The sequence below is a fragment of the Corynebacterium sp. HMSC076C10 genome, assembly GCF_001812455.1.
In the GTDB taxonomy this organism is placed as follows: domain Bacteria; phylum Actinomycetota; class Actinomycetes; order Mycobacteriales; family Mycobacteriaceae; genus Corynebacterium; species Corynebacterium jeikeium_D.
Genome location: NZ_KV809154.1, coordinates 1 through 114,992 on the forward strand (window position 1 = coordinate 1; position 114,992 = coordinate 114,992).

The window sequence follows — 114,992 nt, forward strand, 5'->3', positions numbered from 1 at the left end:
ACTCGACATGCCCCAAACTCTAACATGCCTTCAAGAGAGTGTCTAATGGTTTGTGTGTGAGGGGTTTCCCTTACATGAAGGAGATAAACCATAATGGATTCTGTGGCGAAACGAGATCCAGAAGATTCCGCGAAGATTAAAGCGATCGAGCAAAGACTGCTGGCAAACCCCGAGATAGCCAAGCTAATTGACGAGCTGGGAACCACCGCGACCGACGCGAATGATTTGGTGCGCGGGCTCTTGCAGGCCTCGGTCACCCGCGGGCTAGAAGCCGAAATGGATGCTCATTTGGGCTATTCCAAAGGCGACCGGGAGGCCAAATCGGCTGGTGGTGGCGATAATTACCGCAATGGTTCGTATGTCAAAAAGGTTGATTCGAACTACGGCCCGGTCGATGTCACCGTCCCACGCGATCGCCAGGGCACATTTTTGCCGACCATGGTGCCCAAAGGCTCACGCCGGTTGACTGATGTCGATGACATGATCATTAGCTTGTATGCCGGTGGCATGACAGTGCGCGATATCCAGCATCATATGGCCACAGCGATGAGAGTTGATATCTCTCACGAGACGATTTCCGCGGTAACTGATGCGGTGCTAGATGAGGTCATGATCTGGCAAAACCGGCAGCTAGACGAGTTTTACCCAGTAATATTTCTTGACGCGCTGCGGATTAAAGTCCGCGACGGTGGACGCGTAGTCAACAAGTCCGCCTATTTGGTTATCGGCGTGGATATGGACGGTATCAAACACATCCTGGGTATCTGGTTGGCGAAAGAAGAAGGCGCCTCCTTCTGGGCTCATGTGTGCGCGAACCTGGCAAGCCGTGGAGTCCAGGACGTGTTTATTGTCTGCTGCGATGGTTTGAAAGGCCTGCCGGAAGCGGTGGAAGCAACGTGGCCGGATTCGATGGTCCAGACCTGTGTGGTGCATTTGATTCGGGCAGCAAACCGGTGGGTAGCCTACGGTGATCGCAAGGCAGTATCTGCGTCGTTGAAGAAGGTCTACACCGCCCCGGATGAAACAACCGCCAAGGCAGCGCTGGAGGAATTCGCCGACTCAGAACTGGGCCAGAAATATCCCCAATCAGTCAAGGTCTGGACGGATGCGTGGGATCGTTTCGTGCCGTTTCTGCAGTTCCCGCCGATGGCCAGGAAGGTTATCTATACGACAAACTCGATTGAGTCGATGAATAACGAGCTGCGTAAAGCCACCCGTAACCGTGTGCAGTTTACCAATGACGATTCTGCGATTAAGACGCTGTGGTTGATGATCTGCAATATCGAGGATAAACGCGCGGCCAAACGCGCGAAACAGGGCAAGAAAGCTGCGGCTACCAGCGGAAGACTCATCGAAGGCAGCAAGGTCACCAACTGGAAACAAGCCATAAACCAGATGGCAGTGGCCTATCCCGAACGATTCACAAACTACCTATAAAACACTTACCCGAAAGCCCCACACACAAACAGCTTGACAGGCTCGCCTTCAATGGCAAGCGGTCTGGACAGATACTTCTTGAATCGGCACGGTGTCATTACGGGCGGGGGCCAGAACAACGTCCCTGGACATCACATCTAGTCTGCGGCCTCCGCGACGCTCATGAGATAAGAGATTGTCATGCGTTTGATTTCCTGCACCGTCAGCTCGTAATGAGCTTCCCGCTCAGCATCGCTTCCCGGATGGTCCACCGCATAATTCAGCAGGGCGTACGTGGCGTTAATCATGAGGTCGGAGATGAAGTTCAGTTCCGCATCGCTTGACGACGGCACCAGCGGGCGCAGCACCTTTGAAATCTCGGTGACCAGGCGTGACTTCGTATCTTCTGCGGTTGCGCGTGTGGCGGGCGTTGATTGAACAGCCAGCCATACGGCTCTTCTGGAAACGTCCTCGCGCCAGAGTTTTGCCAGGTGATCGATGAACTCCGAGAGAAACTCCGGCCATTTCAAGGTGGGGACTGTTTCGCCGAAGCGTGAGACTTCCTCGATGACGGCCTCGGTGTCCTGACGGTCGAGCTCGCAGATCATCACATACTTGTTTGCGAAGAATTGGTAGAGCGTGCCAATGGGGATATCTGCGATGCGAGCGACTTCGTCGAAAGTGAAAGACTCAAACCCGTGCTCGATGAGCACTGTGCGTGCCGAGCTGAGCATGCGTGCGTACCGCTCTCGGCTGCGTTGCTGAGCCGGAGTGCGACGGGGACGAAGAATATTCGGTGCGTCCTGGGATTGAGTCACTACTACGAAACCGTCTAATCGGGATGATGTGGGAGGAGAGTTTGGGGCCAGGGTCAAAGTAGGCCTTGCGGCTAGTTAGCTTTCGGAAGCCTGTGATTCCACGCCCAAGTCACGCAGTACGCGCTGGACGTGCCCCTTGGCGCGAACGTTGTACCAGGCCTTTTCAATTTCTCCTTCGGCATTAACCAGGAAAGTCGAGCGGATGACGCCCTGGACAATCTTGCCGTAGTTCTTCTTCTCGCCGAAAGCGCCGAATGCGGTCATGGTTTCCTTGTCCGGATCGGACAGAAGGGTGAAGTTTAAGCCGTGGTCCTCGCGGAACTTTGCGAGTTTCGCCGGCTTGTCCGGAGAAATACCTACGACAGGAATGCCGGCATCGTTCAGGGCAGCGGATTCATCGCGGAAGTCGCATGCCTCAGTGGTGCAACCTGGGGTGTTGGCCCGCGGGTAGAAGTAAATCAGCACGGGCTTGCCCGCGTAGTCCGACAGAGAAACCTGCTCTTCGGCGTCGTTGAGAAGAGTAAACGCTGGGGCAGGGTCGCCAGCTTCCAGACGGATGTTGTTCTGGCCGTATTCTTTGTCGCTGGAGGAAGAAGTAGTCATGGCTTCATCGTATCGACTCTGGAGCGGTGCGTGTCGACTCTGAAGCAATGCGTTGAGTTTTTCCCCGTGCTCGCCCACGTTGCTGTAGTGGAAGTGTTAGTCTTTTAGGCGAACAATCACTTTAGATATTCAACTTTTTAGGGAGTTTACGTGGCTCGCAGCATTGAAGATATCCAGCGCGATATTGAGCGTAACCGTAACCAGCTCGCCCGTACTCTGGATGAGCTAACCGTGCGAACGAATCCGAAGAACGTTGCGGATGACGCAAAGACCCGTGTTTTCGATGCTCTGAATGAGCCGAAGGTGCAGGCAGCACTGGGCGTCGTTGCCGCACTTGTTGTTGGTGGCATCGCAATGGGCATTCGTCGCAACCGCAATCGCAGCAAGGAAATTGACCGCATTCGCGAGATGATTGAGACTGCTGCTAAATAGTTTTTCGGTAATTAGCGCACGCGCTTCGGGTGGTTGCCTGGGGTCGTGCGCTTTTGCGTATCTAACCCTTGTTTGAGTCAGGCGTGGGGTGCGAGCGAGGGTTGCAAGTTGGCGCCTACGCTTGTTATGCAACAAAAAGACCGGGAGGGTATTTCTACCTTCCCGGTCTGTATTGTGCGCCATCAGGGACTCGAACCCCGAACCCGCTGATTAAGAGTCAGCTGCTCTGCCAGTTGAGCTAATGGCGCTTACTGTTTCCTGCTTGGTGCTCTCTGTGTGAGCTCCTCGCCGGCAACGAGAAGATATATAACCAGGTTTCTGATTGTTTGTAAAATCGGCTGGTCAGATGCTGTTTTTGAATTGATGTTTTTGCATGTTTTTTGAAAGGTTTTGCGCAACCGTTTGAAAAAAGTTCAAAAAAAGTTTGGAAATCCTCAAAGTGGGGTAGGGCCTGTATCAATGCCATCGACGTTGGGAGTGTGCATAGATGTCGGAGTTACGTTCGACAGTGTTCAGTAACGTCCGGAAGCGTCCGGTGGCACTTTTGAATAGCGAACTGATTACTTTTCGGTAACGCAGCTTCAAGGGGGCGCTGTTTTCCCAGGTCGGTTGAAGTGCCCCGGTTTTTTGGGGTTGCACAGCAATTTTCCAGAGGGTTAACTGTAGGAACCGTTGGGCTACTTTGCGTGCTGCGCCCTGTGAGGGGTTGATGACTGCGATTGGGCAGTCAATAAGGCTTTTCAGTTAGGGCGAGCGTTTTATCGGTGGCTAGTGCCGCTGCAGGGCAGTCTGACCTTTTTCGAGGGCGCACCAGGGGCTGTAGCAGGACTCCGCTGTGTGTCGCAGTGTGTCCCCGGGACTTACTACTTAATAATTGCACTGTTGGAGTGAAGCACGATCATGCGGCAATCTTTTAAGCGCCTGTCGATGGCGGTGGTGACATTTGCGACCACCATCTCGCTAGCTGCTTGTACCGTCGGCGGAGATAATGCCGAGCAGCAAGAGGCGGAGAAGCCAGACGTTGGTCTTGTCGCCAGTGTGAAGGACGACGCCACCGATGTTTCGGTGGTTGACCCGATTTCGGTTCAGGTGGAAGAGGGACATCGCCTGGACAAGGTTGTTATGACCAACCCTGAGGGCAAAGAGGTCAAGGGCAAGCTCGACTCCAGTGGTACCAAGTGGACCACTGCAGAACCCCTGGGCTACTCAAAGACCTATGAGATTAACGCCACCTCGGGCACAGAAAAGCTGGCTACTTCTTTCACCACCGTCGAGCCGACTTCTCAGGTAAATGGTTACCTGTCCCCGCTGGATGGTTCCACCGTGGGTGTCGGTCAGACTATTGCTGTGAAATTCAGCGCGAGTATTTCGGACCGCAAGGCTGCTGAGGAAGCAATTAAGGTGACCACCGAGCCTAAGGTGGAAGGCGCTTTCTACTGGCTGAATAACAGTGAGGTGCGCTGGCGTCCAAAGGAGTACTGGAAGCCGGGGACCAAGGTTACCGTGAAGTCCGATATTTACGGCACGGATCTTGGTGACGATATGTACGGTGCGGAGTCCGCCGAAACCAGCTTCACTATCGGTGATGAAGTCATTGCTATCGCTGATGACGCGACGAAGACCATGGTCATTAAGAGGAACGGTGAAGTCGTAAACTCCATGCCTATCTCTATGGGGTCGAATGTTCACCCGACTCCGAATGGCCAGTACATCATCGGTGATCGCAACGAGACCATGGTGATGGACTCTCGTACCTACGGCCTGTCTCTGGAAAACGGTGGCTACGTCACGCCGGTTAACTATGCAACGCAGATGTCTTACTCCGGTATCTACGTCCACGGTGCACCGTGGTCAACGTGGGCACAGGGCAGCGTCAACCAGTCTCACGGCTGCATCAACGTCACTGACGCCAACGCTAAGTGGTTCCTGGACAACACTAAGCGCGGTGACATCGTGATTGTGAAGAATACGATTGGTGAGACGCTCTCCGGTGTTGATGGACTCGGTGACTGGAACATCCCGTGGGAGACCTGGAAGAAGGGCAACGCCGACGAGACCAGCTCTTGGTAGTCCATGTCCTCTAAGTGAGGCCATCATTTAAGCCACGCGGGTTAGTCCGTTTCCTAATCACCCAACATTCCCAGCTCCTGCGCCCGAGCAACAGCCGCGGTGCGGGAGCTGACGTCTAGCTTGGTGAAAATATGTACCAGATGCGATTTCACAGTCGCTTCGGTGAGCACCAGCTGTTCTGCAATTTTTCTATTCGACATACCCCGCGCGACCAACTCGAGCACTTCGAGTTCGCGCGGGGTTAGTGCTGTATTGGGGTTGCGCATCCGACCCATCAAGCGCCCGGCCACTTGTGTGTTCAGCACGGTCTCGCCGCGAACGGCACGACGGATACCATCGATGAGCTCCTCCGGAGCGGCATCCTTCAGCAGATAACCAACTGCGCCTGCGGTGACAGCGCCGAGCACATCGGAGTCCGAAGAATAATTGGTCACCACCAACACTTCTGGGGCCTTTGCGCCGCGCCCGGCCAGTGCGCGGATGGCTGCGGTGGCATCAACTCCGCCTGCGCGGGTAGCAGTGCCAGGGGCCTCACCAAAGCGAAGGTCCATGAGTACCAGATCGATGGGGTCGCAAGAGTCGTCGTCAAGCGATGCGCGCACCTTCTCGACCGCCTCGTCGCCGCTGGCCGCCTCGCCAACCACGACGATATCCGGCGCCGATTCAACGACTGCGCGAAGACCAGCGCGGACGATGGGGTGATCGTCAGCGATGAGGACTCCGATGGGCTTGGTCACCTGGCTAACTCCTAGGGTGATGTGAATGGTCGTTTCCTACCTGCTTACCAGGCGGGGCCTTAAGGGGTGAGCTCGTGCGGGATGCTGACGCTGACACCGCAGCCACGCCCCGGTTCCGACTCGATGGTGAAGGTGCCGCCGAGCTTCTCCACGCGTCGGCGCGCGTTGGCGATCCCCACGCTGTCGTCGTTAGTTGGTGCGGTGGGGTCGAAGCCGATGCCGTTGTCGACGCAGTCGAGCAGAATCTCGTCGGGCTGGTAGGTCAGGGTGACACGGCAACGCGTGGCGTGTGCATGCTTGACGACGTTCGCCAAGCTCGCCTGGGCCACCCTGATGATGGTGGCTTCGACGGTGGCCGGCAGCCGCGTGGGTGTGCCGTCGACGCAGAAGCTGACAGCATCGCCCAGCACCGTGGAGGAGCAGACTTTCTCCAACGCACCGGATAGGTCTGCGCCTTCGAGGGGAGCCGGCTGAAGTGCTGCGATGATGCGCCGGGTCTCGGCGAGATTGTCGGCCGCAACCTTGCGGGCGAGCTGTAGCGAATCCACCGAGGCCTGGTCATGCTGAGTGGGAGCACTTTTCATGCGGGACTCCACCGAATGCAGCAACAGCTGGATGGAGGAAAGTCCCTGCGCCACGGTGTCATGAATATCCGCTGCGAGGCGTGCGCGTTCGTCCAGCTCACCGGCACGACGGGACAGTGCTTCCGAGTGGGCGCGGGCGGCTGAGAGCTCCTCCAGCGCCTTGGTCTTTTCGATAGTCTCCTTCTGCAGGAGCCGGAACCCCAGCCCCACCGTGAGTACAAACGTCCCACCCAGAATGGGGCCGAGGACACCACCAAATGTCAGCGGAGTGTGGACGGCGATAGCACCGATTGCCGTCGCAGTTGTCGCCGCCACCATGATTACGGCCATAAGGCCGCCGGTTACCTGCAAAATTACGAAAAATAGTGGGAAAACCAGGAACGAGGCGTCCAGCGTTGCAAACGCCAACGCCGCCCAGCACAGCAGCAGAATCACAAGCCAGCCCAACAGCAGGCCACGCGGCTTAGTCAGCGCGACCTCGTTGGCTACGTTGCCATGCCGAGCCCGACCAATCGGCCCGACCGAACCTGCGATGTACACCGCTAGAAAGCACGCCGCATAGGTGATGATTCGCCACTGCGGATCCGGAACCACGCATACCGCCAGCAGCACCAGCACCAAAACATCCAGGGCAAACCGCAGTAATTGCCAGCTGCGGTTCAGGGTCTCAGGAGTATCCACGCTCTCGAGCTTAGGGCAGTTCCGCCTGCCAAAACACCGCTGACAAGCCGGAATTGTCAACATCAACCGAAAGTTGGAGACGAAGTTCAACCTCCCTGGCGATTAAATCCGCCTTTGAATCCACGACCATAATGAGTATGTACCAGTCAATGAAAGAACTTCGAGCCGCTCCAGGCCGTGCCGCACTGATCACCATCACCGTCGGCATGATTGCTGTGATGGTCACGTTCCTCTCGGCTTTGGCTGCCGGACTGTCAGCCCAGTCCGTCTCCGCACTTGACGAGGTCTACGGCAAAAACGACGCCGTCGTCATCTCGGAGGGGGCTACGTCGTTGTCGTCGTCAAGCATCGGCGAGACGGCGCGAAAGAGCGTCCAGACGTGGGCGAGCGACAACGGCGCAAACGTCCGCGATGTCTACGTCAGTCGTGCGCGCGTCGATGAAACGCCCGTCACCGTCATCTCCGACTTTTCGCTTAACGACGACCAGGTGGCCGTCACCGACGGTGTCGGTGAAACCGCCATTGCGGAAGGTGACTCGCTGACCCTGTCTGGTGCGATGGGCGAGCACGAGGCCACCGTTGCGCGCGTGGCGGGGGATAAGTGGTTGGACCACCAAGCGGTCATTTATGCCGGGCGCGGTGTGATGGAAGACCTGACACCGGGGCAGATGGTGCCGGCGGCGATGGTTGTCGACGAGTCTGCGACGCAGCTGCCGAATGTCCCGGAAGGAACAATTCTGCGCGACGGCGAGCGCAATAACCTGTCGGCTTCCTATCAGGGCGAGCAGACCTCGCTGAACGCGATGACCTCGATGCTGTATGTGATTTCTGCGCTGGTGGTAGGCGCGTTCTTCACAGTGTGGACTGTTCAACGACTGCGTGGTGTGGCCATTTCCTCGGCGCTCGGTGCGTCCCGCTCCGTGCTGGTGGCTGACTCTCTGGCGCAGGTCCTGGCCGTGCTGGCAATCGGAGTCGGCGGCGGTGTTGCGGTGACTGCAGCGGCGGGCTGGGCTCTGCAGAGCGGCGACGTCATGCCAATTGTGGTCGATGCTTCCACGACCGTCGTGCCGGGGCTCATTCTGGCCGTGACCGGCGTAGTTGGTGCGCTGCTGGCACTGGTGCCGGTATTCCGCGTCGATCCGACCACCGCATTGGCGAATGCGTAGTGGCTCGTTAGTACGGCCTAGCACGGCGGCTTCCCACAGAACACTCACATCGCGTTAATCATGCACAACCTGCAACTGAGGAATTGAGGAATTGAGGACAAAATGACTACCTACATCGACAACCAGGCTCCCGTGGCACTCGCTCTGAAGAACATCTCGCTGACCGTCCAAGATGGCGACAACAAACGCACCATTTTGGATGACATCTCGCTGAAGATCCGGGCAGGCGAGGTAGTGGGACTGGTCGGACCATCGGGTTCCGGCAAGTCGACTCTGTTGACCATCGCAGGTTGTTTGAAGAGTGCCGATACCGGACATGTCACGCTGTACTCCAACAAGCAGGACGCGAACGGTGCAGGCGCGGACGAGAGTGCGGAAAGGAAGGCCATTGATCTGAGCGCTCGAGGCGCGGATGCTGCCAAGATTCGTCGCGAACACATCGGCATCGTTTTCCAGCAGCCGAATCTTCTGCCAGCGCTGACGGTTAAGCAGCAGCTCATCGCAATGCGGCGACTGGGCCGTGTTTTCGGGTGGCCGGCGGGTGGCCGTCGTGAAGCGGAGAAGCGCGCGGATGAGCTGCTAGAGGCAGTCGGCCTGACTGGGCTGGGAAACCGTCGCGTGAGCCAGCTTTCCGGTGGTCAGCAGGCACGCGTCAATGTTGCGCGCGCACTGATGAATGAGCCGGAAGTGCTGCTGGTCGACGAACCGACCGCGGCTTTGGATCAGAAGAGTGCAGGGGCGGTGACGCGACTGATTATGGATGTGACGCGGAAGATGGGTGTGGCCACCCTGTGCATCACCCACGACCTGGGGCAGCTTCACGGTGCCGACCGAATCGTGGAGATGGTTGACGGCAAGCTGCAGTCCGCGGATGCAGGCTTGGTGGCTACTCGGTAGTGACTATGGGGGGGACTTAGCAGCAAAAAGGCCCACCCCGGCGACGCGCCGGGCGGAAACACAAAAACCCTCGGCCCGGAAAAACCTGGCCGAGGGTTCTACTTGGGGTGACTGACGGGACTCGAACCCGCGACACCCAGGATCACAACCTGGTGCTCTACCAACTGAACTACAGTCACCATTACCGCATTAAAGGAGCTGTAATCTCAGCTCATCTCTGCAGCGAACTATATGGTAGCCCACAGTGGGCTGGAAACAAAAACAGCAGGTCAACCCGGACAAATTTGGGAAAGGATGGGGTTTGGGTCGTCGTAAAGCGAGCTAGCCGCGAATCTCACCGTACTTTTCCGTCGATTCCTTGCTTGCGGCAGAAATAGTGTCGCCTTCGGGGCCGGGGTGGGGCAGAAGCATGGCGCGGCGGTAGTAGTCCAACTCGCGGATCGACTCCTTGATATCTGCAAGAGCTCGGTGAGCGAGACCCTTTTCTGGAGCGCCCTTGAGGACCTGGGGGTACCAGCGGCGGGCCAGTTCCTTGAAGGAAGACACATCAATCATGCGGTAGTGCAGGTACTGGTCGAGCTCTGGCATGTAGCGGTGGATGAACTTGCGATCTGAGGCAATCGAGTTGCCTGCCAGCGGAGCGGTGCGCGGCTCGGTAACCCACTGACGGATGTAGTCCAAAACAGCCTGTTCGGCGTCGGCGACATTAGTCTTGCTGTCGCGAATTTCCTGATCCAGGCCGGACTTCGCATGCATCTTGGTGACGAAGTCGTCCATCTGCGCCAATTCGGTCTCGGACGCGTGCACGACGATGTCCACGCCTTCCCCGAGGACGTTGAGGTTGGCGTCGGTGACGAGAGCCGCGATTTCGACAATGACGTGGCGCTCGGGTTCGAGGCCCGTCATCTCACAGTCAATCCACACGATGCGGTCGAGCTCAGGGGAGAGCTGGAGGTCGGGATCGGGCTGAGCCATGATTTCACCTTTCGCTGAGATTCGGCATGATTCTGCAGTGCGCCTTATTTTGTGCCCGGACTGGGCTGTGGGGGCACACGCTGACTACGCCCAGCTTAGCGATGTGGATTGTGCTGTGGTCGGGCGTGTGGATTGCCGTGTGGTTTGTGGAGCGAATTGTGGGGGAAACGAAATTAACTGGAAAGTAAGATCTTAGAATTTGACAACGGGGCATGAACTAAATCGACCTATTTGCCTGATAAAATTACTTCTGAGTTCGGATTCCAACGGGAGAAATAGTTACATGGATGAGACGAGGCGTGTTGGCGACGCTGCTCAAAGCACCACCGCGGCACAGAAACCATCCGTCGATGATGTCATCATTGCCGCTGCGCGCGAAAGCGTAATGACTGTGGGCTTGCGTAGGACTTCGATTGCAGAAATTGCTCGCAAGGCAGGAGTTTCGCGTCCGACCGTATATCGTCGATACGCTGACATTGGTGAGCTTCTGGGGGAAGTGACCAACCGCGAAATCCTGCACATGCTTGAGGGGCTCCGCTATGTCCCTGGCGATTCGCGCGCTCGCATGTTGCTGCGTATTCGAATCGTCGTTCAACGCATCATCGAAAGTGACTTTTTCCCTGGCCTGGTCAAGACAGATCCCGACCGTGTCTTAGAAGCGCTCACTGGAGAGATGAGCGATACACAGCTGGAAATTGTGGAGAAATTCATTCTCCCCGGTGTCCGTCACGGGCAGGAAGACGGCACTATTCGCGAGCACGATCCATATCTGCTGGCGCGCAACATTTACCGTCTGATTCAGACGATGGTGCTGGTGTGGCGCCCGGATGGCAAAGACGCGGCGCTAGACAAGAAATCTGTCGAAGAGGTCGTCGACATGGTCGACCGTTACTTGCGCCCGGATCCTGCGGATAACAAGAAGAACTAAGAAGTAAAAACCCGCCTGATGCTGGTATAAAACCAGTTCAGGCGGGTTATTTTTGCGCCCCCAGAAGGATTCGAACCCTCGACCAATCGGGTAGAAGCCGACTGCTCTGTCCACTGAGCTATGGAGGCTAGCTAAGAAAAGCATTGTAGCGTCTCTAATGTAGCCAATCACAACCGGTTCTGTTCTAGGGACTTTGGTCGCTAAGCTTAGGGCTATGACTGCCACGACCAAGGCCGAGACCTCTCCGCCTGTTAGCAAGGATAAGAAAGTCCGTAAATCTGCTGGTTGGTACGTTGTTTTTGTACTTATCGGCGGCGTTCTAGCTGGTTTGCTCTCGATGGCGTTCAACATGGATTCGCGCGCCACGTTGGGTATTCCCGATCCCGGCACAATCACCACCTTCGGGTTCCCGTTCGCGAAGGCGGCCGGTGAGCTGCTCGCCTGCCTCGGTGTCGGTTCGTTTATGCTCGCCGCTTTCGGTACGAAGCAGCGTGCCGACGGCACTTTGGGCCTCGACGGCTACACGGCATCCCGCACGGGTATGTGGGCCATGCTCGGCTGGGGCCTCATGGCGCTGATGGAGATTCCGCTGGTGCTCTCCGATGTGTCGGGCCAGCCGCTGTCGACGACGATTCAGCTGAGTAACTGGGCTGTGTCGTTGGAGCAGACCAAGGAGGGCTTGGCGTGGCTGTGGGTAGCTATTTTTGCGGGCATTGTGGCGCTTGGTTCATCGCTGACTCGTAAGTGGATTTGGCAGCCGGTGTTCTTCGCCATCAGCTTGGTGTCGATGATGCCGCTGGCGGTTGTAAGCCACAATGCCTCCGGTGGTGCCCATGACTACGGCACTAACTCCTACATCTGGCACTTGACCTTCACTGTGTTTTGGGTCGGCGGTTTGATGGCGCTGGTTGGCCACGCGCGTCGTCGCGGTGAATGGATGCCAGAGGTAGTGAAGCGCTATTCTTTCGTGGCGTTGGTGGCTTTCATCGCCATGTCTGCCTCCGGCTTCATTAACGCAGCCATCAACATTGACTGGTCTGACCTGGTCAGCAACAACTACGGCATCATGGTGCTGGTCAAGGCCGTTCTCACTATCTTGCTGGGCCTATGCGGCTATGTGCACCGCAAGATCACCATTCCGGAGATTGAGCGCGCTCAGTCGAATCGTCCATTCTGGCGTCTGGCCATTGTCGAGGTCATCATCATGGCGCTGACAATCGGCGTTGCCGTAGCTCTGGGCCGTACTCCGCCGCCACCGAATTTCTCTGAGCAGGCCGGCGGTGAGGGCCTGCCGTCGATTACGCAGATGCAGGTCAAGCTAGGTTACAACCTGGAGATCCCATTCGGTTGGGAGGCCATGTTCACGCAGTGGCGCTTTGACATCTTCTTCGGCTCTGCCGCCATCATTGCCGCGTGGATTTACTTGTACTGGCTCTACTTGCTGAAGAAGCGCGGCGGTACCTGGCCGCTGTCCAACACCCTGTGGTGGCTCGCCGGCTGTGCCACGCTGCTGTTTACTTCGTGCAGCGCGCTGGGCGTGTACATGCCGGCTCTGTTCTCGGTTCACATGATCGCCCACATGCTTTACTCCATGGGCATTCCGGTCATGCTGGTCCTGGGCGGCCCAGTTACGCTCGCGCTGCGTGCGCTGAAGCCGGCCGGCCGCGATGGTCTGCCTGGTATTCGTGAGTGGCTGGTGGTCTTCATCAACAACCCGGTGTCGCGTTTCCTCACGCACCCGGTTGTGGCAACGGTGCAGTTCGTCGCGGGCTTTTACCTGCTCTACATGACACCGATTTACGACTTCCTGGCTGATGAGCACGCGGGCCACGTGTTCATGAACATCCACTTCTTGATCTCCGGTTACATCTTCTACTGGGTCATTATCGGTGTCGATGCTGCACCACAGCAGATTGAGCCGTCGGTCAAGCTGGTCACGCTGATGGGTTCGTTGCCGTTCCACGCTTGGTTCGGTATTTCGCTGATGCAGTCGCAGCAGGTGCTTGCCGAGGCCTACTACGCCAGCCTGGATCTCCCTTGGGCAGTGAATCTCCTGGAAGATCAGAACGTTGGTGGTGCCGTCGCGTGGGCTGCCGGTGAGGTTCCGCTCTACATCGTCACCGTTGCGCTGTTTGTACAGTGGCGGCGTTCCGATGAAAAGGATGCAGCCCGCTACGACCGCGTCGCAGACCGCAACAATGATGAGGAGTTGGCCGCTTACAACGAAATGCTCGCTCGCATGAGCCAGCAGGTCGGTGTTGGTGGCGAGGATGAGCGCGATTACTACACCTCGGAGGTTGACGCGCAGCATCCGGTGCACATGGATAATCCGATCGATGCCTCGAAGAGGCGCGGAAGGTAGCGTCGTTAAGCTGATTTTGCATGCTTGACGACGAGGATTGCCGCGACTTCGCCCCTCAACTTCATACGTAGCCTGTGGATAGTTGTCTTTTCGACAAACTTATCCACAGGCTTTTTATGTACCTCTTTCATTTGTTTCTCGAAGCCGGAAAAGTAAATGGCACGGCACGAATGAGACACCTTCGAATTATTCGGCCGCAGTAGGTAAACGCTTTCTTTGGGGGAGGAGCCCGATGTCTGAGGCAGTTATTACCGTGGTGGGCAATGTGGTCCATCATGTGGAAAATCGAAATACCAATTCTGGGGCAAAGGTCTGCAAGTTTTCTGTGGCATCCAGCAAGTCATGGAAGGGGGAGAATGGTTGGGAGCAGTCGGAGACGTCATATTTTGATGTTGAATGTTGGGGCAAGCTCGCCGAGAACGTGAATAACACGGTGTGGAAGGGCCAAGCCGTCATTGTCCACGGTCACGTTCGTACGGATCGCTGGGAGGGCGATGATGGTACGAAGCATCAGCGCCAGAAGATCATTGCCAAGGCGGTGGGGCCGAATCTGCGCCGTCACCTGGCAACGGTGAAGACTATGACTGAGAAGCCGCATGAGTCGCCGACTGGTCTTGGTGAGGCATCGACTGGGGATTCGGAAGCTTCGGTTACTGAGACAGTTGCGTCTCAGGCCGGGGCCGTGCGCACCTTCACTGCTAGTACGGGCGGCGCTGGTGAGGCGGGGAACACAGGTGCAGCTAGTTCGGAGCAGCGAGAAATGGCTGATGCAGGAGTCAGTGCGCCGTTCTAACCCAGGAGCCAGTACATCGTTGTAGAGCGGAATGAGGGGGAGCCGCTGAAAGAGCGGAAAGAGGGGAGGGGTAATTACTGCACGTGAGGTGACGCTGCTGAGAAAGGGGAGGGATCGCATACGATTCGGCAGCGTTATCTCGCAGCTAGTTTTGCTAGGAGCCTGGCAGAGATTTTGGTGGGAAAGGATTGCGGGTACGCCCATGTAGATTGTGCCTTTTGGTTCCTATGCGTAACCTCTACAGGGATTGCTTATTTCCTTTCTACGAGGGGACGAAATTCCACCATGGGTGAGTTCATCTACCAGATGAAAAACGTGCGCAAGGCGCACGGCGATAAGGTTATTCTCGACAACGTCACCATGGCGTTTTACCCGGGCGCAAAGATCGGCGTGGTCGGTCCGAACGGCGCAGGTAAGTCGTCGATTCTGAAGATTATGGCTGGCCTTGATCAGCCGAGTAACGGTGAAGCTTTCCTGGAGCCGGGCGCCACTGTCGGCATCCTGCTGCAGGAGCCTCCGCTGAATGAGGAGAAGACCGTTCGCGGCAACGTCGAGGAGGGCCTCGGCGACATCTTCGAGAAGAAGGCTCGTTTTGAAGCCATCGCCGAGGAGATGGCCACCAATTACACCGACGAGCTCATGGAAGAAATGGGCAAGCTCCAGGAGGAGCTCGACGCCGCTGATGCTTGGGAGCTGGATTCCAAGATTGAGCAGGCAATGGATGCGCTTCGCTGCCCGCCGGCGGACGAGCCGGTTACTCACCTCTCCGGTGGTGAGCGTCGTCGTGTAGCACTGGCAAAGCTGCTGCTCTCCGAGCCGGACCTGCTGCTTCTCGACGAGCCGACTAACCACCTGGACGCCGAGTCTGTGCTGTGGCTCGAGCAGCACCTGGCTAAGTACCCGGGTGCCGTCCTGGCCGTGACCCACGACCGTTACTTCCTGGATCACGTCGCTGGCTGGATCTGTGAGGTCGACCGCGGCAAGCTCTACCCGTACGAGGGCAATTACTCGACTTACCTGGAGAAGAAGGCTGAGCGCCTCGAGGTTGCAGGTAAGAAGGACGCCAAGCTGCAGAAGCGCCTGAAGGACGAGCTGGCGTGGGTCCGCTCGGGTCAGAAGGCTCGCCAGGCCAAGAACAAGGCCCGTCTGGAGCGCTACGAGCAGATGGTGGAGGAAGCCGAGCAGTACAAGAAGCTCGACTTCGAAGAAATCCAGATTCCGACCCCGCCGCGCCTGGGTAACCAGGTTGTTGAGGTCAAGGACCTGGAGAAGGGCTTTGATGGCCGCGTCCTGATTAAGGACCTGTCGTTCACCCTGCCGCGTAACGGCATCGTCGGTGTGATTGGCCCGAACGGTGTGGGTAAGTCCACCCTGTTCAAGACCATCGTGGGTCTGGAGCAGCCGGATTCCGGTGAGGTCAAGGTCGGTCAGACTGTTCAGCTCAGCTACGTTGACCAGGGTCGTGAAAACATCGATCCGGAAAAGACCGTCTGGGAGGTCGTCTCTGATGGTCTCGACTACATCGTGGTCGGCCAGAACGAGATGCCGTCTCGTGCGTACCTGTCTGCATTCGGTTTCAAGGGTGCGGACCAGCAGAAGCCGTCGAAGGTTCTTTCCGGTGGTGAGCGCAACCGTCTGAACCTCGCGCTGACCCTGAAGCAGGGCGGTAACCTGATCCTCCTGGATGAGCCGACTAACGACCTTGACGTCGAAACCCTGTCTTCGCTGGAAAACGCACTGCAGAACTTCCCGGGCTGTGCCGTGGTCATTTCCCACGACCGTTGGTTCCTGGACCGCACCTGTACCCACATCCTCGCATGGGAAGGCAACTTCGAAGAGGGCAAGTGGTTCTGGTTCGAGGGCAACTTCGAGGGCTACGAGAAGAACAAGATTGAGCGTTACGGCGAGGAGGCTGCACGCCCGTCGCGCGTCACTCACCGTCGCCTGACTCGCTAATCTGTTTCTCGCGAATCTGATTTTTGCCAACGGCAAAGTCCGGAACCTTGTGGACTGGCTCGCACCAGTGCACAGGTTCCGGGCTTTCGCGTTTTTCGCAGGATCGTAGCTCCAGAAAACGCCTATAGTTCTGGGTATGACTGAATCAGCACCATTTCGTACCAACGTCGCTATCCGCTGGTCTGATTTCGATCAGTATGGCCACGCCAACAACACCGCTTTCCTGGAATACGCCCAGCAGGCTCGTCTGGACTTTGTGATGCGCGGTCTCGGCGGCGGGGCAGGGATGCCTGCGGCAGTGGTGCGTCGCCTGGAGATTGACTACGTCCGCGCTATTTTGCCGGACACCCAGGAAGTTGTGGTTGAGACCGAGATTATCAACTTCGGTCGCACCTCTTTCACACTTCGCCAGACAATCTCCGACCAGCATGATCACATCGTTGCTGTGCTCGAAACCGTGATGGTGATGTTTGATCTCAAGACTGCGAAGGCAGTCGAGCTCTCCCCGTCTGCCCGCCGTGAACTGGAGCGTTTTGCAGCTCCCGCAATCGAAGACAACAAGGAAGACCAGGACAAGTAATTCGCCGTGACCACTTCTCATCCCGCTGCCGAGCTGACCTTCGGCACTCCCGATGCCCTGAAGAACCTGGGCGTCCTGGCCCATAAGGCCTACGCCCTCGACGAGAGCACGTTGCTACGCATCCGAGCACGTAAGACCGCCGCCGCTGGTATCAGTTCCTCGTCGGCACCTAACGCTGCGCCCGCAATGTCGCAGGTATGGGTGAAGACCCCAATCGGCCCGCTCGCCATGCGCACGATTGCGCTGCACGCGCTTCCCGACGACATCATCGTCACCGCCGCGGAGATTAAAGACATCGCAGTGCGTGCCTTTGCGCAGGCAAAAACTGCTGAGGACGAAGAGGAGAAAGAAGCTTCGCTCACCGCGATGCCATACCGCGTGCATGCGCAGTCGGCGTCCTCCTGGCCGGGATTCCTGCCAGTGCCGGAAGGATGGCAGGTTGTCGACTATGTTCCAGCGACTGCTTTCCGGACTCTCGAGAAGCAGGGGCGCGCGGTCGCCGTCGAATCTTCCGGCCCGATGGGCATGCCACCGTCTCTGCTGGACCAAAAGGTTCTCACTGTCAGCGGCGGTACCGGTGAAGCCACTGTTGATACAGGGGAGGGGCAGTCGCAGGCGACGTCGAAAAGCGTCGTGGACGTGACCATGCGGGACGTGTTTGCGCTGTGCACGATGGGCTTCATCCCCGAGCAACCGGATGAAAAAGAGCCGGTGCGCGTGTCCACAAAGGGACGGTGGCACCGGCTGGATGGGCGGTTTGGCTCGATCTTTACGCTCGAGTCCTTTGGCGTGCTGCCGCTGCTGAACTAGCGGCGCAGGGCCTAATTCCTACTGCGCGTCGAAGCGGTTGATGAGCATGTCAGCAACCTGCACCATGTGGTTCCACATGGCTTCGCGCTGGGGGCGGGGGAGCTCGTCATCGGAAATATCTGCGAGTGAGGCGCTCATGATTTCCAGCCAGCGGTCGCGTTCGGCCTCGCCGATGGAAAACGGCATGTGGCGCATGCGCAGGCGCGGATGACCACGCTGTTCGCTGTAGGTGTGCGGCCCGCCCCAGTACTGGACGAGAAACATACGTAGTCGATCCTCGGCGCCCTCCCAGTCATCGCTGGGGTACATCGGGCCGATGAGGTCATCGGAACGCATGCGCGTGTAAAAACCATGGACGATGCGATTGAAGACATCCTCGCCGCCGACGGAGTCAAAGAGCGTCTGAGAAGTTGTCATGGCACCAAGTCTATCGACTTGATGCCACGAAAACGATAACGGCCAAAGTGCCGGCCGAAATCACTTGTTACTTCGCGTCGAACTCGCGGGCGCGGAGAGCGAGCTTCACCAGGAACTGCTGCTCAGAAATGATGCGCTTGACCGGCGACGCAGTCTCCTCGCTGTCGAGCAGGCGCTGAGCGGCCGCGATTGCCGACTCGCTGATCTCCCAAGTGGGGTAGAAGCCCTCGAGGAGAGTCTGGGCCGTCTCGGAGGAGAACTGCTTCCACCAGCTGTTGGCAACAGCGAAGAAGTGCTCCGACAGCGAGGTTGCCGACTGCACCGCGTTGATGGTGACACGGGAGTCGTCGTCAAGCGCCTGCGCGAGCACCGCACCCGAGCCCGGCGCGTTGAAGCCGGCCAGCAGGTGGCGAATGACAAGGTTCGACGGGGCGTCGTCGCCGGAGACAGTCGCCTCAGCCCAGACGCGGGCCTTGTTGGCGAGCGTCGGCACGGAGGCGCGGCAGGCGATGGCGGCCTGCGCGCCGAGTGCTGAATTGTCGGTCTTTTCAAGCTCTGCGATGGCCTCCTCGCCTTCGAGACCAGCGGAAACCAGAGCCTTCAAGGCGCGCCACTGCATGTCGGTGTCGACAGTGACAGCGGGGAAGCCAGCCTTGGCGGCGTCGCCGGCGTAGATGGCGCGCAGTGCGTCCACGACGTCGCTATTCGACGAGCCCACGGTAGCCAGAGCGTTAACGAAAACCAGGGCGCGGTCGGCGTCGGTTTCCTTCTTCGCGTAGTCCAACAGACCCTGAGCCAGCAGATCGCGGCCGGTGGACTCTGCCCACTGCGGATCGGCGTAGACGTTGACGGCGCTGACCGCCTGAGCGATGACGCGCTCCAGGACGGAGAGCTTGTTCTCGCCCGGGATGCCGCGGAGCACCAGGCTGACGAAGTCGCGAGCGCGCATCTGGCCTGCGCGAACCATCTGCCAGCTGGCGGACCAGCACAGTGTGCGTGCCATCGAATCGGTGAAAGCGCCGATGTTGTCGATGACGGTGGCAAGCGAGCCCTCGTCCAGGCGAATCATGCTGTAGGTGAGGTCGTCGTCGTTAACCAGCACGACGTCGCCAACTGGTGTGTCGACAAGTTCTGGGACATCGGTGCGGGCACCGCGGACGTCGATTTCGACGCGCTTGGTGCGCTCAAGTACAGCGTCCGCGCCGGTGCCGCGCAGGTTGTAGATGCCCACTGCGATTCGGTGATCACGGAGTTCACCGGCACCCGGCTCGGCGCCTTCCTGCGTGACTGCGAAGGAGGTGTACTTGCCGTCCTCTTGATGGAACTCTGGCGCCAGGGTGGTGATACCGGTGGTGGTCAGCCACTGATCGGCCCAGCCAGACAGATCGCGACCGGAAGCCTCGGAGAGCGCGTCCAGCAGGTCCGCGAAGGTGGCATTGCCAAAGCGGTGACGGGCAAAGTGCATACGAGCACCGGCGAGGAAAGCATCCTGACCAACGTAGGCGGCCAGCTGCTTGAGGGTGGACGCGCCCTTGGCGTAGGTGATGCCGTCGAAGTTCTGCTCGACGGTGTCAATGTCGCTGGCGTCGGCGGCAATCGGGTGCGTCGACGGTAGCTGATCTTGCTTGTAGGCCCAGGCCTTTTCGACGTTGGCGAAAGTGGTCCAAGCGTGGCTGTAATCGGAAACCTCGACCTGAGCGGCGGCGGCCGACCAGGTGGCGAAGGACTCATTGAGCCAGAGGTCATCCCACCACTGCATGGTGACCAGATCGCCGAACCACATGTGAGCCATCTCATGCAGGATGGTGTCGTTGCGGCGTTCGTAGAGGTAATGGGTGGGCTTGGAGCGGAAGACGTACTCGTCGCGGATGGTCACACAGCCGGCGTTTTCCATCGCGCCCATGTTGTACTCCGGGCAGAAGATCTGGTCGTACTTACCGAACGGGTAGGGCTCGCCGAAATGTTTGGCGTAGAAGTCGAAGCCCTCCTTGGTCTCCTTGAACAGAGTGTCAGCGTCGAGGTACTCGGCGATGGACTGGCGGCAGTAGAGCCCCAGTGGAATGGTCAGCTCGCCCTCCGGCTGGTGTTCGGCAGGGGTTTCCGGGTGCGGTGCGACAGTGCCGGTCCACGAGTCAGCGACCTCGTACCATGGACCCGCACAGACTGCGATGAGATACGTCGACAGGGGAACATCCACCGAGAAGTCGAAGGTATCGGCCTCATTGCCGTGGACATCGGTGGTGGCGCCGGTCTTGGCCACCGAGTTGGAAATAACCTTCCAGCCCTTCGGTGCCACGACGTGGATTGAATACGTCGCCTTCAAATCCGGCTGGTCAAAGCAGGCGAACACGCGCTTGGCGTCGGCAGTTTCAAACTGCGAGTACAGGTATGTTTCGCCGTCGGCAGGATCCTGGAAGCGGTGAATTCCCTGGCCGTTGTTGGTGTAACGGCAGTCCGCGTCGATAACGATGGTGTGGTCACCGTCGGTCAGGTCCAGGTTAATGCCGGTCTCGCTGGCATAGTGAGCAGCCTCCGTGGCATCGACGCCGTCGATGGTCACACTCTTAACAACCGCATCACGCAGATCAATAAAGGTGGAACCAGCGCGCTTCGCCGTCAGAGAAATTGTGGTCTTGGAAGCGAATGTTGGTGCGCTGTGCGGCCCACCGACAGGTGCGGTGGTGAGATCGAGAGAGATGTCGTAGTGGGACACCTCGAGCATGGCCGCACGGTCGGCAGCCTCGGTCCTGGTTAGGTTCGTGGAAGTCATGCGACAAGTGTAACCACGACCCCGGATTTGAGAAGGATTCTGAGTGAGCGCGGAAAACATGAATGCAAGCCGAAAAATTCCGCCCTATAGTCGTTGATAAGTCAATCAATGCTTTAGGAGGACTTTCACATGAGCAATCGAGACAAGGTCACTTTTTACTTCGACGTTTCCTGCCCGTTTTGCTGGGTGACGTCGCGCTGGATTAAGGAAGTCGAAAAGGTCCGCGACATCGAGATCGAGTGGAAGCCGATGAGCCTGTCGGTGCTCAATGAAGGCCGCGATGAACTGCCGGAAGATTACAAGTTCATGATGCAGTGCAACTGGACCCCGGCACGCCTGTTCAACGCCGTGTTCTCCCAGGATGGCCAGGAGGCCGTCGACAAGCTTTACACCGCGCTGGGCACGAAGGTCCACAACGAAAACCGCATCGATCGCCACGCGCATGTCGACGAGCCGGAGCACGCATTCGACGAGCTGATTAAGGAAGCCCTCGCAGAGGTTGGTCTGCCGGAAGAGCGCCTGGCCCAGGCCCTGACTACGGAGTTTGATGAGCTCATGCGTGAAAACCACGCAGAGGCCATGAAGGAGGTCGGCAACGACGTCGGCACTCCGGTGGTCAAGCTCAACGACGTTGCCTTCTTCGGCCCGGTGCTGACCCGCATCCCACGCGGTGAAGAAGCGGGCAAGATTTTTGATGGCGCGGTTGCCGTCGCCAGCTACCCGTACTTCTTCGAAATTAAGCGCTCCCGCACTGAGAGCCCGCGCTTCGACTAAGAAAGCTTTAGCGGCTAGGGCATGTAGCTAAGAGGGCTGACCCGCCCCGACGCCAGCATTTTGCCCGGTAGAGGCCTGCCGTTCTTCTTCGCTCATGGCAGCCCACCGTGGTGGGATGTAGATGCATGTCGGATCGGATGCCGTGTAATCCCCGGTCAACGCGTACGCAGTCGAGCGGGACCCACCGCATACGCTGTGGTATTCACAGACGCTGCACTTGCCGTGCCAATTGTCCGGATCGCGAAGGGCCTTGAACGCCGGCGAGTTCGAATAGATTTCCTGGAATGGCGTGGCCTTCACATTTCCGCAGTGAAGCGGCAGGAAACCATTGGGGTAGACGTCGCCGATGTGGTCAATGAAGGCAAAACCTGACCCGGAATTGACGGCCATGGGGGAGCGCGGGCGGCGTGGTTTTTCCGGCACAGCACCGAGCAGCTTTGTCGTTTCCTCGGTCAAGTAACGGTAGAGCTCGCCGCCCTCATAGGGTGGCAGCCCCTTTTCCTTCGCTTCCTCCTGCTGCATGACGACGCGCCGATACTGCGGCGCCTCCGTTGTCTTAATGGCAATTCGGTTGGAGACATCAGACAACCAGTGCAGAACGTCCTCGCGTTCCTCCGGTGACAATGCGCCCAAATCCGCACCGCGACCTGTGGGAACGAGGAAAAAGACGTACCACATCTTGGCCTGCATCTCCATGACGGTCTTCAGCAGTGCTGGCGCCTCATGAATATTTCCCTTGGTCAGGGTCGAGTTAATCTGCAGCCGGTAACCGGCCTCGTTGATGTGCGGAGCCATCTCGAGCGTCTTTTCAAAAGTGCCCGAAAACCCGCGGAACTTGTCATGGGTCTGGGCAGTCGCGCCATCGAGCGACATCGACATCGCCTTGCCACCGGCCTCACGCAGTGACTGAATCCGCTCTGGCGTGAGCCGCGGCGTCACCGATGGAGATAGCGACATATTCAGGCCCTGCTCCGTGCCGAATCGCACCAATTCTTCCAGGTCATCACGCTCAAAAGGATCACCGCCGGTGAGCACTACAAGCGGCTTCGGCTTGCTATACGACGCCAAGGTCTCCAGCAGCATCTTGCCCTCGGTGGTCGAAAGCTGGTGAGGATGCGGCTCGTGCTGTGCATCTGCACGGCAGTGCTTGCAGACTAAGCCACAAGCCCGCGTGACCTCCCAAATGACGATAAATGGTTTCTTGTTGATGTCATGCCGAACCGTTCGCACCACCGGTGCGTGATGATTCCCATGGGAGCCATGGGCTTCAGGATCGACTTGGAAGTGAGCTTGCGGCGCAGGAGACACGGTAAAAGCACCCAATTTCCGGTTTCGAAGACGTGCTGAAACGCAAATACAGTCACTTTTCACCCTATTCGGCTGCGCAGGAGACGTCGTCAAGCAATACCTAAAACGGGTGCAGACGCCGTGGAATCCGTGGGAACCGCTAAACTTGCTGCCATGCGTATTTACCTTGGTGCAGACCACGCCGGTTTTGAGATGAAGAACCTGATTAAGGCCCACCTGGAGAAGGCTGGCCACGACGTCGTTGACTGCGGCGCTCACACCTACGACCCTGCAGATGACTACCCAGCATTCTGCATTGAGGCGGCGTCCCGTACCGTCGCTGATCCGGGCAGCCTGGGCATCGTGCTCGGCGGTTCCGGCAACGGCGAGCAGATTGCCGCTAACAAGGTCAAGGGCGCTCGTTGTGCGCTGGCTTGGTCGGTGGAGACCGCAAAGCTCGCCCGCGAGCACAACAATGCTCAGCTGATTGGCCTCGGCGGTCGTATGCACTCTGAGGAGGAGGCCCTGGCCATCGTCGATGCTTTCGTCTCCCAGCCGTGGAGCGAGGAGGAGCGCCACCAGCGCCGCATTGACATCCTGGCAGAGTACGAAAAGACTGGCGTTGCTCCGGAGCTACCAGAGGCTTAAAGGGTTGTTGTTCGCTATCTGTTGATAGGAATAAAATGGTCTGGTTCCAGAAAACTCTGGAACCAGACCATTTTTATATATAGGCGGAGTATGAATTGTCGTATGACAATTCCAGAAGCGCATCGCCGAGTAACTGTTGTGCTATTCCCCGGGTTCGAGCTCTTGGATGTATTTGGACCGGTTGGCCTTTTTGGCCATGTCCCAGAGATTGAGGTCGAATATGTCGCCAACATTGCTGGTCCGATAACCAGCGCTCAGGGGGCGCAGGTTATCGCCACGCGCTGCATCGCTGAACTTGAGGCAGTCGATATTCTCCTGGTGCCCGGTGGAGCAGGGAGCAGAACACTAGTTGAAGATGCAGAGTTTTTGGAGTGGCTTAAGCGCATCGGATCCCAGGCGCGGTTAGTGGCGTCGGTCTGCACGGGTTCGGCGCTGCTTGCTGCGGCTGGGCTACTTGAAGGAAAGCGGGCAACTAGTAATAAGTTGGCTTTTGATTGGGCCACGTCGTTCGGAAACGAAGTGATGTGGGTGAAAGAAGCCCGATGGGTCGAAGACGGTAATCGGTGGAGCTCATCAGGGGTCGCAGCAGGTATGGATATGGCTGTTGCTTTAATTAGCAGCATCCTTGGCGAGGAAGCTGGTCGATTGGCCGCCAGAAAGATTGAGTATCGGCCCCAGACAGACGCCACTGTCGACCCTTTTGCGAATTGAGCGAAATAGCGGCGCCGGACTTCTTCTAAATATCGAAACCGTCGAATCCGCCGTCGAAGAATCCGCCACCGTCGTTGCCACCGTCGCCGCCGAAGAGGCCGTCGAAGAAGCCACCGCCGTCGCCTGCGTCACCAGCATCGGCAGCGCCGCCACCGAAGTCGCCGCCAAGGTCATCGCCACCGAAGTCGTCTCCACCGAAGTCATCGGAACCAAAGTCCTCGGTGCCGCCGAAGTCGTCAGCACCGGTGCCCATGCCGCTGGCGAACTCATCAGCGCCGTAGGCAACACCGGCCATACCGTGGAAGAGAGTAGAGAACAGCAGCATCGAGCCAGCGGTCCAGACACCGGTGCGGAGCGCGGACTTCCACCAGGGCTCGGAGTACCAACCGGCTGGAACCGGACGGCCAGCGACACGGCCGCCGGGGTAGTAGTTCGGAGTTTCCGGGGTGGCGTATGGCGAGGCGGTAACCGAGTGGCCTTCGTGCTCAATGGTGCGAGTTTCGGTCACAGAACCAGCGGCCTTCTGCCCCTCCAGCGGTGGCAGTGTCGGCCCCGCCGGCAGGCCCATAATTTCGCGAGCAGCATTGATGTAGTGCAGGCCCTCCAGCGCCGATTCGCGCGCCATTCGGGCCTGTGCCGGGGTCCGAGCAGTAGAAATCTGCGAGGATGCGGCGTTGTAACGCTCGGATGCGTCGGCAAGAGCCTGCGTGGAAGCCGAATCGGTGCCAGCGAGATTCAGCACCTGTGAGCCCAGCCGCTCAATCCAACGGCGGGCGTCTGCGACGGCGTCTTCCAATTGATTGTTCTGGCGGGCATCAAATGCCCTGTTAGAGCGGTTTTGAGCCATCGACGCGATGATAATCGCACCGCCGACGGTGATAGCGATCAGGATTAAAGCCCCCATGGGCTAGGCCTCCAAAAGGAAACTGCGAGTATTGCTAGTAATTACTTGAAATAACGCACGTAGAGCGCAAAAAGTTCCCGAGCTGACATCTCTGTGCGACAGAGGCAGCTCGGGAACCAGGAAAAGATTGGGTATGGGTAGGTATCTATGACTCGGCGGAGTCGGTGCGCTTGGTGCGGCTCTTTCGATTGGCGTGCCATGCGCGAACTTCTTCGGAATCCCACAGGGTCAACCCATGAAGCTTCGCGACGGGCTCGGGAGCCTTCTTGCGGCCAGCGTAGCTGGTGAAAGTGCCACGTGCGGTGCCGGAAAAAGCAGCGCATTCGACCGCGGTCCATAGTTCGTGTCCAGTATCGGCATCGATAATGGTGGGCTTCATGGTGCCCAGAGTACCCGCGGCACTGGATCCTGAACAGAGGGCAGAAGAATTTCTGGCCCCGGACATCGGCTCGGAAAAACAAAAACCGGGAGCAATGCTCCCGGTTACATGGAGGGGATGACGGGAATCGAACCCGCGTCTTCAGCTTGGAAGGCTGAGGTATTAGCCACTATACGACATCCCCATAGACAGAAATCCGGTTTAGATGCGCACTCGCCTCAACCAGACCGTGTCTTGGTACAAGGCATATTAACTCGTTAAAGCGCACATACAAAAATCGATGCCAGGTTTTTCTCGAAGGATTTAAAGAAAAGTGGCTGTGGCCGGGAAAAACAGAAAATGAAACTAAAGCAATATGGGGTATATGAAACAGGCGTATAGCCGTTGATTACACTGTCACACGACTCAACAAAGGGGCAGTCGTTTTAGGCGGCTTCTTTGGAGGGTCGGCCGACGAATGGAGTGTTTGCAGTAAACGAGGCCGCCAAAAGCAGTGCCGAGGTGATGCAAACGCCCTGTGATATGCATGGATTTCATGAAACCAGTAGTAGTTGGCAGGTTGGCTCTCGATGGCGTCGTAAAGCGTTTTCAGACAGAGTAATGGCCTGGTTGAACGCGTGGTTTTGTGATTTCGTTAATCGTCAGGTAAATCTATACGGGTCCGTTGTGGAAACGCGATTTCGCGCCTATGAGGGCCCCGGTGCAGATGCTCCAAAGGGGTTTCTGCTAGGTTTCGAATGACGCATACGGGGTATGGCGCAGCTTGGTAGCGCGTCCGCTTTGGGAGCGGAAGGCCGTGGGTTCAAATCCCGCTACCCCGACCAGTATCACGGGCACTCCCGTGGTCTATGAATTAATCATCGAGTTGCAGGAGAGTGCACCAGTGAAGTCTTCCGTTGAGAAGCTCAATGAGACCCGAGTGAAGATTACCGTCGAGGTCCCGTTTGATGAGCTGAAGCCAGAGTTCGACAATGCCTACAAGGCACTGGCTCAGCAGGTCCAGATTCCAGGCTTCCGTAAGGGCAAGGCGCCGGCAAAGCTGATTGAGGCCCGCTTCGGCCGCGGCCCGATCCTGGAGCAGGTGCTCAACGATATGGTTCCGTCCCGCTACGACGAGGTCGTTCGCGAGGAGGACCTGAAGGTTATCGGTCAGCCTGAGGTTGACATCACCAAGCTGGAAGATGGCGAGCTCGTTGAGTTCACCGCTGAGGTTGACGTCCGCCCGGAGATCGAGCTGCCGAAGTTCGAGGACATCGCAGTTGAGGTTGACCCACTGGTCGCCGACGAGGAAGCTGTTGAGGCTGAGCTGCAGAATCTGCTCGCTCGCTTCGGCACCCTGACCGGCGTCGAGCGCGCAGTCGAGAAGGACGACTTCGTCTCCATCGACCTGTCCGCCACCATCGACGGCGAAGAGCTGGAAGAGGCCTCCACCGAGGGGCTGTCCTACCAGGTTGGCTCCGACGACCTGATTGACGGCCTGGATGACGCTGTTGTCGGCCTGTCCCAGGGCGAGTCCAAGGAGTTCACCACCAAGCTGGTTGCTGGCGAGCACGAGGGCGAGGACGCTCAGGTCACCGTTACCGTTCAGTCCGTCAAGGTCCGCGAGCTGCCGGAAGCTGACGACGACTTCGCTCAGATGGCTTCCGAGTTCGATACCATCGAGGAGCTGAAGGAAGACCTGGCCCGCCAGGTCGAGAACACCAAGAAGGGCGAGCAGGCTCAGCAGGTTCGCGACAAGGTCCTGGCTGCCGCTATGGAGCAGACCACCATCGCTCTGCCGGAGGGTGTTGTCAAGGAGCAGGTCGAGGGCCAGCTGCAGCAGCTGCTGGGTCAGTTCGGCGGCGACGAGAAGGTTCTGAACTCCATGCTGGAGGCTCAGGGCACCACCCGCGAGCAGTTCGACGAGGACTCCAAGAAGTCCGCTGAGGAAGCTGTCCGCACCCAGCTGTTCCTGGACACACTGGCTGAAGAGATCCAGCCGGATGTTTCCCAGCAGGAGCTCACCGACCACATCCTGTTCACTGCTCAGTCCTACGGCATGGACCCGAACCAGTTCATCCAGCAGATTCAGCAGTCCGGCCAGCTCGGCAACCTGTTTGCAGACGTTCGCCGCGGCAAGGCTCTGGCCACCTCGATCCTGAAGGCTTCCGCCAAGGACACTGAGGGCAACGAAATCGATCTGAACGAGTACTTCGGTGAGGTCGAAGCTGAGGCTGAGAAGGCTGAGTCCGACAAGGCTGAGGACACCTCCGCTGAGTAAGCCCCGCAATTAGCGCGGCGCGTTCCTCATGCCGCAACGCTTATAGCGAACAAGGGCCGTTCCCGAAACAAAGGGGCGGCCCTTTTCGTTACCCTCTAGTGAACGACAAACTCGCACACGTACGAAGAAGGAGTACACAGATGAGCGATAACGCCCAGATGTCGACGAACACGGTTTTCGACAAGCTGCTCAAGGAGCGCATTATTTGGCTGGGTGAGCAGGTCGACGACGAGATTGCCAACAAGCTCTGCGGTCAGATGCTGCTCCTGGCAGCCGAGGACCCGGAGGCGGATATCTCGCTGTACATCAACTCCCCGGGTGGCTCCGTCACCGCCGGCATGGCCATTTACGACACCATGCAGTTCGTTCCGTGCGACGTGGCTACCTACGGCATGGGCTTGGCAGCTTCCATGGGCCAGTTCCTGCTCGCCGCAGGTGCTAAGGGCAAGCGTTACGCACTGCCGCACGCCCGCATCATGATGCACCAGCCGTCTGCAGGTATTGGCGGTACCGCATCCGACATCACCATTCAGGCTGAGCAGTTCGCTGCCACCAAGAAGGAGATGGCTCGTCTGATCGCGCAGCACACCGGTCAGCCGGTCGAGCGCATTGAGGAAGACTCGGACCGCGACCGCTGGTTCACCGCGGCTGAGGCTAAGGAATACGGCCTGGTTGACCACGTCGTAACCGCCCTCAAGGACACCGCACGCTAAAAGCGGACAGTAGCGAATAATTAGAGGCGATTTAATCAACATGGAGATGAACAATATGCAGATGCCGCAGTCGCGCTACGTGCTTCCTTCTTTCGTGGAGCACTCCAGCTTTGGTGCTAAGGAATCCAACCCATACAACAAGCTCTTCGAAGAGCGCATTATCTTCCTCGGCTCCCAGGTCGACGACACCGCCGCTAACGACATCATGGCGCAGCTGCTGGTGCTCGAGGGGCTGGACCCGGATCGTGACATCACGATGTACATCAACTCCCCAGGTGGCTCCTTCACGTCGCTGATGGCCATCTACGACACGATGCAGTACGTGCGTCCCGACGTGCAGACGGTGTGCCTGGGCCAGGCTGCTTCCGCGGCAGCCGTCCTGCTCGCTGCGGGTGCACCGGGTAAGCGCGCAGCTCTGCCGAATGCGCGCGTGCTCATTCACCAGCCGGCCACCCAGGGTATCCAGGGCCAGGTTTCCGACCTGGAGATTCAGGCGAACGAGATCGAGCGCATGCGCAAGCTGATGGAGGAGACTCTGGCTCGCCACTCCGGTCGCACTGCAGAGCAGATCCGCAAGGACACCGATCGTGACAAGATCCTGACCGCTGAAGAGGCCGTCGAGTACGGCATCATCGACCAGGTCTTCGAGTACCGCAAGCACAACGCTTAAAAGGGGACATGGTCTCTCTGGAGTGCTGCGCACTGGCCGTCGTAAAGCGCCGAGCGAGATTGCGTGAAATTCGCCTCGCCCTGGCGTGGAAGCCGGTAATTGCGCACACTCACGGTAGGCTGGTCTGAAGCAATTATTGGCAACGAAGCGGAAAGGCGGCGGCGGGAGCCTCATGGCGCGTATGCAAGAAAGTGCGGATTTGCTGAAGTGCTCTTTCTGTGGAAAGAGTCAGAAGCAGGTCAAGAAGCTGATTGCCGGACCTGGTGTGTACATCTGTAATGAGTGCATCGAGCTCTGCAACGAGATCATCGAAGAGGAGCTCAACACCGGCGGCGAGGCAACTGGCAACGACGACCGCCTGCCGCGGCCGATGGAAATTCGAGACTTCCTCGATGAGTACGTCATCGGCCAGGACATGGCTAAGCGCACCCTAGCGGTAGCGGTCTACAACCACTACAAGCGCCTTCGTGCTGCGGAGACCAAGTCGGACAACGACGTCGAGCTGCAGAAGTCGAACATCCTCTTGCTGGGGCCGACTGGCTGCGGCAAGACCTACCTCGCACAGACGTTGGCCCGCAAGCTGGATGTGCCGTTCGCGATCGCTGACGCCACCAGCCTGACCGAGGCCGGCTATGTCGGCGAGGACGTGGAGAATATCCTGCTGAAGCTGCTGCAGGCTACTGATTTCGACGTCGAGAAGGCACAGCGCGGCATCATTTACGTCGATGAGATTGACAAGATTTCGCGCAAGTCCGAGAACACTTCCATCACTCGCGATGTCTCCGGTGAAGGTGTGCAGCAGGCGCTGCTGAAGATTCTCGAGGGAACCGTAGCCGCCGTGCCGCCGCAGGGTGGGCGCAAGCTGCCGAACCAGGAGTTCATTCAGTTCGACACTTCCAACGTCCTGTTCATCGTCGCTGGTGCGTTTGCCGGTCTGGAAAAGGTCGTTCAGGAGCGAGTCGGCAAGAAGGGCCTGGGCTTCGGAGCAGATGTCACCTCGGCTAACGACGAGGACATGAAGGATCCATTCCGCGACGTACTGCCGGAGGATCTCGTTCGATTCGGCCTGATTCCTGAGTTCATTGGCCGCCTTCCCGTTATCGCATCGGTCACCAACCTCGATGAGGACGCGCTGGTTCGTGTACTCACCGAGCCGAAGAACTCTCTGGTCCGCCAGTACCAGCACCTGTTCGACATGGACGGTGTGCGTCTCACCATCGACGATGAGGCGCTGCGCGCCATTGCTGCCAAGGCGATTAGCCGCAATACCGGCGCCCGTGGTTTGCGCGGCATCATGGAAGAGATCCTGGTTCCCGTGATGTTCGAAGTACCAGAGCGTGACGACGTCGCGGAGGTCATTGTCCACAAGGAATGCATCACGGACGGTGCAGCGCCGGAACTCGTTGAACGCAGCGAGGATAAGAAGACTGCGTAAAGGCAGCTAAAAACCCGGTTAGAGTAGCCGCTCTAACCGGGTTTTTGATGTCTGTATGGAGCCCTAGTCGTCCATGCCGTAGATGTCGCGGTAATCCGGGGCATCGTCAGTAGTCAAGTCCTGAGTCTCTGGGTTGGGCTGATCGCCGTAGACCTCTGCGCCAAGCGCGGACGAGTTCGCGCCATGGGAGGCCAGCAGGGAAGTGTACGAGCTGCCCGGTTCGTTGCGAGGCGAGGACGTCAACAGGCTGGTCACAGTGTCCTGAGCGAACTCACGCAGCTTGTCCGACAACACTGTCGACTGCATTTCAATGCCGTAGAGGTTTTCAAAAGTCCGCTGGTGCAGGGTGGGGAAGGTGGCCAGCGACAGCACGAGAATATAAAGATCAAGTGCGGAAATATCAGTGCGGAATGCACCATAATCGCGACCGAGCAACAAGATGCGGTCAAACTCCAAAACAATTGGGCTCTGACCACCAAGCCCAGTCACGCCTTCTAGCGGCAGGACCGGATGTAGGTTTTCCTGGATGATGAACCGCACGGCGAGCGGGTTCGCCGAGAAGTAGTCGTAGATAACGCCGACCACATGCTGCAGGGCTTCCACCGGCACATTGGAGTGCGGGCGCAGGTCGTCGTCGTCAGGCCTTACGGTCTCCAGCACATGTGCCCACGTCGCCCTGTAGAGTCCCAACTTGTCACCACAGTGGTAGTGAAGCATGCGCTTGGAGACACCAGAGGCGGCAGCAATGGCATCCAAACGGGCATCTGCATACCCCTTTGCGGTGAATTCTTGAAGTGCTGCCACCAAGACTGCATGGGGGATTGCATCAGAGGAGCCTGGAGACTTCATGAAAATCCTTTGCTTGGACTAGAGGGCGACTACGGGGTTTTGGCTATCTAACGGGGGTGAATTTGCTCGGTCGCGGACTTCTTTCTAGTGAAATGAGTACATGACCGTAAGTCATGCCTAATGCTATCCGTTTTTCAGAATTGGCCTGAGCCCGTCGCCCCCGTCTGCGCCAATTCTGTAGTCGCATTAGAGTGGGCAGCGAATTGATTCTCTCTCGAGAAAGGCCTGAAGTGAACAAGACTCCCGTAAAGGTTGCAGTTACCGGCGCCGCCGGACAGATCGCTTACTCCCTGCTCTTCCGCATTGCCAGCGGTTCGGTTTTCGGCCCTGAGACCCCGGTTGAGTTGAACCTGCTGGAGATCACTCCGGCGCTGCACGCCACCGAAGGCGTCGCCATGGAGCTGTTTGACTCCGCCTTCCCGCTTCTGACTGGCATCAACATCACCGATGATCCGGCCAAGGCATTCGACGGTGCTAACGCCGCCTTCCTGGTCGGTGCAAAGCCGCGCGGCAAGGGCGAGGAGCGCTCCGCACTGCTGGGCGCCAACGGCAAGATCTTCGGCCCGCAGGGTGCCGCACTGAACGATCATGCAGCAGACGACATCAAGGTCCTGGTTGTCGGCAACCCGGCCAACACCAACACCATGATTGCTGCGTCCCACGCTAAGGACATCCCGGCAGAGCGCTTCACCGCCATGATGCGCCTGGACCACAACCGTTCCCTGTCTCAGCTGTCGGAAAAGATTGGTGTTCCGACCACTGAGATCAAGAACATGATTGTCTGGGGTAACCACTCCGCAGACCAGTTCCCGGACATCACCTACGCCACCATTGCAGGCGAGAAGGTCTCCGACAAGGTGGACGCTGCATGGGTCGAGCAGGACTTCATTCCGCGTGTCGCGAAGCGTGGCGCAGAAATCATCGAGGTCCGCGGTTCCTCCTCCGCAGCTTCCGCTGCCGCTGCCGCAGTTGACCACATGCGTGACTGGGTCACGGGTACCCCAGAGGGCGAGTGGGTCTCTGTCGCCCTTCCGTCCGATGGCTCCTACGGCATCGACGAGGGCCTGGTCGCTGGTGTTCCGTGCTACGCCAAGGACGGCGAGTGGGTTCGCGTTGAGGGCCTGGATCTCTCCGAGGTTCAGCGCGCTGGCATCGAGCGCAACGTCAAGGCACTGCGCGAAGAACGCGAGGCTGTTAAGGACCTGCTGGTCTAAGAGCTGTTCAACGGCCGTTTAGAGGCGCTCTCTTGTGATGATTTCACAAGAGAGCGCTTTTATTTTGCGCGGTAATCACGGTTTGGTTCGGAGCGAGAGTAAGGCTTGAATTAGGCGGTGTATAAGTCGCCGATAGCAGATATGGGTGGGGCGCAAGGGCCGTCGTAAAGCCCCTGGGAAACCAAATCCGGGCAAGGCGCTAAGATGTGACGCGTGACTGAGAACAACGTGGACCTAAACAGAGCAGATAAGTTGCCCAAGTCGTGGAACCCGGCTGACGTGGAGTCGGACCTGTACCAGGGCTGGGTAGACGCTGGTTATTTCAAGGCTGACCCGTCTAGCTCCAAGCCGGCTTACTCTATTGTGCTGCCCCCGCCGAATGTGACGGGTCAGCTGCACATGGGCCACGCACTGGACCACACTTTGATGGATGCGCTGGTGCGCCGTAAGCGCATGCAGGGCTACGAGGTGCTGTGGCTGCCGGGTATGGACCACGCGGGTATCGCAACTCAGACCAAGGTCGAGGCGATGCTGAAGGAGTCCGAAGGTAAGGACCGCTTCGATTACGGCCGCGAGGAATTCGTGGAGAAGGTCTGGGAGTGGAAGCACGATTACGGCGGACGTATCGGCAACCAGATGCGCCAGATTGGTGACTCCCTGGATTGGTCTCGTGAGCGCTTCACTCTGGACGAGGGGCTGTCCCGTGCGGTTCAGACGATTTTTAAGGAACTGTTTGACCGCGGCCTGATTTACCGCGCCAAGCGCATGGTCAACTGGTCGCCAGTGCTGCAGACTGCAATCTCGGATATTGAGGTCAAGTACGAGGACGCTGAAGGCGAGCTCGTGTCCTTCCGCTACGGCGATGGGGAAGACTCCATTGTTGTGGCGACGACTCGTGTGGAGACGATGCTGGGTGACGTGGCAATTGCCGTGCACCCGGAGGATGAGCGCTACACGCACCTGGTGGGCAAGGTTCTGGACCACCCGTTCCGCGAGGACCTGAAGATTCAGGTCATCGCCGATGACTACGTGGACCGCGAGTTCGGTACCGGCGCGGTGAAGATCACGCCGGCGCACGATCCGAATGACTTCGCCATGGGCCAGCGCCACGACCTGGATATGCCGGAGGTCATCGACACCACTGGCCGTATCTTCAACACTGGCACGCGTTTCGACGGCATGGATCGCGCAGAAGCCCGTACTGCGCTGACGGAGGCGCTGCGTGAGCAGGGGCGCATCGTCAAGGAGATTCGCCCGTACGTTCACTCGGTCGGTCACTCGGAACGCTCGGGTGAGCCGATTGAGCCGCTGCTGAGCTTGCAGTGGTTCGTTAAGGTCGATGAGCTGGCCAAGATGTCTGGCGATGCTGTTCGCGAGGGCGACACGGTTATTCACCCGGCTTCGCAGGAACCGCGCTGGTTCGACTGGGTCGATGACATGCACGACTGGTGTATCTCCCGCCAGCTGTGGTGGGGCCACCGCATCCCGATCTGGTACGGCCCGAATGGCGAGGTCGTCTGTGTCGGCCCGGATGATGAGGTCCCGACGGGCGAGGGCTGGACGCAGGATCCGGACGTGCTGGATACCTGGTTCTCGTCTGCGCTGTGGCCGTTTTCCACGATGGGTTGGCCGGAAGCCACCCCAGAGCTGGAGAAGTTCTACCCGACATCCGTACTGGTTACCGGCTATGACATTCTGTTCTTCTGGGTCGCGCGCATGATGATGTTCTCGACCTTTGCTGCCACCCTGGCTGATTCACCGCTGGGTAAGGGGTGCGACGGTCGTCCGCAGGTGCCGTTTAAGGATGTCTTCCTGCACGGTCTGGTCCGCGATGAGCAGGGTCGCAAGATGTCGAAGTCCCTCGGCAATGGCATTGACCCGCTGGACTGGGTCCGTGACTACGGTGCGGACGCACTTCGCTTCACGCTGGCGCGTGGCGCTAACCCGGGCTCTGACCTGCCGGTCGGTAATGACGCCGCTCAGAGCTCCCGTAACTTCGCCACCAAGCTGTTCAACGCCACCCGCTTTGCGCTGATGAACGGGGCCCACGTGGGCGAGCTGCCGGACCGCGACCAGCTCACCGACACCGACCGCTGGATCCTGGACCGCCTGGAACAGGTCCGCGCCGAGGTTGACGCTGCGCTGGATAAGTACGAGTTCTCCAAGGCCAACGAGGCCCTCTACCACTTCGCATGGGACGAGGTCTGTGACTGGTACCTGGAGATGACCAAGGTTGACTTCCCGCGCCTGAACGACGGCGAAACCATGACCGAGGAGCAGGCCGCCCGCGCCGCCTCCACGCGTCTGGTTCTCGGCCGCGTGCTGGATACGCTGCTGCGTCTGCTGCACCCGTCCATGCCGTTCGTCACGGAGACGCTGTGGAAGGCGCTTACCGACGGCGCGGAGGGCTTCGAGGACTCTCTGGTTATTTCCGCCTGGCCGGATGCCACCATGACCACCGACGGCGCTGCTGTCGACGAGGTTGCCGCACGTCGTATTGCCGATGCCCAGAAGTTGGTCACCGAGCTGCGTCGTTTCCGCAATGACCAGGGTGTGAAGCCGTCGCAGCGCGTGCCGGCACGCATGAACCTGGCGGATGCTGATCTGGCTGCTCAGGAAGAGATGATTCGTTCGCTGGCTCGTGCTGAGGCACCGGAGGATGGATTCACCGCTACCGCTTCCATTGAGGTGCGCCTGTCTCAGGCCACGGTTCTGATCGAGCTGGATACCTCCGGCACCGTCGACGTGGCCGCTGAACGCAAGCGCCTGGAAAAAGACCTGGCCAAGGCCGAGAAGGAACTGGCCGGCACCGAAAAGAAGCTCGGCAACGAGGCCTTCCTGTCCAAGGCTCCGGAGCAGGTCGTGGAGAAGATTAAGACTCGCCACCAGTTCGCACTGGAGGAGATTGACCGTATTAAGGCTCGTTTGGAGGGACTTCCGCAGGCATGACCGATCCACGGGATGCTGAACCACGTGATGAGGCCGCAGGCGAGATTCGTTTGAATCTTGGCGGCGGCGACGATTCGGTGACGCAGGAAGAGTCTGCGCTGCGAGAGGAGTCCACTGCAGCGCCTGAGTTCGAATTCGATCCGGCTGACTCCCAGATCGTCGAGGACCTCGAACCTCGCGAAATCGCCGGTGTGATGGCTGATGACCGCATGCCCGATGACATGCGCCTCGGTGAGGTCTCCGTGTCCGAGGAAGGCCTGAGCCTGCCGGTGGATGTGGATCGCCCAGTCAACGAGCCGGCTCCGCTGGAGGCCACCGCAGAGGAGCTGCGCGAACTTGCAGAGGTGGAAGCCGAGCTGGATCAGCGCTGGCCGGAGACCAAGATTGACCCGTCGCTCGAGCGAATCGAGATGCTGATGGACATCCTTGGCCATCCCGAGCGTGCCACTCCGGTCATTCACGTTGCCGGCACGAATGGCAAGACTTCCACTGTGCGCATGATTGAGTCGCTGGTGCGTGCTCTCGGTCGTCGCACCGGCCGCACCACCAGTCCGCATCTGCAGTTGGTTACCGAGCGCATCGCCATCGATGGCCAGCCCATTCATCCACGCGATTACGTGCGCATCTGGCGCGAGATTCAGCCCTACGTGGAAATGGTTGACGCCAAGTCCGCCGAAAAGGGCGGCCCGCAGATGAGTAAGTTCGAGGTTCTCACGGCCATGGCCTACGCTGCCTTCGCCGACGCTCCTGTTGATGTCGCCGTGGTGGAAGTCGGCATGGGCGGCACATGGGATGCGACCAACGTGGTGGAGGCCGACGTGGCAGTCATCTGCCCAATTGGTCTCGATCACACGGAGTACCTCGGCGATACCCTGGCTGAAATCGCTGCTGAGAAGGCCGGCATCATCAAGTCGCGGTGGAATAAGGACGACTTGCTCACGCCACCGGACAATGTCGCCATTGTCGGCGAGCAGGAACCGGAAGCAATGGACGTCGTTTTGCGCCGTGCCGTGGAAATGGATGCCTCCGTCGCCCGCGCTGGAGTTGAGTACGGCGTCGTCAGTCATCAGCTGGCGGTCGGCGGGCAGAACCTGACGCTCAAGGGCCTGGCCGGCGAGTATGACGACATCCATCTGCCGCTGCACGGTCCGCATCAGGCCCGTAACGCAGCCACAGCACTGGCTGCGGTGGAGGCGTTCTTCGGCGCAGGTCCGGGGCGTCCGCTCAACACTGATGCGGTTCGCGAAGGCTTTGCGACGGTCGCATCGCCCGGCCGCCTGGAGCGCGTGCGCTCGACCCCGACGGTGTTCATCGATGCCGCCCACAATCCGCACGGTGCCCGTGCGCTACGCACGGCCCTCTCCGCTGAGTTCGACTTCCGCCGTGTCATCGGTGTGCTGTCGGTGCTGGGGGAGAAGGATGCTCGTGGGCTGCTGGTGGAGCTGGAGCCTTACTTCGAAGAAGTGGTTATTACCCAGAACACCTCGCCGCGTGCGCTGCACTACGACGACCTGGCTGACCTCGCGGAGGAGATTTTCGGCGAGGAGCGCGTGCATCGCGTTTCAACTCTGCCGTCCGCCGTTGAGCTGGCTGTCGCGCTGGCTGAGGAAACCGACACCGGAGACGGTATTGTCTCTGGTTCCGGTGTGATCGTCACTGGATCTGTTGTCACCGCGGGCGAGGCCCGGACACTATTTGGAAAGGACCCGCAATGAGCGAATCTCAGGCGAGCCAGTCACAGGGCAACGGCGCGGAGGATTACACCGCTGCCGACCGCGAGGCCCTGCGCGCTTACCGCGAGGGGCGTGACCTGAGTGAGGGCGGCAAGTATGGCCCGCTCGGTGCGGGACACGATCCGGCTAAGGACCCGCTGAAGGGTCTGCGTGGTGTTATGTCCGGCACGCTGATTATGCAGGCTATCTCGGTGCTGCTTGGTCTGACTGTGGTCACGCGCATTCCCGACGGCCAGATTAACCAGACCTTCTCGGTTACGTACATCACCATCCTGGGCCTGGCTCTGATTGCGATGGCCTTCCTGCAGAAGCAGCCCTGGGCTCTGAAGGCCAACATTGTGCTGCAGGTCTTTGGTGTGCTGGCTATCTTCACGCACGTGTCTATGGGCGTGGTGGGTATCTTCTTCGCACTAGTGTGGGCCTACATTCTGCACCTGCGGAAGAACCTCATCCAGCGTATGGAGCGCGGTCTGTTGACCACCCAGCACTCGTAAGTCTCCCGCGCTCGTAGTCGCGACTTTCACCCCGCTGCACCACCACTCCGGTGCAGCGGGGTTTGTCATAGTATGATGCTCACCATGACTGAACGTACTCTTATTCTGATCAAGCCGGACGGCGTTTCCCGCGGTCTGGTCGGCGAAGTTATCTCCCGCATCGAGCGCAAGGGCCTGAAGCTGGTCGCGCTTGACCTCCGTGTTGCTGACGAGGCAACTGCGAAGGAGCACTACGCAGAGCACGTCGATAAGCCGTTCTTTGGTGAGCTGGTTGATTTCATCACCTCTGCACCGCTGGTCGCTGGTGTTATCGAGGGCCCGAACGCAATCGCTGCTTGGCGTCAGCTCGCTGGCGGCACCAACCCGGTTGAGGCCGCAACCCCGGGCTCCATCCGCGGTGACTTCGCACTTGAGGTTGCTAACAACGTTGTTCACGGTTCCGATTCTCCGGAGTCCGCTGAGCGCGAGATTGGTATTTGGTTCCCGAACCTCTAAACGTTGACGGTTCAGCATTGACCCGTGAGCGTTGAACTGGCGCCGAACTGAGCAAGCAAATTGTTTGCCGGTTCGGCGCTTTTTGCTTGTCGACGACCGTGGGGCGGCCCTTCAGCGGGCTGCACGTGGGAATGCGGGCACGGGCTGCAAATGTGAAACTGTAGGAGTTTATGACACTTTCCGGCAATTTTTCAGGCCATTTCTGTCATAAACGCAGTCAGTAACTCGGATTGGCCCGCCGCCGCCAATGTCGGTGCGCGCCACCTGCTCGATATGTGCGACAATGGACAGCAGCAGTAGTGCCCGGGAGTTCGCTCCGGTGGATGAAACATTCCGCATGTGATCGCTGAATCCCTGAGTCAGCCGGAAGGCCTGCCAATAAGACTTTCATAATTGTTCATCGTTTTCGGCCCTCTATCTGCGCATATGGTGCAAATGAAGTGGCTGTCGCAACATCGTTGCTCCGCCCGGTTTCCAAGGCCACAACGGATGTAGGCGCACATGGAATGACAAAGAGTGTGCTTCCTGTTGTCGGGTTTTGCGTGGTGGGGTGTCAAGGAGAAACAAATACAGTGGCAAATTTCAGCCAGGATGTTGTCGCTAAGGCACGCGAATTTGATCGTGAGTCAGCGGCTCTGAAAACCCGAGTCCACCACCTGGCCAAGAGCTTGGGGTTGACCTCGAAGGAAACCATCGAAGCACTGGGGCACGCGGGGATCGTCGTAAAGTCCGCTGCGTCCACCATTAATCAAAATCAGCTCGACGCAGTGCTGAATTTCATCGGCGATCATCCAGAGGATGCCTCGCTTGACGACGGATCCGCTGCGACCAAGCCAACCGGCGAAAAGCCAGCCGCGAAGGAAAAACAGTCGGCAGGTAAGCCGAACGCGGCAGATGAGAAGTCGGACGAGCAAACTGCAGCTAAGTCCGAGAAGAAGCCAGCTGCGAAGAAGAGCAGCAAGAAGTCGGCTGCGAAGAAGGCCACAAAGAAGGCTGCGTCGAAGGCAGAAAAAAAGACCGACCAGAAGGCAGCTCAGAGCGAAGCTAAGTCGGATGCAGCGCCTGCCGAGGAAGCGACCGAGAAGAAGGACACCAAGAAGGCCTCTGCTAAGAAATCCTCGGCAAAGCAGAGCGAAAAGAAGCAGACTGAAGAGAAGCAGAGCACGACTAAGAAGCGAGCAACGCGTAAGCGGGCTGTGAAGAAGACCGCTGGAGCTCCGGAAGAAACCGTAGCGAAGGACGAGCAGAAGGACTCGAACTCGGTCGTCGAGGAAGCTGTTGAGGCTGTAGTTCAGTCGTCGTCGAAGAAGGCTGCAGATAAGAATGCTGCCGACACCGTAGCCGAGACCGCTGAGAAAACCTCCGCTGAGGAAGCTTCCGCCGAAGCACCTGCTGCAAAGAGCGCTGCAGTGACCACACGTCGTGGTCGCCGAGTTCGCCGTGCGGTCCGCACGACCAGCGCTCCAGCAGCAGAGGAAATTCAGGAAGCGCAAGAGCCGCAGAAAACGCAAGAGCCGCAGGATACGCAGGCAACTCAGAGCGAAGCCCTGCAGGACATCGAGCCGCCGGTAGTTCCGGAGCCGCCGGTTGCGGAAGAGCAGACCGCGTTTGCGCCTATCTTCCTGGCGCCGCAGGCTGTCCCGGCTACGGCCAAGAATTCGGCCACCGAGGATGCAGCTTCAGCTGACAACGGGGCCTCCAACCAGGGCACCGATGACAACGCGGGGGAGGGGCAGGACGGCTCGTCGTCAAGCGAAACGGAGCGTCAGCCGCGCCCGCGTCGTCGCCGTCGTGGACGTGGGCGTCGTAATGATGACGCGCAACAGGCGGAGAAGACCACCGAAAACACAGAGCGCGAGGAAGAGGACACCCGCGAAGAGGTCGAGGAACCGCAGGCGATTAAGGGATCGACTCGCCTGGAGGCGCAGCGACGTCGCCGTATCGAGCGTCGTGAGGAATCGCGCAAGCGCCACGTAATCTCGGAGGCGGAATTCCTGGCTCGTCGTGAGTCGGTGGAGCGCACGATGGTGGTGCGTGAGCGCAAGCGCCATGACCACGCGGGCATTGTCACTGAGGTGGGTGTGTTGGAAGACGACCTGCTGGTCGAGCACTTCGTTACCTCTGACACGCAGACCACGCAGATCGGCAATATCTATCTCGGTCGCGTGCAGAACGTCCTGCCCAGCATGGAAGCGGCGTTCATCGATATCGGAACCGACCGCAACGGTGTCATTTACGTAGGTGACCTGAACTGGAAGCTGCTGGGCACGAAGTCGCGTTCGCGCAAGATTGAACATGCGCTGAAGGCCGGCGACCAGATTCTGGTCCAGGTGTCCAAGGACCCGATTGGTCACAAGGGTGCGCGTCTGACCACCCACATTTCGATGGCTGGTCGATTCCTGGTGTACGTGCCGGGCGGCCGTAGCGCGGGTATTTCCCGCAAGCTGCCGGAGCCGGAGCGCAAGCGCCTGAAGTCGATTCTGAGCGAGGTTACGCCGGAGGGCTCGGGCACGATTATCCGTACCGCAGCCGAGGGTGTGTCCAAGGAGGCCATCGAGGCCGACATCAAGCGCTTGGAGACGCAGTGGCAGGAGATCTGGGAAGCCTCCGAGGCGGCGAAGGCCAAGCGCGGAGCAAAGCCGATTGCGCTGTACGAAGAGCCGGACATGCTGGTCAAGGTCGTCCGCGACGTCTTCAACGAGGATTTCTCGCGCCTCGTGGTGGAGGGCGATCGCCCGTGGAACACAGTGACGGACTACATCGGCGACCTGGCACCGGAGCTGGAGCCGCGACTGCAGCGCTACTTCGCCAAGGAGCACGGCGGCGCCGATGTCTTCGAGCACTTCCGCATCGATGAGCAGCTGGCCAAGGCGCTCGACCGCAAGGTCTGGCTGCCTTCGGGCGGCACGCTGGTCATCGACCGCACCGAGGCCATGACGGTCATCGACGTCAACACCGGTAAGTTCACCGGCGCTGGCGGAAACCTGGAAGAGACGGTCACTCGCAACAACCTGGAGGCCGCTGAGGAAATCGTCCGCCAGATGCGTCTGCGGGATCTGGGCGGCATGATTGTCGTCGACTTCATCGACATGGTGCTGCCGGAAAACCAAGATTTGGTGCTGCGCCGTCTGAAGGAGGCTCTCGGCCGCGACCGCTCGCGTCACGAGGTCTCCGAGGTCACCTCGCTCGGCCTCGTCCAGATGACTCGCAAGCGTCTGGGCACAGGCCTGCTGGAGACCTTCTCCACGCCGTGTAGCTGCTGCAATGGCCGCGGTCTGATTATCCACATCGATCCGGTTGAGCAGGACAATCAGGGCCGTGGCCACAAGAATGGCCGTCGCAACGACGAGCAGGACAAGTCCAAGCGCCGCAACAAGTCGCGCTCGGAGCACAATCCGGCCAACCACCCGGCCGCGCTGGCCATGCACCGCGATCAGGGCGACCAGGCAGGCTCTTCCAAGGCAACGCGTGACGACGACGCGGAGACCAACCAGCGCGACAAAGACGCAGCCGACAAGCGTGTCGCAGCTGCTGTCGAAGCTGTCATTGTCTCTTCTGAGAACGATGAGCCGAAGCCGCCGCGTCGTCGCCGGGTTCGTAAGAGCCAGGGCCGAAACGATGAGCAGCGACAGAACGGCCGTGGCCGTCAGGAGCGCCGCGAGCGTACTGAGCAATCGGAGAACTCCAATGACCTAGCTGCTCTGGCTGCCGCAGCTGTTGCGGAAGCCCGTGAGAAGGACCCAGAGGAGCCGTCGGATGACCGTTACATGCCGCAGGAGGGGCAGCGCCGCCGCCGTCGGGCTACGCGTCGCAGGGTAGCGGAGCATGTTGCCGTTGATTCGGCTGCACGCGACGCTGATGACCGCGACGAAGAATATGGTGATCGTCGCAAGCGTTCGGAGCGCCCGACCCGTGCTGAGCGTGCCGAGCGCACCGATAACGGTGGCTCCGGTGGAGGCCGTGGCGAGGCTGAACGCTCCAGCAGCGCTAGCGCTCGACGTCGCCGTCGTCGCGCTGTGCGTCGTAGTGCTGTGGATGAAACCACTGCGCCTCAGGCTGAGTCTCAGGCAGCTTCCACCACAGATGTGAGGGAGCCAGCCAAGGATGGCAAGAGCGGCAACGCTAACAAGACCGGTAAGGCTGTGGCCGAGGAGTCCCAGACCTATGAGGAGGCGAAGGAGGCGTTCGAGCGTTCTCCACGCCGTCGTCGTCCGACGCGCGGTAACTCCCGCTCGGATCGCGCACCGCGTCGCGAGGACTTCGAGTCCACTAAGCCAAAGGCGGACGCTGAAGGCAGCAAGGGTGGAGATCGTGCGAAAGACAACCGCGATGACGGTAACCGCAGCGCCAACCGCAGTGGCGGTAGCCGTCGCTCGGGCAAGTCGCGGGTTGAAGTGGTAGCGGTTCAGGGCACGGGAGCTCGCCGTAATCGCCGTCGGGCGGTGCGCAGGGTCTCGTCGCAAAGCGATGCCGGAGCGACTGCGCCGAAGCAGCGACAGAGCGCTTCCAACCGCACTACTAAGCCAGAGCGGAAGCAGGCTAATCGCGGTGGCTCGGTGCCGGAGACGCAATCGGCTAATCGTCGCCGCCGCGTGCGTCGTGCGGTGCGCCGAAGCGGTCAGAAATAGGTATCAAAAATCTGGGATAAGGCCAGATAGGGGGCTACTTTCCACTTCCTGAAGCAGGGAGTGGAAAGTGGCTTCGGAAACTGCCCGAGAAGACCGTGAAAACCGATGGGGGACAGGGTCTTACTTGGGCAGTTTGTAATTTAGGGGGATTTTTCGCTACTCTTGACCAGTCGCTGATTAGTAGGCGTATCTGGTCATGCCCACTGGTGCTTGAGGCGCTGGTGGTAAGGAAACGACCAGAGCGGGGAAATCTACTCGGATTTGGCTTTCGGGTATGCCCCTGAAGTGTTCTGCACACGCAACTAATCGCAATTCCATTGTCCAGTCAAGGAATTACAAAGATTCCTTGAGTCGAGTTTCTCAGATAAAGGGGTAGCCCTCCTATGTACGCGATCGTCAAGACCGGCGGCAAGCAGTACAAGGTTGCCGAAGGTGACCTCGTCAAGGTCGAGAAGATCGAGGGTGAGCCGGGTTCGTCCGTGGCTCTCACCCCGGTTCTGCTCGTCGATGGCGCAGATGTCATTGCGGATGCCGACAAGCTTGCCAACGTTACCGTTAACGCAGAGATCGTCGAGGCCGCTAAGGGCCCGAAGATCCGCGGCATGCACTACAAGAACAAGACTGGCTACAAGCGCCGCTACGGCCACCGTCAGCCGCTCACTGTTCTGAAGATCACCGGCGTCTCCAAGTAAACCGCCGAAATTTTTAATAGCTTTTCCCTAGGAGAAAATCATGGCTCACAAGAAAGGTGCGTCCAGCACCGCTAACGGCCGCGACTCCGAAGCTAAGCGCCTCGGCGTGAAGCGCTTCGGCGGCCAGCAGGTTAAGGCAGGCGAGATTCTCGTTCGTCAGCGCGGTACCTCGTTCCACCCGGGTGAGAACGTTGGCCGTGGCGGCGACGACACTCTCTTCGCTCTGAAGGCAGGCGCAGTCGAGTTCGGTACCCGCCGCAACCGCCGCATTGTCAGCATCGTTGAGAATAACTCCTAAGAACAACCCTCGGTTGTCCACATAGGATTACTGCAACGTTGAATTTGAGGCAGGTTTAACTGCCTTGCAAAAGAGCCGATTCCTTTCCCACTGCGAAAGGTAATCGGCTCTTTTTTTGTTTATGTACTGTTTCGCGCCGTTAGGTTGCGAGGCAGCGTTTTGTTACCGCCTAGACTTCTGCCCGTCGGCTCGCTTAAATTAGGGCATTACTCCAGGCACTAGATGATGGCTCTCCGCTCGGAAGTGTGTGTGATTTTATGTCTCGTTTTGTAGATCGTGTCGTACTGCATTTGCAGGCCGGCGACGGTGGGCACGGCTGTAACTCGGTGCTGCGTGAAAAGTTCAAGCCACTCGGCGGTCCCGACGGCGGTAACGGTGGCCACGGTGGCGACATTGTGCTTGTGGTAGACCCCCAGATTCACACTCTGATGGACTTTCACTTTCACCCCCATATCAAGGCTGCCAACGGTAAGCCGGGCGCGGGCGATCACCGCAACGGCGCTCGTGGTGAGGATCTGGTTCTCGGAGTGCCGGAGGGCACGGTTGTGATGACCGAGGATGGGGAAGTGCTGGCGGACATGACCGGTAAGGGCGCCCGCTTCATTGCCGCTGAGGGCGGTTACGGTGGCCTGGGCAACGCAGCGCTGGCGAACAAGAACCGCCGTGCGCCGGGCTTCGCTCTCCTCGGTGAGCCGGGTGAGGCCAAGGACCTTGTCTTGGAGCTCAAATCCATGGCAGACGTTGGACTGGTGGGCTTCCCGTCAGCCGGAAAGTCGTCGCTGGTCAGCACCTTGAGCGCTGCTAAGCCGAAGATTGGTGACTACCCATTTACTACGCTGCAGCCGAACCTGGGTGTAGTCAACGTTGGCTACGAGTCCTTCACCATCGCAGATGTGCCGGGTCTTATCCCGGGGGCTTCTGAAGGCCGTGGTCTCGGGTTGGATTTCCTGCGTCACATTGAGCGCTGCGCTGTGCTGGTGCATGTGGTTGACGCTGCTGCGCTGGAGGGGGACCGCGATCCGGTTTCTGACATCCAGGCGTTGGAGGCGGAACTCGCCAACTACCAGTCGGTGCTGAAGGCCGACGTGGGGCTTGGGGATCTCGCAGAGCGTCCGCGCGTCATCGTGCTGAACAAGATTGACCTGCCCGACGCTCGCGAAATGATTGACATGCAGCGCGAGGAGCTAGAGAAGTTCGGCTGGCCAATTTATGAGATCTCCACGGTGACGCACGAGGGGCTCAAAGAGCTGACCTACGGCCTGAAGGATCAGATTGCCGCCTACCGCAAGGCGCATCCGTTGCCAACAGAACAGGAGCCCCGTGCGGTCATCCGCCCGGAAGGTGTGCGTGGCAAGAAGCGCGAAGGCGCGGAGGACTTCACCATCGAGCGCGATTCGAATACCCCAGATGGGTTCATTGTGCGTGGCCGTAAGCCGGAGCGCTGGATTAACCAGACGGACTTCGAAAACGATGAGGCAGTCGGCTACTTAGCTGACCGCCTGGCCAAGCTTGGCGTCGAAGATGCCCTGGCAAAGGCTGGGGCAAAGGTTGGCTGCCCGGTGACGATTTCCTATCTCACCTTCGAGTGGTACCCGCAGCAGGTCGCGGGCACCGATGACTTCGTGCCGAGTGGCCGTGGTACCGACGATCGTCTCTACGTCAACGAGCGCACTAGCGCCGAGCAGCGTAAGCGTGCATCGCAGGCCCGCCGTGGTCTGATTGACGAGTACGATTTCGGGGATGGCGAAGAGGCTATTCGCGACCGGTACTCATAGGCGCTGGCGCCAGCGTCGTCGGCAAGCGAAGACTTCAAACTTGCATTTTGCCATTGATTGTTTAAACAATTATATGGTCAGAATTAAATGAGACCGTCATGTTTTCCATTAGTGAAATGAGTGAGTCAGTTATCCCTTCCGACACCGTTGCCAACGATGTTGACGTCACTGGAGCAGATGCATTAGATGCCCCGGTAGCTACCGCGCCGAAGTCTGAATCGGACGCGCCGATTTCCCGTGAGGAGGTCGACGAGCTGCTTCACGACAATCCCGAGTCCACCGTCGCTGAGATTGAAAAGGCGACTGAGAATTTATCTCCGGGAACCAAGGGTGGTTTCGATTCAGAGACTCGTGAGGCAATTCGGACCGCGAAGCGTGTCGTGGTGAAGATTGGTTCTTCCTCGTTGACCGGACCCGACGGTCGTACCGATCCCGAGCGCATCGACTTCATCGCCGATGCCCTGGAAAAGCGTATGGGCATTAGCGATGTCATCGTTGTGTCCTCCGGCGCGGTGGCATCTGGAATGGGGCCGCTGGGACTGACTTCCCGTCCCTCTGATTTGGCGACCAAGCAGGCGGCTGCAGCTGTGGGGCAGGTGCGCCTGGCACAGGAGTGGGGACGCTCCTTCCTGCGCTATGGTCGCACTTCTGCACAGGTGCTTTTGACCTCGGACGATGCGGGTGTGCGTTCGCGTGCCCGCAACGCCCAGCGCACTATCGATCGCCTGCGCCAGCTGGGCGCGGTGCCAATCGTCAACGAAAATGACACGGTCGCGACCTCGGAGTTCCGCTTCGGCGACAACGACCGCCTCGCCGCGCTGGTCAGTCACCTGGCGTACTGCGATGCACTGATTCTGCTTTCCGACGTCGACGGCCTCTACGACCGCAACCCGGCCGATCCAGGTGCAACCTTTGTGCCAGAGGTGCGCAGCGGTAACGACTTGCGTGGTGTTATCGCCGGTGACGGTGGGGCATTGGGCACCGGTGGAATGGCCTCGAAGGTGTCTGCCGCACGCCTGGCTTCGCGTGCTGGGGTGCCGGTGCTGCTGACTTCGGCGTCCAACATTGAGCGAGCACTGGACCAGGCAGATGTGGGAACCGCTTTCGCCGCGAAGGACAACCGCTTGAGCGCCTGGAAGTTCTGGATGCTCTACGCAGCGGATAGCTCGGGCCTGCTTCGCCTGGATGCCGGCGCGGTCGACGCTGTGACCCGCATGCGCAAGTCGCTGCTCCCGGTCGGTATCACCTCGGTTGACGGTGAGTTCTCCGCTGGTGACATCGTCGACCTGATTGGCCCGAGCGGTGAGGTCATCGGCCGCGGCGAGGTCAACTATGACTCTGAAGAACTGCTGGGCATGATCGGCTACCACACCGAGGAATTGCCGAATGACATGCAGAAGCCTGTCGTCCATGCCGACTACCTGTCGGATTTCGCCTCCCGCGCTTAGGAGAGCGTTGCGCTGAGAGCTGCAGCGCTTAAAGACGCGCACCTGGGCGCGCCCGGACAGAGGTGCCTCGGCAAAGACCGGCTGAGTGGGGACTAGCTGAGTGCGGACTGGCTGGGGGAGGAGTGCCTGAGCGCGGACTGCCTGGATGAGGAACTTTCGGGCATAATCCTAAGTGTGTTATCGAAAATTATTGGCGTCATCGGCGAGTTGCTCTTGACCGCTGGAGTGATGGTGGCGCTCTTCGCCTTTTATCTGCTGTACTGGTCTGGTCTTGAAACCGGGAAAGCTCAGCAGCAGGCTCGTGATGAGCTGCAGCAGGCATGGTCCGCACCGGCATCGGCCTCAGCTCAGGCGCCAGAAGGCACGGAGCCAGCTGTTGAGGGCTCTTGGGTGCCTGGCTCTGCGGTGGCGATGATTTCCGCTCCAAAGGCCGGTTTTAGCGATTTGGTCGTATTCGAAGGTGTCTCTCAGGAAGTTTTGCGCGGTGGCCCCGGCCATTATCCGAGCACAGCCCTTCCGGGGCAGGTGGGCAACAGTTCTTATGCCGCCCATCGTGACGGCCACGGAGCTCCCTTTGACAACATTGACCGCCTGCAGACGTGCGATGACATCACTGTAGAGACGCGTGATGCTATTTACCGCTACAAGGTATTACCGGTCGACGGTATGGCTGGCGCAGGGGAAAGCTTCGACTGCGTGCCAGAAGGAACTAACGTCCCCGAGATTCCCGGCCAGCACATTGTCACTCCAGACCGCGCCGATGTCCTCAATCCGGTCGGTAACGCGACTCTACTTACGCTGACTACCTGCCATCCGCAGTGGGACAACACTCATCGGCTCATTATTCACGCGGTTCTCGCCGGTGTTGAGACCAAGGAGGTCAACTAGATGTACGCAGCTTTTTGGCGATCCCTGCCGGGTCCGTGGTGGGTGAAAGCGATCATCACCATCGTGATTGCCGTCATCGTGTTCCTGCTGTTGATGAATTACATCTTTCCTTGGGTTGCTGAGCTAATTCCCTCAAATGATGTCTCACTCTAGTTATGCTGGTAGGCATGACTGCTCAAACGAACGAAACTGCTAACACCAATCAACAGGGCATTGCCGAGGATTCGGCTCTTAGTCCGGAGCGTGCTGCTGAGCGCGCCGAGGTTTTAGATAAGGCACAGCGTGCCAAGGCTGTCGCGGGAGAGCTGGCTCGCTTTACGTCGGCACGCAAGAACGAGCTCCTGCTGGCCGCAGCAGATGCGCTGGTCGCCCGTACTGAAGAGATTCTGGTAGCCAACGCCAAGGACATCGAGGCCGGTAAGGCCCGTGGTTTTAGTGACTCCCTGCTGGATCGCCTGCGTCTTGACGCCGATCGTGTTGAGGGTATTGCCGGTGGGTTGCGCCAGGTTGCGGCCCTGCCGGATCCGGTAGGCGAGGTGCTGCGGGGCAGCACTCTTCCTAACGGCATTAAGCTTTCCCAGGTCAGCGTTCCGCTGGGCGTGATGGGCATGGTCTACGAGGCTCGCCCGAACGTTACTGTCGATGCCTTTGGTCTGGCGCTGAAGTCGGGCAACGTGGCCTTGCTGCGCGGCTCCAAGTCGGCCGTCCACTCCAACACGCAGCTGGTCGCGGTTTTGCGTGAGGTGCTGGCCAACCACGATGCACCGGAGGACCTTGTTCAGCTGCTGCCGTGTGAGACCCACGATTCCGTGCAAGATCTCATCACTGCCCGCGGCCTGGTTGACGTAGTGATTCCGCGCGGCGGTGCCGGTCTGATTGAGGCCGTCGTGACGAAGGCAACGGTGCCGACCATTGAGACCGGTACCGGTAACTGCCACATCTACATCGATGCTTCCGCCGATATCGACGAGGCGATTGCGCTGATGATTAACGGCAAGACCCGCCGTCCGAGCGTCTGTAACGCCACTGAAACGGTTCTCATTGACTCGGCGCTGTCCGCGCAGGATCAGGTCCGCATTTTGGACGCGCTTGCCGACGCTGGCGTTGCGGTCCACGGCGATGTCGATAATCTGGCGGCCTCTGGGTGGACTGGTGAGGTCATTCCTGCGACGGCGGAAGACTGGTCGGATGAGTACCTCTCGCTAGACATTGCAGCGCGCATCGTCGACGGTGTGGTGGCCGCGACGGATCACATCACTGAGTACTCCTCGGGTCACACGGAGGCTATCTCTGCACGTGACTGGGGCGTGTGCCAGGAGTTCGTCGACCGTGTCGATGCTGCTGCCGTTAGCGTCAATGCCTCCACTGCGTTCACCGATGGTGAGCAGTACGGTTTCGGCGCAGAGATTGGTATTTCCACTCAGAAGCTGCATGCCCGTGGGCCCATGGGGCTGCCGGAGCTGACCAGCAGCAAGTGGGTTCTGGCCGGTCGTGGACAGACTCGTCCGTAGCGCCCAGGTAAAGTGCCAGTCATGATTAAGCGCAAGAAAAGTGTGCGGTCACGAGTACACGCCGCGTTGACAGCGAAGTCGGCGGAAGCGCCCCGGCAGCGCATTGGCGTAATGGGTGGCACTTTTGATCCCATCCACAATGGTCACCTGGTTGCCGCGAGCGAGGTGACAGACCGTTTTGACCTTGACTTTGTGCTTTTCGTGCCCACGGGTGAACCGTGGCAAAAGCGCGGCCGGAAGGTCTCTCACAGCGAAGACCGTTACCTGATGACGGTCATTGCCACCGCGTCGAACCCACAGTTTTCGGTCTCGCGGGTTGATATTGACCGTCCGGGTGCGACTTATACCGTCGATACGCTGCGGGATTTGAAGGTCATATATCCCAACGCGGATCTGTTCTTCATTACCGGTGCCGATGCGCTGCAGAAGATTATGACGTGGCGGGACTGGGAGGAGATGTTCGACGCAGCAACGTTCGTCGGTGTCACTCGCCCAGGAGTTCACCTGCGTGCAGAGGATCTGAAAGGAATCGACGCCTCGCGGTTGCACCTGATCGAAATTCCCGCGATGGCTATTTCTTCCACCGACTGTCGAAAGCGTGCGGAGGCAGGACGCCCTGTTTGGTACTTGGTGCCGGATGGGGTGGTGCAGTACATCGCTAAGCGTGGTCTGTACCAGTCTGCTGAGGGCACGGTTGGTTCTGTGGGGCCCGCATCGGTGAACTCGACCTCCGAGGACGCGGCGCCGGTGGATGCGGCGCCGGTGGATGCGAAGTCCGATACCGCGGACTGAAAGTTAGCAAAATCCCGCTGAGACGGTAAGTTACAAGTACAAACGCTGTTTTTCACGACTTTTAAATCACAAGGAGCTGAAGTCTTTCGTGACTGCACAACCACGCGCCATTGAGCTGGCGACCGCCGCGGCGAAGGCCGCCGATAGCAAAAAGGGTGAGGACGTCGTTGTTCTCGACGTCTCTGGCCCGGTGGTGATTACGGACGCATTCGTCCTGGTCAGTGCTGACAATGAGCGTCTGGTTGCCGCAATCGTCGACGAAATTGAGGACGATCTGCGTGACCTCGGCGCAAAGCCGGTTCGCCGCGAAGGTGTCCGTGAGGGACGTTGGGCGCTGCTGGATTACGGCGACATTGTCGTGCATGTCTTCCGCAGTGAAGAACGCGACTTCTACGGCCTGGATCGACTGTGGCGCGATTGCCCGCGCATCGAGGTCGAGGGCATCGAGCAGCCGACCAACGAGGACGGCGAAGATTCCGCCCGCAATGCTCGTTCCATCGACGAGATTCCGCTGGCTGCCGAAAACCCGGACACGGACGAGTTTTAATTGTGGCGGGCTCACGCGAGGCACATGTTGCCGCTCGACGTCGCCTGATTATGCTGCGGCACGGGCAGACATCGTATAACGCTACCGGCCGCATTCAGGGACAGCTGGACACGCAGCTTTCCGACGTTGGTCGCGAGCAAGCCCGTACTGCGGCGCAGTACCTGGCGGAGGCTGAACCGCGAATCACAAAAATCGTGTCCTCTGACCTGACCCGGGCAGCCGACACCGCCCGTGCGCTAGCTGAGGCCACCGGTGCAGAGTTGAGTTTTGATAAGCGCCTGCGTGAGACCAACCTCGGTGAATGGCAAGAGCGCACCTACGACGAGATTGACTCCGCGTTTCCCGGGATGCGTGATCACTGGCGCCATAATCTCAACTGGGCGCCCAAGGGCGGCGAGACCCGTTTTGAGGTTTCCAACCGAATGCTGGCGGTCATTGCTGAGCTAACGGCCAACCCCGATTGGGAGTCGGATACCTTTGTGCTCGTATCCCACGGTGGTGCCATTGCTGCCGCTACCGCAGCCCTGCTGCAGATGCCGCGCGACTACTTCAGCACGTTCAACGGCCTGGGCAACACTGCGTGGGTCGAAATGGAGCAGCGCACGCGCGTCAATGGTGAGACCTCGTGGTACCTCAATGCTTTTAATGCGAAGGTCCGTGAGCGGGAGCCGCAGGTTTCTGACTTTTCAGGAGGCCGCCATGCCCGGTGACGGTCGCGTTCGCATTGTTGTCGATGACACCGCGTGCCTGATGCCTGAGGTTGCCCGCAAGCTCGACATCACCGTGGTTCCCATCGGCCATGACATCAATGAAGACGCCGTCACTACGTCGGCAGTCAGTCCACTGAAGCTGTGCGCCGCATATGCGCGTGCGCTGGAATGTTCCAACAAGGATGGTTCTGACGCTGGCGTTGTCGCCCTGCATCTTGGCAAGGGAATGTCCGCGACCTGGTCTAACGCTGTCACCGCTGCTGGTGCGCTGGACCGTGTGACGGTCATCGATACCGACACCGTCGGAGCTGGAGTCGGTGCCGCTGCCATCGCGGCAGCCAAGGCCGCGAGGGCCGGGGCCAGTCGTGATGAGGTTGCCGACGTCGCCCGTGATGTGCTGCAGCGCTATCGACTCTGGTTGTTCGTACCAAAGCTTGATTCGCTGCGCCGTGGCGGTCGCATCTCCGCAGGCCAAGCGATGCTCTCCACAGCCCTCGCGATCAAGCCCATCGTCGGTATTAAAGATGGCTCACTAGCGCTGGTCGCCAAGTGCCGGACAGAGGCGAAGGTCAAGCAGCGCATGGTGGATTTCGCCACGAAGATGGTGCGGTCCGCGTCATCGGCGAACCGTCCGCCTGCGGTATTGCTGCATCATTCCGATGCGCTTGACGACGTTCACGAGCTCCAGGCCATGCTTGCCGAAGAGCTAGCCGACGATACCCGGTTTAGAATCCTGGATTTGCCGGAGTCTCTTACCGCTCATGTCGGGCAGGGAGCCTATGCAGTTGGCATGGTCTCCGGTGGCTCGATTGATTCGAATGCCATGGATTTTGAAACAGAGATGGGCGTGACAGCGCTGCTCCACAGTGTGGAGGAGAGTGACGCGCCTGCTGTTGATGCTGTGGCTGCAGACGCGGTAGACGACGATTCCGGGAACATAGACAATTCCGGTGACTCTGCTGACACGGACGGTTCGGCTGAAAACGCTGGCACCACAGACCCAGGTGAGCCGATCACCGATCAGGCTGCGGTGAAGGTAGTTGAGAATCCGGCTGCCAGTCGCAACCGCAGTAAACGAATCCATCGCACAGTAGTGACTAATGAACAGGGAATTCCGCTTTTCACCACGGCGGTTTCTAAATTGCCAACGTGGAGTGAGAATCGCCAAGCAGCTCTGGATAAAGCTGAGCGTCTGGCGAAGGCTATCTCTGATTTGGCGCTGCGCGATAAGTCCGATCCCGAGGGAGCTGTATTTGGCACCGAAGGGGAGAAATCGCGGGAGTCGTCGTCAAGCAACAAGCGTGATGATGACGGCGACGAGAAGAAGAAGTAGTTGCTGAACTGCGAAGATGATGTGGCCTGTGGATAACCCCCACAGGCCAATTTTTATCCACAGATGGCGCCTCGATGAGTGCTTTCGTCGAGGTGGCATGTGGGGCGGGGCGCTAGTGTGCGCATCGTGACGAATTTGCGGAATCGGCTGGCGGACTATCTGGAACCGATTGATCAAGACAAGCGCATGGCGGTGGACTTTTCCACGCGCCGGGCGGTGGTGACGCCGCGGGTGGCGATGGCTGCGTGCATTGTGATTGCGGTGTTGGCCTTGGGAGTAATCGCTGCGGTGGTGTGGCCGTCGACGCCGCAGGTGGAGATGCCTGCGGTGCAGGACGCGGCTGTCGCGGGGACGACACCGGAGACGACCGAAAACCCAGCGGAGACGCCAGCCGGTGCGGGAAAGGAGACTAACGCTCAGGCACAGATGGGGCCGTTGATTGTGTCGGTGGTGGGATTGGTTGTGAATCCAGGCGTGGTGGAGGTGCCAGTGGGTGCGCGGGTGGTGGAGGCAATTGAGCGTGCGGGTGGGCTTTTGCCGGAGGCTAATCCTGCCAGCGTGAACCTGGCGGCACCGTTGGTTGATGGTCAACAGATTGTGGTCGGGACAGAGGCGCTGCCAGCAGGAACGGCGGAGGGTGGTTCCGATGTTTCTGGCGGTTCTGGCGCCGGTGCTGCAGGCGGGGCTGGCCCGGGTGACTCTGACGGAAAGATCAACATCAACACCGCCACTGCTACGCAGCTGGAGGAACTGCCCGGGATTGGACCCGCAACAGCGACCAAAATCATTGACTTTCGTGAAAAGAACGGGCCTTTTGCGAGTATCGACGCACTTGAGGAGGTTCCGGGAATCGGCCCGGCGAAGGTAGAGGCTCTGCGCGATGCCGCCACCGTCTGACCTGCGCGCTCGTGCTGGGCTCGATGTGCGGCTAGTGCCAGCAGCGGTGTTGGCGTGGGCGACTGCGGTGGCAGTGATCATGCGCCCAGAATGGGCGATAGTTGTGGCACCGTGCGCGATCGTGACTGCGGTGGTGTTGCCGTGGGCGTGGCAGCGTTGGTCGTGGCGATGGGGAAGAGGTGCGGTGACCTCCTGCTGGCGAGCAATCGCCACTATCGTGGTGCCAGCTGTGGCGGTGGCCAGTGTTGCGGTGGCCACGCGAATCCGCATAGCGCAAGCCCGAGCCCACGAGCTCTATGACGACATTGGCGGGATGTCGAAAGTGCAATTGCGCCTCGTCACCGAGCCGAAAGCTACCGAGTTCGGGGCCAGCGCGAAGGCCCGCATCGAGGGCCTTCCGGGGCAGGTGTCGGTTTTCGGAGACGAGTCACTGTTGGCGGTCACGAGAGACGCCGTAGTTGAATCCACAGCCGGTATACGTGTGGCCAGCAAACCCTGCATTAGTGGTATCCAGCTGAATCTGCGTGGCGATGTTGAGGTCATCGCGCCACCGCAGGGGCTGGCAGCTCAGGTGCGCCAGCAGCTCTTTGACTCGGCGCAGAATCTTCCCGTTGGTCCCGACCGCCTGATTCCCGCCATGGCCATCGGCGATGAGCGCGGCTTTAGCCTCAACGACGGCGACATGATGACTGCCTCTGGGCTTTCACATCTATCAGCAGTCTCTGGAGCGAACGTTGCGCTTGTTATCGGGGCTGTTGTAGCCGTGTTTTCGTGGGCTGGACCGCGGGTGCGCGTCGCAGTCGCCGCGCTTGCCCTGTATGGCTTTGTGGCAATTGTGGGTACAGAACCGTCAGTGCTACGCGCGGTGGTCACCGGCTGCATTGGGCTGTTGGCGATTCTTGTAGGACGAGCTGGCCAGGCCATCGCGGCGCTGTCGGCTGGCATTATTGGGTTGATTCTCCTGGCTCCAGACCTATCGGTATCAGTGGGCTTCGCCCTCTCGGTCGCAGCCACCGCCGGGTTAGTCCTTCTTGCCGAGCCCCTTGCCAGACGCCTGTCCGCCACCACCGTTATGGGTACCTGGCCCGCCCCAGTAGTCCGCGCCGTCGCCGTATCGATTGCCGCACACGTGGTCACCATGCCCGTGTTGGCGCTCCTTATCGGCGAAATTAGTCACGTCTCACTGCTCGCCAATCTCCTCGCCGCGCCCGCCGTCGCACCGGTTACTATCGCTGGTTCGCTCGCTGCCGTTGCCGCCGCACTGCATCTCAATTGGCTGGTCAGTGCGCTGCTCTGGTGCGCCGCGCCGTGCGCATGGTGGATTCATCAGGTCGCACGCCTCGCTGCGGGAATCGTCGCGCCCGCCACTGGGACGGTCACGTTGGTCATCTCCTGCACGCTCACGTTCGCATGCTTGACGGCGCTCTGGGCGTGGCCCCGTCTTGCGCTCCGCGCTGGTTGCTTCGCAGTGGTACTTGCCGTCTGTAGTTACGCGGTTATTTGGGTGTTCGGGCTGGACATTGCGCGTGCCCCACAGGGGTGGAAGGTTGCGGCCTGTGCGGAGAAGAACCAGGTTGTTCTCATTCACGCGGAGGCTGTCGGAGAACCCGCCAACCATGTGGCATCGGTTGGTTACCCTGCACCGACCTCGCTCAGCCGGCAGTGCCGAATTGCACTCGGACTCACCGAGGAAGAGGCGGGGTACGTCCAGGTGCTCGATGACACCACCAATAACCCCACGACAGAAACCGTGGCGGTGGAGTCCCCGTCGTACATCGCTGAATCCGTGAGCGGCCAACCGTCCCAATCAGGCCGCTCACCCCAGTGGTTTATCGCTCGCGAGTGTGGTCCGCGCGTGCGAGAAACCGTAATGACACCCGAGCAGATTCCTGTGGTGTGCCCGCAGCGAGATGGGCCGCAAGCCCTGTATTCCAATGGTGAAGTCTGGCGAGGAAGGTGAAATCCGGGCTGTCCCGTAGGCTAGAAACAACAGTCGCAGGAATTAACGCGGAAAAGAGGTCGGGATTGAGCGCCGTCGCACCCGTGAATTTGATTGTGGGCAAAGAGGAGCTGCTGAAAGACCGCGCCCGCCTCGCCATTGTCGCTGCCGTCCGCGCGCAGGCAGCAACGGAGTCCGATCCGGGTGGACGCTCGGTGCCTGTGACCACCATCCGCGCAGGGGACATGACCACTGTCGATGCCGTGGAGCTCTTCAGCCCTTCGTTGTTTGGAGATGACCGGATCGTGGTTGTCACCGACTGCCAAGACGCCGGCAAAGAGCCTGCCAAGCTGTTGATGGATTCGGTTAAGGATCCCGCGCCGGGCATCACGTTGATTCTCCTTCACAGCGGTGAGGGGCGTCAGAAAAAGATGGTCGCTGACCTGCGCAAGTTGGGGGTCCGCTTTTTCGAAGCTCAACCGCTCAAGCGAAACGACTTGCCCGGTTTTGTTGGCGAAGAGTTCGCCTCACACGGGGTTAAGGTGCGTCGCGACGTCATCGATACCGTCCTGGATGCGGTCGGTTCAGACCTCCGCGAGCTGGCCACCGCCATTTCCCAGCTGTGTGCGGATACCGCGGGCAAGGTCACCTCGGAAGCAGTGCGCACCTACTACGGTGCTTCGGCGGAGGTTTCGGGCTTTGAGATTGCCGAGCTCGCACTGCGCGGCCGGGGTGGGGAAGCGTTGGCCAAGATGCGCCGTGCCTTGCAGCTGGGCATGGCACCGGCACTGCTGTCGGCTGCAATCACGGGAATGGTTGGTGATGTAGCTCGGCTCCACGGTGCACGTGGTGTCAATGCGCGTAGAGATGCCCACCGCTATGGCATGCCGCCGTGGAAGTTGGAGAAAACTCAGCGGTTGGCATCTGCCTGGTCAACCCCGGCGGTTGCTCGCGCTGTGGTTGTCGCGGCACAGCTGGATGCAGACACCAAGGGAGCCTCATCGACGCCGGAACTATCGCTGGAACAGTCGGTGCTTCGTATCGCGGAGCTGGCCCATTCGTCCCATCGGCGTTAAAATTTACGGGCTGCAAATGTGAAACTGTGTGAGTTTATGACACTTTCAAGCCATTTTTCAGGCCATTTTTGTCATAAACGTAGTCAGTAACTCGCATCGCCCCACCGCCGCCAGCCATAAACGCAGCCACTAACTCGCGTTGGGGTTAAATAATAAAAACCGCCTCCCGCCACATCCGAAATGAAATCGGAAAATAGCAGGAAGCGGTTAATTTCACGGCACAAGCGCCACAAGAACGGCACAGCGCCAAAAGGGAATTAGCCCTCCAGCTTGTTGAAAGCCTTAGCCATACCGGACTTCTTGTTAGCCGCAGTGTTGCGGTGGAAGACGCCCTTGGTGACAGCCTTGTCCAGCTTGCGGGAAGCAACGCGCAGCTGAGCCTCAGCAGCAGCCTTGTCGCCAGCCTCAACAGCAGCCTGGAACTTGCGGATCTCGGTGCGGACTGCAGAGCGGATAGCCTGGTTACGCAGGCGAGCCTTCTCGTTGGTCTTGTTGCGCTTGATCTGGGACTTGATGTTTGCCATCGTGAATACCTCTTGTATCCGTAGTAGTTGGAATTGCTACCGCCCGCCACCAAGAAAAGTCCTGATCACAGTACAAATTTTGGCTCGAATCCCTGCCGTTCAAACTAATTAACCAGCGGGATAAAACCATGCACTGCGCTTATACGGCGATGAAAACGCGAACCCAAGGTCCTGCCCGCGCTCGCCGCAAAGGAACGCAACGGTAAACAACTTGCAGAATCTTAGCAAACAGCGCTGCCTAATACCAGCCGCTGCCTAATTCCAGCTGCGGCTAATTCCAGCCGTAGTCCCCGCGCAGCCGGGCGGCGATGAGCTCAAAGCGCCTACGGGGCATCATCGCACCTGCGCGGCGAATACCCGATTCTGGGATGAGCAAGATACGGTCCATGCGAACCCACGATGGCTTGGGGTCTTCATTCCAGAACCCACTGCCGATAAATAGCCACTCCGGATGCTCACTGTGCTCGCTGCGGGTGGAAATCAGCATGCCCAATAGGTACTGGTCATGGCGCCCAACCACGACCACAGCGCGCTCGCGCAGGGCAGCATTTTCACCTTCGAGCTGCAGCGGAATCCATACCACTTCGCCGGGGTCGGCCTGACCATCCATGTCGGGGCTGTAGACGATTGTACGGGCCAGCTCCGCGGTCGGACGCGCGATGGTCACCGAATCTCGCAGTCGAAGTAGGGCCTCCTTGGACTCGTCGGAAAGCGAGGTGTCCTGGGCGAGTCCTAGCTGCATGTTGAGCTTAAACAGCGCCTCGTCGAGTGTGTCGGGGCCACGGAACCACTCGGTACCGGCGAAAAGACGCGCGCTGATGCGATTACGCAGGCGGCGTGGCCAGCTTTCGCGTTCATTTTGATCGGTGGACGAAGTGGAGCTCATGGAATCTAAGTCTAGAGGTTTAGTGCGGAGGGAATCGATAGGTAAGATTGTGCGTGATTGTATTTAAGCCCGGCTGGTCGGTTTTCGAGGCCGGCGCATATGGGTCGGCCAACGCCGCGCCCCAATGCCCATAACGTCTTTATTTTTCGGAGTAGACCCAACGTGACCAAGAATTTTGCGGAGCAGACTTTTACGGACCCCTCACGGATTCGAAATTTCTGCATTATTGCGCACATTGACCACGGTAAGTCCACCCTGGCGGACCGAATTCTGCAGCTCTCGGGCGTTGTTGAAGCACGCGATATGCGCGATCAGTACCTCGACAACATGGATATTGAGCGCGAGCGCGGCATCACCATTAAGGCTCAGAACGTGCGCCTGCCGTGGGTTCCGCGCACCGGCGAGCACGCGGGCGAAGAGATTGTCCTGCATCTGATTGATACGCCTGGTCACGTCGACTTCACCTACGAAGTCTCGCGTGCGCTAGAGGCGTGTGAAGGCGCGATTCTGCTTGTCGACGCTGCTCAGGGCATCGAAGCGCAGACGCTGGCCAACCTGTACCTGGCCATGGAAAACGACCTGGAGATCATTCCGGTTCTGAACAAGATTGACCTGCCGGCCGCGGATCCGGATAAGTACGCGGAGGAAATCGCGCACATCATCGGCTGTGAGCCGGAGGATGTCATGCGTGTGTCGGGCAAGACCGGTGAGGGCGTTGCGGAAATGCTCGACCGAGTCTGTGAGCTCGTCCCGGCACCGGTCGGCGATCCGGAGGCACCTGCTCGTGCGCTGATTTTTGACTCGGTCTACGACACCTACCGTGGTGTGGTCACGTACATCCGTGTTGTTGATGGGCAGCTCAAGCCGCGTGAAGTCATTCAGATGATGTCCACCGGAACTAAGCACGAGCTGTTGGAAATCGGCATCGTCTCGCCGCAGCCGAAGAAGTGTAAGGGCCTCGGCGTCGGCGAGGTCGGTTACCTCATCACCGGTGTGAAGGACGTCCGTCAGTCCAAGGTCGGTGACACCGTCACGCTGAACGCCACACCGGCGGAGGAGCCGCTGGAAGGCTACGCAGAGCCAAAGCCGATGGTCTACTCCGGTCTGTTCCCAATCTCTCAGCAGGACTATCCTGACCTGCGTGATGCGTTGGAAAAGCTCCAGCTTAACGACGCTTCGTTGACATTCGAACCTGAGACTTCGGTGGCCCTCGGATTCGGTTTCCGCGGGGGCTTCCTGGGCCTGTTGCACATGGAGATCACCCGCGCCCGACTGGAGCGCGAGTTCGACCTGGATCTCATTTCGACGGCCCCGAACGTTGTCTACCGCGTGGTCACTGAGGATGGCACCGAGGTCACTGTTCACAATCCGAGTGACTGGCCGGAGGGGAAGCTCCGCGAGATTTACGAGCCGATGGTTAAGTGCACCATCGTCGTGCCAAGCGAGTTCGTTGGCCCCACCATGGAGCTGTGCCAGCAGAAGCGCGGCGAAATGGGTGGTATGGACTACCTGTCTGAGGACCGCGTGGAACTGCGCTACAAGATGCCGCTGGGCGAGATTATCTTCGACTTCTTCGACATGCTGAAGTCCCGCACCAGGGGTTATGCTTCGCTGAACTACGAAGATGCCGGCGAGCAGATTGCCGACCTGGTCAAGGTGGACATCCTCCTGCAGGGCGAGGCCGTCGATGCATTCTCCGCTATCGTCCACCGCGATAACGCGCAGTGGTACGGCAACAAGATGACCAAGAAGCTGCGCGAGCTAATTCCTCGCCAGCAGTTCGAAGTCCCAGTTCAGGCTGCAATCGGTTCGAAGATTATCGCCCGCGAGAACATCCGTGCACTGCGCAAGGACGTCCTTGCTAAGTGCTACGGCGGTGACATCTCCCGTAAGCGCAAGCTGTTGGAGAAGCAGAAGGCCGGTAAGAAGCGCATGAAGAACATCGGTTCGGTCTCGGTGCCGCAGGAGGCATTCGTGGCTGCGCTGTCCACTGACGAGGGCAGTAAGTAAAGGGGAAACTGCATGCCACGGAAGCGGAAGAAACTGGTCGAAGATTTCGAAGAACTGCTCGAAGCCGGTGACCTGGATGCGCTGAAGGCCGTCTATGACACATGCGCTCTCGACGCAGTCTTTGGCTACAGCAAGGACACTGCACTAGCGCTCCGTGGCACCCCGCCAGAGCTCATGCGCGGCTCGTTGATCAGGGGCTCGACGTCAACGCCGAGAACCGGTTCGGTAAGACCGCGCTGGCAGAGCATGCCAATCGGGGCGACATCGACAGGATGAAAGTCCTGCTCGAAGGCGGTGCGGACACTGAAGCTGGTAAGTATCCTCCGCTTTTTATGGCAGCGAAGAGCCATCAGCCCAAGGCCATTGCGTTGCTGTTGGAAAATGGCGCTGACCTTCACCGCGAGAACCGCCTCGGTCACGGCCGGACAGCGTTCAAAGAGGCCGTCGCTACCGCCGATATCGATTCCCTCAGTCGAGTCCTAGCGAGTATCGAGGTGCTCCTGGACGCGGGTTCGGAAATCGACGACGAAGCTCGCGAAGAGTTCACTAAGTTCGGTCGCCGCTACAACCGCCTGTCAGACAAGCAGCGCGACAAGTACCAGCCAGTCATGGATCGACTATATGAGCGCATCGGTGCTGACCGCCCGCAGGAAATCACGCCTCACGACGGCCACAGCGACATTATTGTCCCCGCAGACAAGTCGATCAACGGCCAGTTCCGATACCTCTGGAACTACCTGGTGCCGGGTGGTGGCCCAGCCGCGACTGTGCAGGGCGAAGTTATCCGCATCGTGGGCCGGCTCGGGTACGAAGCGCTGGAGATGGGCTACGTCAACTGGGACGAAGACTATGCCAAGATGATCGACTTCTGGCTGGAGACGGTTGGGGCCGCCGAGGATGCCATGGCCGTCGTAAAGCAGCGCAAAGCTGGTGAGGCGGACATTGATGCGCTGACGGAGGCGACAATCGAGTGGGTTACAGAGCACCCGCAGCCGATTGCGTTGGGCGAGGTCCCGTACCGGCGCTAACTCCCAAGAAGCTAACCCCGGTTTGGTGTTAAAAATCTGTTAATGGTTAGCCACTGCATCAATCGGTAGTGTCAGCTGATATCTTTGATGGGTGGAATCCGTATACCTAACAGCAATACTGTTTTCGATTATCGGCGGACTCGGTGCGTCGTTGCTTCGGCTGCCGCCGCTGATTGGTTTCCTTGGGGCCGGTTTTGCCGTTCATGCAATGGGGCTTGAGGAAATCCCGTTCATTGATTCGCTGGCCGAGCTTGGTGTTACCACCTTGCTGTTCACAATCGGTCTGAAGCTAAATCCGAAGGATATCGTGGCGCCACGAGTGGTCTTTTCGGGGCTTGGCCACGCGTTTTTAAACACGGTAGTTTTTGCCGTGCTGTTCGGTGTCGCCAGTTTCTTGCCGCTGCGTGAGCTCACGGGACTGTCGGTGACCGCGCTAATTTACATCGGCATCGCGACTTCATTTTCGTCGACGGTGTTTGTGATGAGCCACTTGGAGGAGCAGAACCGCGGTGCTTCGGCCATCGGACGTATCGCGATTGGTGTACTCATTCTGCAGGACATCATTGCGGTCGGCGTGCTGGTGGCATCGTCGGGTAAGACCCCGGAGCTGTGGGCGCTGGCGCTGCCACTATTGTTCTTCATTCGCCCGCTGGCGGCGCGGCTTCCCAACCGCATGTTCCGCACTGAGCTGCTGGTTCTCACCGGTATTGGTATTGCAGTGGCTTCTTACTCGGCTTTCGAACTGGCAGGGCTCTCTGGCTCGCTGGGGTCCCTGGTCGCCGGTATTCTGCTGTCTTCGCACCCAATTTCTGACCGTCTGTCGGAAGCACTGATTAGTATTCGTGAGCTACTGCTGGTCGCGTTCTTTATCGAGATTGGTCTCGGTGGTCTGCCAAGCGCGGGCGGCTACGTCATCGCTGCGATTATGGTGCTGTTCCTGGTGCTCAAGGCCACTATCTTCATCTGGATTCTCAAGCGCATGGGACTGTCGCTGCGCACGAGTGCGCTGGCGGGGCTGACGTTGAGTAACTACTCGGAGTTCGGCCTAATTGTGATGGCGGCGGCGACGCAACAGGACATTCTGCCGGAAGAATGGACCTCGATTATGGCAGTCGCCGTGGCGGGTAGCTTCATTGCCAGCTCGCTGATGGCCCCGCACGAAGACAAGATTGTCAGCTTCCTGCAGAAGTTCGTCCCAGAAACCCCAGAGGACCGCCTGGTGCCAGAAGAGGCAAAGGTCATTATTGATAGCGCCGATGCTCTCATCATGGGTATGGGGCGAGTCGGCGTTGGTGTCTACGGCAGGTTGGTCAACGAGTACGGCATGAACGTCTTCGGTGTTGATTTCGACGAGGATCGCATCGAAGAGCTGCGCGAGCAGGGCTACCAGGTCATCCCAGGCGATGTGACAGACCCAGAGCTCTGGCACCACATCGAGCTGGAGAAGAAACCAGCGCTGTACGTGTTGGCGCTGTCTGAGCACGCTGAGACCTACGCGATGATTCAGAACATCCGTAAGCAGGACACCGAAGCCGTGGTTGCTACCACCACTAAGGTGCAGAGGTTTAAGGATCAGCTTCTCAACGTTGGTGCCGACATGGCCGTCTACCTCTACGACGGTGCTGGCGAGGAGCTCGCCGACCGTGCAGTGGAGACGCTTAAGCAGCGGTCGTAGCCGGATCCGTGACCCCGTGATGGGCTAGCAGGGCTGCCGCGGCTAACCGCACTTTCAGATAAGCCTAGGCTGGAACTATGACTGATTTATATCTCGTGCGGCACGGCGAAACTGAGTGGTCGCGCACTGGACAGCACACATCGGTAACTGATCTTCCTCTGACTGACAACGGTCGGGAAGAAGCCGAGGCCCTGAACGGCTGGCTGGATCCGAAGGACTTTGGGCTAGTGCTGGCATCACCCCGCCAGCGTGCCCAAGAGACCGCTCGATTGGCAGGATTCCACGACTTCGAAGTCGAAGAGGATCTCGCGGAATGGTTCTACGGCGACTACGAGGGGATTACCTCGAAGGAAGTGCAAAAGACTGTTCCTGACTGGCAGATTTGGACTCACGGTGTGCCCAATGGCGAAACCGCGGAAGAAGTCCGTGAGCGCGTTGAACGTGTAGTCAAAAGGGTTCGTGAATCGGGTGAAGACAAGGCGATTTTGTTCGCCCACGGTCACTCGCTGCGTGCGCTCACAACGGCTTGGTTGGAACTGCCCATTGAACTGGGCCAGTCCTTCCCCTTGAATACCGCATCCCTGTCCGTGCTTGGTCGCTACCATGACCGGCCTGCGGTTCTGCGCTGGAATCTCTCGCGGGGGCTGTAGCGGCGTTGTAGCAGGTCCTCGGTAAAATCGCCGACACCATTCAAGCTCTGTAGGAGACACTCCGTGATTCACAATTCCGATGCTTTCGCCCGCGTCCTCGACCGTGCCCGCGGTGTGCTCTATGGCCAGGTCATTGGCGATAATCTCGGGGCGCTGGTGGAGTTTTGCAGTGCTGAGGAGATTGCACAGCGCTACCCACACGGTGTTCGCGAACTTGCCGATGGCGGCACCCACAATATCGCCGCTGGTCAGCCCACCGATGACTCCGAGATGGCGCTGGCACTGGCACGCTCACTGGTGCGCTGCGAAGGCTACGATGCCACCGACGTTCGTGAGTCCTATGTGCGCTGGGCGAATTCCGATGCTTTCGATATCGGGGACGCTACGACGGCGGCGCTGTTACGACGCGCGCCGAACCCGAATTCCCAGGCCAACGGCGCGCTCATGCGCATTTCACCGCTGGCTATCGCATACTGGCGCAACCCCGCACACGCGGGCGAACTCGCACGCAAGGACGCCGCCATCACCCACCCACACCCGGTGTGCATCGACGCCAACTCACGTTACGCATCCGCGCTTGCCGACGTCATCAGCGGTGGCCTCCACCAGCCGCGCCGCGGCATTGGCGTGGGGGCACTGATGGAGTGGCTGGCCTCCCAGAGCGCGCAGTGGGAGGCCGATTGGCAGGCCAGCGGTGCGGTGTTGGACAGCGGGGAGCCGGATTTTTCTGTGCATCAGGGCTGGCTACGCTTTGCGTTGTGGGCACTGCATAAAGAACTGCGGCGGGTAGAAGACAAAACCACAACCTTTGAGGAATCGTTGGTCCGAGTCATTGGCCGTGGTGGCGACACCGACACCAACGCGGCGATTGTTGGTGCTTTTCTCGGTGGCGTCTTTGGTGCCTCTGCTATTCCACAGCGGTGGCGGGATGTTATTGATTCCTGCTCGCCGAAGCGAAACCGGCCTGCGGAGTACCACCCGAATGATGTGGCACAGTTGGCGGAGAAGCTGGCGGTCATGAGGAACTAGTTAGATAGTGCACTAACTAATGGGTAGACGTATCGTTTGATGGCTTACCGTTTGATGATTTCTCTACCTCATCGTGGGAATCCGCCGCCTCAGCCATCTCGTTGGTCTGGTGATACCACTCGGTCAGCTGCTCCATACCGGATTCGACTCCCGCGGAGGAGCCGACACCCTGATCCTTGTCAGTGCGTTCAACAGAGAGCTCGAAGTCATCGCCGTACTCTTCCAGGCCGCGTTTGACTGCGTTGCGCACCGCGGTCTTGGCGAAGGTGGTGCGGATTGCCTGCGGGTCGGTGCTGAGGTCTTTAACGAAGGATATGAGCAGCGCGATAATAATCACCGCAAATGGCATTGCCGTCAAGATTGTCAGTGACTGCAGGCCAGACAGGGCATCCTCGCCGCCGGTGAGAAGCATGACCACGGCGATGCCCATCATGAGAACGCCGAAGAAAACGACAATCAGCTTATTCGGCTCCGGATCGCCCTTGGAGGCCATCGTGCCCATCACCACCGATGCCGAGTCGGCAGAGGTGATGAAGAAGATCGCCAGAATCACAATCACCAGGGCAGAGACGACACCGCTAAACGGCAGCTCGCCAATCAGGTTGTAGAGCACCTGCTGGGAAGAGGCAGAGCCGTCAAAGCCGGGGATGTTGTTGCGGGCGAAGTCGATAGCGGTGCCGCCGAAAATAGAGAATGCGAGCATCAGCACAAAGGACGGCACGATGATGGTCACCAAAATGAACTCACGAATCGTGCGGCCACGGGAAATACGGGCAATAAACATGCCCACGAAGGGAGCCCAGGCAATCCACCAAGCCCAGTAGAACATTGTCCACGCAGCCTGGAAGTCCAGAGTTTCCTGGCCCCACGACAACGAGCGGGAGGACATATCCAGGAAGTTATCCAGGTAACTCAAAATGCTCGATGGCAGAAGGTTAATCAGGAACAGGGTCGGTCCTGCGACAAAGACGAAGAAAAGTGACAAGAAGGTCAGCATGATGTTGGTATTCGACAAAATGCGAATGCCCTTCGACACGCCAGAGACCGCCGAGATAATAAAGCCAACGCTTAAGACCACAATGACGACAAGAAGTACCGCCATCGAGGGAGTAAATCCGGCGAGCGTTGAAATGCCCTCGCCAATCTGCAGCGTGGCAATACCCAGCGAGGCAGCAGTACCGAACAACGTCGCCACAATCGCCAAAATGTCAATAGTGCGACCAATGGGCCCATCAGTGCGTTTCAAAATTGGCGTGAAAAGCGAAGAAATCAAGCTGGCGCGGCCACGGCGGTACGTCGAGTAGGCAAGTGCGCCACCGACCAGTGCATACAGCGCCCACGGTGAGAAACCCCAGTGGAAGTTTGCCTGGGCGACCGCTCGGTGCAGCGCTTCCTCAGTGTGTGCCTCCACCGTCAGCGGCGGCGGTGAGTGGTAGAACGCCAACGGTTCAGATGGGCCGAAGAAGTAAATACCGACACCGATACCTGCGGCGAACATCATGGCTACCCAGGAAAAACGGGAGTATTCCGGTTCCTCGTCATCCTTGCCCAATTTGATATTGCCGTAGCGGGACATAGCAATACCCAACATCACAATGACACAGATAACCATGGTGACGTTGAAGAGCCAGCCGAAGTTTTCCAGGCCCCACGACAGCGCGGCCGAAGAAACCGAGGAGACTGTTTCGGGGCTGGTGATACCCCAAATGACAAAGGCGATAATCAACACCGCGTTGACGCCGAAAACCAGCTTGTCCAGTCCGAACTTGTATTTCAGCTCTTCGACGCTGAATCCAGGCACCAGTCCTGGGTGCATATTGGCAGGGTAGAGACCGATTGCGCGTTTAGTGCGCAGTGCACGGGCTCTATCCAGCGTTTCGTCAAGAGGGCTTAGTTTCTTCTTCGGGCCATGTTGTTCCGCGTCATCCACGCTGGATCTCCTTGGTTTACTCGTTTTGTCTAGTTAACCCTCTTTCCCGAAGATTTTCTTCATTTAGATAAATCACGTGGACGCTACGGAACTCGGTGAGTCCAGCCCTCCGTGCCGTATTTGGTGTCAATAAGATGCTGCGCCGCAGCGAAGTCCTCGTCGGAAAGCGATACCTCGGCGGCGCCGTAGCGGTTGATGAATGTCTGCTTCATCGCGTCAATGACTTCGGCGCGGCTGGCACCCGTCTGGCGGCGGAGCGGATCGACGCGCTTCTTTGCGCTGCGCAAGCCCTTGTCGGCAATCTTGGCCTTGCCAATGCGCAGGACTTCCATCATCTTGTCAGCGTCGATGTCGTAGCTCATGGTGACGTGGTGGAGCACCGTCGAACCACGGCGCTTCTGCGCGGCACCACCAATCTTGCCGCCATCGGAGGTGATGTCATTGATGGGGACGTACCACGCATTGACGCCGAGCTGCGCGAGTGCAGCGATGACCCAGCGGTCGAGGAATTCGTAGGATTCGACGTAGCTAAGGCCAGCGACCAGCTTCTCTGGCACATAGAGCGAGTAGGTGACGCAGTTGCCGCCCTCCATGAACATCGCGCCACCGCCGGAGAGACGACGCACCACCTGTACGTCGTGCTTCTCTACGCCCTCGGGTTCGAGTTCATTGACGTAGGACTGGTAGGAACCGATCACGGTGGCACGGTCTTCCCAATCCCAGAACCGCAGAGTTGGACCACGTTGACCAGAATTGACCTGGTCAAGGAGGACTTCGTCGAGGGCAACATTCAGCACCGTTGGCAGGACACCCGGCTGCAAAACCTCCCACTCCAAATCGGTGAAGTCGACAGCCTGCGTCAGTGCGCGGCGAACGACCTGCGCAATAACGTGGGTATCAAAGCCGTGCAGTCGCACCTCGCGGCCGGATTGATCCTCAAAATCCTTTAGCGCCGCATCGAGGCGAGCCTGCAGGCGCTCCGTGTTGTCCTCGGCAGGTGCACCGAGGAGAGCGTCATTAATGATGTCGTAGGCTTCATCGGGTTCGAGGAAAAAGTCGCCCGAAATGCTTATCGACGAAATAGTGTCACCTGTGGTCTCGCAGTCGGCGACAACCAATTTGCCGCCGGGAACCTTCATCTCTGAGTGGAATTTCTGTGCGGAGGTCATAGGTTTCGATGGTACTCGCGGCGGGCGTTACGATATCCCCCGTGTTTACCTCATCGACTTTGGATCACCGCGCCCGCAAAATTGTCGCGTGGGTAGCGGGCTTGAATCTTCTCGGCTTCTTCATTGAACTAGTTGTTGCCTCAGTTATTGGCTCCGCAGCCCTGTTTGCTGACGCTGCGGACTTTCTTGAAGATTTCCTCATCAACCTGCTGGTTCTCACCGCATTGGGTTGGTCGCTAGCAAGCCGTCGTAAAGCAAGCTTCGGCCTCGCCGGATTGATCCTGATTCCGGCGATCGCGGCGTTCGGCACCGCCATTTGGAAGATGATCAGCGGTGAGCCGCCGGAGCCGCTCACGCTGTCGGTGACGGCAATTATCGCGATGGTCATCAACCTGGTCTGTGCGATTTTGCTGATGAACCTGCGCAAGGCCGACAGTGCGCTCATGCGCGGCGCGTGGTTGGCGGCGCGTAACGACGTCCTGGCGAACCTGCTCATTCTCGCCGCCGGAGTGGTCACCATTTTCTGGTTCAGCGCATGGCCGGACATCGTCGTGGGACTTGTCATCGGCGTCATTAATCTCACGGCCGCGAAGGAAGTTTACGAGCAGGCGCGTGCCGAAGACCCGGAGCTGGAGATGGATGATGACGACTAGCGCTGGCTAGTCCGGGGGTGGGAGCGAAGGTTGGGAAGGGGCCGGGGAGGGCCGGGGCCTACTTCCACATATCCTTTTGCCACTGCGGCTTATGAGCGTAGGTGAACTCGTAGTATTCCTTGTTCTTCAGCTCACTGGCTGCAGCCTGGTCAATCACAACCGTGGCCCGTGGGTGCAGCTGCAATACGGACGCGGGCATTGACGCGCTCAGTGGGCCCTCGATGGAAGCGGCAATAGCGTGCGCCTTTGCAAAACCTGTGGCCAGCAGCAGGAGGTGCCCCGCACGTGAAATGGTGCCAAGCCCCTGGGTGACCACGTGGTACGGCACGTCTTCTGCAGAGTCGAAGAACCGGGCGTTATCCAGCACGGTCTGCGGGTGCAGCGTCTTAATGCGAGTCAGAGAGCCAAAAGAGCTGGCGGGCTCGTTAAAACCAACATGCCCATTGGTGCCGATGCCCAGCAACTGAATGTCAATGCCGCCGGCCTCGATAATCTTTCGCTCGTAATCCTCGCAGGCCGCGCCGATATCGTCCGCGAGGCCATCGGGAATATGGACCCTCGCCGGGTCAACATCCACGTGATCGGAAAACTCATTGTGAATCACGTGGTAGTAGCTCTGCTCATGCTCGATCGGCAGGCCCACGTACTCGTCGAGTGCGAAGAAACTGCAGTCTTTGAAGGTGACTTCACCAGCCCGATGGCGACGAATCAGTTCCCGATACGTCGCAAGCGGGGTCGATCCTGTTGCTACACCGAGGTTTCCACCTTTGTTGGCGTAGTGAGCGAGGTAGTCCGAAGCGATGCTCGCGATTTCGGCCTCAGAATCGACGATGATGATTTCCATGGTGGAACACTCCTGAAAACGAGGGCTCGTGGCAGAAATTGCAAAAGGTGCGAGACAGAGTACCAGTGACTCCACAACGCTAAGCGCTATAGCCCTATTCAGATGAGGTTAATCTGCCATGGGCTTAGACCTGTAATTGAGCCCTGTTGTTCCTGCGTAGGCTACTTCACCCAGAAGTTGCCGTTTTCATCCTTGTAGATGATGTCGCCAGCCTGAGCGACCTGGGTGTCGTTAACCTGAAGCTCAACCAAATCCAGCGTTTCGACGATTGGTTCAATGTAGACGCCACCGTTAAACCAAACCTTGAAAGCATCTGCTGAAGTCGAAGAACCGGAGAAACGGTGTTCTTCATACTTGTGCACTGGTGCAAAGGGGCAACCAATAGCCTGTGCGACAGCTGGAGAGGCAGCAACAGCGCCCAGCACAGTAGCGGCACCGATGGCGACAGCGGCGATAGAGCGAGAGAATTTCATGGTTAATTCCTTCCCGAGTCGGGGGTATGACGGAGTTATGGGGATGCCGAAGTGTGCACTGTCGGCTGCTGTTGCTGTGGGCTAGACTGAGCCTTCTTTTTCAATGACAAGCATGCGCGCCTCGCCCTGCGGGTGCGCGACATGTTCGTCGCCGGCTTCTGCGAAACAGATAGTGCCAGGCGTTAATGTGCGTACGCATTCCTCTCCCGCATCGCGGTAGTGCATATCGACGGCTCCGTCGACAACCACAAAGACCTCTTCGCCATCATTGATGTGCCACTTGTATGGCTGATCGCTCCAGTGGAGCCGAACGCTTGTGGCTCCAGTCATAGTGACCACATCCAGTGCGCCCCACGGGCGATCAGCGGTGAAGTCTGCGGCTTCGATGAATTTCATGAGGCAATTCTATGCCGATTCAGTCCCGGATGGGAAGGCCGGGCTGAACGGCTGCTTCCCTGTATTTACCGCCACTCGGCAGTTGCCGGGTCAATGCCTTCCTTACGGGCCTGAGCTTCAATCAGCTCCAGCAGGTAGCCAGCATTGCCGCGGTAGTACCGATCAAACCGGGAATCAGCGACGTACATGCGAGCCAACAGAATCTGCTTTTCTCGACCAGCCTCGTAGAAGCGAGTAATAGAGGCCAAGTGACGGTCAACTAGCTCGGCCGCCTCAGCGGAACCGGGCTCGACGTGGCGCTCGGCGGCGTCGGCAAGCGCATCGGCGAAATCCTTAGCCTCTGCTTCAAGCTCGGCCCAGTCGCTGTCCTTCATCTTTTCCTGAGCCTGCTGAGACTGCTCCCACTCAGTAGTGTCGCCCCAGCGCTCCTCAGCTTCGGCTTCGAGTTTCTGCCAGTCACGGCCCAAAAGCTCTGCCTTCGTCTTTGCTTCCATCGTGTGTCCTTCCTCAATCAGTTTGTCCAAAGACTGCACCATGTGGTGCAGGTCAGCGATCTTCTCGGTGAGAACAGTTCGCTGTGCGAGCAAACGATCTTTTCGACTTCTCGGGGAGGAATCGCCGTGGATAAACTCCTCGATAGTCTTCAACGGCACACCAGCGGCGCGGTAGACCAGAATCTCCAGCGCGGTGTCGATGTCCTCGTCGGTGTAGAGGCGGTAGTCGGACCACGTGCGATACTGCGGGCTGAGTAGTCCGATGGCATCCCAATGCCTCAGCGTGCGCGTGGTAACGCCCAGGAGCTCGGCTGCCTCGCCGATGGTGTACTCGTTGTCGTTGTTGCTCACGGGAATCATCTTTCTGTTTGACGCCGCGTCAAGGTCAAGACCTGACGCCGAAATCCGTCGAGGAAGTTAGCTGGGGCATCCGCAGGGGAGGGAGCGGGGCCGGGGTCCGCCAATCTTCGAGGCTCTACCGCAAGAGCCGAAGTCTGTTGATTGCCGCCGCAACCTCCTGGAAACGCGGTTCCGCGAGATGACCAGAGTTGGTGGACGCAGCTGTCGCATCGAAGAGCGAATGACAAAAGTTGTCGTATTCGCGCTGGATCAGCTCGGTGAGGTCAGTACGCCCATCGAGCTGCTTGACGACGGCCCCCAGAATCCGGGCAATGGCTTCTGTTTGGGAGGAATCCATCAATTGGCCGACAGCGCGCAAGTCAAGATTGTCCTTGCCCACCTGAATCAGCTCGAGACCACGCGCACGCGGTGGCTTAGGTGGTTTCGAGCCTCGGCCACGACCACCGCGACCACCGCGACCACCGTGTCCACCACGGCCACCGTGACCGCCACGTCCGCGGCTCTCGCCGGCGGGGAAGTCAGCCTGCAGAAAACGCTCACCGATCTGCGCAAAAGCAGGCGAAGGCTCGGCCGGAGTAGCCGATTCGCGGAGCTCACGGGCGCGCTTGGTGACGTCGTAAGGCGTGTACGCATCCATAGCAATCACGGTGTCCGCGACATCGATGAACGCCCCAGAGCCGCCAGCGACGATAACCGTGGAGATTCCGTGGTCCTCCCACAGCTCGCGGACCCGCGCGACCAGTGGAGTGATCGGCTCGCGGTCATCGGGGATGAGACGGCGCATGCGCTCATCGCGAATCATGAAGTTGGTCGCGGAGGTGTCCTCATCGATGAGCAGCACCCGCGCACCGGAACCTAGCGCCTCCATCAGGCCCGCAGCTTGCGACGTCGAGCCGGATGCATTCGCGGTGGAAAATCGAGTCGTGTCATCACCGGAGGGAAGGCCGTTGATAAACGGCGAGATATCCACACCAGTGATGGCCCGGCCGTCCTCGGCACGCAGCGCAACCGCAGTCTCGTCGGCGACTACAAACTCGCGGCCATCGCCAGCGACATGGTTATAAACACCCGTGACCAGGGAAGACAACAACGTGGACTTGCCGTGATAACCGCCACCGACAATCAACGTCACGCCCCGCGGAATACCCATGCCGTGCACGGTTTTGCCCGACGGCAGCTGAAAACTGTGCTGCAGCGATTCCGGTGAGGTAAACGCAGTCGCGCCTGGCTTCGGCAGCTGGCTATTGCCCGCCTGACGAGGCAACACCGCACCGTCTGCCACAAACCCAATCAGGTCCGCGTCCGCCACTGCACGGCGCAAAAAGAGCTGGTCATACTCCAATTCCGCGGCTGCCTCGAGCGCATCGATGGGTGCGTTCACGATGGCGTCGTCAAGCGCGTTCAACAAATCCTCACAGATCACGCGCGCCGCCTCACGCCCGAGAATGCGTCGGCCTCGGGCGGGCAGTTGGATTTCTAGGCTGATCTGCAGGGCATCGTCATGCTTATCGACGTCGTGCGCATCCCCACGGAGCTCAGCGACAGCAGCTCGGCGCAAAACCTGCTGACCTGGGGAATCGATGAACAGCCCGCGACCATACTCCTTCAAAGCGCGCACGAGGCGGCGGTTCAACAAATCGAGCTCCGCCGTGCTGAACCTACCGGGCTGTGACCGGGAGGCGCCGCGATAGTCCAGTACGGACAGCGGAATGTGGACGCGTGCCCGCGATGCCGGGGCGTAGGGGTCGGATTGAACCTTGTCGATAAATAGCGTCGCGTCCAGGTCTGGCAGCTCGTGGGAGCCACGAAGAGATTTGTATGCACCGTAGCTCTTGCCATCGAGGTTGGAGAGACGTCGATAAAGGTCAGCGGGCATATTTCTACTTTCGTTGAAGATGTTAGATGTTCTTCCCGCGAGTGTAGTGGCTGAGGGGACAAGCGCGATTCGGTCTTTGACTGGCCTGGGCAGACAGCCACGTGCGGTAGCGCCGTTGCTACAGGCAGGTAGCGTAAAAGGTATGACTGATAGCTCGGAAGTTGCCAAACCCGCAGGGGAGAACCCAGAGTCGGTGCAAAAATACGCCAGCGCCAACGCCAAGCGCTACGTTTGGGCGCACGGTTTGCAGAATATCGGCGATCAAATCGTTGCGGCAAAGACGCTGTTGCCATGGTTACTTCATTCGGCTGGAGCGCCAGGCTTCTTCATCGCCATGCTTGTGCCGGTGCGTGAGTCTGGTTCGATGCTTCCGCAGGCAGCGCTGACACCGTGGGTGAAATCTCGGTCTCGCCGCACCACCGTCTGGATTGCCGGGGCGTTGGGGCAAGCGGTCGCGGCAGCGCTGATTGGCCTGGCGACGTTGTTCCTCGAAGGTGTGGCGCTTGGTGTCGCAGTCATCCTCGCGCTTGCAGGCTTTGCGACGGCCCGAGCACTGTGCTCAATGGCCTCGAAGGATGTCCAGGGCCGCACGATTCCGAAGGGGCAGCGCGGGCAGATCAGCGGCCGAGCTGCGATGTTGGGTGGTGTCGCCGCAATTATCGTTGGTGCGGTGTTGTGGATCATCCGCGACAACGTAACCAAACCAATCGTGGCAGGGCTCATCTTTGTTGCGGCACTGTCGTGGGTGGCAGCGGTTTTGATTTTCCGCGGAATTGTCGAGCCCACCAATGAAGGTGACAAGGAAGAGCCGAATAAAACCTGGTGGCAGGACACCTGGCGGCTCTTTGCAGAGGATAAAAACTTCCGCGACTTTGTAATCGTTCGAAGCTTGTTGCTGGTCACAGCGCTATCTACGTCGTTCATCGTGACCTTGAGTGCGCAGGTGGGTGCTGATCTGGAAGCTTCAGACGGTAGCGGCGGGGGAGTGAACGCAAACGTCGGCATCTTCATGCTCGCCGCCGGGTTCGCGTCGCTCATTGGCGGAAAAGTCGCCGGAATCTGGTCTGATAAATCCTCGAAGAAGGTCCTGACCTACTCTTCGCTGGTCGGTTCGATTGTGCTTTTCCTGCTGGTCGCCAGTTCACACTGGCTTTCCACCAGCACCAATGCCTGGATATTCCCACTCGGCTTCTTCGCAATGTCGGTCGTCCACGCCGGTGTTCGCGTGGCTCGGTCGACCTATGTCGTTGACATGGCAGAAGGAGACAAGCGCACCGAGTACGTCGGAGCGGCCAACACCATCATGGGCGTTGTCCTGCTCATCGTCGGTGCGTTGTCAGGTGTTATCGCTAGCTTCGGTCCCGCGGCAGCTTTGATCTTCCTGGCGCTGATGGGATTGGTTGGTGTCGCGATGTCCAGCAGGCTGAAGGAAGTCTCGGTTCCGCGCAAGGCAGGTCTTTAGAACTCTACGACCATCTTGCCGGTATTGCCTCCGCTAAACAGCTCGAGGAATGCAGCTGGCATGTTCTCGATACCGTGGCGAGTGGTGACATCGTAAGCGACCTTACCGCTGACGACCAGCGGAGCCATTCGCTCCTGGAATTCACCTGCCAGGTGCAGGTACTTGCCCAATACGAAGCCACGCAGCGTAATGCACTTGCCAATGGCCAGAGCTAGGTTGCGTGGTCCGGTCGGAGCTCCGGTGTTGTTGTACTGGGAGATTGCGCCACACATAGCGACACGGCCAAAGGTGCGCATCGCACCGATGGCTGCCTCAAGATGATCGCCACCGACGTTATCGAAGTAGAAGTCAATGCCCTCTGGAGCTGCCTTTGCCAGCTGCTCTGCAACCGGGCCGTCGTTGTAGTTGAAGGCGGCATCGAAGCCGAGTTCGAGCAGACGCTCAACCTTCTCGTCCGAGCCAGCGGAGCCAATGACACGGGATGCTCCCAACTGCTTGGCGAACTGACCAGCAGCCGAGCCGACCGCACCAGCAGCACCAGAGATAAAGACGACGTCGCCTTCCTTCATCTCTCCGATGGCACTCAGACCAACGTAAGCAGTAAGTCCAGTAAGACCAAGAATGCCCAGGTATGCAGCAGCTGGAGCAACGTTGAGGTCAACCGGAGCTGCTTCGGAATCGGCAATAACAGCGTTGGTCTGCCAGCCGTAAGAGTGGCGGACAGCATCGCCAACCTGGAACTTATCCGACTTAGACGCAAGGACAGTGCCCACAGCACCGCCAGTCATTGGCTGGTCGAGCTGGAATGGTGGGATGTACGACTTGGTGTCGTTCATACGGCCACGCATGTATGGATCGACGGTAGCGACCGAGTTGGCTACCAAAATGTCGCCGTCGTTAAGCTCTGGCAAATCGACAGTCTCGAGGCGGAAATTCTCGTCAGTTGGCAGGCCGGTCGGGCGAGACGCTAAAACCCACTGCTGAGTGGTGGTGGGCAGTTCGGCTGTGGACGAAGCATTAACGGAAGTCACTATCATTCTCCTGTCGTGTATTCCTGGATTTATTGTCGGTTTAATTGCTGAATCGCAGGTTACGCCTCTTGTACCCAGGAATCGAGGCGCTCAATAAGAACGCCCAGGTCCGCTAGCAAAGGCATGTCGGGCAGTCGTTCGGCAATCACGTTGCGGACGCTTGTGTACCACCACAGTTGCTGGCTCGGAGTTGAACGAAAGCGTTCCCACAGAGCGTGGCCATCGCGGTCTAAATCCTCCAGAGTCTGGCTGAGGTTGTGGAACTTATCCGCAGCGGCCACGATGACGGATTCCTCGCTACCACGGGAAAGCTGCTCCAAGTAGGCATCGGCGCGCTCCTGCCAGGAGGGTAGGGAAGAGTCCTTGGTTACGCCCTCGACAATCTCGACCACCCGACGCCCGAACTCATCTTCCATTTCTGTGCGTGAGTAGTTTTCCGGCACGTCTTCCAAAATGTCGTGGAAGAGGGCTGCCAACAGCACGTCTTCGTCGTTAGTCACGCTCGCCGCAATCAACATCACCGCTATCGGATGACTGATATAGGGAACGCCAGAGCCCTTTCGGTAGTGCCCATCGTGCGCGCGAGAAGCAGTTGCGATGCCGCGCATGAGCCTGTCGCTGGGGCGAACCGAAGCAAAGGTGTCAGCGTTTTCCATGGGTATCCCGACCTTTCGTTGATGCTTGAAAAATAGCAGCGTCTAAGCTTGAACATCATGAACGTCGCAGAAGTAGATCCGCTCATCGAGTCGATGTACCAGTGGTCCGATGTCAGTGGTGTCCTGCTCATGGGCATTATTGGTGGCACCATCGCCCGGCAACGAGGCTACGACATCATCGGATTCTTCTTTATTGCGCTGTTCTCCGCACTGGGCGGCGGCATGATCCGCGATGTTCTGATTAACCAGGGCACTGTCGCTGCAATGAGCCAGCCGGAGTATCTAATCCTGGCGTTCACCGGTGCGCTCATCGCGCGTTTCTTCTATTTCAAAGGAAAGACCTGGGAATACGTTCAGGTCCACGGTGACGCTGTGGTCTCTGGCCTCTGGGCTGCTACGGGAACGGTCAAAGGCGTCACTTATGGTCTGCCCATCCTGCCGTGCATCATGATGGGCGTTTTCACCGCTACTGGCGGTTCCATGATTCGTGACATTGTTACCGGGCGGGTACCGGCTGTTTTCGGTGGCAATCAGCCCACGGTCATCCCCGCTGTGGCTTGCGCAATCATCGTCATTGGCGGTCACCATCTGGGATTTATGGCGGTGTCCATGGTCATCGGTCCCATCGTCAGCATCCTGCTTTCGCTGCTGGGGTACTGGGGTAATTGGCGCGTGTCGGCACGTTCGGAGTGGGCTCCACTGAATGACACCGCAGCGCAGATTGCAGTCCTCGCACGTCGCGCAGAGGGCAAGAGCCGCGAGGTCGGACGACGTTTCGAGCCCGCGCGCCTGCGCAGTTGGCGCCACCGCCAGATGGAAAAGGCGCTGCAGCGTCGCATTCAGGCTGAGGTCGATAAGGGAGTGTCGCGTTCCGACGCCGAGGCCAACGCGGAGGAATTTCTGGAGGAGTTCAATGCGGACTTCCCAGCCAATTTGGAAATCCCGTCGGCGCAACAGGAGACAGTGCTGGATGACAGCGGCGAATCCGATTTCGGTGTGGACCTATCGGGCGATTCCTATGATGACTACGGAGAAGATACGGCGCTGCGGCAGCGGGAATACCGGGAGATGCTGGATCAAATTCTTGCGGACGAGGAGGCGACCGATTTACTCGTCGCAAAGCTGATGAAGAAATACGAACAGCGGGATTAGAGGAGCGGCAGAGACATGGCATCAACCACTACGGCAACCAGGCATTTTGGGCACATTATTAAGGAGCACACCCTTGAGGTTGCCTGGGATCCTTTTACTGAAACTGCGAATGCCGCGACCTTTGAGCTCTTCGCCAGGGAAATCTATGCACCCGGAAATGAGGATGCACCGGCAATTGTCTATTTGCAGGGAGGCCCGGGATTTCCGGCACCGCGTCCGGTGAGCGCAAGCGGGGTAATTGGTGAAGCACTAAAGGGATTCCGTGTCATTCTGCTGGATCAGCGCGGCACTGGGCGATCGCATCGAATTGATGCGGTCAATATTGCGAATATTCCGGCTGCGCAGCTTGCACAATTGCGTCAGGAATACATCGTCGAAGATGCGGAAGCGTTGCGAAAGCACTTAGGCATTGCGAAATGGTCGCTGTATGGCCAGTCCTTCGGCGGTTTTTGCATTACTGCATATCTCAGTCGCTATCCGGAGTCGGTGGAACATGCCTATCTCACTGGAGGTTTGCCTGTTCTGGACCGTGGCGCAGATGACCTTTATCGCACGACATATGGGAAGCTGCGCATTCGCCACAAACGCTTTTATCGCGAGTATCCGTGGGCTGAAAACCGCATTCGAGAGATCTGTGCGCACCTGGAGCAATCTGCAGAAACTCTTCCCACAGGTGAGCGTTTAAGCTCGCGCCGATTCCGAACCATCGGAATTGAATTAGGCCGCGGAGATGGTTTCCATAATCTGGCGTATCTGTTGGAAGAACCATTCCACATTCGTAATGGCGAAAAGCAACTGCGCACTGATTTCCTAACCGATGTAGCATCCCGCGTGAGTTTCGCAGACGGTCCGCTATACGCCGCGATTCATGAATCAATTTATGGTGGCGTCGGGGACCAGCCCATAACTAATTGGGCAGCACATCGCATTCGTGAGGAAATTCCGGGTTTCGAAGAAAACGCTAATCCGGCAGGAGACGAGCCGTTTTACCTCACCGGCGAGCACATTTTCCCCTGGCAGTTCGACGAAGACCCCGCGCTCATGCCTTTTAAGGACAAGGCGGAAACATTGGCACAGCACACCTGGGAAAACTCGCCGTATGATTCCGCATGTTTGCTTGCCGACGCCCCGACCTCGGCAGCCGCGGTTTATCTTGACGACATTTTCGTACCGTTCGAGTATTCAATGGCGACAGCTAACTGCTATCGGGACTTGCGGCCACATGTGACCAATGCATTCCAGCATGACGGTATTCGCCACGATGGCTCGACCATCTTCGCGCGGCTCCGTGAGCTCCTCGAGGATCACTAGGAGATATATCCGCGGACTGAGTCTTTGCGCGTCGAGTTAGGCCGAGCCTAGACCTCAGCGCGCGCAAGCCGAGCAAAGGCGCCGTTGGCGTTCAAGAGATCGTCATACGTGCCGTGCTCTATGAGCTGGCCGTTTTCGATGACGAGGATGTCATCGGCCTGGGCGAGAGTCTGAAGCCGGTGTGCAATGAAGATGCAGGTCGCGCCGCTTGTGCGGGCATTGTCGACGATACGAGCCTGCGTCAGTGGATCTTGGTGGCTGGTGGCTTCGTCGAAAATGACGATCTTTCCGGCGAGGTGTGCAGCGGGGTCGTCCGGCACGGAGCCGTCGGCAAGTACCGCGCGTAAGTAGGTGCGAGCCAGCGCTAGACGTTGACGCTGACCACCGCTAAGCCGCTGCGCGCGGCGGCCAGTGGGTCTGTCCAGCGGCATCTCAGCAGGGTTGATGGCGGCGAGTTCGAGTGCCCAGTGCATCAGTGATTCGGGAACCTCGCAGCCATCAGGTGCGCCGAGACACAAATTCTCAGCGACAGTTGCCTCCATGAGAAAAGGATTCTGATCTGCGACAACAACAGCTCGGCAGACATTGGTTGAGCCGAGGTCACGGGCATTGTGGCCATTGATGATGACCTCGCCGACATCCGGATCGACATGCCGCTGGATTAGCCGGGAGAGTGTGGACTTGCCCGAACCGGTTGGTCCGACCACACCGATGAACTGCCCAGAATTAATCCGTAGATTGATGTTGCTCAGCGCTGGGCTGTCGGCGCCAGGGTAGCGATAACTGAGATCACGCAATTCGAGGGCGGGGGCTGAGCCGGTGGATTCGGACAGAGAAGCCTGTACGCCGGGTGTCTTCTGGGCCTTCAGTTGTTCCGGCAACTCCATCTGCTCCGGCTGCTCTGGCTCTTCCACGGTCGGCGGCTGCGCGGCCAGCTCCCTAATCCGAGTGACTGCGCTGAGTCCCGCTGGCAGAGAAGATGCCAGGCGCTCGATTGAATCCATCGATGAGGCAGTTCCCGCAACCAAGGAGGTTGTCACTAAAACGGCAGGGAGCAGACGGTAATCGGCTGAAAGAGCCGGGATACCAGCACAAAAGACGGCAATGCTACCGCCCCAAATCCGAAGGCCGGTCGCACCCGAGCGCAGGCCAGCCCGCCTGCCACCTGCACGCATCTTCTGAGCAAGCTGCTCGTCGAGCTCACGCAGTCCCCGCAGCCGCTGCTCGACTGCACCGTAGATGAGGATTTCCTCCCGGAGTCGGAACGTATCGGCGATATACTGCGCAATATCCGTGCGCGTGGAGTTCGTTGCGGAAGCCTCCGTCGTCGCCTTTTTAGAGCCTGCGAGCGCAATTGCCAAGCCAACCGCAAAGGTCAGCGTCAGAACAATTGCAGGCAACGCTCCGGCCGTCAATGCTGCTGTCACGACCGCCAGCAGAGGGATTAGTACGGCCGTCACCGCAGGCGCAATCGTGTGCGCGAAGAAGACTTCCACGCGGTCAACGTCGCGAATGGCAATTGTGTGAATCCTGGCGGTACCCAGCCCATCGGTTACCGCGGGTGCCTGCGGGATAAGGCGCTCGACAATCCACAACCGCAGTTCGCCTAGCAGCCGAAACGCCGCCAAGTGCCCGAGGTACTGCTCGACGTACCGCAGTATCGCTTTCAACAGAGCCAGACCCGCAACCACGCCAATGATCGCCCACGCCCACCTCATGCCCATGCTTTGCGACGAGTCGGTTGCGTCCCACTTCGACAGCGCAATTGTGGCAATTGCCCAGGACGGCACAGCCAGCATCAATGCACCCAGTATGTGCCCAACCACGCGTGCGAGGATAGATGCGCTGAGCGCCCCGCGAGCCTGTGCGGAAAAGCGCAGCAACCAGATGATGTTGTTCATGTCAGCTCTCCTCGGTCAGCGCCCGTGCGTAATACTCATTGCTTGTGCTCAATTCGTCGGGTTTGCCCGCAGCCACAATCCGGCCTTCAGCGACGACAATGACCAGGTCAACGTCCGATAGTGCTTCCAATCGGTGAGCGACCATGATGCTAGTTCGGCTTTCAGCAAGGCGGGTTAAGGACTCCTTAATGAGACCTTCCGTCCGACGATCGATGTCCGCTGTCGGCTCGTCGAGAAGCACAATCGGAGCAGCGCCGAGCAGACCACGCGCAATAGTCAGACGGCGTCGTTGCCCACCTGAGAGCCAATTTCCTTGATCCCCAACCTCCGAATTGAGACCACCAGGACGTTGCTCGATTTCGGTGAGTAAGTGCACGTCGCGAAGTGCTTTTCGCATATCGACGGCCGTTGCGTCCGGGAACGCGATGCGAAGATTATCCGCTACGGTGGTGCCGAAAATGGCTGGTTGCTGGGAGATGAGCAGCGAGTTGGCGAGCAACTCCGGGGTTGTAAGCGAGCGGCCGTCGAGGCAGATTTCCCCGGAATACGGCTGCAGACCTGCGAGTACACGCAGGAGTGTGCTCTTTCCGGAACCGCTGGGGCCAATGATGCCGACTCTGCTGCCGGCTGGAATTGTCAGGTTGATATCGGAGAGAATGCGCTTTTCGCCGATGTCGACGCTCACATCACGGAGGGAAATTTCCGGTGCGTGCGGTGCGGAGGCCTTTGCAGAATGTGCTGTTGCGGCGGTGGAGACAGCGGCTGGAGCAGATGGAAGTTCTGCGGGCTCGCCGAATACCTCCACAATTCCATTTCGATGCGTGCGCCCACCGAGTCCGATGTAGAAAGTGCGGCCGACGCGATTCACGGGCTCATAGAGCAGAACGGATAGGAAAACACCTGCGAGGGCCGTGCCCACACTGATTGCATCTGCCTGCAAACGCAGCAGGACAAGACCGATTGCGGTCGTCGACATTGTAATGCCAAAAACCGCGTCGTTGACAATGATCATCAGCTGATTGCGGGCGAGCAGAGCGGTGAGCTCAGCCATCGCAGTGCGAGTTTGGCTGGCAAAACGCGCCATGACCCGGTCAATTGCTCCAAGAACTTTGAATGTGCCCAGCCCTTCGAGCATTTCCAAATATGCATGCGTGGCCTTCGCTTGCTTTCGGCGATACGTCGCATTGGATTTCCGCAGAATTTTTCCCGCACCAATAATGATCAACGGCGTGAAAATGAAAAATAGTGCCAGCCACAAGGCGGTTTTCGTATCCACCCACAAAGCCCAGACTGCCAAAATAATCAGTGGAGCACTAAACGAGGCCAACGTGGGAGCGAGAAATGTTGCTCGGTAATTCGCGGTCTGTTCGACGCTTGTGGTCGCGGCATCGAAGAGTAGGCCCTCGCCAGTGTTGGCGGCGCTTCGGTGTGCGTGACCAGCTTTCCCTGCGCCGTGCCCTCTTCCATGCGCGTGCTTTGGGGCTTGTTCAGGAGCGGAAAACTCCGGCTTCAGCACACTGCCAACTACATGCGAGCGCCACAGCTTTTCCTGCTCACCAGCTAGCCGTGGTGGTAGTGCCTCGGTGACATAAGCACAGAGGCTTCCCAGAATGACCGCCACAATCGCAGCGGCCAGGGATTCATGAAGTCCCCACTGCCCAAACCAGTTGCCGCCACTGGTGTCTGTGACACCGCCGTGCAAACTGCTGAGAGCATCGAGCGTGTATCCAAGAGACACGGCGCTGAGAGCGAAGAAAAAGCTGCGCCCCCAGCTGGATAACAAAACCCAGTGCATTCCGCGGGGTGGGGAAGTCAGTGCTTCATGAATCCACATAGCGACGTGAAAACCTATTTTCTATTTAGCCAGTGCGTCAGCGATCTCACGCAGTCCATCGGGCATGTGCATTCCGGCGGTGCCAGAGGTCGTCTTCGCATCAATTAGTTGCACTCGATCATTCTTGACCGCAGCGACGTCGGCAAGCGCCGGGTTATCCAGCAACTCCTGGAATGGAGCCTTGCCCTGGCCGTGGAAATCCTGAATCAGAATGACATCCGGATTCAGCTGCACAATTGTCTCCGGATCAGCGGGAACGGCACCCGGACGCTTGCCCTTTGGCGAGATCGGCTCGCCACCGGCCAGCTCAACGAGATTCGTCGTCGCCGACTGCATGCCCATAATCATCTTCTGACCACCGCGGGCAAACAGGACCAGCGTCTTTGGCTTAGTTGTGGAATCAATTTCCGAGAGAATCTCTTCGGTTTCCGATTCAATCTTGGCAACCATTTCAGCCGCCTTATCTTCGGCTCCGAGCAACTTGCCGAGTTTGGTCACCGACTCTGCCAGCGCCTTCGGCGAGGCGAAATCACTGCTGGCAAACGCCGCGGTCGGAACATCGCTGGCACCCAGCAGCTCACTTGCCGACTGCTCCTGATCATGGCGGCTGGTCATCAACACCATGTCCGGCTCATAGGACAGAATCTGCTCCGGATCCGGCTTCGTCGAGTTGGCAATCGCGTTAGGCACCTGACGCGCCAGCTCAACCTGATTACCCGAGCTCTCATCGAGAGCATTCTTCGTCACGGCTACGACACGCTCCGGCCCAACCAGCTCCAACGCCAGATCCGCAACCTCGGTCGACAGTGCAACGATGCGCTTCGGCTGACTCTGCACCGTAACGTCGTGGTCACCGACGGTCACAGTACGCGGCCACTGCGCCTGCTGGTTTGTCGAAGTTTCGCTTGACGACGGCTGCTGCGCCGTCTCCTCCGAAGTGGAACAAGCGACCACCGCTGCGAGCGGCAGTGCTGCAATCAACGGCAGAGCGAAGGCCTTTTTAGAGTTTCGCTTCAAGGCAGAGATAGGAGAAGTTGGTGAAAACACGAAAAGTACTTCCTTGAGTGTTGAGTTTTGATTGTTGGGGAATTTTCGGTTGCGTTGGTGCTAGCTGGAATCAGTCAGCCGGGCGAGCCCGAGCCAACGCCGTCACTCGCACCGAACCGGTATGTGGATCGGTATCAACAGCGCTGGCGATGCGATAAATCGCATCTATTCGGGGAGGCGTCAGCACTTCTTCGGCGGAACCAGTGACTTCCAATCCGCCGTTGTGAATCACACTGAGCCGGTGGCAGCTGCGGGCCGCGAGGTTGAGGTCATGAAGGACGACTCCGATACCGTGGCCCTCGTCGGCAAGCTCGCCGAGGAGCTCGAGGATTTCCAGCTGAAACCCGATGTCCAAGGCCGCAGTGGGTTCGTCGAAAAGCATGACCTTGGCCTGTTGTGCCAATAGCTTTGCGATGAACACCAATTGCCGCTGCCCGCCGGACAGAGCCGTGATGGGACGGTCGGCGAGTGCGGTGACACCAACGCGGTCGAGGGCATAGGCGACGATGTCGTGGTCCGTGGAGTTCAGTGAACTGCGGAAACGGTCACGCCGACGGTGATGCGCGTACCTGCCGAGTGCCACGACAGTTCGAACGTCTATAGCGGCATCGGCCGGTGTGTGCTGCGGCAGGTACGCCAACCGGGTGGCGCGTTCGTGGGCACGAAGCTTCGTCAGTGGCGCACCGAGGAGCTCAACCTGCCCCGAACTCGGTGTCACAATGCCCGCCATAGCACGGAGCAAGGAGGATTTTCCGGTGCCATTGGAACCGATGATGCCGTGGACTTCGCCAGGACGAATAGCGAGGTTCACGCCACTTACGACGGTCCGATTGCGGTAACCGACGCTGAGGTTGGTAGCCCGCAGCAGCGCGGTGCTGTCGGCGTCTGGCTTAGTGACGTGGTCGCTGAGGTTTTGTGTCTGTTTGCTCATGACTGGCGGCCACCTTGCCGAAGAATCAACGCGAGTAGCGCAGGTGCACCAAGGAACGCGGTGACTGTGCCAGTTTGCAGTGCAACTGGGGAAAAGAGACTGCGGGCGACGAGATCGGCGAGAATGAGAAACACTGCGCCGAGACACATAGAAATGGGCAGCAGGCTGCGGTGATCGGGGCCGATGGCAAGGCGAATCAGGTGCGGGACGACCAAACCGACAAAGGAAATAACGCCAGTGACAGCGACGCCCGCTGCCGTGACTAAAGCAGCCAGGGCGAGCAGCAGTTGCCGGATCCACACTGTGCGCATACCAGTGGCAGCGGCCTGTTCTTCGCCGAGGAGGAACAGGTTGAGTTCGGGAATGAGCATCATCAAGATAACCGTGCCGACGGTAATGGGGCCGACTGCCAGTGCAATGTCCTGCCAATTCGAAGCAGTTAAATCGCCGTTGAGCCAGAACATGGCCTGTTGAGCGTCATCGCTGTGTGGCGCGTTCGCGATGGTGGCGGAGATGACTGCTCCGAGGAACGCGTTGAGTGCAATGCCGACGAGCAACAGGGTGGCTCCGCTGCCGCCATTGAGACCGGCGACGATCTGGACAAATATGACAGCCAGCAATGCGCCTATGAATGCGCCTGCCGAAAGAACCCACGGCGCTTTCGCAGCCACGCCAGTGACGATGAGAATGACGGCTACCACTGCTGCACCGGAGGAGACACCGGTAACACCGGGTTCGGCCAGCGGATTGCGAAAGACTGCCTGCATGGTCGCACCTGCGACAGCGAGCGAGGCGCCGACCAGTCCCGCAAGGAGGACACGGGGCAGTCGGATGCTCCAGACAAGTGATTGCGTGGCGGGGGATATCTCTGGCAGAAGGTGGTTGAGAGCCGGGAGGTCGTCGGAAAGCGTATTGATAAGCGGGGTGAGCAGCGCGACGATGCCGTTGCTGAAACCTGTTCCCGCGGGACCGATGGAGATCGCCAGGAGGATTGTGGCGGGGACGGCCAGGAAAAATAGAAAGCCGAAGAGCCGGGCTCGAAGTTTTTGTTTTCGAGTGCGCGGAAGAGAAGCTCTATCGACAATAGTTTTCACTTGGTTAATGATGGACAATTTGAAAATAATTGTCAATAAAGGCGTGTCGGTGGGGCTGTGGGGTCCCCTAAGAACAGCAAACCCCGCACCAGCGCCCTTGTGAAAACAGGGTGCTAATGCGGGGTGAAGAAGCTCTGTAGCTTACTTCTTGTCGCCCAGGCGCTCGTCTGCCATGTCGCGAACCTTCTTGATCTGGTCGGCCTTGTCCTCGCCGAGCTTGTCCTTGCCCAGCTGCTCAGCCTTGTCCAGAACCTTGTCGGTGTTCTCTTCGTTGCTCAGTGCTTCCTTGGCCTTATCCATAAGTCCCATGGTGAAGACTCCTTCCATTTGTAATGTCTATTCGCGTTTTTTCGTTTGCGGCATAGAGTGTACCGATGAATTGGCGACCTTGCGACCGTTTTGGACTCACGGAGCGAATCCGGGATTTGACTGGCAACACCGTGACTGACGGCTATTGAGTGGCTATTGAGCTGTCTTGGTGCGGGCTTCGTCTGCCTTGTGCATGACATCGCGCTCGTACTTGCCGACGAAAATCATGAGGACAAACGCAATAGCGACAACGCCAATGAGGGTCGCGAATGTGACGTTCCAGCCTGCGAAGTCGATCAAGAGGCCGACGCCAGTGGAGGCGAGTGTTGCGCCGAGAAGGTAGCCAAACAATCCAGTGAAACCAGCTGCGGTTCCCGCAACATACTTAGGCGAGAGGTCGATGGCCTGCAGTCCGATGAGCATGATTGGGCCGTAAATGAGTGCGCCGATCAGGGAGATGAGCACATAGAACATCCACAATGGTGCCGTCGCGGGTAGCTGCCAGTATGCGAAAATGGTGATGCCGGTGCCGACCAGGAAGAGCATGCCGGCGCCTGAGCGCCAACCCTTGAAGACCTTGTCGGAGACCCATCCGCACAGCAGGGTGCCCACAATTGCTGCACCCTCGTAGAGCATGAATCCGATGATTCCGCCCGTGACGTTGGTCTTGTGCAATTCGTTTGTCAGGTAGATCGGAATCCAGTTAAGAACGCCGTAACGAAGTGCGTAGACGAACACATTGGCTAGCGCCAACATGACGATAACCGGATTGGTAAGAACATGGTTCTTGACGATTGTGAACCAAGGTTCTTGTGCCTCGTCATTAGTTCCTTCGACCTTGTCTGGGTCGTTACGGTATTCCTCTACCGGAGGCAGTCCCATGGATTGTGGGTTGTCTCGAATCAGCAGGAATGCGATGGCAGCAATCACGAGCGCGACAATCGCCGGTAGCCAGAATGCGGGAGTCCAGTCGGCATCGGAAGTGGCGAACGAATGCAAGCCCCAGGCTGCCAGAGCACCACCGACGGCGGCACCGACATTGTGGGCAGTGTTCCAGATCGACATCAAAGTGCCGCGCTCGGATGTCGAGAACCAGTGGACGACAACGCGTCCAGAAGGAGGCCAGCCCATGCCTTGGAACCAGCCATTGATGAACATGACTGTCGCGAAAATCGCAACAGAGGCACTAATCGCTGGGACGAACGCAACAAAGAGGTTTACGACCGCGGACAGCGCTAGGCCAAGCGGGAGGAAGTACCTGGCATTGGCCCTGTCGGAGAGCATGGCCATGAAGAACTTGGATAGGCCGTAGGAGAAGAGAACCGCATTGGCTACGATGCCAATTCCGGCTGCACCCAGTAGGTCGTGCTTTTCCAGCACAGCGGACACCAGGGGGATGTTATTTCTGATGAGGTAGAAGCCCGCGTAGCCGATGAAGATGCCCATGAAGACGTTGAACCGCCAGGTCCGGTAGGTCGGGGCAATCTTTTCCTCGGGAAGGGGAGCTGCTGGGCCGGGGGCGCTGAGCCAGCCGAGCCTCTGACTGCTCATAATGAGAGTCCTTTCGCTGAAGGCCGCCGTTGCCTCTAGCGCAACCTGTGCGGGTGGCTAGGGCGACAGGCGGAGAGCTTTATCGTTTCAGCGGTGAGTTTACAGTGACTTCAGCCCCTGTTAATGGGTTGTTAACCTCCCGGTCGTGGAGGTCTTTGGAGGGGGTTGATGTAAAGGCGATTAACGCATGTCATTGGTTAGAGAATGTCGTTAATAGCCTCGGTGGGGCGCGCCATCCTTACCCCCTTATTGGTGGCGACAAACGGGCGCTCGATCAGGCGTGGGTGCGCGACCATTGCGTCCAGAAGTTCCTCGTCGCTGGAGTTCTTGGAGAGTCCCAGCTCCTTGAACTCCGCTTCCTTGGTGCGCACGGCATCGATGACGTTCAGGCCTGCCGCCTCGATTAGCGAGCGCAGCTCGGCCTTGGTTGGAGGAGTGTCTAGGTACTTGATGATTTCCGGCTCGATTCCGGCTTCGCGTAATACGACGAGAGCCTGGCGGGACTTTGAGCAGCGGGGGTTGTGATAAATCTTCGCTTCCATGTCTCCATCATGGCTGATGTTGTGGCGTGAAGGTTGGCGCTGTGGCGTGACGGCCTGCGGATAGGGTTTGTTCAATGTTTATCCTTAAAAAATGTCATACCGAAAACACTTAAGTTCACTAGGTTGAAAATCACTGTCGTTGGGTTTACTCTCACACGTGATAGATGAACGGCGAAGTGCGCCCCAACCGCCCCTAAGGTGACCCGATTTACTGAAGCGGCCGGTCAGCGTAGCCGTCGTAAAGCAGGAACAAACAATCAAGAGCGGACACCAACATGACAATTTCCGGAAAACTTTCGCGATCAGCCAAGTCCATGTGTGCGGGTCTTTCGATTTTGCTAGCGGGCGCTGGCCTTGCAGCGTGTGGCGATAGCAGTGAGGGAGCCAGCGGCGAGAACCCAATCAACGTCGTGGCTTCCACGACGCAGATTTGTGATTACGTGAAGCAGCTGGACATCGATGAAGTTGATTTGACCTGCCTGTTGGCGCCGAATGCAACGGCTCATGAGTTGGAAATGACCCATGAGCAGCTGAGCAAGACTGGTAACGCGGATCTCTTGTTCGTCAACGGAGTCGATCTGGAGCACTTCCTGGACCAGGCGATTGAGTCCTCGGGCTTTTCCGGAACGATGGCAGTGACCAGTGGCGTTCTCACTGCAGGTGACGTAGATGCCATGAAGGCGGCCAAGGATATGGACAAAACCAAGCCGCTGCCACCAGAGAAGGCGAAGAATGGTAACTACACCATTGACCGAGGCGTGGAAAAGATTGATGTCTCCCCATGGCCATTCCCGCCGGAAGAACCCGGTGAGGAGGCGGAATTCCGCTTCGATCCGCATGTATGGACCTCGCCGAAGAACGCCAAGATTCAGGTTGCCAACATCGGCTACGCCCTGGAACAGGTCGCTGAGGAACGTGGCGACAATGAGCTGAAGTCCACCATCGCCGACCACGTTGCGGCCTACCAGGAGAAACTGGATCAGCTGGATGAGTGGGCAAATAAGTCCATCGCCACTGTGTCGGACCCTGTACTGTTTACCAGCCACGACGCCTTTGGATACTTCTCCCACGAGTTCAATATCAACTTCATCGGCGCAGCGCTGTCTGATTTCAACGAGCAGCAGGATGCCACGGCCGCGCATATCGCCGAGGCGGCAAAGACCGTGAAGGACTCGGGTGCAACCGCGCTGTTTGCGGAAAACTCGAACAACTCGAAGTCAATTGAGGCGATTGCCAAGGCCGCGGGTGTCAAGGCCATCGTTGGTGAGGACGCACTCTACGGCGACTCGCTCGGTCCGGCCGGAAGTGACGGCGAGACCTACATTGGTTCAATCATCCACAACGTCACTCAGGTCGTGACGGCATGGGACGGAACCGTCGCACCCCTGCCAGAGGGCATCAAGTGAGCCTCAACCACTTAGCCAACCCCATGTCTGCCGATCCCATAGTCACGCTCCGCGATGCCTCATTCGGCTACACGGCGGTACCCATCGTCAGCCACATCACCGCCAGCGTCGCGCCGGGCACCGGGCTTGCACTCATCGGCGCCAATGGCTCTGGAAAAACGACCGTGCTGCGCGGAATCTTGGGCGGGACTCGTCTCCTCGCTGGTGAGATGCACAATAGCGCGAAGATCGTGTCCTACGTCCCGCAGTCGGCAGACCTCGATCGCACTTTTCCGGTCACGGCTTTCGATGTCGTCGCCATGGGAGTTCTGCGCGAACTGCGCCCCTTCCAACCGCTTGGACACCGCAAAGAACGCATCCACGCAGCGCTAGCCAAAGTCGGACTTGCCGACCGCGCCTTTGATCGTTTCGGCAATCTCTCCGGTGGTCAGCAGCAACGCGTCCTGTTGGCGCGCGCCATCGTCGCACGTCCGCAACTTGTGCTTCTCGACGAGCCGTTCAACGGCCTCGACACTGAAAATCGGGCCATGCTGCTGAATCTCCTCAACGAACTGAAGGAAAATGGCACGGCAATTATCGCGGCCACCCATGATCTCGTGCTTGCTGAGGAGACCTGCGAAAACACATTGATCGTGGCAGAGCAGCCGACTTTTGGTGCGACCTCGAAGTTGGTGCCAGCCTATGTGGACTGAGCTTGCGAATGCGCTTGGGATCGCGCCTTTCATGTTCAGGCCACTAGTGCTGCTGATTGCCCTCGGGGCGGTCTCTGGCCTGGTCGGTGTCATCGTGAACCTTCGTGGTCTCGAGTTCAATGCCGAGGCCATGGTGCATTCGATTTTTCCCGGAATTGTGGCCGGTGCCGTATTCGGCGGCATCGACATGATTATCCCGGTGGCCGCGGCATTTGCGGTGGTAGTGGCAGTAGCACTGACCTTGGTATCGCGCTCGCACATGTCGGAAGCCGGAGTGGCAGTTGTACTGACCAGCTTCTTTTCCATTGGTGTGATTCTCTCGCTGAAGAAAGGTGACCAGTCAGGACAGCTGGAAGCGCTCATGTTCGGGCGACTGCTGGAAGTCACCGACTCCCGTCTCACCAGCGCCCTGATTGTCTGCGCCATCGCCTTGGTTCTTATCGCAGTGACCTGGCGCCAGCAGGTGTTTGTTGCCTTTGATCGCTTCGGTGCCAAAGCCGCAGGCGTCAATGTGTGGGGCATCGACCTCACCATTAACGCGGCGATTGCTGCGGTGGTGGTGTCGTCGGCAAGCGCAGTGGGCGTGCTGCTGGTAGTCGGATATCTGGTCGTGCCGGGAGCGGCGGCGAGATTGCTGACTCGCCGAGTGCATGTGATGGTGCCGATTGCGATTGCAGTGGGCTGCCTCAGCGGAATCGTTGGTTTGGCATTGGTGCCCTTGGGGCCGGTGTCGCCTCAGGCAGTCGTCGCGCTGACCTCGGTGGGACTGTATTTCGTGGCACTGGGACTGCGCGCCGTGATGGGAGGCGACCGTGTCTAGCATCCTGATTTTGCCAATTATCGAACTGATACTGGTAGGAGCCCTGGCTGGAGTAGTGGGGGTACTCGCGGTGCTGGGCAAACAAGTGTTCTTCGCAGAAGCGATTACACATGCGACTTTTCCCGGTGCGGTGGTGGGCGTTGTTATCGCGGCAGCGCTCGGTCTGAGCCACTCGTGGATTTCGGTGTTCCTCTTTATCGGGGCATTTCTGATGTGCATTCCGATTGGGGCCCTGTTCGGTCTGTCGAAGGTGGGGACGACGTCCTCGGCGGCGGGAATTGTGCTGACATTCGGGTTCGCGCTGGGCTACTTCCTGAACAAGTGGTTCGCCCCGTTGCCGGTGAAGGTTGAGAGTTTCCTGGTCGGCAGCGTACTCAACGTGAACAAGATTGATATTGCGCTGTCGGGTGGGCTCCTGCTGCTGGTGGCGTTGGTGCTGGTGGCTCGGTGGCGCCAGCTGATTTACTTCACGTTCGACCCGGAGTCTTTCGGGGTCGCGCATTCGCGGAGAAAAGCACAGTTGGTCATCAGCGGGTTGATTGTGTTGACTCTGGTGGCGCTGATTCCGGCTGTCGGCACGATTCTATCCATCGCGCTGTTGGCTGCCCCGGCAGCTGCGCTGGTTGGGGTAGTGAACGATACCCGTTTGCTATTCGTGTTAGCGCCATTGATGGGTATCGCGATTGGCCTGGTGGGGCTATTCATTGCGGTGGCGGCGAATCTGTCAGTTGGTGGCTGCATTGGCGTGTGCGCCGGTTGTTTCTATGTCCCCCTCAAGATTGCGGCAACACGCAATAACGCTAAAGTCTAAAGAATGCACGTGGAGGATTTACCAGCAAAGACCCAGGACTACCTCAAGGTCATTTGGGATTTGCACGAGCGCACCGGTGGAAAAGTGGCACTTGGCGACGTCGCTGAGCGGATGGGCGAAAAGAAGCCCACCGCCAGTGAGGCTGTGAAGAAGCTAGCTGCACGTGGCCTTGTCAACCACGAGCCGTACCGGGGCATTAGCCTGTCGGACCGTGGGCGAGACATTGCGCTGATCATGGTGCGTCGCCACCGGCTTATTGAAAGCTTCTTGGTCTCGACTCTGGGATACACCTGGGATGAAGTTCACGAGGAAGCTGAAAAGCTTGAGCATGCGGTCTCGGATGATTTCATTAGTCGCATTGATGCAATGCTGGGATTCCCTGAGCGCGATCCGCATGGCGATCCAATTCCCAGCGCCAGCGGTACCATCGCCAGCGCAGTGCGCACTGACCTGACGGATATCGAAGCTGGCGCGATGGTGGTAGTCGATCGTATTAACGACTCCGATCCTGAATTGCTGCGCTATTTGGCTACATCAGGGGTAGGCCCGGGGACCGTGCTCCGAGCCGAAGCCGCACCATATGCAGGTATGCATGTCTTCGCCATCATCGATGAGGTGGGCGATAACGAGCCAAAGAAAATTCATGTGGCAGACTCGGCACTATGGGCAATCAAGGCGACTCCAACAACCAACTGACGAGAGCCGCAGCGCGCTCTTACTATAAGGTGTCGCGGAATCTCACTGGGCCGACGAAAGTGCCACCCGCACCGTCAGTGTCGTTCGACAGCGTGAAGAGTGCTCGTCGGCAGGCATATGCCAGTGTTGAGAGCGTTGATGTGCCATTGAATGCCATCGCTATCTCACGCGCCGAGCAGCAGGAACACATGGTTGACCTCGAACGTCGCTTGAATGCCTCGACCAAAGACATGCGGGCTCTGGTTGACTACGAAGAGCAGCGCATTGCGGTCACTAGCACCGTCAAAGAGGCAATCGTCTATACGCTGCTGGCAATACTCCTTCTGGCAGCAGCCATCGGACTTGGCTACGCCAGCCACCTGGGGGCCGATGCGATTTTGAATGCTGCGGCGGAGGTGACGCCGCGGTGAGTAAACGTTCAGGCTCCGACAACGGGTGCGTGACGGTCATTGTCGTATTTTTCTTCTTCGGCCTGATTATTCAGCTCTTCGGTGTCACGCTGTGGATTCTGCAATATGCATTGCCAGTGGCGGGTTTGGTGCTTGCAATCCTCATCGCATACCAGGCTTGGGCCGGCGTGCGCCGCAGTGCTGAGGCGCACGAGCTCGCCGAGCGTAATCACGCGGAGCTGCAGCAGATTGCCATGGACACCGAGTACCAGCTCACCGCAATCCTTACTGCCTGGGACAACGTGAACACCACAATGGGCGTCGGCACCATCTACAAGGATGTATTTGCCTCCGGTGAGGCTACGCCGGAGCTCATCGAGCTACGCGGTGAGCTCTCTCGTGCTCGGAAGCTAAACAACCGACTGCGCGAGCAGCGCGAAACTATGACCAACCGGGAGCTGGTGGAAGCCATCTCTGATGCCGACGCGCTGTGGTGCTCGCTGACGAAGACGTATCAGAACGCTCGTCGCGAGCTGTAGTAACGCACCTGGTTTACTCGACGGTCATCACAATCTTGCCGTCAGCGTGCCCGTCTTCCAATACTCGGTGGACTTCCGCGACCTCGGTGAGATTCTTAGTCAGTCCGATAGGAAGTGAAATCTCACCGGCAACCACGCGGTCGGCCAGGTCGGCATAAATAGTCGTGTCATTCGAAATAGCCGGAATGTGTGCCTCAATGCCACGTTCCCTCGCCGGTGCCAGGTCGGCCAGTGAAGGCAGCGCCACAATCCGACCATCCGATGCCAACACATCCAGCGAGGGGAGGAAAGTGTCGAAGTACACGCCATCGAGCACAACATCTACGCCCTCGGGGAACTGCTGTCGCACAACCTCGAATACATCTTCCGCTGTGTAATCAATATGCTGCGCGCCAAAGCCCACAAGTTTTTCATGATGGCGTGAAGACGCACTCGCCAACACAGTTGCGCCACGGGCAACCGCCAGCTGCGTCATCAGCTGGCCCACGCCACCACCGGCACCATGAATGAGTACAGTGTCACCGCCTTTCACCTTTGCTAGCTGATCGACAGCCACGGTCGCCGTGATTCCCACTAGGGCAAGGCCCGCAGCGGTAACGTCGTCAAGCGAATCGGGTGTTCGAACCACACCGTCGGCGGGGAAGACGTTGTGCGTTGCGTAGGTGCCGCGGAAGTCGTCTAAGCCGCGCATGCCGAAGACTCGGTCGCCGGGGACGAAGTTGTCCACACCTTCGCCGACGGCAACGACTTCACCCGCGGCTTCGCGTCCGAGGACGGCGGGAGGGGTGAACTTTGCGCACAGACCGGAAGAGCCATCGCGCATCTTGTAATCCAGCGGATTCGCGCCGATGGCTGTGGTTTTGACCAGGATTTCGCCGGGACCGGGCTGAGCATGATCGATAAGTGTCCTGGTGAAAATGTCAGCGGGGCCGAACTCCGGAATGGTCATTGCGTATGCGTTGCCTGAATTTGCTGCCATGTCCATCACTTTAGTCCTAGCAGCTAATTATCAACGGTCGGCAAGCGGGAGGGCAGCGGTGACGGCACTGAACGACTCATTGAGGTAGGCGCTGAGGAGGTCGGCGGCGTGGTTTGGGGTGTCCTCGATGAGAACTTTGGCGATACTGATGTGGCGATCGGCGTATCGGGCATGGAGTTCGATGCTTTGGGGGTAGGAGAGGAAGCAAAGACGGAGTTGGGCCTGAATTGATTCGGCGGTGGCTAACAGGTCGGGGGACCCGGAAGCTCTGACGATGGCGAGGTGAAAGGCATTATTCCGTTCGGGAAGGTTCAATGATGACTGTGAACCACAAATAGAAAGAATCTCTTCGCCGAGGAGCTTTGCCTGGCTCTTGCTTAGCGATCGCAGTGTTCCGCATTCGACGACATGGCGAAAGGCATACAGTTCGCGGATGCGTTGTTTGTCGAAGGAAGCGATAAACACGCCGTGATGAGGGATGTGAGTAAGTAGCCCCTCAGATTCCAGCTTGCGGTAGACCTGTCGGATGGTGTTGCGACTGACCTGCAGTCGCGCAGCAAGTTGGGTTTCACGGAGCTGCTCGCCACTGTAGTGCTTTCCGGCGAGAATCTCTCGGCGCAGGACAGTTGCGGTGACATCCGCTACTGAAACGTCTTGTTGTTTTTCCCCAGAGGACGTGTGGGTCTGATCGTCGAGGATGTTTCCGGGGGTAGTCATGTAATACAGACTACTAAAGCACTTTTGTGTGGCGGCCATCACCAATTAACATACGAGACATTGTTCAACAATCTCTGTGCAGGCGATCTTCAACGTAGGAATCTTTCAACGTGGGAATCGTCAGACTTGTAGGGAAAGGCCTTACGCTATGGACGCTTCAACATCTGCCCATAAGGCGCGGCGAACGGCACTCCTCGGCGCCGTATTCCTGATGGCGACCAGTGCTATCGGGCCGGGCTTCCTCACCCAGACCGCAACCTTTACGGCCAAGCTTGGCGCGGCTTTCGCCTTTGCCATTGTGATCTCGGTGCTTCTTGATATCGCGATTCAGCTCAACGTGTGGCGAGTGATTGCTGTCTCTGGACGCCGCGCGCAGGAGCTCGGCAACGCCGTGCTTCCGGGGCTGGGCTGGTTAATGTCAATTCTCATTGTCATCGGTGGTGTGGTCTTCAATATTGGCAACGTCGGCGGTGCTGGACTTGGTGCGAACGCGATGTTGGGCGTGGACGCAAAGATTGGCGGCATTGTTACTGCAATCCTCGCCATTGGCTTCTTCCTCTCCCGGCGGGCGGGTATGGCGCTGGACAAGGCACTCGTTGTGCTCGGTGTCGTGATGATTCTGGTCACTGGAATTGTGGCGTTCAGTTCTAACCCGCCAGTAGGGGAAGCACTGAAGAACACGGTCATGCCCGACACGATTGACTTGTTGGCAATCATCACGCTCGTCGGTGGCACTGTTGGCGGGTACATTACTTACGCTGGCGCTCACCGCATGCTTGATGCTGGCGCCGGCGGTGTAGAGAACCTCGCACAGACCACTCGCTCATCTGTTACGAGCATCATCGTCACAGCCATCATGCGTTTCCTCCTTTTCCTAGCTGTCTTGGGAGTGGTTGCGGGTGGCGTGGTCCTCAATACGGATGGAAACCCCGCTGCAGAGGCATTCCAAGCTGCGGCAGGAGATTGGGGTATGCGCTTCTTTGGCGTTGTCCTGTGGGCTGCGGGAATCTCGTCGATTGTGGGTGCCAGCTACACCTCAGCAACATTTCTGACTCGTTCCTCGGGTGCTGGAGCCAAGACTCAAAACACGATCACCATTGTCCTAATTGCAATCTCCACGCTGCTCTTCGGTCTCATCGGTACGGCTCCAGCGACGCTGTTGGTTTTCGCCGGAGCCTTCAATGGTTTGGTTCTTCCAATTGGCGTTACTGTGCTGATTTACATCGCGCTGTTCCGTGCGGATCTCATGAATGGTTACAAGTACCCGAAGTGGTTGGCGGCTATCGGAATCTTGGGTGTCGCAGTCGCCTGGTTCTTGGCGTGGCGCTCATTCGGCGGTGTGTTTGAAATGCTCGGCTAATCCCCCCCCGGTTTCTCGCACAGCTCAGATGAGAACCAACATAACAACGGTACAAAGACCAGCATTATTACTTGGAAGGAGCGGTGACGTTTATGGGCGCCACTATCGATCTCAACTCTGACCTTGGGGAAGCGTTCGGCTCGTGGAAGATGGGTGATGATATCGCTCTGCTGAACATTGTGACCAGTGCCAATATTGCCTGCGGGTATCACGCGGGTGACGCTAGCGTCATGATGGAGACCTGTGAGGCAGCTGCTGCGCGCGGAATTCGCATCGGCGCGCACGTCGCCTACCGCGATCTCGCCGGATTCGGACGACGTCGCATGGATTACTCGCATCGAGAATTGCGAGCCGAAACTGTCTACCAGGTTGGTGCCCTTTCGGCATGTGCACGGGCGGCGGGTACCGAAGTTTCCTACGTCAAGCCCCACGGTGCCCTCTATAACCGCATCGCAGTGGATGAAAATCAGGCCGCTGCAGTGGTGGAGGCGCTCCTGCTCGCTCGCTCCACCTGCGGAGATGGGCTTGCCATTATGGCGCAGCCGGGGTCGGTCATCGAACGGCTCAGCCTCGACGCGGACCTCCCTGTGATTCGGGAAGCTTTTGCGGACCGCGCATACAACTCCGACGGAACTCTGGTGTCCCGAGCACTCGAGGGCTCGGTCATTGTAGAACCCGATGCCGTCATCAAACGCGTCATTGCAATGGCTAGTGGGGAACCAATCGCCGCCTACGACGGTTCACCGTTGACTGTGCAGGCTGACTCTATTTGTTTGCACGGAGACACCCCTGGCGCGGTCGAACTCTCCCGTATGATTCGCCAAGGGCTCGTCGACGCCGGAGTCACCGTCGCTGCCCACGTATAGCGCGGACTCGCACACCGGTCTTATCGACCGCAGTTTTTCAACCTCGCAAGAAAGAAAGGATCAGCACCGCCATGGCCGAGATTCGCCCTATGGGAACAAATGCGCTGCTTATCGACTATTCATCATCGGCCAATCCGTTGGCGAAGGTACTTCGTGCACACTCTGCCGCGGCCGAGATCGAGGGACTCGTTGACAGGGTACCTGCAGCCCAAACGCTCCTACTTCGCTTTCGCGGACCGGCTCGTCGTTACCTTGGCGCAGTCGAAACTGCGCTGCGGGGCAACAATACGCAGAGGCAGACCGTCGACAAGCGAAAGACAGTGACGATTCCTGTTCACTATGACGGCGCGGACCTTGAGCCCTTGGCACAACGCCTTGGGATGAGCCCTCAAGCGTTAATTGATTGGCACTGCGAGCGCCCTTGGATGGCCGCGTTCGGTGGATTCGCACCGGGCTTTTATTACATGGTGCGTGGGAGCGGTCAGGGATGGCCAGAGCCGCTTGATATTCCCCGCCTTGCGACGCCGCGCACTCGAGTTCCCAAGGGCTCTGTCGGACTTGCAGGCCAATTCGCAGGCGTGTATCCCATCGATTCGCCCGGGGGCTGGCAGCTCTTGGGGCATACAGATGTGGAGATGTGGGACTTAAATCGGCCCAATCCGGCGCTGCTTGAGCCCGGGGCTGAGGTGCAATTTGAAGCGACTTCTACGGTGAGTGTGGCGTAGAAAAGGGTGCGGAAGAGATGAAGAATTCTATCGAGATTATTCGACCCGGTATATTGACGACGATTCAGGATTTGGGCCGTGCAGGGCAAGGCAGCCTGGGCGTGAGTACCTCCGGTGCGTTCGACCGCGAGTCCGCGGCGGCTGCTAACCGGATGGTTGTCAACGAAGAAAGCCTGGCGGTGCTTGAGTGCGTCGTCGGCGGGTTGGAGTTCCAAGTAGCGGAGGGAGCAATCATCTCCTTTGCGGGAGCTCACGGTGAGGTGACTGTCGAGCAGGATGGCAAGGTCATCAAGACCTCGATGAATAGCCGAATTGTGGTCGGGGCGAAGGCAATTGTGCGGCTTGGTACCTTCGATGCCGGTCTTCGCGGGTACGTCGCGATTCGAGGGGGCATCGATGTCGCGGAAGTGCTGGGCTCGCGGTCATACGATACGCTCGGCAAACTCGGCCCAGAGCCTTTGCAGGCTGGTCAGGTCTTGCAGGTCGGCGACCCGGAGTATTCGACGGGGTCGTCAATCGCAATTTATCCCGCACCTCATTGGTCGAGCGAGGCTGTGCGCCTTGATGTTGTTCCTGGCCCTCGGGCGGACTGGTTTACGTCGGAAAGTGTCAGTGATTTCTTTCACGAGACATGGACCGTGACGCAAGAGGCCAACCGCGTCGGACTTCGGCTGAGTGGGACTACTCTTGAGCGCCAGGTCACCCATGAGTTGGCAAGCGAGGGAATGGTTCCCGGTGCGATACAAGTGCCCGCATCGGGGCAGCCGATTATTTTCGGTCCTGATCATCCGGCGACGGGTGGATATCCGGTCATTGGTGTGCTGACGGAGCCGTCATTGTCGAGAGCTGGACAATTGGTGCCCGGCGCGAAGGTAAAATTCCGCCGGGTGCGGGCGGCATAGGTCTGCGGCGTCATCCTGCGCGATGGTGCGCCACTACGTTTGCCAGCTATCAGCGTCACACGGCTCTTCGCAGTAAAATCAGCCACCATGATTGAACACGCCTCCTTTTCCCAACTCAGTACGACCGATGTGTATGCCATCTCGGCACTGCGCACCGATGTGTTCTATCTTGAGCAGTCCTGTGAGGAGCCGGAAATGGATTGGCGCGACCTGGAAGATACCGCAGAGCACTATTTCATCCGCAACGGCAAGGACTCCCGCAAGATAATTGCGTACTTGCGTGTGATTGACACGCTCGATGAGTACTCGTCGAGCTACCCGCGCACCATCGGCCGCGTTGTCGTCGATGCTGCGAATCGGGGTAAGGGGTTGTCTTCCAAACTGCTGCAGCAGGTCATCGCTGACCACCCGGATACCGGGCTGATTCTGCATGCCCAGACGCAGGCGAAGGCTGTGTACGCAAAAGCCGGCTTCCATGAGGTCGGGGAGACCTTCATGGAAGCCGGCATTGAGCACATCACCATGGTTCGTGATGCAGCCCGTGGCGAAGCCTAGGAACTAATTGCCTAGGCTCCGGTTTGTACGGCGTTGCTTACTTCGGGGTTAAGCGTTGACCTTCGAATCCGCGAGAATTCGGTTCAGGGAGTCGACGCTGGCCTTCGCATCGCCGATAAGCATGTCGGTGTTTTCGTTGAAGAACAACGGGTTCTGCACGCCCGAATAACCCGAACCCATCGAACGCTTGAGAACAATCACGCGCTCAGATTCCCACACTTTCAGCACCGGCATACCCGCAATAGGGGAGCCCGGCTGCTCTGCCATCGGGTTGACGGTGTCATTGGCGCCGATGACCAGGGTGACATCCACATCGGCGAAGTCATCGTTGACCTCGTCCAGCTCCAGCACGATGTCGTAGGGAACCTTGGCCTCAGCCAGCAGCACGTTCATGTGACCCGGCAGGCGGCCAGCGACTGGGTGGATACCGAAGACCACTTCCTTGCCGGCCTCACGCAGATTACGGACCAGGTCAGCAACAGCGTACTGAGCCTGTGCCACAGCCATACCGTAACCCGGAGCGATGAGGATCTTGTCGGCATCACGCAGAATCTCGGAGGTGTCCTCGTGGCTGACCTCGGTGTGGGAGCCTTCCACGGCGCTTCCCGACGAAGCCTCGGAGCCAAAGCCGCCCAGAATAACGTTGGCAAAGGAGCGGTTCATGGCCTCACACATGATGTACGACAGGTAGGCGCCGGAGGAGCCAACCAGCGCACCGGTGATGATGAGCAGCGGGTTGCCAAGCATGAGACCGGTGAAAGCAGCTGCCCAACCGGAGTACGAGTTCATGATGGACACGACAACCGGCATGTCGCCGCCACCGATGGCGATGACCAGGTGCCAGCCCAAGAACAGGCCCAAAGCAGTAACAGCAACCATGCATGTCCATGCGATGGCATCGCCCTCGGTGCCGGTTGCGATGAAGACAGCCAGGAGAACCAGAGTGACCACCAGGATGCCAATGTTCAGAGCATTGCGGCCCGGCAGCAGCAGTGGAGAGCCCTTGATCTTCTCAGACAGCTTCAGGCCAGCGACGATGGAACCAGTGAAGGTCACAGCGCCGATGAAGACGCCGATGTAGACCTCGCCGAAGTGGAACTTCAGGGCATCGGTGTCAACATCTTCGGCGAAGATGTACGAGTTGAAGCCGATGAAGATAGCGCCGAGTCCAACCAGACCGTTGAACAGTGCAATCAGCTGCGGCATACCAGTCATGGCAACGCTGCGTGCGCGGGTGATACCGATGACACCACCGATGCCGATAGCGACAGCGATGAGAATCAGGGTAATCAGCGGGGAGAAGTGAGTATCCGGCTTGGTGTCAGCGGTGACGAGTGCCTGAAAGATGGCAATGACAACGGCGACAGCCATGCCGGCAATACCGAAGGCGTTTCCGCGGCGAGCGGTCTCCGGCTTGGACAGGCCCGAGAGGGCAGCGAGGAACAGGACAGCGGCGACAATGTAGCCGACGTTGGACAGGCGGTAGGTCCAGTCCAGAAGCGAAGCGGTATCAATGCTAGCCATTAGACTTTATGCCTCCTCTTTCACGAACATGCCAAGCATGCGGTCGGTGACGGCGAAACCGCCGAAGATATTGATGGAGCTGACCACGATGGCCGCGAACGCGAGACCGGAAACTAACAGGTTGGAGCTTCCCACCTGGAGAATCGCACCCACCAGAACAATGCCGGAAATCGCGTTAGTCTCAGACATCAGCGGTGTGTGCAGGCGCGGCGTGACCGCGGAGATCACGTAGAAGCCAAGCACGATAGCCAAGGTGAGAACCATAAAGTTGGCGCTTACGCTGTGCGGTGCGCTAAGCATAACCACAATTGCCAGCAGTGCCGTCAGGCCCAGAGCAATCTTCGAGCCCAGGCCCGATCCCATGAAAGAGACCTTCTCTGGCGCATTCTCTTCTAATGCGGCCTGGTGAGCCTGCTGCTCCTGCAGTGGGGCAGCAGGGGTAACAGCGACCTTGATTGGCGGTGGTGGCCAGAGAATCTCAGCTCCGGTAGCGCCGCCGCCATTCTGTGGGCGAGCCTTTGTCACCGTAATGCCACGGATAATCTCGTCCTCGAGGTTGAGAACTGGAGAGCCATCCTTTTCTGGCGTAATCAGCTTGAACAGGTTGAAAATGTTCTGACCGTACAGCGACGATGCCTGCGCGGGCAGACGTCCTGCAAGGTCGGTGTAGCCGATGATGGTCACACCGTTGTCAGTGACAATGGTCTTGCCTGGAACTGTCATCTCGCAGTTACCGCCACCGGCGGCAGCCATGTCGACGATGACGCTGCCCGGCTTCATAGCTGCAACATCGGCAGCAGTCAGCAGCAGTGGAGAGCGACGGCCCGGGATGTTCGCGGTGGTAATGACAATGTCAGCCTGGGCGGACTGCTCGGAGTAGAGCTTCGCGGCAGCGGCAGCCTGATCGTTGGTCATTTCCTTGGCGTAGCCATCTTCGGACTTCTCCGTGGCGGCCGGAATCGGGATGAACTCTGCACCCATCGATTCGACCTGTTCACCGGCTTCAGGGCGCAGGTCCGTTGCCTTGACAATCGCGCCCATCGAGTTGGCCGTACCAATCGCCGCAAGGCCGCCGACACCAGCGCCGATGACGTAGACGGTAGCTGGCGGCATCTTTCCTGCGGCAGTCACCTGACCTGTGAAAAGGCGACCATACGCAGAAGCCGCTTCGACTACTGCGCGGTAGCCGCCGATGTTGGCCATCGACGACAGCACATCCATCGACTGTGCCCTGGAGATACGGGGAACCGCGTCCATGGCAAGGGCAGTGATGTTGCGCTGCGCGAGCTCTTCGACCAGTTCTTCGTTACGGCCTGGCGCAAGGTGGCTAATCAGCATGGCACCGTCGTTAAGCAGTGCACGGAACTGTTCCGGTGGAGTGTCGAGCGTTACGACGATATCGCTGTGCCAGACAGACTCGTCGACAATGGTGGCACCGGCGGATTCGTAGTCCGCGTTGGTGAACTTTGCGGCCAGACCGGCGTCAGCCTGCACGGCGACGTCGTAGCCAAGCTTGACAAGCTTGCCGACGGTCTCCGGGGTCGCAGCCACAATTGTTTGCTGGGGATCGGGTTCTAAAGGGATGCCGATTCTCATTGTGGGAGTTCTTTTCTGTTCGGGGTTTCATTAAGGACCATGCGCACCTGGTTGTTGGTTAACAGGGAGTGTGGGCATGACCGCTTTCTCCTTGGTGTCAATAAGGTATGCGCTGGTGGGAACGCGGCGGAGGTGTTTGTGGAAAAAGGTAATAAAAATATGTGGGTAACGGTGGTGAGGTGGGTTTTCTGAATTTGCGCAACCTTGGAAAGGGGGTAGGAAATGGGGGTGGAGGTGTTAATTTTGGGCGAGAGTTAACATTTACAGTGCTCTGGATGATTGCTTGAGGGGTGAAATATGGGGGAGGTTCTTTCTGCCTTTACGTACGTCTTTACGCATTAGGTAGATTTGTATTCCAAGGTTTTTGGCAAGGGTTAAGGAAAACGATGATTGGTTCACTAAGTGCCGCCGGAAAAACCGTGTCGGCATCCCGCCGAGGGCGGGGGCGTACGTTCTCGAAGGCGGTTGCTCTCTCGCTCGCAGCCGGCGTAGTTCTCGGCGGGCAAGTGCCAGCACAGGCAGCGCCGGGCATTGGGCAGCTACCGGACATCACTGCACGTGAAAGCGCTATTGACTATCAGAACTCGGAAACCGTGGACAAAATTGGCGGTGGTCTGGTGGATGTCATGGGTGGCGTGAATCGCGTCATCTCCGGTGGTGAAAGCGGCCATATCACCGAGCCGTTCGCCCCAGAGGCAGGGCAGCTGCGCAAGGAGTTCGGAGCGATGGGCTCCCATCCAGTTGCCGCAACCCGCGAAGCACTGCCATGTGATGGTGTCATCTACACCATCTACAACCGCGTACTGCGGGACCTCCACGGTGTCCACGACGACACCAGCTGCTACGACGTATTGCCAGAATCAGCCAATGGCTCCCCGGTTGGCGCGCAGCTTATCTATCCGGCAGATATTGATTCCATGGAGTCTGCGCCGCTGATTGTTCTAAGCCCTGGTATTGGTACTGAGCCAGGTATGTACGACGCGCATGCGCGACTCTACGCAAGCCATGGATATGTCGTGGCTCTTGGCTACAATTTCACCAACTGGTTCGCGCCGCAGATGGTGCTGGCAGCATCTGTGGCTGCAGCTGCCAACGGGGACGAGTCTACGCCGCTTGCAGGCAAGATTGATTTCTCCCGCACGATGCTGGTCGGGCACTCTGCAGGTGGTGGCTCCGCAATCTTCCTGAACAACAGGATGGATAAGGCCTTCCAGTCTGCGGGTATCGATATGGTCACCCGCGGTCTGGTCGCCATCAACCCAGGGCCTTCCGACGCTGGGCTGATCTCCACCCCGCCGGAGATTCCGAGCCTGGTGGCCATTGCTGAGCACGAGGACATCGTTCCTTTTGATGCCGATCGACGTGGTTACCGCGATGCTGCAGGGCCTGCCTGGGAAGCGGTAGTCACCGGTTCCTACCACGGCACCTACCTGGATGATCCGTCCAAGAATGTGCTCGGCTCGATGGTGTTGTCCTTTAGCGAGTATGTGCTCGACGGAACGAGTCGAGCAAAGGCCGTCTATGAGGGTGCTAACTACGGCCTGGCCAGTGACTCCGAGCTCAAGGACGTTCAGCGCAAGGGCGTTTAGAGCTGGCTACTCCATCGACTCTGGAATCAGCTTTGCCGCAGCTTCGGCGATTGCTTTGCGCTGCGCTTTTGTGAGCTGATTGCCGTTGAGATAGTCGTTGGCCCAGAGTCCATCGGAAATCATTTGGACAACGTAGGCCATGCAGGCATCCTCGTCGGTGGCAATCCGTTCTACTGGCGGATTCCACCGGCGCAAAAGACGTGTCCAAATCTCGCGCAGCCCCGGGTCGGCGGCAGAGTCGATGGACATGAGTAGCTCAGCCCTCGTTGCCGTATCCAGCGAGACCTGGAGGTTTGCGCGTAAGCGGTTGGCGGGGGATACCTCCTCTGCCGGCCCACCTGCAGCTTCGATAAGCTCCTCCTCCCATAACTGCGCCATGTGCTCATGGACGCTGCGAATCATGTCTTCGCGGGAGGGGAAGTGGTAAATCAACCCTGATTTACTCATTCCGCATTGAGTTGCGACATTTTCGTAGGTGACCTCGGAAAAACCGCTTGTCTCGATAATCTCAACGATTGTGTCGAGGATGGCAGTGCGCTTACTCGTGCGCATATTCAGTCTCCTTCGGGTTGCCGCGGAATGTCACCGCAGTCGCAATCGCTGCAATGACAGCAACGACAGCCAGGATAATCAAAATGGCCAGGTAGGAACTGTCGAGGCCTGCGCGGGCGCCGTCGTTAAGCGCTGGCGTGTGAAGCGCATCGGTGAGCGAGATGCTGGCGTCGACAGGCGTGAACAGGGCGTAGAACATGGGCAGGAGGCTGCCTGTGATTGCGACGGTGATCAGTGTGCCAAATTCGTAGGACACGGATTCCATCGCCGCCGCCATCCCGGCCTTTGACCTCGGGGCTGAGCCGATAATCGCGGTCGACGACACCGACATCACAGAACCCGCGCCCGCGCCGAGCAGTATCAATCCCGCGATCATGAGCGGGAAATTGCCCGAAGAAACGCCGTAGTACATGCCTGCCAGTCCGACGGCGTTGAGGAAGAAGCCGCCGGTGATGAGCGTGCGGAAACCCACTCGATGCAGCACCATGCCGCCGATGACACCAACTGGCAAGGATGCCAGTGCCGCGGTGGCAACTAGCAAGCCCGCATCGAGTGGTGTGTATCCGACGGAAATCTGGAAGCGCTGCGTCGTCATCAATTCGGCGCCTGCCAGGACAAACATGGCAAGCGCTGCTGCCAGCACGCCACCGGAAAACATCGGCGAACGGAAGACCGAAAAGTCGATGAGGGGTTCGGAAAGACGTGCCTGACGACGCTGAAACAGTACCGCGCCCACTAGCCCACAGGCGATAGCTGCGACGATGACGGTGGAGGAGCGATGACCAGCGAGTTCCTTGATGAGCGAAACCAGACCCAGCATGGCCAGCATCGCGTAGAGGCTAGTGAGAAAGTCCCAGCGTTTGGCTGGGTTGGGCTGATTCGGTGGAGCGAAAATCAGCGTGCCAATGATTGCGAAAACTACCACAGGGATGTTGATAAGGAAGATTGATCCCCACCAAAAGTGCTCCAACAGGAAACCGCCGACGACGGGGCCAGCGGCGGCGCCCAGTGTTGCTGTGGCTGACCAAATGCCAATAGCCGTGGCAAGTTCACGAGGGTGGTGGAAGGTCTCACGTAGCAGTGCGAGGGTGGCCGGCATCATGGTCGCGGCGCCCAGTCCTAGACAGCCGCGGGCGATGACCAGCGCCCAGGCGTGCGGCGCAAAGGCCGCGGCCAGGGAAGAGAATCCAAAGATTGTCAGGCCCACAAGAAACATCTTGCGGTGACCGATGCGGTCGCCCAGAGTGCCTGTGCCGAGGAGGAGTGCGGAGATCACCAGTGGGTAGGCGTTGATCATCCACAGGCCCTCCAACTCGGTTGTGTGGAGCTGCTCGCGCAAAACTGGCAGGGCAGTGTAGAGCACCGAGTTATCTATGCCGATGAGTAGTAGGCCGGCGCTGATGATAGCGAGGAAGACCCACCTGTGGGTGACTGGAGTGGACGGATTAGCCCTCGTGGAAGCGGCGTGGTCGGTACTTGTCATTCCAGTAACTGTAACGAACGTTCGGTTTAGTTACAACTTCTGGAGAGCGACGATTTAGGCCTAGAACTTCAACAAAAGTACGCCAATCCCGCCCAAAGGGCCGGTGAGAAAGTGTCTAAGTTGAAGGCGTTGTTGCGGTACGAATTCACGGACACCGTTCGATCCCCCCCGTGGCGCCCGAGCGGGTAAGGATCAGCTTGGACGCGGTGACTTTACGCTCGGACGTTGTGGCCTATCACCGCCGGGATAGTGATTGGCGCATCCCCGAAAAGCTCCTTCTGGTATTCGTTCTGCTCGAAAGCGCCGGCATCGTTATCCCTGATGGTGGCCACATTTGTCAGTTTGCGTGCCGACGGTGCGGAGTCCTTTTGGAGCAGTCCGCCACGGTTGCCCGCAGTGGTGGCCGCGAAAGTCCCTGCACCACGGTTTCCAGCAGCGGTACCCGCGATTCCGCCAGCAGCACCCGTAGCTCCGGTAATAGCACTGTTGCGAGCACTGATTAGGGAAGTCATCAATCCACCTCCGCGCTGTGCAGGGCTGTTCGAGGCATTTGGCAAGGCGGACCCAGCGACCCCGGCACCCAAGCCGGTTCCCATCCCGCGACCCGCTGTTGGCGCTGGCATACGTCCAAGACTTGAAGTCGGAAGTCCCGAGGCCGGTGGACGGGGGCTTGCGTTTCCAGAAGACGGCAGTGCCGGGATATTGCCCGCTGGTGTGAGCCCCGCAGTGCGTCCTGCACCGAGGGAGCCAGCCGGTCGGTTACCGTGAACTCCGTAAGGTGAAGATGCTTGCGGTGAAGTGCGTTGAAGTGGTGCGCTCGCTCCCGAAGGAGCGACCATGGCTGGATTCGCCGCGTTTGGTTGAGCCATGGATGATGTACCGGTCCGGGAAGTTGGCGAGATCGTGGAGCTCGTTGGGCTGCTAGGTGATGCGGGGTGCACAGGGGTAGCAGACGGATTTGTTGGGCTCGACAAAGTCGAAGTGCTCGGTTGAACCTGCGAAGGAGCGGGAGCACTCGCGGCTATGGATTGTGGTGTTGGAGAATCCGGAACAGTCGAGGTGGCGCCAACTGGTGCGCTGGCGGCCTGCACGCTTCCAGTCATCCCCGCAGGCGAAAGACCGAACTGACTAGTTCCAGAACGCCCGGCGACTGTGGCCCCAACGGAAACCTCGGCAGTCACACCACTTCCCGCATCGGCAGAAACCAGGTTAGGAATTCGAGGAATAGCGGTCTGTAGCTGTGCGGTATACGGACCAGAGAGAAAGGCAGCTACCTCGGCCTGTTCAAAAGCTTTCTGCGCGCCAGGGTTGGGGAGTGCCTTGGACTCGGCCTCAATCGCCGATAGCGCGTTGACAGCCATCGCCTTCACGGACGGCAAAACGGCAAGGTGTCCGGCCATGACCTCAGATGCGGCGGCGATGCTGGTTGCGCGTGCGGCCAGACCTTTCATTGTTGAGTCAGCAGCAGAGAAAACAGCACCGCTGTTGCTCGACACCAAGCCGGATGAGATGGAGGTTAGATTGCTGGCCAACGTGGTCATAGTTTCGGCGAAGTTGTTCCAGTAGGCGATTGCCTCGGCTACGGCACCGTCGTTTGTCGAGGAAAACATGGATAGTAGAGACTTCGCATCGAGACCGAGTTCCGCAGAAAGTGTGACTGGCGCGAAAGCGAGACTTCCAGCTTCAAACATTGGCCGACGCTGAAATACCCCGCTTGTTCGCGCTACTTCAGCAATGGAAGCACCGTCACCATTGAATGGGTTAATGCTTCGAAGGATCCGATTCATGGTGGATTCGTGCTCAGTGATGACGCGACGGAAGTCAGCGAGATTCGTTTGCGCCCACGTGAGCTGCTTGCCCAGAGACAATCCGACGGCGGCAGAGCTTCCCGTACTGCCGGAAATTGCGAGACTGTGTTCTGTCGCCACCAGCTGGAGTGACGGAACCTGTGAGTAGCCGGCCAAGTTGGGCTGCATAAATCTGGAACCGCTTGCCAGAACATTCGTAATAGTGAACTTCTGGATTGCAGAGTCGATTGTTGGAATTACGGCATGCATCATGATTCTTCCCCCAAGTAATCAATTAACAGCTTATTTACGGGAGCACACAGTTGGTGCTGTGGGTCAGGGCTATCTTGTCCGGTTGTGTCGATAACGAATCCGAGGGCCCCTTGCTCTGTTTCGACAGAAGCAATACAGGCGGAACTTCCTAGCGGTTCTGTTTGAGTGAATGTCACCCAATTGAAAATCCCTTCGTGATGAGCCAAAGGCTCGGCACTGTAGCGTTCGAGTTGTGAATGAGCGACCGCAGCATGCCAGATGCTCAGCAGGCCGGAAGCGTCGGATTCGATAACGCAGCCGATCTGTTTATTGCCTTCGATTCGGCCCTCCATGTACGTCTGCTCCCGGAACCCCAGCCTGTCTAAGCGCCCCATAATCTCAGGGTCGTCACACGGATTGGTCAGGACGAATTCGGGTGCGTCGTAGTTGTAGTGCCCATCAGGGCCAAGCGGAGCATCACCGGGCTCCGGCGGATTGTTGGGTGGAAGCACACCCGCAGGTAACGTCACGCCCGAGTCAGTAGTGATGGTTGTCGCATTGTCGCCGACAGGTTGAACATCCTTGCCGGATGTCGTAGTCGATGCGCAACTAGTCCCCGTTGTTCCCCATAGAAGTGCTGACAGTAGGGCGGCAGTAGTCGCCTTTTTCAATTTTCCCTCCCCAAAGAATTTGTGTGAGAAAGATATAACACTGCGTTCACAATTGCGCTTGCTGAGAAGCCGAAAAAATAGACCGACTGTGGATAACTTTTTAGGGGTGTGGACAACGCGGTCGCCGCGCAAAACAACGCCTCTGCATGGCCACAACCTGCGTCTTTAGAGTGTGTTCTCCGTGCCGTCGTTAAGCGTTGGCGGCAAACGTGGGTGTAATGACCGAAGTAATCCGAACGATTGGTTAGACTATGAGGCGCATTACAAAACCACGGGAGTGCCAACCGAAATTCCGGCACTGAGAGGACGCTAGGGATCGAGCGTCGACCGGACGAACCTGAATCTGGGTAATACCAGCGTAGGAAAGGGATGTGTTGCTTCATGGCCGCACGTGTATCTGTATCCGCTCCGCCGAAAGAGGGCGAGGTTACAACTGGCCCGATTTACCGCAGCAACAAGCATTACGACGAGGTTGCGTTCAGCAACGATTTCGGTAAGGCGAACCTGCGGATTCCAGTTCGTCGGATCAATCTGACGGACGGTACTCACTTCGATGCGTACGACACCTCGGGCATCTACACCGAGGAAAACCCGGAGCTGAACCTGAAGGAGGGTTTGGCTAAGACTCGTGACTCGTGGCCGAAGGCTCCGGCGGTGCCAGCGGTTGCGGGTTCTGAGGAGGCTCCGAAGGTCAAGACCCAGCTGGCTTGGGCGCGCGCGGGAATTGTCACTCCGGAGATGGCTTTCATTGCTGCTCGTGAAGATGTGGATCCGGAAGTTGTGCGCGAAGAGGTCGCTGCGGGTCGTGCCGTGATTCCGGCGAACCACAAGCACCCGGAGACTGAGCCGATGATTATCGGCAAGCGTTTTGCCACCAAGATCAACGCAAATATCGGCAACTCGGCCGTGACTTCGTCCATCTCTGAAGAGGTGGAGAAGATGGTGTGGGCAACCCGTTGGGGCGCGGACACGATCATGGACCTGTCCACTGGTAAGGACATTCACGAAACCCGTGAGTGGATTCTGCGTAACTCCCCGGTGCCGGTTGGTACGGTGCCGATTTACCAGGCGCTGGAGAAGGTCAAGGGTGACCCGGCCAAGCTGACCTGGGAAATCTACCGCGAAACCATCATTGAGCAGTGTGAACAGGGCGTGGACTACATGACCGTTCACGCGGGTGTGCTGCTGCGCTATGTGCCTCTGGCCGCCAACCGCGTGACAGGCATTGTTTCCCGCGGTGGCTCAATCATGGCCGCATGGTGCCTCGCGCATCACCAGGAGAGCTTCCTCTACACCCGCTTCGCTGAGCTGTGCGACATTCTGGCGCAGTACGATGTCACGTTCTCCCTCGGTGATGGCCTGCGTCCGGGCTCCATTGCCGATGCTAACGATGAGGCTCAGCTGGCTGAGCTGCGCACTCTCGGTGAGCTGACCAGGATTGCTAAGTCCCGCGGCTGTCAGGTCATGATTGAAGGCCCGGGCCACGTTCCGATGCACAAGATCGCCGACAACGTGAAGTGGGAAGAGGAGTGGTGTGAGGAAGCTCCGTTCTACACCCTCGGCCCGCTGGCAACCGATATCGCGCCGGGCTATGACCACATCACGTCGGCTATCGGTGCGGCAATCATTGCGCAGGCGGGCACCGCCATGCTCTGCTACGTCACGCCGAAGGAGCACCTGGGGCTGCCGAACCGCGACGACGTCAAGGTTGGCGTGATTACTTACAAGATTTCCGCGCACGCCGCTGACCTGGCAAAGGGCCTGCCGCGCGCTCAGGAGCGTGACGACGCGCTGTCGAAGGCCCGCTTCGAGTTCCGTTGGCATGACCAGTTTGCACTGGCACTGGATCCGGACACTGCGCTGGATTACCACGATGAGACCCTGCCTGCAGAGCCGGCAAAGACCGCGCATTTCTGTTCCATGTGTGGTCCGAAGTTCTGCTCCATGCGTATTTCCAAGGATGTACAGGACTACGCGAAGGAACACGGCCTGGACTCCGTTGAAGCGATCGAGGCCGGCATGGCTGAGAAGTCTCAGGAGTTCGCTGATCAGGGCAGCCGCGTCTACCTGCCGATTACCGCGGAGTAGTTGATTGTCTCAGAAGCTGCTGAAGTAAGCCGCGGTCGAGCTCTATTGGGCTTGGCCGCGGTTTTCTTTTGGTTTGACCTATTTCTGTCGGCCTCAGTGTTGAGTCTCAAACGGGGGTGGGTAAGGCACACCTTAATAAATAGGTTAGGGAAGCCTAATGTGCGGGGTGTACATTGCTTGTATGCACAGTCTGAGGTTCCTGACTTTCGATAATTCCCACCGCCATCTCGCAGGTGCTCGCAACACTCGCAACACTCGCCGTTCATTCAGCTCTGAATCATCCACGGTTGGAGAAGGCGTGCGTCGACCGGTGGAGCGAAGTGCGCGCAGAGCTGCTACTGCGGTTTCGCTGTCCGGCGCCATGGTTCTTTCGGCGTTTGCGTCCCCGGCAATGGCTGACACCGCGAAGCCAATCGTGCCGGACAATTTTCCCAATGTGATTAATCCAGCGGAGAACTTCCAGCCGCAGGATTCGCAGTATGTCGAATCCCCGGAAGTTACTGTCACTTTTGAAGACGGCACACCAGCTGAAGGTGCCACGGTTCATCGCGGCGATGTTCTTATTGTTCGCGGTAGTGGTTTCAATCCGTCGGCCAACCGTGGTGGTTACCCGCTTCCAATTCCTCCGGGTGTGCCCAATGGTGTTTACGTTCTCTACAGTGCGTTCCCGGACTCGTGGAAGCCGAGTGAAGGTGCTCCGTCCTCGTCGCGGAAACATCCGCACGACAACATTGCCTGGGTCACGCCGGCTGGAACTCTCGAGGCGATACCGAACCAGGGCGTCGATATGCGGCGTTCTATCGCTCGTCAGGCTACCCCGATGACAGATGACGGCAGTTTTGAAGCCCGCATTGTTGTTGACCCGCCAGAGACCCCAGCTGGTGAAAACTGGGGTATTTACGTCTACCCGGCAGCCGGCTCTATTAATGAGGCCGAGGAAATCTATATTCCGTTGAATTATTCGGATGCTCCGGGCAAGAATGCCCCGGCTCCCTCCAGCGAGGATTTAGTAATTTCTGTATCTGCGCTGGAGAAGGTATTCGGCGCACTGGGTGGCGGAGTCACTGCTAAGAACGGTGCTCTAGAGCCTGAGGACGGTGTTGTCTCATTCACCCGCGACAATAACAACAGCGATGCCGAAGGGGAGAGCTACCGCGGAGAAGTTCACTTCACCGCGAAGTTCAGTCTGGTTCATGTGGTCGTTCGTAATCCGCGCATTGAGGACGGCCCGACTGGAAAGATTATTACGGCGGAGGTCTCGCAGGGCTACGATGTCGGTCCGGATGAGATGGAGCGTATGCCCATAGCCGCTGTTGTCAACAGTGATGGCGATCAGCTGATCACGACCATCGGCACTATCTCGCAGTTCCGGTAGTCCCTCCGGCCATCATGGCCGCCAATTGTTGTCCACCTGGCACTTCGTTCAAAGTAAGCCGTCATACCTTGCGGGTTCTTGTGGGGTTGTAACCACTGCCGTATTGGAATCACTACATTAGATAGAGGCGCTTACCAGCGATGAGGAGGAACGTGGGACGGCATAGTCGGGCAGAAGGACCGGTGTCACAGGATGGGGCATCGTCACAGGTTGCGGAGTCGCAACGTGCTGTTGCGGAGTCTCCGTCGCGGGCCTCGCGAAAAATATGGGTTCGCAAACCCAATCAGGCCCCTGCGCTGACGCAATCGCCTGTGATGAGCTGGCCTCTTATGCTGGTCTCGCTGCTCGGTGGTCTTGCCTCGCTGCTGGCCTGGAATGGCCGCACCCAGCCGGACGATTGGGCGTCGCTCTGGGTGGGCGGGCTACTGATGGACAGGGGACTTGAGTCCCATCTCTATGATGCCGATCCAATTGATTTCACCGCCATGAGCGGAGAGGTCTGGCCACGCCTGGCGCAGGAAGTGTCTGCGCCATTTACGCATCCCTTTGTGCAAAACCCTTTGTTCGCAAAGGCTCTGGGAGCGATATCCCACGTCATGAGCTTTGAAACCTCGGTTGCTTGGTTGCTGTTTCTTTCCGGAATGGCCGTCGTGGTCCTGGTCGCCGCTTCCTACCACCTGTGGTTTCGGTCGACCATGCCCTGGGGTATCGCAGCGCTGGTTACCGCATGCGTATTCGCCCTGCCGACCACTCTTAATTCGTTCTGGATTGGTCAGACGACACCGCTGATTGTCGCGGGCGTCGCCTATGGGCTTGCCGCCTCGCGCACTCGTCCTTGGCTCGCGGGCATCGTCCTCGGCATCGTCGCATCCATTAAATTGACTCCGTATGCGCTCATCGCCGTGATGCTCTTTTTCGCTTATCGACGGCGCGCAGCCTTTTGGTCGCTGGCCACCACGGCGGTACTGGCGATCTGGATGCTTATCCGCATTGACATGCCGGTTATTTCGGACTGGATTGACCGAATCGACGACATTGGTGCGTCGGTCTTGGTCGGTGGTGCGAATCAGTCGTTGGCGTCGACTTTAGCCACAGACCTAGGCAATCCTGATTTATTAGTAACAGTGGTTCGTGATTATCCGAGTCACGTGAAAACGATTCCACTGTGTATTGCGCTTGGCGTGGTGTTGATGGTCACGGCAGTTGCGTGGTTGAACCCGGTCTACCGGTTCGAATTTCTGATCACGGGCGCGTGGCTTATTGCAGCCACATTCTCATCGATTCTTTGGACCCACTACATGTTGATGCTGGTCACGTCTGTGTTCGGTTTGGCCGCCATGGCGCGGACCCGATTGACCAGACAGTGGCCGTATATCGGTATTGCGTTGCTAGTGGTCCTGCTGACGTTCCCTGTGACAAACCCGATTGCTGCTACGCCGTATACCGGCGGATTTGTGTACTCGGGGATTACTGCGATGCTCTTGACGCTGGCATTGATGCTAGTTGTTGGTGGCTGCCACGCATTTGCGGTACATCGGTACGGCGATGGTGATGCAGGCGAGGTTGGAGCTGGTTTTGGCAGTGAATTAGCTGCCGCGGAGACGTTGAAATTTCCTCAGCCAGAGCCAATGGTCTTATTCGACTTGAGGAAGCGCTAGATTTAGCGGCTCAGCATAGAGACGATGTCACGGGCGGACATGTCGCTGTAGATCTCGTTTCGGGCGCTCTTAACCTGGTGTCCGAAGTGGACTGCGTTAGCGTCACTGCTGGTGTCGCGGGTAAGAGCCTCGCGCAGCGGCTGAGAGAAAAAGGCGCGCTTGGTAGTGAAAGAGCGGGGGAACAGGTTTTCAAGGCTCACGGTATAAACCCTTTCTGTGGTCGGAATCCGGTCGGGACTCCGGTTTGAGAGGTTCTGTATTCAAATGGTTTTCTTTGATGCGGTTGCCACTATATGTCTGAATATGCCCGATATCGAGTTAAAACGGGCAAAAGTGACTAAGTGGATACCGTTCCCAACATGAAAGCTGCATCACACTGTGGACCGGCTCAATGCTCGGTCACGGTCAGTTGTGGGCTCCAATACAATGAAATCCGGAATCAAATGTGAAGTAGGAGTTTGGTTATGGCTATTTCTTCGGCACCCACCCCTGAGTCCCCGGATTCGGCGGATACCTCGGAAGCGGCATCGCGCAGAGTTCCGGCGGCAGCGCTCAGTCACGTTGAGGATTTAATTGATTTTGTGGCTGCGTCGCCAAGCTCATTTCATGCGGCACAACAGGTCGTTGACCGTCTGAGTGCAGCCGGTGCCACGGTCGTCGACGAGCACGAGCAGTGGCCAAGTGAACCCGGTGCCTACGTCCTGCGTCGAGATGGCGCTGCCGTTGCCTGGATTGTCCCGGAGACACCGGCTGCCGATTTCACCGGTTTCCGTATTGTGGGTTCCCACACGGATTCGCCCGGTTTTCGTGTGAAGCCCAACGCGCGCACCTCCGCCGCAGGCTATGCGCAGGTCGCTGTAGAGGTCTATGGCGGCGCGTTGTTGGGAAGCTGGACCGACCGTGAAATCGAGTTCGCTGGTCGGGTAATTGATAAAAGCGGCAATGAGCACCTTGCTCGCACCGGTCCGGTCGCGCGTATCCCGCAGTTGGCTATCCACCTCAATCGTGCGGTTAACGAAGAGGGGTTGAAGCTCCACAGGCAGAATCACACTGCACCAATCATCGGACTGGATACCTTCGGCACCGATGTGCACCAGA

The 114,992-nt window shown here is 58.6% G+C and carries 104 protein-coding genes, 5 tRNA genes and 1 riboswitch (1 of these 110 running past the window's edge); of the genes, 66 read left to right on the forward strand and 43 right to left on the reverse strand.

What is annotated here, in order from left to right:
• The first annotated feature begins 93 nt into the window (after positions 1-93).
• Positions 94-1,437, forward strand: a complete 1,344-nt coding sequence (locus HMPREF2857_RS08405) for an IS256 family transposase (protein ID WP_012360779.1) — start codon at positions 94-96, stop codon at positions 1,435-1,437.
• A 137-nt stretch (positions 1,438-1,574) separates the two neighbouring features.
• Here HMPREF2857_RS08405 and HMPREF2857_RS08410 read toward each other — a convergent pair whose 3' ends face one another.
• Complete coding sequence (locus tag HMPREF2857_RS08410) at positions 1,575-2,234, reverse strand: TetR/AcrR family transcriptional regulator (RefSeq protein WP_049172878.1); 660 nt, start codon at positions 2,232-2,234, stop codon at positions 1,575-1,577.
• A 75-nt stretch (positions 2,235-2,309) separates the two neighbouring features.
• Positions 2,310-2,837 (reverse strand): thioredoxin-dependent thiol peroxidase, encoded by a 528-nt coding sequence (gene bcp, locus HMPREF2857_RS08415; protein WP_049172881.1) that lies wholly within the window; start codon positions 2,835-2,837, stop codon positions 2,310-2,312.
• A gap of 150 nt (positions 2,838-2,987) precedes the next feature.
• Here bcp and HMPREF2857_RS08420 point away from each other — a divergent pair, with 150 nt between their 5' ends.
• Positions 2,988-3,269: a DUF3618 domain-containing protein gene (locus HMPREF2857_RS08420; protein ID WP_038628049.1), complete on the forward strand. Its 282-nt coding sequence runs from the start codon at positions 2,988-2,990 to the stop codon at positions 3,267-3,269.
• Between the two features lie 175 nt (positions 3,270-3,444).
• Here the strand turns inward: HMPREF2857_RS08420 and HMPREF2857_RS08425 are convergent.
• Positions 3,445-3,517: transfer RNA gene (locus HMPREF2857_RS08425), tRNA-Lys, on the reverse strand.
• Between the two features lie 652 nt (positions 3,518-4,169).
• Here HMPREF2857_RS08425 and HMPREF2857_RS08430 point away from each other — a divergent pair.
• A complete protein-coding gene (locus HMPREF2857_RS08430) occupies positions 4,170-5,339 on the forward strand; it encodes a L,D-transpeptidase (RefSeq protein ID WP_049172917.1) in 1,170 nt (389 codons plus the stop codon).
• Positions 5,340-5,392: 53 nt separating this feature from the next.
• On the opposite strand, the gene HMPREF2857_RS08435 is transcribed toward HMPREF2857_RS08430, so the two are convergent.
• Positions 5,393-6,076 (reverse strand): LuxR C-terminal-related transcriptional regulator, encoded by a 684-nt coding sequence (locus HMPREF2857_RS08435; RefSeq protein WP_083310544.1) that lies wholly within the window; start codon positions 6,074-6,076, stop codon positions 5,393-5,395.
• 59 nt (positions 6,077-6,135) lie between these two features.
• Positions 6,136-7,341 (reverse strand): sensor histidine kinase, encoded by a 1,206-nt coding sequence (locus tag HMPREF2857_RS08440; protein ID WP_042388506.1) that lies wholly within the window; start codon positions 7,339-7,341, stop codon positions 6,136-6,138.
• A gap of 149 nt (positions 7,342-7,490) precedes the next feature.
• Here HMPREF2857_RS08440 and HMPREF2857_RS08445 point away from each other — a divergent pair, with 149 nt between their 5' ends.
• Complete coding sequence (locus HMPREF2857_RS08445; protein WP_083310546.1) at positions 7,491-8,507, forward strand: FtsX-like permease family protein; 1,017 nt, start codon at positions 7,491-7,493, stop codon at positions 8,505-8,507.
• A 102-nt stretch (positions 8,508-8,609) separates the two neighbouring features.
• Complete coding sequence (locus tag HMPREF2857_RS08450) at positions 8,610-9,404, forward strand: ABC transporter ATP-binding protein (protein WP_070643629.1); 795 nt, start codon at positions 8,610-8,612, stop codon at positions 9,402-9,404.
• 103 nt (positions 9,405-9,507) lie between these two features.
• Here the strand turns inward: HMPREF2857_RS08450 and HMPREF2857_RS08455 are convergent.
• Positions 9,508-9,583 (reverse strand) — tRNA-His (locus tag HMPREF2857_RS08455).
• 142 nt (positions 9,584-9,725) lie between these two features.
• Positions 9,726-10,379 carry an oligoribonuclease gene (gene orn, locus HMPREF2857_RS08460; protein WP_070643631.1) on the reverse strand — a complete coding sequence of 218 codons (654 nt, stop codon included), beginning with the start codon at positions 10,377-10,379 and terminating at the stop codon, positions 9,726-9,728.
• 283 nt (positions 10,380-10,662) lie between these two features.
• Here orn and HMPREF2857_RS08465 point away from each other — a divergent pair, with 283 nt between their 5' ends.
• Positions 10,663-11,307 carry a TetR/AcrR family transcriptional regulator gene (locus HMPREF2857_RS08465; RefSeq protein ID WP_070643634.1) on the forward strand — a complete coding sequence of 215 codons (645 nt, stop codon included), beginning with the start codon at positions 10,663-10,665 and terminating at the stop codon, positions 11,305-11,307.
• 55 nt (positions 11,308-11,362) lie between these two features.
• Here the strand turns inward: HMPREF2857_RS08465 and HMPREF2857_RS08470 are convergent.
• A tRNA-Arg gene (locus HMPREF2857_RS08470) sits at positions 11,363-11,435 on the reverse strand.
• A gap of 86 nt (positions 11,436-11,521) precedes the next feature.
• Between HMPREF2857_RS08470 and HMPREF2857_RS08475 the strand changes: the two genes are divergently transcribed.
• The 5 genes from HMPREF2857_RS08475 to HMPREF2857_RS08495 all read left to right on the forward strand — a co-directional run bounded on the left by HMPREF2857_RS08475 (position 11,522) and on the right by HMPREF2857_RS08495 (position 17,808).
• Positions 11,522-13,669 carry a bifunctional copper resistance protein CopD/cytochrome c oxidase assembly protein gene (locus HMPREF2857_RS08475; RefSeq protein WP_049189874.1) on the forward strand — a complete coding sequence of 716 codons (2,148 nt, stop codon included), beginning with the start codon at positions 11,522-11,524 and terminating at the stop codon, positions 13,667-13,669.
• Positions 13,670-13,901: 232 nt separating this feature from the next.
• Positions 13,902-14,462: a single-stranded DNA-binding protein gene (locus HMPREF2857_RS08480; RefSeq protein ID WP_049189873.1), complete on the forward strand. Its 561-nt coding sequence runs from the start codon at positions 13,902-13,904 to the stop codon at positions 14,460-14,462.
• A gap of 285 nt (positions 14,463-14,747) precedes the next feature.
• Positions 14,748-16,418, forward strand: coding sequence for an energy-dependent translational throttle protein EttA (ettA, locus tag HMPREF2857_RS08485; RefSeq protein WP_016422285.1), 1,671 nt, complete (start codon positions 14,748-14,750; stop codon positions 16,416-16,418).
• A gap of 136 nt (positions 16,419-16,554) precedes the next feature.
• Positions 16,555-16,998, forward strand: a complete 444-nt coding sequence (locus HMPREF2857_RS08490; RefSeq protein WP_016422286.1) for an acyl-CoA thioesterase — start codon at positions 16,555-16,557, stop codon at positions 16,996-16,998.
• Between the two features lie 6 nt (positions 16,999-17,004).
• Complete coding sequence (locus HMPREF2857_RS08495; protein WP_070566869.1) at positions 17,005-17,808, forward strand: DUF8185 domain-containing protein; 804 nt, start codon at positions 17,005-17,007, stop codon at positions 17,806-17,808.
• Between the two features lie 18 nt (positions 17,809-17,826).
• Here HMPREF2857_RS08495 and HMPREF2857_RS08500 read toward each other — a convergent pair whose 3' ends face one another.
• Together HMPREF2857_RS08500 and pepN are read right to left on the reverse strand one after the other, a co-directional pair.
• The gene (locus HMPREF2857_RS08500) at positions 17,827-18,225 is read right to left on the reverse strand and encodes a globin (protein ID WP_016422288.1); all 399 of its coding nucleotides are present in this window, start codon (positions 18,223-18,225) and stop codon (positions 17,827-17,829) included.
• 67 nt (positions 18,226-18,292) lie between these two features.
• Entirely contained in the window at positions 18,293-20,995 is a 2,703-nt protein-coding gene (pepN, locus tag HMPREF2857_RS08505; protein WP_070643636.1) for an aminopeptidase N, read from the reverse strand.
• Between the two features lie 129 nt (positions 20,996-21,124).
• Here pepN and HMPREF2857_RS08510 point away from each other — a divergent pair, with 129 nt between their 5' ends.
• Complete coding sequence (locus HMPREF2857_RS08510; protein ID WP_049189866.1) at positions 21,125-21,769, forward strand: mycothiol-dependent nitroreductase Rv2466c family protein; 645 nt, start codon at positions 21,125-21,127, stop codon at positions 21,767-21,769.
• A 27-nt stretch (positions 21,770-21,796) separates the two neighbouring features.
• Here HMPREF2857_RS08510 and HMPREF2857_RS08515 read toward each other — a convergent pair whose 3' ends face one another.
• Positions 21,797-23,002, reverse strand: a complete 1,206-nt coding sequence (locus tag HMPREF2857_RS08515) for a TIGR04053 family radical SAM/SPASM domain-containing protein (protein WP_070643639.1) — start codon at positions 23,000-23,002, stop codon at positions 21,797-21,799.
• 228 nt (positions 23,003-23,230) lie between these two features.
• Between HMPREF2857_RS08515 and HMPREF2857_RS08520 the strand changes: the two genes are divergently transcribed.
• The gene (locus HMPREF2857_RS08520; protein ID WP_005511109.1) at positions 23,231-23,704 is read left to right on the forward strand and encodes a ribose-5-phosphate isomerase; all 474 of its coding nucleotides are present in this window, start codon (positions 23,231-23,233) and stop codon (positions 23,702-23,704) included.
• A 102-nt stretch (positions 23,705-23,806) separates the two neighbouring features.
• Positions 23,807-24,415 carry a DJ-1/PfpI family protein gene (locus HMPREF2857_RS08525; protein WP_070643642.1) on the forward strand — a complete coding sequence of 203 codons (609 nt, stop codon included), beginning with the start codon at positions 23,807-23,809 and terminating at the stop codon, positions 24,413-24,415.
• Positions 24,416-24,440: 25 nt separating this feature from the next.
• Here HMPREF2857_RS08525 and HMPREF2857_RS08530 read toward each other — a convergent pair whose 3' ends face one another.
• From HMPREF2857_RS08530 to HMPREF2857_RS08540, 3 genes are all read right to left on the reverse strand, one after another.
• Complete coding sequence (locus HMPREF2857_RS08530) at positions 24,441-25,319, reverse strand: hypothetical protein (protein WP_070643645.1); 879 nt, start codon at positions 25,317-25,319, stop codon at positions 24,441-24,443.
• A gap of 145 nt (positions 25,320-25,464) precedes the next feature.
• The gene (locus tag HMPREF2857_RS08535) at positions 25,465-25,698 is read right to left on the reverse strand and encodes a hypothetical protein (RefSeq protein WP_040361601.1); all 234 of its coding nucleotides are present in this window, start codon (positions 25,696-25,698) and stop codon (positions 25,465-25,467) included.
• Between the two features lie 109 nt (positions 25,699-25,807).
• A tRNA-Gly gene (locus HMPREF2857_RS08540) sits at positions 25,808-25,882 on the reverse strand.
• Between the two features lie 563 nt (positions 25,883-26,445).
• Between HMPREF2857_RS08540 and HMPREF2857_RS08545 the strand changes: the two genes are divergently transcribed.
• The 5 genes from HMPREF2857_RS08545 (at position 26,446) to clpX (ending at position 30,776) form a co-directional block, all read left to right on the forward strand.
• A tRNA-Pro gene (locus HMPREF2857_RS08545) sits at positions 26,446-26,522 on the forward strand.
• The gene (gene tig, locus HMPREF2857_RS08550; protein ID WP_141752751.1) at positions 26,495-27,958 is read left to right on the forward strand and encodes a trigger factor; all 1,464 of its coding nucleotides are present in this window, start codon (positions 26,495-26,497) and stop codon (positions 27,956-27,958) included. The genes HMPREF2857_RS08545 and tig overlap by 28 nt, the downstream gene beginning before the upstream one ends.
• Before the next feature lie 140 nt (positions 27,959-28,098).
• Positions 28,099-28,671: an ATP-dependent Clp protease proteolytic subunit gene (locus tag HMPREF2857_RS08555; RefSeq protein WP_016422302.1), complete on the forward strand. Its 573-nt coding sequence runs from the start codon at positions 28,099-28,101 to the stop codon at positions 28,669-28,671.
• A gap of 46 nt (positions 28,672-28,717) precedes the next feature.
• Positions 28,718-29,341 (forward strand): ATP-dependent Clp protease proteolytic subunit, encoded by a 624-nt coding sequence (locus HMPREF2857_RS08560; RefSeq protein ID WP_369707172.1) that lies wholly within the window; start codon positions 28,718-28,720, stop codon positions 29,339-29,341.
• A gap of 172 nt (positions 29,342-29,513) precedes the next feature.
• Positions 29,514-30,776 (forward strand): ATP-dependent Clp protease ATP-binding subunit ClpX, encoded by a 1,263-nt coding sequence (gene clpX / locus HMPREF2857_RS08565; RefSeq protein ID WP_042388518.1) that lies wholly within the window; start codon positions 29,514-29,516, stop codon positions 30,774-30,776.
• A 63-nt stretch (positions 30,777-30,839) separates the two neighbouring features.
• Here the strand turns inward: clpX and HMPREF2857_RS08570 are convergent, their stop codons facing one another.
• Entirely contained in the window at positions 30,840-31,625 is a 786-nt protein-coding gene (locus HMPREF2857_RS08570; RefSeq protein WP_016422305.1) for a TetR/AcrR family transcriptional regulator, read from the reverse strand.
• Positions 31,626-31,855: 230 nt separating this feature from the next.
• Here HMPREF2857_RS08570 and HMPREF2857_RS08575 point away from each other — a divergent pair, with 230 nt between their 5' ends.
• The 20 genes from HMPREF2857_RS08575 to holA all read left to right on the forward strand — a co-directional run bounded on the left by HMPREF2857_RS08575 (position 31,856) and on the right by holA (position 57,044).
• Positions 31,856-32,839 carry a malate dehydrogenase gene (locus tag HMPREF2857_RS08575; protein WP_016422306.1) on the forward strand — a complete coding sequence of 328 codons (984 nt, stop codon included), beginning with the start codon at positions 31,856-31,858 and terminating at the stop codon, positions 32,837-32,839.
• 213 nt (positions 32,840-33,052) lie between these two features.
• Complete coding sequence (locus HMPREF2857_RS08580; RefSeq protein ID WP_070643650.1) at positions 33,053-35,788, forward strand: valine--tRNA ligase; 2,736 nt, start codon at positions 33,053-33,055, stop codon at positions 35,786-35,788.
• 209 nt (positions 35,789-35,997) lie between these two features.
• The gene (locus HMPREF2857_RS08585) at positions 35,998-37,503 is read left to right on the forward strand and encodes a bifunctional tetrahydrofolate synthase/dihydrofolate synthase (protein WP_246819681.1); all 1,506 of its coding nucleotides are present in this window, start codon (positions 35,998-36,000) and stop codon (positions 37,501-37,503) included.
• A complete protein-coding gene (locus tag HMPREF2857_RS08590) occupies positions 37,500-38,015 on the forward strand; it encodes a DUF4233 domain-containing protein (protein WP_070643656.1) in 516 nt (171 codons plus the stop codon). Before HMPREF2857_RS08585 ends, HMPREF2857_RS08590 begins: the two co-directional genes overlap by 4 nt.
• Before the next feature lie 84 nt (positions 38,016-38,099).
• Positions 38,100-38,510 carry a nucleoside-diphosphate kinase gene (gene ndk / locus HMPREF2857_RS08595; protein ID WP_038629458.1) on the forward strand — a complete coding sequence of 137 codons (411 nt, stop codon included), beginning with the start codon at positions 38,100-38,102 and terminating at the stop codon, positions 38,508-38,510.
• A gap of 572 nt (positions 38,511-39,082) precedes the next feature.
• Entirely contained in the window at positions 39,083-43,138 is a 4,056-nt protein-coding gene (locus HMPREF2857_RS08600) for a translation initiation factor IF-2 N-terminal domain-containing protein (RefSeq protein ID WP_070643659.1), read from the forward strand.
• 383 nt (positions 43,139-43,521) lie between these two features.
• A complete protein-coding gene (gene rplU, locus HMPREF2857_RS08605) occupies positions 43,522-43,830 on the forward strand; it encodes a 50S ribosomal protein L21 (RefSeq protein ID WP_005511541.1) in 309 nt (102 codons plus the stop codon).
• Between the two features lie 40 nt (positions 43,831-43,870).
• The gene (gene rpmA, locus HMPREF2857_RS08610; RefSeq protein WP_005511518.1) at positions 43,871-44,128 is read left to right on the forward strand and encodes a 50S ribosomal protein L27; all 258 of its coding nucleotides are present in this window, start codon (positions 43,871-43,873) and stop codon (positions 44,126-44,128) included.
• A 257-nt stretch (positions 44,129-44,385) separates the two neighbouring features.
• Complete coding sequence (gene obgE / locus HMPREF2857_RS08615) at positions 44,386-45,903, forward strand: GTPase ObgE (protein WP_070643662.1); 1,518 nt, start codon at positions 44,386-44,388, stop codon at positions 45,901-45,903.
• 98 nt (positions 45,904-46,001) lie between these two features.
• Complete coding sequence (proB, locus tag HMPREF2857_RS08620; protein WP_070643665.1) at positions 46,002-47,351, forward strand: glutamate 5-kinase; 1,350 nt, start codon at positions 46,002-46,004, stop codon at positions 47,349-47,351.
• A 174-nt stretch (positions 47,352-47,525) separates the two neighbouring features.
• Positions 47,526-48,239, forward strand: coding sequence for a class E sortase (locus HMPREF2857_RS08625; protein ID WP_016422315.1), 714 nt, complete (start codon positions 47,526-47,528; stop codon positions 48,237-48,239).
• The gene (locus tag HMPREF2857_RS11205) at positions 48,240-48,392 is read left to right on the forward strand and encodes a hypothetical protein (RefSeq protein WP_016422316.1); all 153 of its coding nucleotides are present in this window, start codon (positions 48,240-48,242) and stop codon (positions 48,390-48,392) included.
• A 14-nt stretch (positions 48,393-48,406) separates the two neighbouring features.
• Entirely contained in the window at positions 48,407-49,750 is a 1,344-nt protein-coding gene (locus tag HMPREF2857_RS08630; RefSeq protein ID WP_224783791.1) for a glutamate-5-semialdehyde dehydrogenase, read from the forward strand.
• Positions 49,751-49,771: 21 nt separating this feature from the next.
• Positions 49,772-50,542 (forward strand): nicotinate-nucleotide adenylyltransferase, encoded by a 771-nt coding sequence (gene nadD, locus HMPREF2857_RS08635; RefSeq protein ID WP_070643668.1) that lies wholly within the window; start codon positions 49,772-49,774, stop codon positions 50,540-50,542.
• A gap of 88 nt (positions 50,543-50,630) precedes the next feature.
• Positions 50,631-51,089, forward strand: coding sequence for a ribosome silencing factor (gene rsfS, locus HMPREF2857_RS08640; RefSeq protein WP_070643670.1), 459 nt, complete (start codon positions 50,631-50,633; stop codon positions 51,087-51,089).
• Between the two features lie 2 nt (positions 51,090-51,091).
• Entirely contained in the window at positions 51,092-51,799 is a 708-nt protein-coding gene (locus tag HMPREF2857_RS08645; RefSeq protein WP_070643673.1) for a histidine phosphatase family protein, read from the forward strand.
• Complete coding sequence (locus HMPREF2857_RS08650) at positions 51,789-53,132, forward strand: DegV family protein (RefSeq protein WP_070643676.1); 1,344 nt, start codon at positions 51,789-51,791, stop codon at positions 53,130-53,132. The genes HMPREF2857_RS08645 and HMPREF2857_RS08650 overlap by 11 nt, the downstream gene beginning before the upstream one ends.
• A 126-nt stretch (positions 53,133-53,258) precedes the next feature.
• Positions 53,259-54,029, forward strand: coding sequence for a ComEA family DNA-binding protein (locus HMPREF2857_RS08655; protein WP_246819673.1), 771 nt, complete (start codon positions 53,259-53,261; stop codon positions 54,027-54,029).
• Positions 54,013-55,989, forward strand: a complete 1,977-nt coding sequence (locus tag HMPREF2857_RS08660) for a ComEC/Rec2 family competence protein (protein WP_070643681.1) — start codon at positions 54,013-54,015, stop codon at positions 55,987-55,989. Before HMPREF2857_RS08655 ends, HMPREF2857_RS08660 begins: the two co-directional genes overlap by 17 nt.
• Positions 55,986-57,044: a DNA polymerase III subunit delta gene (gene holA, locus HMPREF2857_RS08665; RefSeq protein ID WP_005511539.1), complete on the forward strand. Its 1,059-nt coding sequence runs from the start codon at positions 55,986-55,988 to the stop codon at positions 57,042-57,044. The genes HMPREF2857_RS08660 and holA overlap by 4 nt, the downstream gene beginning before the upstream one ends.
• A 257-nt stretch (positions 57,045-57,301) precedes the next feature.
• Here the strand turns inward: holA and rpsT are convergent, their stop codons facing one another.
• The gene (rpsT, locus tag HMPREF2857_RS08670; protein ID WP_016422323.1) at positions 57,302-57,568 is read right to left on the reverse strand and encodes a 30S ribosomal protein S20; all 267 of its coding nucleotides are present in this window, start codon (positions 57,566-57,568) and stop codon (positions 57,302-57,304) included.
• Positions 57,569-57,839: 271 nt separating this feature from the next.
• Positions 57,840-58,454 (reverse strand): type II toxin-antitoxin system PemK/MazF family toxin, encoded by a 615-nt coding sequence (locus HMPREF2857_RS08675; protein WP_070643684.1) that lies wholly within the window; start codon positions 58,452-58,454, stop codon positions 57,840-57,842.
• Positions 58,455-58,616: 162 nt separating this feature from the next.
• Here HMPREF2857_RS08675 and lepA point away from each other — a divergent pair, with 162 nt between their 5' ends.
• The 6 genes from lepA to HMPREF2857_RS08700 all read left to right on the forward strand — a co-directional run bounded on the left by lepA (position 58,617) and on the right by HMPREF2857_RS08700 (position 64,846).
• Positions 58,617-60,464: a translation elongation factor 4 gene (gene lepA, locus HMPREF2857_RS08680; RefSeq protein WP_070643687.1), complete on the forward strand. Its 1,848-nt coding sequence runs from the start codon at positions 58,617-58,619 to the stop codon at positions 60,462-60,464.
• 12 nt (positions 60,465-60,476) lie between these two features.
• Positions 60,477-60,740: a nucleoside triphosphate pyrophosphohydrolase family protein gene (locus HMPREF2857_RS11330; protein ID WP_246819683.1), complete on the forward strand. Its 264-nt coding sequence runs from the start codon at positions 60,477-60,479 to the stop codon at positions 60,738-60,740.
• The gene (locus tag HMPREF2857_RS08685; protein ID WP_246819682.1) at positions 60,701-61,492 is read left to right on the forward strand and encodes an ankyrin repeat domain-containing protein; all 792 of its coding nucleotides are present in this window, start codon (positions 60,701-60,703) and stop codon (positions 61,490-61,492) included. The genes HMPREF2857_RS11330 and HMPREF2857_RS08685 overlap by 40 nt, the downstream gene beginning before the upstream one ends.
• A 91-nt stretch (positions 61,493-61,583) precedes the next feature.
• Entirely contained in the window at positions 61,584-63,167 is a 1,584-nt protein-coding gene (locus HMPREF2857_RS08690) for a cation:proton antiporter family protein (protein WP_070429489.1), read from the forward strand.
• A 77-nt stretch (positions 63,168-63,244) separates the two neighbouring features.
• The gene (locus HMPREF2857_RS08695; protein WP_070643690.1) at positions 63,245-63,817 is read left to right on the forward strand and encodes a histidine phosphatase family protein; all 573 of its coding nucleotides are present in this window, start codon (positions 63,245-63,247) and stop codon (positions 63,815-63,817) included.
• 63 nt (positions 63,818-63,880) lie between these two features.
• Entirely contained in the window at positions 63,881-64,846 is a 966-nt protein-coding gene (locus tag HMPREF2857_RS08700; protein ID WP_070643692.1) for an ADP-ribosylglycohydrolase family protein, read from the forward strand.
• A 16-nt stretch (positions 64,847-64,862) separates the two neighbouring features.
• Here the strand turns inward: HMPREF2857_RS08700 and HMPREF2857_RS08705 are convergent, their stop codons facing one another.
• Positions 64,863-66,662 carry a BCCT family transporter gene (locus HMPREF2857_RS08705; RefSeq protein WP_083310547.1) on the reverse strand — a complete coding sequence of 600 codons (1,800 nt, stop codon included), beginning with the start codon at positions 66,660-66,662 and terminating at the stop codon, positions 64,863-64,865.
• Positions 66,663-66,859: 197 nt separating this feature from the next.
• Positions 66,860-67,945 carry a lipoate--protein ligase family protein gene (locus HMPREF2857_RS08710; protein ID WP_070643698.1) on the reverse strand — a complete coding sequence of 362 codons (1,086 nt, stop codon included), beginning with the start codon at positions 67,943-67,945 and terminating at the stop codon, positions 66,860-66,862.
• Positions 67,946-67,953: 8 nt separating this feature from the next.
• On the opposite strand from HMPREF2857_RS08710, the gene HMPREF2857_RS08715 reads away from it, so the two are divergent.
• Positions 67,954-68,598 (forward strand): cation efflux transmembrane domain-containing protein, encoded by a 645-nt coding sequence (locus tag HMPREF2857_RS08715; RefSeq protein WP_070643701.1) that lies wholly within the window; start codon positions 67,954-67,956, stop codon positions 68,596-68,598.
• Positions 68,599-68,656: 58 nt separating this feature from the next.
• Here HMPREF2857_RS08715 and nagB read toward each other — a convergent pair whose 3' ends face one another.
• The 5 genes from nagB to HMPREF2857_RS08740 all read right to left on the reverse strand — a co-directional run bounded on the left by nagB (position 68,657) and on the right by HMPREF2857_RS08740 (position 73,041).
• Positions 68,657-69,442, reverse strand: a complete 786-nt coding sequence (nagB, locus tag HMPREF2857_RS08720; protein WP_070643705.1) for a glucosamine-6-phosphate deaminase — start codon at positions 69,440-69,442, stop codon at positions 68,657-68,659.
• Between the two features lie 161 nt (positions 69,443-69,603).
• Positions 69,604-69,915 carry a hypothetical protein gene (locus HMPREF2857_RS08725; RefSeq protein WP_070643708.1) on the reverse strand — a complete coding sequence of 104 codons (312 nt, stop codon included), beginning with the start codon at positions 69,913-69,915 and terminating at the stop codon, positions 69,604-69,606.
• Between the two features lie 81 nt (positions 69,916-69,996).
• Complete coding sequence (locus HMPREF2857_RS08730) at positions 69,997-70,311, reverse strand: cupin domain-containing protein (protein ID WP_049193606.1); 315 nt, start codon at positions 70,309-70,311, stop codon at positions 69,997-69,999.
• Positions 70,312-70,376: 65 nt separating this feature from the next.
• Entirely contained in the window at positions 70,377-71,165 is a 789-nt protein-coding gene (locus HMPREF2857_RS08735; RefSeq protein WP_070595779.1) for a MerR family transcriptional regulator, read from the reverse strand.
• 115 nt (positions 71,166-71,280) lie between these two features.
• Positions 71,281-73,041, reverse strand: a complete 1,761-nt coding sequence (locus tag HMPREF2857_RS08740) for an ABC-ATPase domain-containing protein (protein WP_070643710.1) — start codon at positions 73,039-73,041, stop codon at positions 71,281-71,283.
• A 142-nt stretch (positions 73,042-73,183) separates the two neighbouring features.
• On the opposite strand from HMPREF2857_RS08740, the gene HMPREF2857_RS08745 reads away from it, so the two are divergent.
• Positions 73,184-74,503 carry an MFS transporter gene (locus HMPREF2857_RS08745; RefSeq protein ID WP_246819674.1) on the forward strand — a complete coding sequence of 440 codons (1,320 nt, stop codon included), beginning with the start codon at positions 73,184-73,186 and terminating at the stop codon, positions 74,501-74,503.
• On the opposite strand, the gene HMPREF2857_RS08750 is transcribed toward HMPREF2857_RS08745, so the two are convergent.
• Both HMPREF2857_RS08750 and HMPREF2857_RS08755 read right to left on the reverse strand, forming a co-directional pair.
• Entirely contained in the window at positions 74,500-75,540 is a 1,041-nt protein-coding gene (locus tag HMPREF2857_RS08750) for an NADP-dependent oxidoreductase (RefSeq protein WP_070643713.1), read from the reverse strand. The genes HMPREF2857_RS08745 and HMPREF2857_RS08750 overlap by 4 nt on opposite strands.
• A gap of 53 nt (positions 75,541-75,593) precedes the next feature.
• Positions 75,594-76,190, reverse strand: a complete 597-nt coding sequence (locus HMPREF2857_RS08755; protein WP_070643715.1) for an HD domain-containing protein — start codon at positions 76,188-76,190, stop codon at positions 75,594-75,596.
• Between the two features lie 57 nt (positions 76,191-76,247).
• On the opposite strand from HMPREF2857_RS08755, the gene HMPREF2857_RS08760 reads away from it, so the two are divergent.
• Both HMPREF2857_RS08760 and HMPREF2857_RS08765 read left to right on the forward strand, forming a co-directional pair.
• Entirely contained in the window at positions 76,248-77,342 is a 1,095-nt protein-coding gene (locus tag HMPREF2857_RS08760; protein WP_070643718.1) for a trimeric intracellular cation channel family protein, read from the forward strand.
• A 15-nt stretch (positions 77,343-77,357) separates the two neighbouring features.
• Entirely contained in the window at positions 77,358-78,653 is a 1,296-nt protein-coding gene (locus tag HMPREF2857_RS08765) for an alpha/beta fold hydrolase (RefSeq protein ID WP_070643721.1), read from the forward strand.
• Between the two features lie 47 nt (positions 78,654-78,700).
• Here the strand turns inward: HMPREF2857_RS08765 and HMPREF2857_RS08770 are convergent, their stop codons facing one another.
• From HMPREF2857_RS08770 to arsC, 8 genes are all read right to left on the reverse strand, one after another.
• Positions 78,701-80,554, reverse strand: coding sequence for an ABC transporter ATP-binding protein (locus HMPREF2857_RS08770; RefSeq protein WP_070643723.1), 1,854 nt, complete (start codon positions 80,552-80,554; stop codon positions 78,701-78,703).
• 1 nt (position 80,555) lies between these two features.
• Positions 80,556-82,292 (reverse strand): ATP-binding cassette domain-containing protein, encoded by a 1,737-nt coding sequence (locus HMPREF2857_RS08775; RefSeq protein ID WP_246819676.1) that lies wholly within the window; start codon positions 82,290-82,292, stop codon positions 80,556-80,558.
• Between the two features lie 117 nt (positions 82,293-82,409).
• On the reverse strand, positions 82,410-83,435 hold the full coding sequence (locus tag HMPREF2857_RS08780; RefSeq protein WP_070643728.1) for an ABC transporter substrate-binding protein: 1,026 nt from the start codon (positions 83,433-83,435) through the stop codon (positions 82,410-82,412).
• A 70-nt stretch (positions 83,436-83,505) separates the two neighbouring features.
• A complete protein-coding gene (locus tag HMPREF2857_RS08785) occupies positions 83,506-84,366 on the reverse strand; it encodes an ABC transporter ATP-binding protein (protein ID WP_070643730.1) in 861 nt (286 codons plus the stop codon).
• Positions 84,363-85,460, reverse strand: coding sequence for a FecCD family ABC transporter permease (locus HMPREF2857_RS08790; protein ID WP_224433635.1), 1,098 nt, complete (start codon positions 85,458-85,460; stop codon positions 84,363-84,365). Before HMPREF2857_RS08790 ends, HMPREF2857_RS08785 begins: the two co-directional genes overlap by 4 nt.
• Before the next feature lie 141 nt (positions 85,461-85,601).
• Positions 85,602-85,769: an antitoxin gene (locus HMPREF2857_RS08795; RefSeq protein ID WP_016422348.1), complete on the reverse strand. Its 168-nt coding sequence runs from the start codon at positions 85,767-85,769 to the stop codon at positions 85,602-85,604.
• A 153-nt stretch (positions 85,770-85,922) separates the two neighbouring features.
• Complete coding sequence (locus HMPREF2857_RS08800) at positions 85,923-87,320, reverse strand: MFS transporter (RefSeq protein WP_070643735.1); 1,398 nt, start codon at positions 87,318-87,320, stop codon at positions 85,923-85,925.
• A gap of 197 nt (positions 87,321-87,517) precedes the next feature.
• The gene (gene arsC, locus HMPREF2857_RS08805; protein WP_070643738.1) at positions 87,518-87,862 is read right to left on the reverse strand and encodes an arsenate reductase (glutaredoxin); all 345 of its coding nucleotides are present in this window, start codon (positions 87,860-87,862) and stop codon (positions 87,518-87,520) included.
• Between the two features lie 275 nt (positions 87,863-88,137).
• Between arsC and HMPREF2857_RS08810 the strand changes: the two genes are divergently transcribed.
• The 7 genes from HMPREF2857_RS08810 (at position 88,138) to HMPREF2857_RS08840 (ending at position 93,215) form a co-directional block, all read left to right on the forward strand.
• The gene (locus HMPREF2857_RS08810; protein WP_070643741.1) at positions 88,138-89,268 is read left to right on the forward strand and encodes a metal ABC transporter substrate-binding protein; all 1,131 of its coding nucleotides are present in this window, start codon (positions 88,138-88,140) and stop codon (positions 89,266-89,268) included.
• Between the two features lie 23 nt (positions 89,269-89,291).
• Positions 89,292-89,960: a metal ABC transporter ATP-binding protein gene (locus HMPREF2857_RS08815; protein ID WP_070643744.1), complete on the forward strand. Its 669-nt coding sequence runs from the start codon at positions 89,292-89,294 to the stop codon at positions 89,958-89,960.
• Positions 89,950-90,780 (forward strand): metal ABC transporter permease, encoded by an 831-nt coding sequence (locus HMPREF2857_RS08820; RefSeq protein WP_069359601.1) that lies wholly within the window; start codon positions 89,950-89,952, stop codon positions 90,778-90,780. The genes HMPREF2857_RS08815 and HMPREF2857_RS08820 overlap by 11 nt, the downstream gene beginning before the upstream one ends.
• On the forward strand, positions 90,773-91,591 hold the full coding sequence (locus HMPREF2857_RS08825) for a metal ABC transporter permease (protein ID WP_070643746.1): 819 nt from the start codon (positions 90,773-90,775) through the stop codon (positions 91,589-91,591). The genes HMPREF2857_RS08820 and HMPREF2857_RS08825 overlap by 8 nt, the downstream gene beginning before the upstream one ends.
• Positions 91,592-91,594: 3 nt before the next feature.
• The gene (locus HMPREF2857_RS08830; protein WP_070643749.1) at positions 91,595-92,287 is read left to right on the forward strand and encodes a metal-dependent transcriptional regulator; all 693 of its coding nucleotides are present in this window, start codon (positions 91,595-91,597) and stop codon (positions 92,285-92,287) included.
• A 77-nt stretch (positions 92,288-92,364) separates the two neighbouring features.
• Positions 92,365-92,697: a hypothetical protein gene (locus HMPREF2857_RS08835; RefSeq protein ID WP_049193624.1), complete on the forward strand. Its 333-nt coding sequence runs from the start codon at positions 92,365-92,367 to the stop codon at positions 92,695-92,697.
• Positions 92,694-93,215 (forward strand): hypothetical protein, encoded by a 522-nt coding sequence (locus tag HMPREF2857_RS08840; protein WP_070643751.1) that lies wholly within the window; start codon positions 92,694-92,696, stop codon positions 93,213-93,215. Before HMPREF2857_RS08835 ends, HMPREF2857_RS08840 begins: the two co-directional genes overlap by 4 nt.
• Positions 93,216-93,228: 13 nt before the next feature.
• On the opposite strand, the gene HMPREF2857_RS08845 is transcribed toward HMPREF2857_RS08840, so the two are convergent.
• Together HMPREF2857_RS08845 and HMPREF2857_RS08850 are read right to left on the reverse strand one after the other, a co-directional pair.
• Positions 93,229-94,194 carry a quinone oxidoreductase family protein gene (locus tag HMPREF2857_RS08845; protein WP_246819678.1) on the reverse strand — a complete coding sequence of 322 codons (966 nt, stop codon included), beginning with the start codon at positions 94,192-94,194 and terminating at the stop codon, positions 93,229-93,231.
• A 30-nt stretch (positions 94,195-94,224) separates the two neighbouring features.
• Complete coding sequence (locus HMPREF2857_RS08850) at positions 94,225-94,911, reverse strand: GntR family transcriptional regulator (protein WP_070643757.1); 687 nt, start codon at positions 94,909-94,911, stop codon at positions 94,225-94,227.
• A 148-nt stretch (positions 94,912-95,059) separates the two neighbouring features.
• Between HMPREF2857_RS08850 and HMPREF2857_RS08855 the strand changes: the two genes are divergently transcribed.
• The 5 genes from HMPREF2857_RS08855 (at position 95,060) to HMPREF2857_RS08875 (ending at position 99,319) form a co-directional block, all read left to right on the forward strand.
• A complete protein-coding gene (locus tag HMPREF2857_RS08855; protein WP_049172676.1) occupies positions 95,060-96,271 on the forward strand; it encodes an NRAMP family divalent metal transporter in 1,212 nt (403 codons plus the stop codon).
• Positions 96,272-96,363: 92 nt separating this feature from the next.
• Positions 96,364-97,137, forward strand: coding sequence for a LamB/YcsF family protein (locus HMPREF2857_RS08860; RefSeq protein WP_070643760.1), 774 nt, complete (start codon positions 96,364-96,366; stop codon positions 97,135-97,137).
• Between the two features lie 71 nt (positions 97,138-97,208).
• Positions 97,209-97,862 (forward strand): 5-oxoprolinase subunit B family protein, encoded by a 654-nt coding sequence (locus HMPREF2857_RS08865; protein WP_070643761.1) that lies wholly within the window; start codon positions 97,209-97,211, stop codon positions 97,860-97,862.
• A gap of 17 nt (positions 97,863-97,879) precedes the next feature.
• Positions 97,880-98,764, forward strand: coding sequence for a 5-oxoprolinase subunit C family protein (locus HMPREF2857_RS08870; protein WP_070643764.1), 885 nt, complete (start codon positions 97,880-97,882; stop codon positions 98,762-98,764).
• Positions 98,765-98,851: 87 nt separating this feature from the next.
• Complete coding sequence (locus tag HMPREF2857_RS08875) at positions 98,852-99,319, forward strand: GNAT family N-acetyltransferase (RefSeq protein WP_070643766.1); 468 nt, start codon at positions 98,852-98,854, stop codon at positions 99,317-99,319.
• Between the two features lie 48 nt (positions 99,320-99,367).
• Here the strand turns inward: HMPREF2857_RS08875 and HMPREF2857_RS11140 are convergent, their stop codons facing one another.
• Positions 99,368-100,843, reverse strand: a complete 1,476-nt coding sequence (locus HMPREF2857_RS11140; RefSeq protein ID WP_070643768.1) for an NAD(P)(+) transhydrogenase (Re/Si-specific) subunit beta — start codon at positions 100,841-100,843, stop codon at positions 99,368-99,370.
• A 6-nt stretch (positions 100,844-100,849) separates the two neighbouring features.
• Positions 100,850-102,439 carry a Re/Si-specific NAD(P)(+) transhydrogenase subunit alpha gene (locus HMPREF2857_RS11145; RefSeq protein WP_070643771.1) on the reverse strand — a complete coding sequence of 530 codons (1,590 nt, stop codon included), beginning with the start codon at positions 102,437-102,439 and terminating at the stop codon, positions 100,850-100,852.
• A gap of 386 nt (positions 102,440-102,825) precedes the next feature.
• Here HMPREF2857_RS11145 and HMPREF2857_RS08890 point away from each other — a divergent pair, with 386 nt between their 5' ends.
• Positions 102,826-104,028: an alpha/beta hydrolase gene (locus HMPREF2857_RS08890; protein ID WP_070643773.1), complete on the forward strand. Its 1,203-nt coding sequence runs from the start codon at positions 102,826-102,828 to the stop codon at positions 104,026-104,028.
• 6 nt (positions 104,029-104,034) lie between these two features.
• On the opposite strand, the gene HMPREF2857_RS08895 is transcribed toward HMPREF2857_RS08890, so the two are convergent.
• The 4 genes from HMPREF2857_RS08895 to HMPREF2857_RS08910 form a co-directional block, all read right to left on the reverse strand.
• Positions 104,035-104,580, reverse strand: coding sequence for a TetR/AcrR family transcriptional regulator (locus tag HMPREF2857_RS08895; protein WP_070643775.1), 546 nt, complete (start codon positions 104,578-104,580; stop codon positions 104,035-104,037).
• A complete protein-coding gene (locus HMPREF2857_RS08900; RefSeq protein WP_070643778.1) occupies positions 104,567-106,063 on the reverse strand; it encodes an MFS transporter in 1,497 nt (498 codons plus the stop codon). The genes HMPREF2857_RS08895 and HMPREF2857_RS08900 overlap by 14 nt, the downstream gene beginning before the upstream one ends.
• A gap of 212 nt (positions 106,064-106,275) precedes the next feature.
• Positions 106,276-108,123, reverse strand: coding sequence for a hypothetical protein (locus tag HMPREF2857_RS08905; RefSeq protein WP_070643781.1), 1,848 nt, complete (start codon positions 108,121-108,123; stop codon positions 106,276-106,278).
• The gene (locus HMPREF2857_RS08910) at positions 108,120-108,773 is read right to left on the reverse strand and encodes a hypothetical protein (protein WP_070643805.1); all 654 of its coding nucleotides are present in this window, start codon (positions 108,771-108,773) and stop codon (positions 108,120-108,122) included. The genes HMPREF2857_RS08905 and HMPREF2857_RS08910 overlap by 4 nt, the downstream gene beginning before the upstream one ends.
• 261 nt (positions 108,774-109,034) lie before the next feature.
• Positions 109,035-109,156, forward strand: a riboswitch (TPP riboswitch).
• On the opposite strand from HMPREF2857_RS08910, the gene thiC reads away from it, so the two are divergent.
• The 3 genes from thiC to HMPREF2857_RS08925 all read left to right on the forward strand — a co-directional run bounded on the left by thiC (position 109,155) and on the right by HMPREF2857_RS08925 (position 113,894).
• Positions 109,155-110,861, forward strand: a complete 1,707-nt coding sequence (thiC, locus tag HMPREF2857_RS08915) for a phosphomethylpyrimidine synthase ThiC (protein ID WP_070643783.1) — start codon at positions 109,155-109,157, stop codon at positions 110,859-110,861. Its footprint overlaps the riboswitch before it by 2 nt.
• A 181-nt stretch (positions 110,862-111,042) precedes the next feature.
• Positions 111,043-112,236 (forward strand): HtaA domain-containing protein, encoded by a 1,194-nt coding sequence (locus HMPREF2857_RS08920; RefSeq protein ID WP_246819679.1) that lies wholly within the window; start codon positions 111,043-111,045, stop codon positions 112,234-112,236.
• Positions 112,237-112,550: 314 nt separating this feature from the next.
• Positions 112,551-113,894 carry a glycosyltransferase family 87 protein gene (locus HMPREF2857_RS08925; protein WP_246819680.1) on the forward strand — a complete coding sequence of 448 codons (1,344 nt, stop codon included), beginning with the start codon at positions 112,551-112,553 and terminating at the stop codon, positions 113,892-113,894.
• Positions 113,895-113,896: 2 nt separating this feature from the next.
• On the opposite strand, the gene HMPREF2857_RS08930 is transcribed toward HMPREF2857_RS08925, so the two are convergent.
• Positions 113,897-114,094 carry a hypothetical protein gene (locus HMPREF2857_RS08930; RefSeq protein WP_048732933.1) on the reverse strand — a complete coding sequence of 66 codons (198 nt, stop codon included), beginning with the start codon at positions 114,092-114,094 and terminating at the stop codon, positions 113,897-113,899.
• A 264-nt stretch (positions 114,095-114,358) separates the two neighbouring features.
• Between HMPREF2857_RS08930 and HMPREF2857_RS08935 the strand changes: the two genes are divergently transcribed.
• On the forward strand, positions 114,359-114,992 hold the start of the coding sequence (locus HMPREF2857_RS08935; protein WP_070643788.1) for a M18 family aminopeptidase. The gene runs 749 nt beyond the window's last position; only the first 634 of its 1,383 coding nucleotides appear in the window; the start codon lies at positions 114,359-114,361; the stop codon falls past the right edge of the window.

Excerpts from the sequence above, each read along its gene's own strand:
- HMPREF2857_RS08730 (WP_049193606.1), bottom strand. The coding sequence starts at position 70,311 with ATGAAATTCATCGAAGCCGCAGACTTCACCGCTGATCGCCCGTGGGGC.
- HMPREF2857_RS08445 (WP_083310546.1), top strand. The coding sequence starts at position 7,491 with ATGAAAGAACTTCGAGCCGCTCCAGGCCGTGCCGCACTGATCACCATC.
- HMPREF2857_RS08450 (WP_070643629.1), top strand. The coding sequence starts at position 8,610 with ATGACTACCTACATCGACAACCAGGCTCCCGTGGCACTCGCTCTGAAG.
- HMPREF2857_RS08725 (WP_070643708.1), bottom strand. The coding sequence starts at position 69,915 with ATGAAATTCTCTCGCTCTATCGCCGCTGTCGCCATCGGTGCCGCTACT.
- HMPREF2857_RS08525 (WP_070643642.1), top strand. The coding sequence starts at position 23,807 with ATGACAATTCCAGAAGCGCATCGCCGAGTAACTGTTGTGCTATTCCCC.
- rplU (WP_005511541.1), top strand. The coding sequence starts at position 43,522 with ATGTACGCGATCGTCAAGACCGGCGGCAAGCAGTACAAGGTTGCCGAA.
- HMPREF2857_RS08405 (WP_012360779.1), top strand. The coding sequence starts at position 94 with ATGGATTCTGTGGCGAAACGAGATCCAGAAGATTCCGCGAAGATTAAA.
- HMPREF2857_RS08765 (WP_070643721.1), top strand. The coding sequence starts at position 77,358 with ATGGCATCAACCACTACGGCAACCAGGCATTTTGGGCACATTATTAAG.
- HMPREF2857_RS08695 (WP_070643690.1), top strand. The coding sequence starts at position 63,245 with ATGACTGATTTATATCTCGTGCGGCACGGCGAAACTGAGTGGTCGCGC.
- HMPREF2857_RS08630 (WP_224783791.1), top strand. The coding sequence starts at position 48,407 with ATGACTGCTCAAACGAACGAAACTGCTAACACCAATCAACAGGGCATT.
- HMPREF2857_RS08705 (WP_083310547.1), bottom strand. The coding sequence starts at position 66,662 with ATGCACCCAGGACTGGTGCCTGGATTCAGCGTCGAAGAGCTGAAATAC.
- HMPREF2857_RS08870 (WP_070643764.1), top strand. The coding sequence starts at position 97,880 with ATGAAGAATTCTATCGAGATTATTCGACCCGGTATATTGACGACGATT.
- thiC (WP_070643783.1), top strand. The coding sequence starts at position 109,155 with ATGGCCGCACGTGTATCTGTATCCGCTCCGCCGAAAGAGGGCGAGGTT.
- pepN (WP_070643636.1), bottom strand. The coding sequence starts at position 20,995 with ATGACTTCCACGAACCTAACCAGGACCGAGGCTGCCGACCGTGCGGCC.
- HMPREF2857_RS08430 (WP_049172917.1), top strand. The coding sequence starts at position 4,170 with ATGCGGCAATCTTTTAAGCGCCTGTCGATGGCGGTGGTGACATTTGCG.
- HMPREF2857_RS11145 (WP_070643771.1), bottom strand. The coding sequence starts at position 102,439 with ATGAGAATCGGCATCCCTTTAGAACCCGATCCCCAGCAAACAATTGTG.
- HMPREF2857_RS08590 (WP_070643656.1), top strand. The coding sequence starts at position 37,500 with ATGAGCGAATCTCAGGCGAGCCAGTCACAGGGCAACGGCGCGGAGGAT.
- HMPREF2857_RS08820 (WP_069359601.1), top strand. The coding sequence starts at position 89,950 with ATGTGGACTGAGCTTGCGAATGCGCTTGGGATCGCGCCTTTCATGTTC.
- HMPREF2857_RS08500 (WP_016422288.1), bottom strand. The coding sequence starts at position 18,225 with ATGACAACTTCTCAGACGCTCTTTGACTCCGTCGGCGGCGAGGATGTC.
- clpX (WP_042388518.1), top strand. The coding sequence starts at position 29,514 with ATGGCGCGTATGCAAGAAAGTGCGGATTTGCTGAAGTGCTCTTTCTGT.
- HMPREF2857_RS08760 (WP_070643718.1), top strand. The coding sequence starts at position 76,248 with ATGAACGTCGCAGAAGTAGATCCGCTCATCGAGTCGATGTACCAGTGG.
- HMPREF2857_RS08745 (WP_246819674.1), top strand. The coding sequence starts at position 73,184 with ATGACTGATAGCTCGGAAGTTGCCAAACCCGCAGGGGAGAACCCAGAG.
- HMPREF2857_RS11330 (WP_246819683.1), top strand. The coding sequence starts at position 60,477 with ATGCCACGGAAGCGGAAGAAACTGGTCGAAGATTTCGAAGAACTGCTC.
- HMPREF2857_RS08660 (WP_070643681.1), top strand. The coding sequence starts at position 54,013 with ATGCCGCCACCGTCTGACCTGCGCGCTCGTGCTGGGCTCGATGTGCGG.
- HMPREF2857_RS08570 (WP_016422305.1), bottom strand. The coding sequence starts at position 31,625 with ATGAAGTCTCCAGGCTCCTCTGATGCAATCCCCCATGCAGTCTTGGTG.
- HMPREF2857_RS08560 (WP_369707172.1), top strand. The coding sequence starts at position 28,718 with ATGAACAATATGCAGATGCCGCAGTCGCGCTACGTGCTTCCTTCTTTC.
- orn (WP_070643631.1), bottom strand. The coding sequence starts at position 10,379 with ATGGCTCAGCCCGATCCCGACCTCCAGCTCTCCCCTGAGCTCGACCGC.
- HMPREF2857_RS08735 (WP_070595779.1), bottom strand. The coding sequence starts at position 71,165 with ATGATTCCCGTGAGCAACAACGACAACGAGTACACCATCGGCGAGGCA.
- HMPREF2857_RS08520 (WP_005511109.1), top strand. The coding sequence starts at position 23,231 with ATGCGTATTTACCTTGGTGCAGACCACGCCGGTTTTGAGATGAAGAAC.
- HMPREF2857_RS08810 (WP_070643741.1), top strand. The coding sequence starts at position 88,138 with ATGACAATTTCCGGAAAACTTTCGCGATCAGCCAAGTCCATGTGTGCG.
- HMPREF2857_RS08850 (WP_070643757.1), bottom strand. The coding sequence starts at position 94,911 with ATGACTACCCCCGGAAACATCCTCGACGATCAGACCCACACGTCCTCT.
- HMPREF2857_RS08585 (WP_246819681.1), top strand. The coding sequence starts at position 35,998 with ATGCCCGATGACATGCGCCTCGGTGAGGTCTCCGTGTCCGAGGAAGGC.
- HMPREF2857_RS08535 (WP_040361601.1), bottom strand. The coding sequence starts at position 25,698 with ATGAAGCCCACCATTATCGATGCCGATACTGGACACGAACTATGGACC.
- obgE (WP_070643662.1), top strand. The coding sequence starts at position 44,386 with ATGTCTCGTTTTGTAGATCGTGTCGTACTGCATTTGCAGGCCGGCGAC.
- HMPREF2857_RS11140 (WP_070643768.1), bottom strand. The coding sequence starts at position 100,843 with ATGGCTAGCATTGATACCGCTTCGCTTCTGGACTGGACCTACCGCCTG.
- HMPREF2857_RS08755 (WP_070643715.1), bottom strand. The coding sequence starts at position 76,190 with ATGGAAAACGCTGACACCTTTGCTTCGGTTCGCCCCAGCGACAGGCTC.
- HMPREF2857_RS08770 (WP_070643723.1), bottom strand. The coding sequence starts at position 80,554 with ATGAACAACATCATCTGGTTGCTGCGCTTTTCCGCACAGGCTCGCGGG.
- HMPREF2857_RS08710 (WP_070643698.1), bottom strand. The coding sequence starts at position 67,945 with ATGACCTCCGCACAGAAATTCCACTCAGAGATGAAGGTTCCCGGCGGC.
- HMPREF2857_RS08740 (WP_070643710.1), bottom strand. The coding sequence starts at position 73,041 with ATGCCCGCTGACCTTTATCGACGTCTCTCCAACCTCGATGGCAAGAGC.
- HMPREF2857_RS08480 (WP_049189873.1), top strand. The coding sequence starts at position 13,902 with ATGTCTGAGGCAGTTATTACCGTGGTGGGCAATGTGGTCCATCATGTG.
- nadD (WP_070643668.1), top strand. The coding sequence starts at position 49,772 with ATGATTAAGCGCAAGAAAAGTGTGCGGTCACGAGTACACGCCGCGTTG.
- HMPREF2857_RS08855 (WP_049172676.1), top strand. The coding sequence starts at position 95,060 with ATGGACGCTTCAACATCTGCCCATAAGGCGCGGCGAACGGCACTCCTC.
- HMPREF2857_RS08510 (WP_049189866.1), top strand. The coding sequence starts at position 21,125 with ATGAGCAATCGAGACAAGGTCACTTTTTACTTCGACGTTTCCTGCCCG.
- rpsT (WP_016422323.1), bottom strand. The coding sequence starts at position 57,568 with ATGGCAAACATCAAGTCCCAGATCAAGCGCAACAAGACCAACGAGAAG.
- HMPREF2857_RS08920 (WP_246819679.1), top strand. The coding sequence starts at position 111,043 with ATGCACAGTCTGAGGTTCCTGACTTTCGATAATTCCCACCGCCATCTC.
- HMPREF2857_RS08865 (WP_070643761.1), top strand. The coding sequence starts at position 97,209 with ATGGCCGAGATTCGCCCTATGGGAACAAATGCGCTGCTTATCGACTAT.
- HMPREF2857_RS08905 (WP_070643781.1), bottom strand. The coding sequence starts at position 108,123 with ATGATGCATGCCGTAATTCCAACAATCGACTCTGCAATCCAGAAGTTC.
- HMPREF2857_RS08815 (WP_070643744.1), top strand. The coding sequence starts at position 89,292 with ATGTCTGCCGATCCCATAGTCACGCTCCGCGATGCCTCATTCGGCTAC.
- HMPREF2857_RS08475 (WP_049189874.1), top strand. The coding sequence starts at position 11,522 with ATGACTGCCACGACCAAGGCCGAGACCTCTCCGCCTGTTAGCAAGGAT.
- HMPREF2857_RS08715 (WP_070643701.1), top strand. The coding sequence starts at position 67,954 with ATGGTACTCGCGGCGGGCGTTACGATATCCCCCGTGTTTACCTCATCG.
- HMPREF2857_RS08900 (WP_070643778.1), bottom strand. The coding sequence starts at position 106,063 with ATGACAAGTACCGACCACGCCGCTTCCACGAGGGCTAATCCGTCCACT.
- HMPREF2857_RS08830 (WP_070643749.1), top strand. The coding sequence starts at position 91,595 with ATGCACGTGGAGGATTTACCAGCAAAGACCCAGGACTACCTCAAGGTC.
- HMPREF2857_RS08925 (WP_246819680.1), top strand. The coding sequence starts at position 112,551 with ATGAGCTGGCCTCTTATGCTGGTCTCGCTGCTCGGTGGTCTTGCCTCG.
- arsC (WP_070643738.1), bottom strand. The coding sequence starts at position 87,862 with ATGGAAGCGAAGATTTATCACAACCCCCGCTGCTCAAAGTCCCGCCAG.
- rpmA (WP_005511518.1), top strand. The coding sequence starts at position 43,871 with ATGGCTCACAAGAAAGGTGCGTCCAGCACCGCTAACGGCCGCGACTCC.
- HMPREF2857_RS08465 (WP_070643634.1), top strand. The coding sequence starts at position 10,663 with ATGGATGAGACGAGGCGTGTTGGCGACGCTGCTCAAAGCACCACCGCG.
- bcp (WP_049172881.1), bottom strand. The coding sequence starts at position 2,837 with ATGACTACTTCTTCCTCCAGCGACAAAGAATACGGCCAGAACAACATC.
- HMPREF2857_RS08795 (WP_016422348.1), bottom strand. The coding sequence starts at position 85,769 with ATGGGACTTATGGATAAGGCCAAGGAAGCACTGAGCAACGAAGAGAAC.
- HMPREF2857_RS08675 (WP_070643684.1), bottom strand. The coding sequence starts at position 58,454 with ATGAGCTCCACTTCGTCCACCGATCAAAATGAACGCGAAAGCTGGCCA.
- HMPREF2857_RS08750 (WP_070643713.1), bottom strand. The coding sequence starts at position 75,540 with ATGATAGTGACTTCCGTTAATGCTTCGTCCACAGCCGAACTGCCCACC.
- HMPREF2857_RS08555 (WP_016422302.1), top strand. The coding sequence starts at position 28,099 with ATGAGCGATAACGCCCAGATGTCGACGAACACGGTTTTCGACAAGCTG.
- HMPREF2857_RS08890 (WP_070643773.1), top strand. The coding sequence starts at position 102,826 with ATGATTGGTTCACTAAGTGCCGCCGGAAAAACCGTGTCGGCATCCCGC.
- HMPREF2857_RS08490 (WP_016422286.1), top strand. The coding sequence starts at position 16,555 with ATGACTGAATCAGCACCATTTCGTACCAACGTCGCTATCCGCTGGTCT.
- HMPREF2857_RS08785 (WP_070643730.1), bottom strand. The coding sequence starts at position 84,366 with ATGAGCAAACAGACACAAAACCTCAGCGACCACGTCACTAAGCCAGAC.
- HMPREF2857_RS08845 (WP_246819678.1), bottom strand. The coding sequence starts at position 94,194 with ATGGCAGCAAATTCAGGCAACGCATACGCAATGACCATTCCGGAGTTC.
- nagB (WP_070643705.1), bottom strand. The coding sequence starts at position 69,442 with ATGGAAATCATCATCGTCGATTCTGAGGCCGAAATCGCGAGCATCGCT.
- HMPREF2857_RS08650 (WP_070643676.1), top strand. The coding sequence starts at position 51,789 with ATGCCCGGTGACGGTCGCGTTCGCATTGTTGTCGATGACACCGCGTGC.
- HMPREF2857_RS08895 (WP_070643775.1), bottom strand. The coding sequence starts at position 104,580 with ATGCGCACGAGTAAGCGCACTGCCATCCTCGACACAATCGTTGAGATT.
- HMPREF2857_RS08860 (WP_070643760.1), top strand. The coding sequence starts at position 96,364 with ATGGGCGCCACTATCGATCTCAACTCTGACCTTGGGGAAGCGTTCGGC.
- HMPREF2857_RS08800 (WP_070643735.1), bottom strand. The coding sequence starts at position 87,320 with ATGAGCAGTCAGAGGCTCGGCTGGCTCAGCGCCCCCGGCCCAGCAGCT.
- ettA (WP_016422285.1), top strand. The coding sequence starts at position 14,748 with ATGGGTGAGTTCATCTACCAGATGAAAAACGTGCGCAAGGCGCACGGC.
- proB (WP_070643665.1), top strand. The coding sequence starts at position 46,002 with ATGTTTTCCATTAGTGAAATGAGTGAGTCAGTTATCCCTTCCGACACC.
- HMPREF2857_RS11205 (WP_016422316.1), top strand. The coding sequence starts at position 48,240 with ATGTACGCAGCTTTTTGGCGATCCCTGCCGGGTCCGTGGTGGGTGAAA.
- HMPREF2857_RS08530 (WP_070643645.1), bottom strand. The coding sequence starts at position 25,319 with ATGGGGGCTTTAATCCTGATCGCTATCACCGTCGGCGGTGCGATTATC.
- ndk (WP_038629458.1), top strand. The coding sequence starts at position 38,100 with ATGACTGAACGTACTCTTATTCTGATCAAGCCGGACGGCGTTTCCCGC.
- HMPREF2857_RS08875 (WP_070643766.1), top strand. The coding sequence starts at position 98,852 with ATGATTGAACACGCCTCCTTTTCCCAACTCAGTACGACCGATGTGTAT.